Origin of the sequence: Paenibacillus sp. EKM206P (genome assembly GCF_011066155.1) — a bacterium.
Lineage (GTDB): Bacteria > Bacillota > Bacilli > Paenibacillales > Paenibacillaceae > Paenibacillus > Paenibacillus polymyxa_D.
Window position 1 is genome coordinate 1 of sequence record NZ_JAAMNQ010000008.1, and the last position, 115,343, is coordinate 115,343.

Annotated in this window: 101 protein-coding genes and 1 pseudogene (1 of these 102 running past the window's edge); 30 read left to right on the top strand and 72 right to left on the bottom strand. The window is 45.4% G+C overall.

The window, feature by feature from the left end; genetic code table 11:
* Nucleotides 1–144 precede the first annotated feature (144 nt).
* The 12 genes from G9G53_RS26735 to G9G53_RS16795 all read right to left on the bottom strand — a co-directional run bounded on the left by G9G53_RS26735 (nucleotide 145) and on the right by G9G53_RS16795 (nucleotide 12,485).
* Nucleotides 145–273 (bottom strand): hypothetical protein, encoded by a 129-nt coding sequence (locus G9G53_RS26735; RefSeq protein WP_274386409.1) that lies wholly within the window; start codon nucleotides 271–273, stop codon nucleotides 145–147.
* The gene (locus G9G53_RS16745) at nucleotides 273–1,883 is read right to left on the bottom strand and encodes an FAD-dependent oxidoreductase (RefSeq protein WP_165149160.1); all 1,611 of its coding nucleotides are present in this window, start codon (nucleotides 1,881–1,883) and stop codon (nucleotides 273–275) included. Before G9G53_RS16745 ends, G9G53_RS26735 begins: the two co-directional genes overlap by 1 nt.
* Nucleotides 1,884–1,908: 25 nt before the next feature.
* Nucleotides 1,909–2,844: an ROK family protein gene (locus G9G53_RS16750; RefSeq protein ID WP_165149162.1), complete on the bottom strand. Its 936-nt coding sequence runs from the start codon at nucleotides 2,842–2,844 to the stop codon at nucleotides 1,909–1,911.
* A 157-nt stretch (nucleotides 2,845–3,001) separates the two neighbouring features.
* Nucleotides 3,002–3,841, bottom strand: a complete 840-nt coding sequence (locus tag G9G53_RS16755; protein WP_165149164.1) for a MurR/RpiR family transcriptional regulator — start codon at nucleotides 3,839–3,841, stop codon at nucleotides 3,002–3,004.
* On the bottom strand, nucleotides 3,819–4,538 hold the full coding sequence (locus G9G53_RS16760; protein ID WP_029516815.1) for an N-acetylmannosamine-6-phosphate 2-epimerase: 720 nt from the start codon (nucleotides 4,536–4,538) through the stop codon (nucleotides 3,819–3,821). The genes G9G53_RS16755 and G9G53_RS16760 overlap by 23 nt, the downstream gene beginning before the upstream one ends.
* A gap of 5 nt (nucleotides 4,539–4,543) precedes the next feature.
* Nucleotides 4,544–6,085, bottom strand: coding sequence for a DUF4127 family protein (locus G9G53_RS16765; RefSeq protein ID WP_165149166.1), 1,542 nt, complete (start codon nucleotides 6,083–6,085; stop codon nucleotides 4,544–4,546).
* 97 nt (nucleotides 6,086–6,182) lie between these two features.
* On the bottom strand, nucleotides 6,183–8,009 hold the full coding sequence (locus G9G53_RS16770; RefSeq protein ID WP_165149168.1) for a protein O-GlcNAcase: 1,827 nt from the start codon (nucleotides 8,007–8,009) through the stop codon (nucleotides 6,183–6,185).
* Between the two features lie 49 nt (nucleotides 8,010–8,058).
* Complete coding sequence (locus G9G53_RS16775) at nucleotides 8,059–8,949, bottom strand: carbohydrate ABC transporter permease (protein ID WP_029516818.1); 891 nt, start codon at nucleotides 8,947–8,949, stop codon at nucleotides 8,059–8,061.
* On the bottom strand, nucleotides 8,949–9,830 hold the full coding sequence (locus tag G9G53_RS16780; RefSeq protein WP_029516819.1) for a carbohydrate ABC transporter permease: 882 nt from the start codon (nucleotides 9,828–9,830) through the stop codon (nucleotides 8,949–8,951). Before G9G53_RS16780 ends, G9G53_RS16775 begins: the two co-directional genes overlap by 1 nt.
* Before the next feature lie 61 nt (nucleotides 9,831–9,891).
* Nucleotides 9,892–11,166, bottom strand: a complete 1,275-nt coding sequence (locus G9G53_RS16785) for an ABC transporter substrate-binding protein (RefSeq protein ID WP_029516820.1) — start codon at nucleotides 11,164–11,166, stop codon at nucleotides 9,892–9,894.
* Nucleotides 11,167–11,350: 184 nt separating this feature from the next.
* Nucleotides 11,351–11,914, bottom strand: a complete 564-nt coding sequence (locus G9G53_RS16790; RefSeq protein ID WP_029516821.1) for a DUF420 domain-containing protein — start codon at nucleotides 11,912–11,914, stop codon at nucleotides 11,351–11,353.
* A gap of 295 nt (nucleotides 11,915–12,209) precedes the next feature.
* Nucleotides 12,210–12,485, bottom strand: coding sequence for a GNAT family N-acetyltransferase (locus G9G53_RS16795; RefSeq protein ID WP_029516822.1), 276 nt, complete (start codon nucleotides 12,483–12,485; stop codon nucleotides 12,210–12,212).
* Between the two features lie 312 nt (nucleotides 12,486–12,797).
* Between G9G53_RS16795 and G9G53_RS16800 the strand changes: the two genes are divergently transcribed.
* Nucleotides 12,798–13,763, top strand: a complete 966-nt coding sequence (locus G9G53_RS16800; RefSeq protein ID WP_029516823.1) for an ATP-dependent DNA ligase — start codon at nucleotides 12,798–12,800, stop codon at nucleotides 13,761–13,763.
* A 110-nt stretch (nucleotides 13,764–13,873) separates the two neighbouring features.
* On the top strand, nucleotides 13,874–14,416 hold the full coding sequence (locus tag G9G53_RS16805; protein ID WP_029516824.1) for a MarR family winged helix-turn-helix transcriptional regulator: 543 nt from the start codon (nucleotides 13,874–13,876) through the stop codon (nucleotides 14,414–14,416).
* Between the two features lie 284 nt (nucleotides 14,417–14,700).
* Here G9G53_RS16805 and G9G53_RS16815 read toward each other — a convergent pair whose 3' ends face one another.
* Nucleotides 14,701–15,636, bottom strand: coding sequence for a manganese-dependent inorganic pyrophosphatase (locus G9G53_RS16815; RefSeq protein WP_274386410.1), 936 nt, complete (start codon nucleotides 15,634–15,636; stop codon nucleotides 14,701–14,703).
* Nucleotides 15,637–15,998: 362 nt separating this feature from the next.
* On the opposite strand from G9G53_RS16815, the gene G9G53_RS16820 reads away from it, so the two are divergent.
* Complete coding sequence (locus G9G53_RS16820) at nucleotides 15,999–20,285, top strand: S8 family serine peptidase (RefSeq protein ID WP_165149170.1); 4,287 nt, start codon at nucleotides 15,999–16,001, stop codon at nucleotides 20,283–20,285.
* 83 nt (nucleotides 20,286–20,368) lie between these two features.
* On the opposite strand, the gene G9G53_RS16825 is transcribed toward G9G53_RS16820, so the two are convergent.
* Nucleotides 20,369–21,865: a sensor histidine kinase gene (locus G9G53_RS16825; RefSeq protein ID WP_029516828.1), complete on the bottom strand. Its 1,497-nt coding sequence runs from the start codon at nucleotides 21,863–21,865 to the stop codon at nucleotides 20,369–20,371.
* Entirely contained in the window at nucleotides 21,862–22,548 is a 687-nt protein-coding gene (locus tag G9G53_RS16830) for a response regulator transcription factor (protein WP_029516829.1), read from the bottom strand. The genes G9G53_RS16825 and G9G53_RS16830 overlap by 4 nt, the downstream gene beginning before the upstream one ends.
* Nucleotides 22,549–22,834: 286 nt before the next feature.
* On the opposite strand from G9G53_RS16830, the gene G9G53_RS16835 reads away from it, so the two are divergent.
* The 5 genes from G9G53_RS16835 to G9G53_RS16855 all read left to right on the top strand — a co-directional run bounded on the left by G9G53_RS16835 (nucleotide 22,835) and on the right by G9G53_RS16855 (nucleotide 28,556).
* On the top strand, nucleotides 22,835–25,174 hold the full coding sequence (locus G9G53_RS16835) for a glycosyltransferase family 39 protein (protein ID WP_165149172.1): 2,340 nt from the start codon (nucleotides 22,835–22,837) through the stop codon (nucleotides 25,172–25,174).
* Nucleotides 25,175–25,191: 17 nt separating this feature from the next.
* Nucleotides 25,192–26,283, top strand: coding sequence for a glycosyltransferase family 2 protein (locus G9G53_RS16840; protein WP_029516831.1), 1,092 nt, complete (start codon nucleotides 25,192–25,194; stop codon nucleotides 26,281–26,283).
* A 3-nt stretch (nucleotides 26,284–26,286) separates the two neighbouring features.
* Nucleotides 26,287–26,709, top strand: coding sequence for a GtrA family protein (locus tag G9G53_RS16845; protein ID WP_165149174.1), 423 nt, complete (start codon nucleotides 26,287–26,289; stop codon nucleotides 26,707–26,709).
* Entirely contained in the window at nucleotides 26,706–27,587 is an 882-nt protein-coding gene (gene galU / locus G9G53_RS16850) for a UTP--glucose-1-phosphate uridylyltransferase GalU (RefSeq protein ID WP_023986636.1), read from the top strand. The genes G9G53_RS16845 and galU overlap by 4 nt, the downstream gene beginning before the upstream one ends.
* Nucleotides 27,588–27,728: 141 nt before the next feature.
* Nucleotides 27,729–28,556: a class I SAM-dependent methyltransferase gene (locus tag G9G53_RS16855; RefSeq protein WP_165149386.1), complete on the top strand. Its 828-nt coding sequence runs from the start codon at nucleotides 27,729–27,731 to the stop codon at nucleotides 28,554–28,556.
* Between the two features lie 164 nt (nucleotides 28,557–28,720).
* On the opposite strand, the gene G9G53_RS16860 is transcribed toward G9G53_RS16855, so the two are convergent.
* The 11 genes from G9G53_RS16860 to G9G53_RS16910 all read right to left on the bottom strand — a co-directional run bounded on the left by G9G53_RS16860 (nucleotide 28,721) and on the right by G9G53_RS16910 (nucleotide 42,442).
* Nucleotides 28,721–29,470: a glycerophosphodiester phosphodiesterase gene (locus G9G53_RS16860; protein WP_165149176.1), complete on the bottom strand. Its 750-nt coding sequence runs from the start codon at nucleotides 29,468–29,470 to the stop codon at nucleotides 28,721–28,723.
* An 87-nt stretch (nucleotides 29,471–29,557) separates the two neighbouring features.
* Nucleotides 29,558–30,619 (bottom strand): hypothetical protein, encoded by a 1,062-nt coding sequence (locus tag G9G53_RS16865; protein WP_165149178.1) that lies wholly within the window; start codon nucleotides 30,617–30,619, stop codon nucleotides 29,558–29,560.
* Between the two features lie 24 nt (nucleotides 30,620–30,643).
* Nucleotides 30,644–32,539 (bottom strand): HSP90 family protein, encoded by a 1,896-nt coding sequence (locus G9G53_RS16870; RefSeq protein WP_165149180.1) that lies wholly within the window; start codon nucleotides 32,537–32,539, stop codon nucleotides 30,644–30,646.
* A 421-nt stretch (nucleotides 32,540–32,960) separates the two neighbouring features.
* On the bottom strand, nucleotides 32,961–34,475 hold the full coding sequence (gene arfA / locus G9G53_RS16875; protein WP_039274274.1) for an arabinosylfuranosidase ArfA: 1,515 nt from the start codon (nucleotides 34,473–34,475) through the stop codon (nucleotides 32,961–32,963).
* Nucleotides 34,476–34,783: 308 nt separating this feature from the next.
* The gene (locus tag G9G53_RS16880; RefSeq protein ID WP_165149182.1) at nucleotides 34,784–36,370 is read right to left on the bottom strand and encodes a S8 family serine peptidase; all 1,587 of its coding nucleotides are present in this window, start codon (nucleotides 36,368–36,370) and stop codon (nucleotides 34,784–34,786) included.
* A gap of 148 nt (nucleotides 36,371–36,518) precedes the next feature.
* Entirely contained in the window at nucleotides 36,519–37,301 is a 783-nt protein-coding gene (locus G9G53_RS16885; protein WP_165149184.1) for a muscle M-line assembly protein unc-89 Uncoordinated protein 89, read from the bottom strand.
* A 156-nt stretch (nucleotides 37,302–37,457) separates the two neighbouring features.
* Entirely contained in the window at nucleotides 37,458–37,733 is a 276-nt protein-coding gene (locus G9G53_RS16890) for a peptide maturation system acyl carrier-related protein (RefSeq protein ID WP_165149186.1), read from the bottom strand.
* A 13-nt stretch (nucleotides 37,734–37,746) separates the two neighbouring features.
* The gene (locus G9G53_RS16895) at nucleotides 37,747–38,871 is read right to left on the bottom strand and encodes a TIGR04066 family peptide maturation system protein (protein WP_165149188.1); all 1,125 of its coding nucleotides are present in this window, start codon (nucleotides 38,869–38,871) and stop codon (nucleotides 37,747–37,749) included.
* A gap of 11 nt (nucleotides 38,872–38,882) precedes the next feature.
* Entirely contained in the window at nucleotides 38,883–40,337 is a 1,455-nt protein-coding gene (gene ccpM / locus G9G53_RS16900; RefSeq protein WP_238437948.1) for a Cys-rich peptide radical SAM maturase CcpM, read from the bottom strand.
* Between the two features lie 71 nt (nucleotides 40,338–40,408).
* Nucleotides 40,409–40,594, bottom strand: coding sequence for a CLI_3235 family bacteriocin precursor (locus G9G53_RS16905; RefSeq protein ID WP_165149190.1), 186 nt, complete (start codon nucleotides 40,592–40,594; stop codon nucleotides 40,409–40,411).
* 105 nt (nucleotides 40,595–40,699) lie between these two features.
* Nucleotides 40,700–42,442, bottom strand: coding sequence for an ABC transporter ATP-binding protein (locus G9G53_RS16910; protein WP_165149192.1), 1,743 nt, complete (start codon nucleotides 42,440–42,442; stop codon nucleotides 40,700–40,702).
* A gap of 217 nt (nucleotides 42,443–42,659) precedes the next feature.
* On the opposite strand from G9G53_RS16910, the gene G9G53_RS16915 reads away from it, so the two are divergent.
* Complete coding sequence (locus tag G9G53_RS16915; RefSeq protein WP_165149194.1) at nucleotides 42,660–43,247, top strand: RNA polymerase sigma factor; 588 nt, start codon at nucleotides 42,660–42,662, stop codon at nucleotides 43,245–43,247.
* Between the two features lie 156 nt (nucleotides 43,248–43,403).
* Here the strand turns inward: G9G53_RS16915 and G9G53_RS16920 are convergent, their stop codons facing one another.
* From G9G53_RS16920 to G9G53_RS16955, 8 genes are all read right to left on the bottom strand, one after another.
* Nucleotides 43,404–45,251, bottom strand: coding sequence for an ABC transporter ATP-binding protein (locus G9G53_RS16920; protein ID WP_238437949.1), 1,848 nt, complete (start codon nucleotides 45,249–45,251; stop codon nucleotides 43,404–43,406).
* A gap of 58 nt (nucleotides 45,252–45,309) precedes the next feature.
* Nucleotides 45,310–46,461: a hypothetical protein gene (locus tag G9G53_RS16925; RefSeq protein WP_165149196.1), complete on the bottom strand. Its 1,152-nt coding sequence runs from the start codon at nucleotides 46,459–46,461 to the stop codon at nucleotides 45,310–45,312.
* Complete coding sequence (locus tag G9G53_RS16930) at nucleotides 46,458–47,147, bottom strand: hypothetical protein (protein WP_029516841.1); 690 nt, start codon at nucleotides 47,145–47,147, stop codon at nucleotides 46,458–46,460. The genes G9G53_RS16925 and G9G53_RS16930 overlap by 4 nt, the downstream gene beginning before the upstream one ends.
* Before the next feature lie 4 nt (nucleotides 47,148–47,151).
* On the bottom strand, nucleotides 47,152–48,030 hold the full coding sequence (locus G9G53_RS16935; RefSeq protein ID WP_165149198.1) for an ABC transporter ATP-binding protein: 879 nt from the start codon (nucleotides 48,028–48,030) through the stop codon (nucleotides 47,152–47,154).
* The gene (gene papB / locus G9G53_RS16940) at nucleotides 48,020–49,441 is read right to left on the bottom strand and encodes a PapB family radical SAM/SPASM ranthipeptide maturase (protein WP_165149200.1); all 1,422 of its coding nucleotides are present in this window, start codon (nucleotides 49,439–49,441) and stop codon (nucleotides 48,020–48,022) included. The genes G9G53_RS16935 and papB overlap by 11 nt, the downstream gene beginning before the upstream one ends.
* 624 nt (nucleotides 49,442–50,065) lie before the next feature.
* Entirely contained in the window at nucleotides 50,066–50,926 is an 861-nt protein-coding gene (locus G9G53_RS16945; RefSeq protein ID WP_370682672.1) for a carbohydrate ABC transporter permease, read from the bottom strand.
* A gap of 12 nt (nucleotides 50,927–50,938) precedes the next feature.
* Nucleotides 50,939–51,823 carry a carbohydrate ABC transporter permease gene (locus G9G53_RS16950; RefSeq protein WP_013308374.1) on the bottom strand — a complete coding sequence of 295 codons (885 nt, stop codon included), beginning with the start codon at nucleotides 51,821–51,823 and terminating at the stop codon, nucleotides 50,939–50,941.
* Nucleotides 51,824–51,859: 36 nt separating this feature from the next.
* On the bottom strand, nucleotides 51,860–53,113 hold the full coding sequence (locus tag G9G53_RS16955; RefSeq protein ID WP_029516846.1) for a sugar ABC transporter substrate-binding protein: 1,254 nt from the start codon (nucleotides 53,111–53,113) through the stop codon (nucleotides 51,860–51,862).
* A 601-nt stretch (nucleotides 53,114–53,714) separates the two neighbouring features.
* On the opposite strand from G9G53_RS16955, the gene G9G53_RS16960 reads away from it, so the two are divergent.
* The 3 genes from G9G53_RS16960 to G9G53_RS16970 all read left to right on the top strand — a co-directional run bounded on the left by G9G53_RS16960 (nucleotide 53,715) and on the right by G9G53_RS16970 (nucleotide 60,510).
* On the top strand, nucleotides 53,715–55,877 hold the full coding sequence (locus G9G53_RS16960; protein ID WP_185156369.1) for a glycoside hydrolase family 3 N-terminal domain-containing protein: 2,163 nt from the start codon (nucleotides 53,715–53,717) through the stop codon (nucleotides 55,875–55,877).
* A gap of 25 nt (nucleotides 55,878–55,902) precedes the next feature.
* On the top strand, nucleotides 55,903–59,343 hold the full coding sequence (locus G9G53_RS16965; RefSeq protein WP_165149204.1) for a GH36-type glycosyl hydrolase domain-containing protein: 3,441 nt from the start codon (nucleotides 55,903–55,905) through the stop codon (nucleotides 59,341–59,343).
* Nucleotides 59,344–59,505: 162 nt separating this feature from the next.
* Nucleotides 59,506–60,510 (top strand): LacI family DNA-binding transcriptional regulator, encoded by a 1,005-nt coding sequence (locus G9G53_RS16970; protein WP_165149206.1) that lies wholly within the window; start codon nucleotides 59,506–59,508, stop codon nucleotides 60,508–60,510.
* 93 nt (nucleotides 60,511–60,603) lie between these two features.
* Here G9G53_RS16970 and G9G53_RS16975 read toward each other — a convergent pair whose 3' ends face one another.
* From G9G53_RS16975 to G9G53_RS17000, 6 genes are all read right to left on the bottom strand, one after another.
* The gene (locus G9G53_RS16975) at nucleotides 60,604–61,281 is read right to left on the bottom strand and encodes a hypothetical protein (RefSeq protein WP_165149208.1); all 678 of its coding nucleotides are present in this window, start codon (nucleotides 61,279–61,281) and stop codon (nucleotides 60,604–60,606) included.
* A 93-nt stretch (nucleotides 61,282–61,374) separates the two neighbouring features.
* Nucleotides 61,375–62,595, bottom strand: a complete 1,221-nt coding sequence (locus G9G53_RS16980) for a stalk domain-containing protein (RefSeq protein WP_165149210.1) — start codon at nucleotides 62,593–62,595, stop codon at nucleotides 61,375–61,377.
* A 332-nt stretch (nucleotides 62,596–62,927) separates the two neighbouring features.
* Nucleotides 62,928–63,413, bottom strand: a complete 486-nt coding sequence (locus tag G9G53_RS16985; protein WP_165149212.1) for a CcdC protein domain-containing protein — start codon at nucleotides 63,411–63,413, stop codon at nucleotides 62,928–62,930.
* 40 nt (nucleotides 63,414–63,453) lie between these two features.
* The gene (locus G9G53_RS16990; protein WP_029516853.1) at nucleotides 63,454–64,221 is read right to left on the bottom strand and encodes an ABC-2 transporter permease; all 768 of its coding nucleotides are present in this window, start codon (nucleotides 64,219–64,221) and stop codon (nucleotides 63,454–63,456) included.
* Entirely contained in the window at nucleotides 64,218–64,931 is a 714-nt protein-coding gene (locus G9G53_RS16995; RefSeq protein ID WP_069010117.1) for an ABC transporter ATP-binding protein, read from the bottom strand. Before G9G53_RS16995 ends, G9G53_RS16990 begins: the two co-directional genes overlap by 4 nt.
* Nucleotides 64,928–65,341 carry a GntR family transcriptional regulator gene (locus G9G53_RS17000; RefSeq protein ID WP_029516855.1) on the bottom strand — a complete coding sequence of 138 codons (414 nt, stop codon included), beginning with the start codon at nucleotides 65,339–65,341 and terminating at the stop codon, nucleotides 64,928–64,930. The genes G9G53_RS16995 and G9G53_RS17000 overlap by 4 nt, the downstream gene beginning before the upstream one ends.
* A gap of 217 nt (nucleotides 65,342–65,558) precedes the next feature.
* On the opposite strand from G9G53_RS17000, the gene G9G53_RS17005 reads away from it, so the two are divergent.
* Entirely contained in the window at nucleotides 65,559–66,128 is a 570-nt protein-coding gene (locus G9G53_RS17005; protein WP_165149214.1) for a hypothetical protein, read from the top strand.
* 205 nt (nucleotides 66,129–66,333) lie between these two features.
* Entirely contained in the window at nucleotides 66,334–66,879 is a 546-nt protein-coding gene (locus G9G53_RS17010) for a GNAT family N-acetyltransferase (protein ID WP_165149216.1), read from the top strand.
* A gap of 50 nt (nucleotides 66,880–66,929) precedes the next feature.
* Here G9G53_RS17010 and G9G53_RS17015 read toward each other — a convergent pair whose 3' ends face one another.
* Entirely contained in the window at nucleotides 66,930–67,262 is a 333-nt protein-coding gene (locus G9G53_RS17015; RefSeq protein WP_029516858.1) for a hypothetical protein, read from the bottom strand.
* 187 nt (nucleotides 67,263–67,449) lie between these two features.
* On the opposite strand from G9G53_RS17015, the gene G9G53_RS17020 reads away from it, so the two are divergent.
* Complete coding sequence (locus tag G9G53_RS17020; RefSeq protein ID WP_165149218.1) at nucleotides 67,450–68,271, top strand: alpha/beta fold hydrolase; 822 nt, start codon at nucleotides 67,450–67,452, stop codon at nucleotides 68,269–68,271.
* Between the two features lie 105 nt (nucleotides 68,272–68,376).
* Here the strand turns inward: G9G53_RS17020 and G9G53_RS17025 are convergent, their stop codons facing one another.
* From G9G53_RS17025 to G9G53_RS17035, 3 genes are all read right to left on the bottom strand, one after another.
* Nucleotides 68,377–68,592: a cold-shock protein gene (locus G9G53_RS17025; RefSeq protein WP_013308357.1), complete on the bottom strand. Its 216-nt coding sequence runs from the start codon at nucleotides 68,590–68,592 to the stop codon at nucleotides 68,377–68,379.
* A gap of 131 nt (nucleotides 68,593–68,723) precedes the next feature.
* Nucleotides 68,724–68,924: a cold-shock protein gene (locus tag G9G53_RS17030; protein ID WP_007428290.1), complete on the bottom strand. Its 201-nt coding sequence runs from the start codon at nucleotides 68,922–68,924 to the stop codon at nucleotides 68,724–68,726.
* A 386-nt stretch (nucleotides 68,925–69,310) separates the two neighbouring features.
* On the bottom strand, nucleotides 69,311–71,746 hold the full coding sequence (locus tag G9G53_RS17035) for a LamG-like jellyroll fold domain-containing protein (RefSeq protein WP_165149220.1): 2,436 nt from the start codon (nucleotides 71,744–71,746) through the stop codon (nucleotides 69,311–69,313).
* Nucleotides 71,747–72,176: 430 nt separating this feature from the next.
* On the opposite strand from G9G53_RS17035, the gene G9G53_RS17040 reads away from it, so the two are divergent.
* Both G9G53_RS17040 and G9G53_RS17045 read left to right on the top strand, forming a co-directional pair.
* A complete protein-coding gene (locus G9G53_RS17040; RefSeq protein WP_029516861.1) occupies nucleotides 72,177–72,521 on the top strand; it encodes a DUF805 domain-containing protein in 345 nt (114 codons plus the stop codon).
* Nucleotides 72,522–72,838: 317 nt separating this feature from the next.
* A complete protein-coding gene (locus tag G9G53_RS17045; protein ID WP_029516862.1) occupies nucleotides 72,839–73,237 on the top strand; it encodes a hypothetical protein in 399 nt (132 codons plus the stop codon).
* A 128-nt stretch (nucleotides 73,238–73,365) separates the two neighbouring features.
* Here the strand turns inward: G9G53_RS17045 and pyk are convergent, their stop codons facing one another.
* A complete protein-coding gene (pyk, locus tag G9G53_RS17050) occupies nucleotides 73,366–74,781 on the bottom strand; it encodes a pyruvate kinase (RefSeq protein WP_029516863.1) in 1,416 nt (471 codons plus the stop codon).
* A 179-nt stretch (nucleotides 74,782–74,960) separates the two neighbouring features.
* Here pyk and G9G53_RS17055 point away from each other — a divergent pair, with 179 nt between their 5' ends.
* Nucleotides 74,961–75,749, top strand: a complete 789-nt coding sequence (locus tag G9G53_RS17055; protein ID WP_029516864.1) for a helix-turn-helix domain-containing protein — start codon at nucleotides 74,961–74,963, stop codon at nucleotides 75,747–75,749.
* Nucleotides 75,750–76,100: 351 nt separating this feature from the next.
* Here the strand turns inward: G9G53_RS17055 and G9G53_RS17060 are convergent, their stop codons facing one another.
* The 9 genes and pseudogenes from G9G53_RS17060 to G9G53_RS17100 all read right to left on the bottom strand — a co-directional run bounded on the left by G9G53_RS17060 (nucleotide 76,101) and on the right by G9G53_RS17100 (nucleotide 84,621).
* Nucleotides 76,101–77,048 carry an NAD(P)-dependent oxidoreductase gene (locus tag G9G53_RS17060; protein ID WP_165149222.1) on the bottom strand — a complete coding sequence of 316 codons (948 nt, stop codon included), beginning with the start codon at nucleotides 77,046–77,048 and terminating at the stop codon, nucleotides 76,101–76,103.
* Between the two features lie 101 nt (nucleotides 77,049–77,149).
* Nucleotides 77,150–77,416, bottom strand: a pseudogene (locus G9G53_RS17065) (transposase); the annotation flags it as partial.
* Nucleotides 77,417–77,461: 45 nt separating this feature from the next.
* Complete coding sequence (locus tag G9G53_RS17070) at nucleotides 77,462–77,692, bottom strand: transposase (protein ID WP_029516867.1); 231 nt, start codon at nucleotides 77,690–77,692, stop codon at nucleotides 77,462–77,464.
* Nucleotides 77,689–78,024 (bottom strand): hypothetical protein, encoded by a 336-nt coding sequence (locus G9G53_RS17075; protein ID WP_165149226.1) that lies wholly within the window; start codon nucleotides 78,022–78,024, stop codon nucleotides 77,689–77,691. Before G9G53_RS17075 ends, G9G53_RS17070 begins: the two co-directional genes overlap by 4 nt.
* 192 nt (nucleotides 78,025–78,216) lie before the next feature.
* Entirely contained in the window at nucleotides 78,217–79,635 is a 1,419-nt protein-coding gene (locus G9G53_RS17080; RefSeq protein WP_029516869.1) for a sucrose-specific PTS transporter subunit IIBC, read from the bottom strand.
* A 67-nt stretch (nucleotides 79,636–79,702) separates the two neighbouring features.
* Nucleotides 79,703–81,178: a glycoside hydrolase family 32 protein gene (locus tag G9G53_RS17085; RefSeq protein WP_165149228.1), complete on the bottom strand. Its 1,476-nt coding sequence runs from the start codon at nucleotides 81,176–81,178 to the stop codon at nucleotides 79,703–79,705.
* Between the two features lie 181 nt (nucleotides 81,179–81,359).
* Nucleotides 81,360–82,382: a LacI family DNA-binding transcriptional regulator gene (locus G9G53_RS17090; protein ID WP_165149230.1), complete on the bottom strand. Its 1,023-nt coding sequence runs from the start codon at nucleotides 82,380–82,382 to the stop codon at nucleotides 81,360–81,362.
* Nucleotides 82,383–82,550: 168 nt separating this feature from the next.
* Entirely contained in the window at nucleotides 82,551–83,393 is an 843-nt protein-coding gene (locus tag G9G53_RS17095; RefSeq protein ID WP_039274230.1) for an aldo/keto reductase, read from the bottom strand.
* A 31-nt stretch (nucleotides 83,394–83,424) separates the two neighbouring features.
* Nucleotides 83,425–84,621, bottom strand: a complete 1,197-nt coding sequence (locus tag G9G53_RS17100) for an MFS transporter (protein ID WP_165149232.1) — start codon at nucleotides 84,619–84,621, stop codon at nucleotides 83,425–83,427.
* 189 nt (nucleotides 84,622–84,810) lie between these two features.
* Here G9G53_RS17100 and G9G53_RS17105 point away from each other — a divergent pair, with 189 nt between their 5' ends.
* On the top strand, nucleotides 84,811–85,176 hold the full coding sequence (locus tag G9G53_RS17105; RefSeq protein ID WP_013368959.1) for a winged helix-turn-helix transcriptional regulator: 366 nt from the start codon (nucleotides 84,811–84,813) through the stop codon (nucleotides 85,174–85,176).
* Between the two features lie 78 nt (nucleotides 85,177–85,254).
* On the opposite strand, the gene adhP is transcribed toward G9G53_RS17105, so the two are convergent.
* Complete coding sequence (adhP, locus tag G9G53_RS17110; protein ID WP_165149234.1) at nucleotides 85,255–86,271, bottom strand: alcohol dehydrogenase AdhP; 1,017 nt, start codon at nucleotides 86,269–86,271, stop codon at nucleotides 85,255–85,257.
* Nucleotides 86,272–86,488: 217 nt separating this feature from the next.
* On the opposite strand from adhP, the gene G9G53_RS17115 reads away from it, so the two are divergent.
* Nucleotides 86,489–87,325 (top strand): carbonic anhydrase, encoded by an 837-nt coding sequence (locus tag G9G53_RS17115; protein ID WP_165149236.1) that lies wholly within the window; start codon nucleotides 86,489–86,491, stop codon nucleotides 87,323–87,325.
* Between the two features lie 111 nt (nucleotides 87,326–87,436).
* Here the strand turns inward: G9G53_RS17115 and G9G53_RS17120 are convergent, their stop codons facing one another.
* Nucleotides 87,437–88,723, bottom strand: coding sequence for a Gfo/Idh/MocA family protein (locus G9G53_RS17120; RefSeq protein ID WP_165149238.1), 1,287 nt, complete (start codon nucleotides 88,721–88,723; stop codon nucleotides 87,437–87,439).
* Nucleotides 88,724–88,861: 138 nt separating this feature from the next.
* On the opposite strand from G9G53_RS17120, the gene G9G53_RS17125 reads away from it, so the two are divergent.
* From G9G53_RS17125 to G9G53_RS17140, 4 genes are all read left to right on the top strand, one after another.
* Nucleotides 88,862–89,698, top strand: a complete 837-nt coding sequence (locus G9G53_RS17125) for a helix-turn-helix transcriptional regulator (protein ID WP_165149240.1) — start codon at nucleotides 88,862–88,864, stop codon at nucleotides 89,696–89,698.
* A 491-nt stretch (nucleotides 89,699–90,189) separates the two neighbouring features.
* Nucleotides 90,190–90,885: a response regulator transcription factor gene (locus G9G53_RS17130; protein WP_029516878.1), complete on the top strand. Its 696-nt coding sequence runs from the start codon at nucleotides 90,190–90,192 to the stop codon at nucleotides 90,883–90,885.
* A 1-nt stretch (nucleotide 90,886) separates the two neighbouring features.
* A complete protein-coding gene (locus G9G53_RS17135) occupies nucleotides 90,887–91,942 on the top strand; it encodes a HAMP domain-containing sensor histidine kinase (protein ID WP_029516879.1) in 1,056 nt (351 codons plus the stop codon).
* Between the two features lie 221 nt (nucleotides 91,943–92,163).
* Nucleotides 92,164–93,324 carry an alpha/beta hydrolase family protein gene (locus tag G9G53_RS17140; RefSeq protein ID WP_165149242.1) on the top strand — a complete coding sequence of 387 codons (1,161 nt, stop codon included), beginning with the start codon at nucleotides 92,164–92,166 and terminating at the stop codon, nucleotides 93,322–93,324.
* A 282-nt stretch (nucleotides 93,325–93,606) separates the two neighbouring features.
* Here G9G53_RS17140 and G9G53_RS17145 read toward each other — a convergent pair whose 3' ends face one another.
* The 4 genes from G9G53_RS17145 to G9G53_RS17160 form a co-directional block, all read right to left on the bottom strand.
* Nucleotides 93,607–93,756 carry a hypothetical protein gene (locus G9G53_RS17145; RefSeq protein WP_165149244.1) on the bottom strand — a complete coding sequence of 50 codons (150 nt, stop codon included), beginning with the start codon at nucleotides 93,754–93,756 and terminating at the stop codon, nucleotides 93,607–93,609.
* A gap of 38 nt (nucleotides 93,757–93,794) precedes the next feature.
* Nucleotides 93,795–95,093 (bottom strand): ABC transporter substrate-binding protein, encoded by a 1,299-nt coding sequence (locus G9G53_RS17150; protein WP_165149246.1) that lies wholly within the window; start codon nucleotides 95,091–95,093, stop codon nucleotides 93,795–93,797.
* Between the two features lie 249 nt (nucleotides 95,094–95,342).
* Nucleotides 95,343–95,900: a GNAT family N-acetyltransferase gene (locus tag G9G53_RS17155; protein ID WP_165149257.1), complete on the bottom strand. Its 558-nt coding sequence runs from the start codon at nucleotides 95,898–95,900 to the stop codon at nucleotides 95,343–95,345.
* A 115-nt stretch (nucleotides 95,901–96,015) separates the two neighbouring features.
* Nucleotides 96,016–97,059, bottom strand: coding sequence for an iron ABC transporter permease (locus G9G53_RS17160; RefSeq protein ID WP_165149259.1), 1,044 nt, complete (start codon nucleotides 97,057–97,059; stop codon nucleotides 96,016–96,018).
* Between the two features lie 118 nt (nucleotides 97,060–97,177).
* Here G9G53_RS17160 and G9G53_RS17165 point away from each other — a divergent pair, with 118 nt between their 5' ends.
* Entirely contained in the window at nucleotides 97,178–98,053 is an 876-nt protein-coding gene (locus tag G9G53_RS17165; protein ID WP_238437951.1) for a hypothetical protein, read from the top strand.
* Nucleotides 98,046–98,660 (top strand): hypothetical protein, encoded by a 615-nt coding sequence (locus G9G53_RS17170; RefSeq protein WP_165149263.1) that lies wholly within the window; start codon nucleotides 98,046–98,048, stop codon nucleotides 98,658–98,660. The genes G9G53_RS17165 and G9G53_RS17170 overlap by 8 nt, the downstream gene beginning before the upstream one ends.
* Before the next feature lie 69 nt (nucleotides 98,661–98,729).
* Here the strand turns inward: G9G53_RS17170 and G9G53_RS17175 are convergent, their stop codons facing one another.
* The 9 genes from G9G53_RS17175 to G9G53_RS17215 all read right to left on the bottom strand — a co-directional run bounded on the left by G9G53_RS17175 (nucleotide 98,730) and on the right by G9G53_RS17215 (nucleotide 108,471).
* Nucleotides 98,730–99,185, bottom strand: a complete 456-nt coding sequence (locus G9G53_RS17175; RefSeq protein ID WP_165149265.1) for a hypothetical protein — start codon at nucleotides 99,183–99,185, stop codon at nucleotides 98,730–98,732.
* Between the two features lie 49 nt (nucleotides 99,186–99,234).
* Nucleotides 99,235–100,203 (bottom strand): ABC transporter ATP-binding protein, encoded by a 969-nt coding sequence (locus tag G9G53_RS17180; RefSeq protein WP_165149267.1) that lies wholly within the window; start codon nucleotides 100,201–100,203, stop codon nucleotides 99,235–99,237.
* The gene (locus G9G53_RS17185) at nucleotides 100,190–101,227 is read right to left on the bottom strand and encodes an ABC transporter ATP-binding protein (protein WP_165149269.1); all 1,038 of its coding nucleotides are present in this window, start codon (nucleotides 101,225–101,227) and stop codon (nucleotides 100,190–100,192) included. The genes G9G53_RS17180 and G9G53_RS17185 overlap by 14 nt, the downstream gene beginning before the upstream one ends.
* A gap of 75 nt (nucleotides 101,228–101,302) precedes the next feature.
* Nucleotides 101,303–102,148: an ABC transporter permease gene (locus G9G53_RS17190; protein ID WP_165149271.1), complete on the bottom strand. Its 846-nt coding sequence runs from the start codon at nucleotides 102,146–102,148 to the stop codon at nucleotides 101,303–101,305.
* 4 nt (nucleotides 102,149–102,152) lie between these two features.
* A complete protein-coding gene (locus tag G9G53_RS17195) occupies nucleotides 102,153–103,103 on the bottom strand; it encodes an ABC transporter permease (protein WP_165149273.1) in 951 nt (316 codons plus the stop codon).
* Between the two features lie 73 nt (nucleotides 103,104–103,176).
* Complete coding sequence (locus tag G9G53_RS17200) at nucleotides 103,177–104,796, bottom strand: ABC transporter substrate-binding protein (RefSeq protein WP_165149275.1); 1,620 nt, start codon at nucleotides 104,794–104,796, stop codon at nucleotides 103,177–103,179.
* A 157-nt stretch (nucleotides 104,797–104,953) separates the two neighbouring features.
* Entirely contained in the window at nucleotides 104,954–105,316 is a 363-nt protein-coding gene (locus G9G53_RS17205) for a DUF1304 domain-containing protein (RefSeq protein WP_029516891.1), read from the bottom strand.
* Nucleotides 105,317–105,447: 131 nt separating this feature from the next.
* Nucleotides 105,448–106,959: a methyl-accepting chemotaxis protein gene (locus G9G53_RS26740; RefSeq protein ID WP_165149280.1), complete on the bottom strand. Its 1,512-nt coding sequence runs from the start codon at nucleotides 106,957–106,959 to the stop codon at nucleotides 105,448–105,450.
* 258 nt (nucleotides 106,960–107,217) lie between these two features.
* A complete protein-coding gene (locus G9G53_RS17215; RefSeq protein WP_069010145.1) occupies nucleotides 107,218–108,471 on the bottom strand; it encodes a cation:dicarboxylate symporter family transporter in 1,254 nt (417 codons plus the stop codon).
* A 212-nt stretch (nucleotides 108,472–108,683) separates the two neighbouring features.
* Here G9G53_RS17215 and G9G53_RS17220 point away from each other — a divergent pair, with 212 nt between their 5' ends.
* Both G9G53_RS17220 and G9G53_RS17225 read left to right on the top strand, forming a co-directional pair.
* Nucleotides 108,684–109,988 carry a sensor histidine kinase gene (locus G9G53_RS17220; RefSeq protein WP_029516894.1) on the top strand — a complete coding sequence of 435 codons (1,305 nt, stop codon included), beginning with the start codon at nucleotides 108,684–108,686 and terminating at the stop codon, nucleotides 109,986–109,988.
* 5 nt (nucleotides 109,989–109,993) lie between these two features.
* Nucleotides 109,994–110,923: a response regulator gene (locus tag G9G53_RS17225; protein ID WP_013308322.1), complete on the top strand. Its 930-nt coding sequence runs from the start codon at nucleotides 109,994–109,996 to the stop codon at nucleotides 110,921–110,923.
* Between the two features lie 81 nt (nucleotides 110,924–111,004).
* Here the strand turns inward: G9G53_RS17225 and G9G53_RS17230 are convergent, their stop codons facing one another.
* Both G9G53_RS17230 and G9G53_RS17235 read right to left on the bottom strand, forming a co-directional pair.
* A complete protein-coding gene (locus G9G53_RS17230; RefSeq protein WP_049816963.1) occupies nucleotides 111,005–111,508 on the bottom strand; it encodes a MarR family transcriptional regulator in 504 nt (167 codons plus the stop codon).
* Between the two features lie 103 nt (nucleotides 111,509–111,611).
* Nucleotides 111,612–113,111 (bottom strand): monooxygenase, encoded by a 1,500-nt coding sequence (locus G9G53_RS17235; protein ID WP_165149282.1) that lies wholly within the window; start codon nucleotides 113,109–113,111, stop codon nucleotides 111,612–111,614.
* Nucleotides 113,112–113,418: 307 nt separating this feature from the next.
* On the opposite strand from G9G53_RS17235, the gene G9G53_RS17240 reads away from it, so the two are divergent.
* Entirely contained in the window at nucleotides 113,419–113,916 is a 498-nt protein-coding gene (locus tag G9G53_RS17240; RefSeq protein WP_165149284.1) for a DinB family protein, read from the top strand.
* Between the two features lie 205 nt (nucleotides 113,917–114,121).
* A complete protein-coding gene (locus G9G53_RS17245) occupies nucleotides 114,122–115,321 on the top strand; it encodes an MFS transporter (RefSeq protein WP_165149286.1) in 1,200 nt (399 codons plus the stop codon).
* A gap of 20 nt (nucleotides 115,322–115,341) precedes the next feature.
* On the opposite strand, the gene G9G53_RS17250 is transcribed toward G9G53_RS17245, so the two are convergent.
* Nucleotides 115,342–115,343, bottom strand: partial view of an endonuclease/exonuclease/phosphatase family protein gene (locus tag G9G53_RS17250; protein ID WP_165149288.1) — a 2-nt sliver only. It continues 820 nt past the right edge of the window; a 2-nt sliver of its 822-nt coding sequence is all that appears in the window; the start codon falls outside the window, past its right edge; its stop codon straddles the right edge of the window (only 2 of its three bases are visible, at nucleotides 115,342–115,343).

Consider the following 115,343-nt stretch of genomic DNA (forward strand, 5'->3'; position numbering starts at 1 on the left):
AAGATCAAACATTTCTCTTTCGCTGCGTTTTTCAGCAGCTATAAGATCATATCATGTTCGTTTCAAAAATGCAAGGGCTATTTTTTCTTTTTTTTAAAAATCATTTCACCCAAGCTTTTCGCTTTTGAAACTGCTGTTTTGTTGTCAGCTCAAATAATATATCATAAACCCCAGCAACTTAGCAAGCACTTTTTTTTGTTTTTTTATTTTAGAATAAATCCACTCATCTTTCAGCTCATTTAAAATCAGTCGAGGGGCTAGTTGCCCCTTCATTAGCTGATGACTTCCTCTGGCTCAAATACCTCTGCAGGCCAGTGCAGTTCCACACCTTGGCGAAGAAGAACATTTTGAAAACATCCAAGATGCTCTGCTGATCGGCTCACTTCAATGGGATATACTTCGTTGGAGACACAGTAAGCCGCTAGACTTCCTGATGATTCTCCTATATTCCATTCTGTAGGATGCAATCGATAGCAGCCATTGGCTATTTGGGTCATCCCTATATTTTTGCAGGCAGGAAGTAAATTGCGCACCCTCACCGGAATAAGTGAGCCCAATGGAATTTCATAAGGATAGTTAGGGATGTAGAATGTTCGCTGAGATACCGTAGTTGGATGAAGATCCAAATGATAGCTACCTACACCTACACTATCTATATATCGCTTGGGTCCCTCTTCTCCCCGAAGCTCACGACTTACATCAAACTCAGATATCATATACTTGGCCTGAATTCGGCGTGACTCGCGAATATAAGCCGTTTTAGCCAGACCGTCAGATGTGCCGAGAACATCACCCCGTAGTCGAATTCCCGGATAGCCGAACCCTCCATCTAACCGGGGCGCTTCGGTTTGAAGCCAATATATTAATGAACGAGTCAACTCACGCGCTCCTTCTCGATGTTTTGCCTGCTCCTGAGCAGTGACACCGATCAATGGCCCAAGGTAATAATCATTTTGCGCCCAGTTTAAAAGAGTTACCTCACCATCATTTAGCGGTTTGCTCCATATCGAGGGATCTACAATACGACGATAATCCCATAAGGATACAATGCCCTGATCGTTAGGAAACAATGTGAACTGTTTTAGTTTACTGGTATCATCCGCGTCAGTAGCAAACCAGCTCAAAATCGGAAAACGGGAAAAGGAAGGAATATAATTTCTCCAGAAATCATATTGTTGCGGCCGCTCTATAATGAAGCTTTCCTGGGGAATATAGTCTACGGCAGCCACATGTGTGATAGATTGCATATCAAAAGGGTTAGCACACTCCAGTGCATGAGGCTCACCCGTAGCAGCCCGCGACTCCGCTCCACTCGTATGCTCCACTCCTGCCATTGGAAGGAGATCACCACACTCTGTCGCATCCAGATAAAACGCTCCGTGCAGCACTCTAAATCCACACTTATAATCAGAGCTATTCGAGGTACGGACAGTTACAGAAGTAATACAGTCCCCATCCGTCTGAACGGCAATAGGCACGGTGTGATAGTATACATGAACGCGCCCCGTATTCAAATAGGGAGCGAGCATATCTTCAAGCACCCGCAGAGCTACCCGTGGTTCATGGGCCAGACGGCTTACCCAACCGTTCCCAGGGTTGAGAATGGGATTATTTCGAGCTTCTTCGGTTAACGGATAGTTCTGACGGTAATAGTCACGTACACGATTACGGAACTCACGGTATGTTGCTGTGCAACCAAATTGTTCGATCCATCGATGCTCATCTGGGGGAACCGCCTGTGAAGTTAACTGCCCCCCTAACCAGTCCGTCTCCTCTGTCACGATGACTCTCATGCCAGCCTTCGCCGCCGCGAGAGCTGCCGATGTCCCCCCCAGGCCTCCGCCAATCACAACAATGTCGGTATCAAGCCGTTTTTGCGTCATGGTTCGTTCCCCTTTCATTCTTGTACTAGGACTCGGTCATTTCGAAGGCAAGCCGTGCAGCACCGATAATTCCAGCGCGATTGCCCAACAATGCCCGACTTACTTCCGTTTGAACTCTAAATTGGTGCAGATGCTTTTCCAGCATGGGCCACCAGACCTCTCCCGTGTCCGATACTCCTCCGCCTACAATGATCCTCTCAGGATCAAGAGTCACTGAGATGTTAGCTAGAAGTACAGCTAAATCTGCGGTGTAATCATCCAGCACCTGAATTGCCTCCTGGTTACCGTGAACGGCCTCTTTCACAATCTCGTTTCCCGAGCGGTACAATTTACCGACGTGTTCCCTACCTCGACGTAAGAGGGCGCTCCCCGATACATATTGCTCGGCGCACCCTTTTCTTCCGCAATTACAGGGGTGTCCTCCGGGGAATAGAATACTGTGCCCCCAATCACCGCCGCTCCAATGAGCCCCTCTGCACAAGAGGCCATTTTCCATATATGCACCTCCGACACCTGTTCCCAACGTGAGCATCACCAAGCGTCGCTTGCCCTTCCCCGCTCCCTGCCACGCTTCTCCAAGTAAAGCGGCGTTCGCATCATTATCAGCAACCGCTCGTAAAGCCAGTTTTTCCCTAGCCCATGTTACTAAGGATGTACCTTGCCAGCCAGGTAGGTTATCTGTGGCATACACAACTTCGCCGCTCTCCACATTTACTCTGCCAGCAGTAGCAATGCCAAGAGCGCCTACATCTATATGGGCACCGAGGCTGGTATCTCCAAAAGAACGCAACAGTCCGAGCACAGATTCTGACACCTGCGACAATATCCATTCACGTCCCCGGGAAGCGTCCGTATCCAGCCGGATTTCATCAAGCACCGATCCGTCCCGTGCCACTATGGCGGCCTTCACCGATGTGCCCCCAATGTCGATTCCAATGACTCTGTTCACAGCAGCTGCCACCACACCAACCTCCTTGTTACCCTACATAAAAGCTTACTAGCTCTTTGTACAAACCTTCTATTAATAGCAATACATGAAATAGCCATTCATAAGCACCACAAACACAAGTCATTGAACCTGTCGAAACGCACAGTTTTCAATTCACAACTGAAAAATCTCAATAGCTTCGTTCAATAACGGCCCTCGCTGTTTTTTCCTTCATCTGTTTGGTGTGACTCGTGTGCTTGCGAGCAAGCCCTTCGCAGATGAGGTCAATCACGAATAGTTGTGAGATTTTAGCACCGATTGAACCACCTTCTATCGGCGCTTCTTTGCCCGCTGTTAGCAACACGATATCTGCAATCGAGGTAATGGGTGATTTCGCATAATTTGTAATTGCGATAACAGTTGCACCGTTTTGCTTGGCTTTATACAGCATATCGTTCGTATCCAGCGTACTTCCTGATACACTAATGCCGATAGCCACATCACCCGGGTTCATGGACACCGCCATCATCGACTGAATATGTCCGTCTGCCACAGCCTCGGCGCGACGCCCGATGCGTAAGAAACGGTTTTTAGCATCCTGCGCGGAAATCCCCGAAGCACCTACGCCGAAAAATTGAACATGGCCCGCTTGATCGAGACACGCAATCGCACGACCAAGCTCTGAATGGTCCAGCAGCCCCATACTGGAGTGCAAAATATCGAGCATGTTGTGATACACCGTACGCGTAATATCTTGTTCGTCATCTGGGTCGATGTTCTCCTCGCCCATATCAGTTTTACGATAAGTCTGGTTTTGCGCTAGGGACAGTCGGAAATCCTGATAACCTTTGAAACCAATCTTCCGACAAAAGCGCATGACGGTCGTTTCGCCTGTACCTGCAAAATCCGCCAGCTCCGTCACAGAGAAATATATGATGTCTGCGGGATGCTCCAGTACGCACAAGGCAACTTTCTGCTCCGATTTCGTTAATGAAGGATAATACGTTTTAATTCGGTCGTTCATCTCCATAGATGCATTTCACTGCCTTCCTTGCGGCATCGGCAAACCGCTGCGTAATCAATTGGGGTCTGGTAATCGCCGAGCCTACAACCACTGCATGTGCTCCCATTCGGAATGCTTCCTCAACCTGCGCTGGATCATAGATTTTGCCCTCTGCAATTAAAGGAACGGGAACCAGTTCCGACGCTCTCCGAACCAGCTCCAGATCAGGACCCTCAATCTGAGCAGAGTACGGCGTATACCCGGATAACGTGGTGGATACGCAGTCTGCGCCAAGGGAGGCCGCATGAAGTGCCTCCTCCAGTGTCGATATATCTGCCATGGAAGTGACTCCCTGCTCATGGGCATAATCTATGAGCCTCTTCAGCTTGCATCCCGCTGGGCGCGGTCGTAATGTGGCATCCAGCGCAATGATATCCGCGCCTGCCTCCACCAGTTCCTCCATTTCACGAAGGGTAGGTGTAATGTAAATATCAGAATCATCATAATCCCGCTTAACCAAGCCAATCACTGGTAGAGAAATTGCCTGTTTAATCGCACGTACATCCGATGCGCCATTGGCGCGTATCGCCACAGCTCCACCCTGCTGTGCGGCAAGCGCCATTTTGACCATAGAATCTGCTCCATGTAACGGTTCGCCTGGTAGCGCCTGACAGGACACGATCAGTCCGTGCTGAACTTTGGATAATACACCTTCCATTCCCATAGGAATCACCCTCTCTTCTCAGCATGATGCCGTACGGTTAATGCGACTTCAAAGGTGCGGTTCCACGGCATGTAGCAATCTATAATTTCCACGCGGCCTTCCGGCCCGTTCACATATTCATTGAGCGCCTGCTCCAGCCGTCCGCGAATAACCGCAGCTACCGAGCCTCTCGGTCCATCGAGCATAAACTTGGTAAAACCCATCTGCTCCACAATTCCGTTATTCATAGCCGTACGTACCACAGCGCAATAACAGGCATCCTCGGCGTAGCGCAGCGACAGAAAATCCAAATGTTCCTCCGTAGAGCCATAGTGGGTATACAGCATGGACTGGGCAATGACGGTGCCCAGCGTGTTAGAACTGGTATTCCAGCCTGCATAACCCGCCAGCTTAAAAAGCAGTCCTTTTTGCTTCAATAGTCTAAGTAGCTTGAGATCTGCGCCGTTGGCGTAGCCCACATCAGCAACTGCAACATTTTGACCTGCATATTGCAGCATATAAGAACCGTACTCAACCAGCTCTACTACATTCCGATGCACATCATATCCGGTCATTGCACGCTGCTGGGATGAAGCCTCTGCCATCGTGTCACCAGGTGTGTTAGCCAACAAAATCAAATCAGCCTCCGTTGCTGAGGAAGCGATCAGCCCACCTGCCGCCATAATCTGATATTTTAAGGTTTCGTAAAAATAGCGATCTTCAAAAAGCGGTACTACGAATGCCCCCTGCAAAGCAGACAATCGGGGATACACCAGTGGGACTACATTATTCATCTTGTTAACCCAACGAGCCAGCAACGTACAACCCACTTCATCTGCCCCCGGGTACATGTATACATTCAAATCCAGCCCAAGCTCAGAAATACGACTTCTTAGCCGCTGCTGATCCTTGGCGGTATAGCCGTAGGGAGCCGAATCATCCTGTGGGATGATCATAAAATCAATGATACCTTCTGCTACGAGATCCAGCGCAACTTCATTGGCCTCCAAATTCACATGGCGACGCCCTAGGTAATCATCCAATATTTCCATTGGCAGACGCTCGTTGATATCAGCTAATTCGAGTAACTCTTCTGCGGTAGCAATCCCCAGCTCCTGACGATGCTCAATGAAGCCCTTTCTGAATATCTCACGACCCCAATCGGCATAGTAATCCGGTTCTTCATCAGCCAAAGAATATTGCGGACAGCGCATAATCAGTTGAAATGCATACAGGGTCAGTTGCGGATATAGCTGTTTTAGCCTGCGAAGCCGATTCACTCTATCTTTGACCTGCTCGCTCGACATACTGTGTAGTCGAGAAGGTACGATTCCTCCGTACAGCAACGTATCCATCGCAACAATGGCTCCATCAGCCGCCGCTGCGCGTTCTTCGAGCCATGCCCATAGTCTGGTCGTATCGCCAGGGGTTTTCTTTTGTCCCATCCATTCTAATGGGGGCCGCTCCATCTCAAAGTCTGTGCCCTGTGCCAGTAAATAAGGAAATTGATAATTACAGGGCCGCTCATCCAGCGGTATAAAAAGTAATCGGGTTTTGGGCTTCACCATACGTTCCACCTCTCCTGAAAATTACCGTTATCCTAACGGCAAATGATTATTTTCAGGGCAGCTATGCTGCCTTGGTTGCTTAATCCAGCGCAAATACTCACAAAATCAGCCGATATTTTCCTTGTTCGTCCTGATCGACATAACCCCACTGCGCAGCAGCACGGATCGCCGGATTGCTACCCAGCCGAGCCTCCGCTTCTAAGCAAGCAGTGATACCGCTTCGCAGTTCTCCTACGATTTCGTCTGTCAGAGGTGACGGCTCTTGCTCGTCAACAGCTTCCCTCGGCGTGCCGCTCTCCCCCGACTGTGCATCGTCCTGTCGCTCGCTGCTGAGTGCAGCTTGACGCAGCACCTGCCACAGGCTCGCATCCAGCTCGGCGCGTTCCAGCCACGGTGCGGCCTGGGACACGAATCCTGCTGCTGGATCACCGGCAGGCACGCTCCGTAGGACGCTCACGGCCTGAAGCAGCCGCTCAAAGTACATATCCAGCGCAGGGATATCGCGCATTTGCAAAGCAAGGTCCACGTCCTCATACGCGTTGCCGCCTAGTCGGCTGTTCCTGTTTTGACGACAAAAAAACATCAATTCATCCGCACGCTCTCCCACTAACTCCTGCGCAGCCCATTCCCAAGATCGCTCAGGCATATACCGTTCACTGTTCCACATATAGTGGGACATCGTAATGAGCGTCACTTTGGAGCATTCCCACTGATTCATCGGGTTGGCCACCATACCGGTATGTCCACAGTCTGGTAGCCCGGAATATCGTCCGCGCAGCGGATCAAGGAATAACCGATCATGGTCACAATCATTCACCGGGATGTTATCCCACAGCCACAGCTCATGCCCGAAGAATACATGATTATCAGCGGCGTGCTCGCGACTAATCTGTGGAGCAAAAACAAAGTACCCGGTCCAGAACACCTTAATCTCCGGATGCAGCCGCTCACGGAAATCCTTTTTGTATTCGGTATCCCAATATGACCAATATTCCGAAGGACAGACCGTCAGCGTAAATTCAGGCAGTCGTTCAGCTAGCCATGCATGCACCTTGTTCGTCAAAAAGACATGAGCGTGACCCGAGCGGCCCAGCAAATGTCGATTTCCCCCTTTGAGTACGTAGTCAATGTCATCCATTAACACAGAAAAATGACGTACGCCAATCGCAATCACGGCCGCCAGCTTTTCAGTCAATTTAAGGAAGTCTTCATCATTGCCAAAGCTCAGGTCGTTCCCTGGGCTGATACAATAATGGAAATCAACCTCATGCCGTTCGCAGGCTTCCTTTAATTCGCAAATCTGGGCAAACGTATCCTCAGGGTACGGCTCTCTCCATAGCTCACGATGATATGGATCATCCTTGGGGGCATACATGAATGTGTTCATCCGATGCGTAGCCATAAACCGAACGGCATCCAGCCGATCCGCGAAACTCCACGGTTTCCCGTAAAAGCCCTCAATAATTCCTCTGACCGGGAAGGAAGGCTCATCCCGAATAGAAATCACCGGCAAAGTACATCGCTCCTGTTCCACTTGAAGCAGGAGATGCAGGGCATCCATGCCGTATTTGAGCCCTCTTTTATTGGAAGCATGGACTTCAATTCGCCCGTCCTTCTGAATGTCCAACCGATATCCGTCTGCAGCAAGCGTTCCGTCATATTCGAGCACCAACTGTACGCTTCCCCGTGTTTCAGTCGGTACACCCGGTCCTGGAGGTACAATAAGCTTGATCGGTCCCTCAGGGTCCAGCACACCTTCATACTCCTGATTCATTGCAAAGCGAGAGGACAGTTCACAGATCAGTCGCGGTTCGGAGATAACCAGCCTTTCCCCGCTGTCATACACATCACGAAAATAATATTGAATCTCCTGCGGTGCTAGCCCTACACTCGAATAAGGCCCCGTTCCTTCGGACAGTTCCATCGCAATCGTCTCCTTCCATTCACAGGCTCTTCGTAGCCGTGACTACTGGCTATCCTTTTACCGCTCCCGCCAAACCTTCCATATAGTAGCGCTGTGTAAACAGGAACAATATAATGATCGGCAGTACCGAAATCATTGTGCCGGCAGCAATCCAGCCGAAGTTATAGGCAAATTGACCGTTGAGATACGTGAGCGCAGCTGCTAGCGGATATAGCTCCGTATCGTTCAAAATAACGATAGGCCACAGAAAGCTGTTCCAGAACGACATCGCCTCCAACAGAGAAATTACAGCAAGCGCTGGCTTGACCAGCGGAAGCACCAGCTGCCACCAAATTCGAAACTCCGAAGCGCCGTCCATTTTACCGGAATCACGTACATCGGTGGGAATATGAATAAACGTCTGTCGCATCAGAAAAATGTTGAACACGGAGACTGCCCCAGGCAACACTACACCCAAATATGTATTGCCCAGATGAAGCCCTTGAATGGTCAGATAATGCACAATAAATGCGGTGTAGGAAGGAATAATCATCGTGGCAATCAGCAGCGTAAACACCAGATTTTTACCCTTAAAACGAAACACAGCCAAGGGATATCCTGTCAGACTGGCGAGTACCACATTGAGCACAACGCCCAACACCGTAATGATGACCGTATTCAGCATATATTTCGGGAAATTCATGAACTGCCACACCTGAACATAGTTGTCGAAATTAATAAAGGTCGGAAAAATAGCGGGCGGCGTTGAAAAAATGTTACGGCCTGGCATGAGGGATACGCTGAGCAGCCAGAGGAACGGTCCCATTAAAAAGAGGGCGAGTAGCACTAGAAGCATGTAGATGACCGTCATTCTCAGCATTCGGGCGAGACTGCGCATGCTGCGGCTACTTTCCTTTTTAGGAAGAGATGAGCATAGCAATTTGTCATCCTTTAGATTCATCAATAGGGATTGACACCACCTTTCCTATTGAATCGGAATACGATAATACTAAGTACGGCAATCATTGCACCGACAATTAAGCCAAGCGCCGAAGCATACCCAAAATTAAACTGCTCCATCCCCTTTTGAAAAATATACAAGCTCGATGTCAACGTGGCCGTTCCCGGTCCACCCTTGGTTAGTACATATACTTCATCAAATACGCGGATAGCTGACATGAGTGATATAAGGGTACAGAACAGAACGTAAGGTCTTAGCAGTGGAAGAGTAATATGAACAATCAGACGCCATCGGCTTGCACCGTCGACTCTAGCGGCTTCGTACAGATCTTGAGGAATGTTTTGTAATCCAGCCAGATAGAGCATCATATAATACCCGAGTCCCTTCCACATTGTGATGAACATCAGTACATACAAGGCCAAGTTGCTGTCCGATAACCAGTGTATGTCTTTGCTAATCAGGCCGATCTGTATGAGCAAGTAGTTCACTACGCTGTTATTGCCCAACAGCCAGCTCCAAATTAAGGCTACAGCTACCATTGAAGTCACAACAGGGATGTAGTAGGTCGTGCGGAATATTTTGATTCCCGGAATACGGCTGTTCACAAGCACGGCCATCAGGATGGAGAAAATCTGGAGAAAGGGGACAATGAGCACGTACAACAATGAGTTCCAAATCGAAATAAGAAAGTTACGGTCCTTAAACGCCGCTTCAAAATTATTCAAACCGACAAAATGGGTATCTGATATGACAGAGTAGTCTGTCAATGCCAGCGGAATGCTGTAAATAATAGGCCAAAATACAAAGACGGCAAGCAATAACAGTCCCGGCGTCATAAAAGCCCAGGCCGTAAAAGACTCCGACCTCAACCATTTGATCATGCTGCATCACCACCTGATTTCGATAAATGAACAGGGGAGTATTCACTCCCCCCTGTCAAACCTATTGCTTTAAAATATCGTTTACTTCCTGCTCCAGAGCAGTTAGCGTCTCCTTCGTATCTCTTCCGTTCAATAAAATATTTTGCAAGGCTCGCGCGATGGCACTATTCACATCTTTGGCATTGGGCACACCAACCATATAATCTGTCGCCTTATCCAAACTTTGCGCGGATACTACCTTGGCTTGTGCTTCTAATGATTTGTCAGACTGAGTAAAATATGGATCCTTAATGGAGTCTTTCGTGGAAGGTAGTGTATTCGCCGCTTTAGAAAAAGCAGTTTGACTCTCTGCGTTTGTCAAGAAAACAGCAAATTTCACTGCTTCGTCCACATGTACAGACTTAGCAGGTACGACCAAGTCCATAGAGTTGGAGAGCCGCACATCGGCTTTGCCAGTTGGGACAGGGACAGCAATTGTGTTCTTATAAACGTCTGGCGCTGCCGTTTTGATAAAATTGATGAACGTGGGGCCTGCCAGCTCGAAAGCAACCTGCTCGCCGGCATAATATTTCACTTGTTGTGAGAAGTCAGCGTCTTCCTTGAGTACAACGCCATCTTCCATCTGTTTTTTTAGATTATCAATCATGGTGACTGCTTCTGGTGTATTGAACGCCGCCGCTGTCTTTTCTTTATTTAGGATAGGAATGCCGTCCACAGCGAAAAGCTTGGATACAAGCTGCTGAGCATAGCCTGCCTTGCCAATTTTTCTATTGATCTGACGGCCCCATTCAGACAATTCCTCCCGGGTTTTGGGCGGATGAGCAGGGTCCAATCCGGCGGCTTTGACCAGCTTTGTATTCATGTAAAGTACTTCTGTACCGGTATACCAGGGCAGCGCATAAGCTTTACCGTTAATGACTGTGGAATTATAAATACCCTCGAAATAAGCAGCCTTTTCCTCGGGCGACAAATGCTCATTCATATCAACAACCGCACCCTTGGAGCCCATTTGGCTAGCAAATTCTGTATTGAGATTAACTACATCCGGACTGCTGTTGCTAGCGATACTTGTCAACAGCTTGTTGGTTACTGCGTCATAAGGGTAATCCTTCCAGTCAATTTTGACATTGGGGTTCTTCTGCTCATAATCGGCAATCACCCGATTGAAATACGGGGTAAATGTAGGTTGTAGTGCAATGGTCCAAAATTGCAGTGTTACTTTCCCTCCGTCAACCTTTTCCGACTTTGATCCTCCACCACCGCAGCTGCTCAGCAGTACAACCAGCGCCAGCATAGATACAAGCAACCGTAACCTGCCTTTCGCTTTCTTTGTCACATGGTGACCCCCTTGTTCTTAGTTGATTAAGGCAAATTATAGCAGAAATACCGTTATAGAAGGAACGTTTTTTTAATAAAATAAATTTAGAAGGAATAATTTTTCTTTTATTGGATACAAAAAAGACGCCTCTTCAGCAGAGACGCCATTTCCCTAAATCAACCCATCAAAGGGTTCACATCTATTAATAGTATGGGGCCATGAAAACGTACACCAGTACCCCGGTCAAGCTCACATATAGCCAAATTGGCATCGTCCAGCGCGCAATCTTACGATGTTTTGCTACCTGCATCGTCCATCCCCATACAACCGTGAACAGTGCCAGCGGTACAATAATTGCAGCCAGTATGCTATGCGAAATCAACAATGTAAAGTAAATCGGACGAAGGATACCCACACCGCCATATTTTGCAGTTTCCGGCGAAATGTAGTGAAAGGTCAGGTAGGAAAATAAAAATAAAACGGTACTGGCAAAGGCCAGCAGAATAAAGGTTTTATGCACCTTGATGTTCTTCTTGAAAATAGCAACCAATGCAGCCACCAGGAAAATAAACGTGAAGCTGTTAAAAATCGCATTCAACCTTGGGAAAATAGTGAGATCAAAACTGACACTCCCCTGGTATCCGATCGGCGAAAAGAATAGCAGCAAAATAATCACGTTGGCTATAATGGAAACGGTGATAATCAAGGTTGTAAAATTACGATTGCTCGTTGGAACGTACTGCTTGTCCTCACTCGCTTTATTCATCATGAGCGTCTCCTTCGTTTAAATTCAGGTTTTCATTATTTTTGCGGTCATAACCATAATATATTATATAGAACTCATAGTTAGCCTGTGAAGTGACAACAGTATGAACAATTTCACAGCCATCCGGCAAGAAATGTGCTTCAACATTTGAGGATAGCCCTTTGTTTCCCTATATCAACGGTAGAATGCATTCTTTTTAAAAGCTTTATGCACACAAAAAAAACACCGGAAGAGTCTGATTACCCGCTCCGGTGTTGTGTCGGTTATGCAGTTAAGCAGCCTTGATAATCCATATTCATTGCTGCCACACGTCACTGTATTCTTTATGGCGCTTGAACAGAGCAAGTGCGTACGAGCAAGCAGGGATAACCTTTTTATGCTGATTTCTTGCCATCTCAACCACTCTGTCGATGAGCTCCTTGCCAATTTTTTGACCCCGTAACTGCTCGGATACAAATGTATGGTCAATGACCAATGAGTGGTCATCTACGGATTTATAACCTACTTCTGCAACTACCTGTCCATCATCCACCATGACTACTGCATGGTCCTCCTCGCGAATTTGTCTCATGAGACCAATCCCCTTTCTGACTGAAGAAAATCCCGTAAAACTCATGCTAACGAATTAATGCAATCACTTCATGCCGACGCTAGATATTCTTATCATTCCCCTATTTAGGGATCAGAGAAACATCACATACGAGGATTTTGCAAAAATCCCATAAGCGACTTCCAATGAACAAGATATAGATCGAAATGGTTAGTTCGTCTATATCTTGCACTTCGGAGCGACTGGAATCAAATTTTGCAAAATCCTGATACATAAAATAAGATCTATCGTCGACACTATATTTATTCATATAAAGGCAAGGGAGGTGCTGCGTTGCGTACAGAAATAAAACCCGTCATCCCGTTTGAACCGGAACTGAGCGAAAAAGTACCTGTAGATGCAACAGGCCTTTGGCGTTACGAAATAAAATGGGACGGTACGAGAATTTTGACGTATCACAACCAGGGCAGCACACGCCTGTTCAACCGCAAACAGCACGAACGAACGCTTTTATACCCGGAGCTTGCTCTCTTCCCCTCCTACTGCAAGGCTGATTCGGTCATATTGGACGGGGAAATGATCGCACTCGGTGCCGACGGTAAACCATCGTTCCATGAAATTATGCGACGGGATCTGATTCGTCGGACGGATCGAATTCAGTCAGCCTATGAAGCTGTGCCTGCTACTTACATGTTGTTTGATATTATTTATCTGAACGGGGAGTGGGTTCATCTTAAACCGTTACAGGAAAGGCTTGAACTGCTGCATCAGATCATCATACCGAATGAACGGATTCAACTGGCTCCCGCTCATCCTGATGGACAAGCTCTATTTCAGGTTATGTGCAGCCAAGGTATGGAAGGTATTGTGTGTAAAAAGCTGGATAGTCCGTACACATTGGGCGGAAAGGACGGACGATGGCTCAAGGTCAAAAATTATGGCGATATCATTGCCGTTATCGGTGGCTATACCCTGAACGGAGGCATTATCAACGCTGTGTTGCTGGGCCAATATGATAAACAAGGAATGCTGCGCTATATCGGGCATGTGGGTACGGGCAAGCTGACTCGGGAAGATTGGCGTCAGCTTACCGAGCGCCTGCTACCACATACCATATCGGAACGACCCTTTAGCAATAAACCGGATCGGCATCAAGATGCGTTTTGGGTGCAACCCATGTATACCGCCAAGGTTCAATATAGTGAGTGGCGGTGGCAAGAAGGACGTACCCTGCGTCAGCCCTCCATACAAGCCTTTGTGAATCAGGACCTCGATCAGTGTATCGGCCCCTGGATGTGACGTTTTACAGATATATTTTCAAAAAATGCGGAACAAAGTTTGTATAAATCATTGCAACCAGTGGTTAATTAAATTACAGTTAACTAATTAACTACATCGAGGTGGATCGCATGTTCTTTTTTTTGGACTCCGAAATTCGTCAACTGGCCTATAATCTCTTTCCAGGTGGCAATAAACCAATTGGTGTTTTGGTAGATTTATTTTCCATAACTTATGAAATACGTAAAAACATGGAGAAGCGTTCACGTGAATTTGGTCTCTCCTACGGGCAATATATCGCGCTTTGTGTACTTTCAGCACAAAGAGATGAAATGTCTTCTCCTTCTGCTTTGGCTGAAAAGATGGGTGTAAGCCGGGCAGCAATCAGTTCCATGGTTATTTCTCTCGAACAAGAGGGATTCATTAATAAATATGACGATCCCAATGACAAGCGGGGAGTGTTCGTGTCCCTGAACGATAAAGGAAAAAGTAAAATTCAACAGATGGATCCCTTTTTCGTAGGGCTGGCTTCACGTCTGATGTCAGACTTTAGTGAGTCGGAAATCTGTCAGTTCCAAACCTATTTGTCACGCGTACGTTCTGCGTTTGAAGATGTCAAAGGTTCGCGTCTAACCGACTCCAGAGAGAAGAGAGAAAAATGGTGCGAAGACTGAGGCAAAAACTGTTCGTCAAACTTGCCCGCATATCTGCTGGCAGAATGGGTGCTGCGTCCGATTTCAAACCTTCGTATTCTCCCAAAGTACATCGGAAAGAAAGGATCATCCACTCCCTGTATTCTTCATTTTTCATGGTAGCGGTTTCATGATGGGCAGCGCTGAAGTTGAAATTGGCATTTGAGTTCCGCATCGGAACGTCTGGCAGAACTGAAGAAATAAAAATAAGCCTCCTGCTGCCACTGCCATTATGCAGTCGGGTTCAGGAGGCTTATTATTTATCATTACAAACTGTTAAAAGCGTCAGTCAATACAGGTACAATTTGCGATTTGCGCGATACGACGCCTTTCAGAACAGCCTTATTGTCGTCCAACTGAACATTATAGGCTTTTTCAACTGCCTGGGCTTGGCTTCCCAGCGCAATACCAATGGAATCACTGTTCACAATGTCTGTTACGACGAACAAGAACAGATCAAGATTTTTAGCTTCAATGGTTTGGGCCAATGCAGCTTCCAGATCAGCTTGACGGGACAACACATCGTTTACGTCTACTGCGTTCACTTGAGCAATTTCCACTTTGCGACCATTCATCTGAAATTCTTTGGCATCCAGACTTACTAACTGTTCAATGGTATGACCACTCAAGTCAGCTCCCGCTTTAAGCAAGTCAAATCCGTAACGATCTGCATCCACACCAGCAATTTCAGCCAGTTCACGAGCAGCAGCTACGTCTTGATCCGTGCAGGTTGGGGATTTAAACAACAGAGAATCGGAAATAATCGCGGACAACATTAGACCTGCGATATCTTTCGGAATTGCTACACCATTTTCCTTGTAGAGCTTGTTCAAAATGGTGGCTGTGCAACCCACTGGCTCAGCGCGGAAGTATAACGGCTGGCTTGTTTCAAAGTTAGCGATCCGGTGATGGTCGATGACTTCAGTTACACGTACCTTGTCAATATCAGCGGCGCTTTGCTGGCGTTCATTATGATCGACCAGAATGACGTTGTCCGTTTCAGCAGCAACCTGCTCAACCAGACGTGGCGCGCTCACTTTGAAATAATCCAGTGCATACTGCGTTTCCCCGTTCACCTCGCCCAGACGAACCGGCTCTACGTCCGCGCCCAGTTTGGTTTTTAAGTCTGCATAAGCAATAGCTGAGCAAATGGTATCCGTATCCGGATTTTTATGCCCGAAAATCAATGTTTTTGCCAACATAATCGACTCCTTTGCCTTAGGCATTTTACATGATTGTGAAACCTCAACAATTCCAATGCAGATTATATCATTAAATCTCGCATTCTCCCATTCCTCTTCGATTGTTTACAAAAATAATCTAGTAAATTCATAACATTTCCATGGAATCTACATGTAATGTTAACCTTATTTTTTCTAAAAATATAAAAAACATATAGTAATATATCCCACCAATATGGTAAGATATGCCTCAAAACTGGCAAGTTAGTCACCAGTGGTCAATTCTATTATTTTAGATATTAAGGGAGGCGTGAGAATAACGGCAGTGGCTTCAAATCCTAGTATGTAGAGATATCATATTTTGATTGAAAAGAGGGAAATCTTTGAAAAAGCCGATCATTTTGCAAAAAATACCTGTCGTATCACTCGCTCTTGCCTTGACGGTAAGCTTGTCTCTGCCGTCTGTCAGTTCTGCTGCTAGCGCAGATCTGCAAATCAACTCATTTCTGGAAGCTCAGCAAGCATTGACTATTGAGGCGGCTCCGGCCTTCATTTCGCCAGAGCTCAGCACAGATTCTTCCCGTCAGGTCAGAGTCATCGTACAGCTTGATGGTGAGCCCTTAGCCGTGGACAAATATGCAGCACGTTCAGGCGTCCAAGCTTTTACAGCTCAATCTGAGCAAAAAGCGGAATCCGCGATTGCCACTGAGCAAACTACGTTCGTAGACCAAGCCGCTGAGCATGGTATTTCTCTTCAGGTGAATTACCAGTACAACACGGTGCTTAACGGCTTGGAGGTCACACTGCCAGCCAATAAGATTCCAGAACTGGCTAAACTGCCAGGCGTAAAATCCATTCATGAAAACAAAACGTATTATTCCATCCCCGTACAGGACCCGCCAACACTTACAGCCAGTGAAGCCACTTATGATAACGCACCGCTGGACCAGATTGGTGTTCCTGAAGCCTGGGCCAAAGGATTGAATGGCGCGGGAATCAAGGTCGGGGTTATTGATACCGGTATCGATTATGAGCATCCGGACTTGAAAGAAGCCTACAAAGGCGGATATGACTCTTTTGAACAGGACAACGACCCTTACGAGGAACCGTTCCTCGAAAAGGAGAATGATCCATTCGGCACAGGTTTTAGCGGAACGACACATGGTACTCACGTCTCTGGCACAATTGCTGGTAAAGCCGCCAATAAATCCTCGGATATTGTGCAAAAGGGTATTGCCTATAAATCGGACTTATACGTGTATAAAGTGCTTGGACGCAATACCAAGACGGGTCGCTCCTCCGGTTCCTCCGCACAGGTCATTGATGGTATTGAACGTGCTGTCAAAGATGGTATGAACGTCATTAACCTGTCGCTGGGCTCGGATTCCGAAAAGGACCCGAACTCCCCGGATTCCATTGCTATTAATAATGCTGTACTTTCCGGCGTAGTCGCGGTCATAGCGAATGGTAATGCGGCCCAACAAGGACCCTACTTTTATTCCATGGGTTCTCCCGCAACATCCCAGCTGGCGATTTCCGTCGGTGCAGCCACTTCCCCGAGCCATAGCTATTCAAATAAAGCATCCGTCAATCTTGTAACCTATGGTAATGATGAAAAGCCTTTAACAGTTACATCAGATACCTATTACAATTTTAATATGATGGCTTGGCAAACTTTTCATGAGGATTTTTCTTCTATTATGGGGACAGAACCATTGGAATTGGTTTATGCCAATTTGGGATATCCAGATGATTTCACTTCTAAAGATGTAAAAGATAAGGTTGTGATCGTATCGCGTGGCGTCTTGGGCTTCGTAGACAAGATCGCAAACGCACAACAAAATGGTGCAAAGGCTATTATTATTTTTAATGGTCAAGCGAAATCTGGCGACAGCACACGAGCCAATCTGAGTGAAGCTATCCCTGGTTACGATGGTTACATTAATTCGAATCAAGGAGACAATGTAGATTATATCCCTACCTTTGACATGACAGGAAAAGAAGGTAGAGCACTGGCAAGACAAATCATTGAAAGCCAAAACCACAAACAAAAATTCTTTATTGCTTTTGGAGAAGAGTATCATCGTACTGACAATCCTGGTAATACCATGGCCGGATTTAGCTCCCGCGGACCCAATGGCGATGAACTGCTGAGCATCAAGCCAGACGTGAGCGCACCAGGGGTTAGCATCATGTCAACCTACCCTGCCTTCGCCAAGTTCTATCCGGATGCATCCTATGAGCAAGCTTACAAACGCAGCAACGGAACGAGTATGGCATCTCCGCATGTGGCTGGACTTGCCGTGTTGCTGAAGCAGCAACATCCGAACTGGACACCGTTTGATATCCGCGCTGCTCTGGCAAACACTTCGGTTACACTCTTTGATGAGGATAAAATCCAATATGATGTGTATTCCCAAGGTGCAGGCCTTGTAAACATCGCTAATGCGATTCAAACGCCAGCCCTGCTGGAAACCGTCGAAAAGATTACGATTCTCGACAAAAACTTTAATCGGCAGGAGGTTGTGAATTACAATCCTTCCGCCAGCTTCGGGGTGTTACGACCTGGTAGTGATGCGAAGCAGATTCAGCTTCAACTCAAAAACTTGTCGGCTAACACTGTGCAATATGAAGCCAGCACCGTGTTACATGATAATGTAACCTCTGATCCAACTAAGCCGATTGCTACACCTGACGTGAGCAACATTGCCGTTCAGTTGCAAGGTGTTGGCGCGAATGGAGCAATTTCGGCAGAACCGGGTAAATCGCAACCGTTCTTCCTGTCTGTGCAACCAAATTCGGGTGCAGCCACAGGTGTATATGAAGGGGAAGTTATTCTGAAAAGCGCCGGACTGCCAACACTACATTTGCCGTTCGTCGTTCATGTGGGCAAAGAAAATCCAACGACAGGCTTTGGCTTGCAGGACCTGAGTGTTACCAACCCGATTATTTACCCAAGTCGGACAGGTGCTCAGCGCTCAACAGATTTGGCTTTCCGCCTGACCACAGATAAAACCAACCAGATCGCGCTTTATGTATACGGCGTAGATGATAAATTGATCGGTCTGATTGATGGAATAACGACTTCCAAAGAACAAGGAGCTAACGCTCGCCTCAAACAAGGCGTATATTCCTTTAAGGGTATTGACGGAAGTTACGTGGAATTAGATGACAATGGCAAGCCTGTGCTGGATGCTAATGGTCAACCCGTTATTCAACACTTGAAAGATGGCGTGTACAAGCTGGAAGTCAGTTCTCCTGAACTGAATGAAAAGGGCGAAGTTGAACGCAATACCGATGGCCCTAAACTGTTCACCGCCACTAAAGCTATTCGTGTGGATAATAGCGCCGCATCCAGCGGTAGTGGTGGAGGCGGAGGTGGTGGAGGTGGCGGCAGAAGCAATACTACACCTTCTGCTGCAACGAACACATCCACCCCTGTTCCTACATCTGCTCCTTCACTTCAAAGCGTAGTGAAGCAAGGACAGGCTGTTAAAACTGTCACTACAGCCGTTGCATTGAACAATAATGTACAGTCGCTGACAGTAACCGATGCAGATTTGCAGGCTGCCGTGACAGCAGCAGGTTCCAGCCCGACAGCTATTGTACTGTCGGCTACTAGCCAAGCAGGCCAAACGACGAAAGCATCGCTCACTTCCACACAACTGGTAACGCTGGGCAAGGCTGCAGCAGGAAGCAGCTTGATTGTAAGCAATACAGGCTCCTCTCTGGCTTTGCCAGTATCCGCTCTGAAAAATGTTCCTGCTGGTGCAGGCATTGAAGTGATCATCAGCAGCCAGGCAGAGGCGAGCGGTACATTTACAGGCAAGTTGAAAGGCTCCAATGTGATCGGCACCCCGGTAGGATTTGAAGCTAACATTGTCACTGGTGGCAAGAGTCAATCGCTCAAAGTTGCTCCAGGACAGTTTTTTAGCAGATCCTTTACCGTACCTGGTCAAATTGATTCTAATACAGCCGGTGTACTCTATACGGCAAACGGAAATGTTTATCCCGTTCCATCCGTCTTCACCAAGCAGGCTGATGGATCTACCGTCGTCAAGGTAAGCCGTCCGGGCTTCTCGACGTATGCAGCGGCGACACGTCCCGTTAGCTTTGAAGATATCTCATCGTCGTATGCCCAATCCGAAATTCAATCGCTGGCAAACAAGTTGCTGATTAACGGCACGACCGACACGACTTTCTCACCGAAGAAAAACGTGACACGTGCAGAATTTGCAGCCCTGGTAACCCGAGCACTCGGCCTGACACCAGGTACTGCTGGACCATTCAGTGATATCCCGGCAGGTAGCTGGTACTCCGGCGATGTGGCAGCCGCTTATGAAGCTGGATTGATTACGGGCCGCAGCAGCGACAAGTTCGATCCGAATGCTAATATCAGTCGTCAAGAAATTGCTGTCGTGCTGGGTAAAGCTGTAGATCTGCTTCAAATCAAAGCAGCAGCCGATGGTCCTGCACGCACACCGTACCATGATGCTTCATCCTTTGCAGGCTACGCCAAGGACAGTATTGAAAAAGTAAGTGCAGCAGGCATCATCAACGGGGAAGCGATTAAAGGCTCCTCCTACTTCCAGCCGAATGCACCTACAACCCGTGAGGCATCTGCCAAGGTGCTGCATGTGCTCTTACAAAAAGCTTCGCTGATTAACTAACAATTAAAAAGCCCCCCGAGCCGTGTTATAACCAAAGCTGCGGTTCGGGAGGCTATTTTTATGTTACGCCATAATCTGCAATACTATACTGTTCCCACTAAAGGTAGCGTTACTTTGAATACACTTCCCGTTCCCGGGATACTTTCGGCCGTAATGCTCCCGCCGTGTGCTTCCACGATAGACTGTGTAATGGCCAGACCAAGACCTGCCCCGCCTGAGCTACGTGTACGCGATTCATCTCCACGATAAAAACGCTCAAATATCCGCTCCAGCTGTTCTTTACTCATGCCTGGCCCGTTATCACGAATTTGGATATCCACCAACTTCTTACCTGCAGACAGGTTTACCTGGATTACACCTCTTTCCATATCGGTATGCTGAACCGCATTGTGAAACAGGTTGAGCACGACCTGCTTGATTTTATCCCCTTCTGCCAATACCCGTATACCTGCCGTCATATCAAAAACCACCTTACGTGTACCTGCTAGCATAAGAAGCTGCGGTTTCATTTCCAGCAGCAACGCATCTAGGGGTATGTCTTCCAGCTTTAACTCCGGTGTTCGATCCAGCTTAGCCAACAATAGCAAGTCAGAGACAAGCTTATTCATCCGCTTGGATTCACCATACATACTTTCTAATGCTGATTGGAGCTGCTTCGGATTGGATGCAGCCCCACGAAGCAACACTTCCAAGAAGCCGTGAATAGACGTGAGCGGGGTGCGCAGTTCATGGGAGGCGTCCGCAATAAATCGTCTCATCTGCATCTGCAATTCCCGTTCGGCTGCAAAAGAATGCTCCAGCCGTTCCAGCATTCCGTTAAATGAAACCGCCAAACGATCCACCTCATACTGCCCCTGCTCTGCATCAAAGCGCTCGGCCAGATTGCCGGCATCAATACGTTTGACTGCCTCAACCATCCTGGAAAGGGGTACCAACGTGCGGCGCAGCACCGGAAGCATAAGCGCCAACCCAATCGCAAGTGCAATCAGAGACAATAAAATAAAGGTGCGGAGCTGGTTAATCAACTGCTCTTGCATAGAAGTCGTGGATACGCCCATTTGAAGTAAACCGGAAGAACGGTCAGGTGGACCAAGCGGACGGAATACAACCAGTTGCTCTTTCCCCTGGGCATCCGTGATTAATTGATAGCCGTGACGCATGCGCTTACTCTGCTGCATTGCTTGATACTGCTGAGTGGTGAGACGCGGCGGTTTAAGTCCATTTTCATTGGACAAGCTCTGGAAGGTGCCGTCTATACCTATAGAAGCAAGCGACATATCCGGCCAAAACAGAAACGGTCCCGGTCGATTACTCCTTCGATTGGACTCATCTTGAGGAACGGTTACCCCAGCCCCGCTCTTTTCCTGCGAATCCTTAATCAATAAATCGGCAGGAATTGAATTCAGCTGTGTATTCATGGCTTCTGCCCGACTGCGATACAGAAAATCTTTCATCAGAAAATATTGTAGAAAACCAATCAATACAAGCAACAAAGCCAAAATGAGTAACGTTCTGGCCAAAAGCTGGGATCGGAGAGAACGGAGTGCATATTTTCTCCGACTTTTCCCGCCCGCCTTCATAGCAGATCCACCCGGTATCCCACACCGCGCAGCGTACGAATGACCCGGTGCTCCTTGTCTTTGAGTTTTTCACGCAAGGAGCGAATGTACACCTCAACAATATTATCCTCGCCTCCAAAATCGTACCCCCATACCCGGTCCAGAATACGACTTTTACTTAACACAATCCCGTGATTCAACACCAAAAACTTCAATAGTTCATATTCGGTAGGCGACAGTTCCAGCACCTGACTCTGATAACGGATTTCCTTCCGTCGATCATCCACTTGAAAGGGGCCGTGAACCACTTCTCCCAGCAGATCGGGGAACTGATTGCGCAAGCGCGCTTCAATGCGAGCCAGCAGCTCATTAAAACTGAAGGGTTTTACAACATAATCATCCGCGCCGAGTTTTAATCCCTTTACCCGATCGTCGACATCATCCTTGGCAGTCAGCATAATGACCGCGATGTTATCCTCCGTCTCCTTGAGACTTTGGCACACCTCAAAACCGTTCATTTCCGGCATCATCACATCCAGCACCGCTACATGCGGGCGAAACTCTTTTGCCAAATCGAGCGCTTGACTCCCGTTCTCGGCGGTTCTGACTTCATATCCTTCATTAATCAGTCCAAGCTCTAAAAATTGCAAAATATGAGGCTCATCATCTGCCAGCATAATTTTAACTCCGTGTATTGGATTCATTATTCATCTTCCCTTTCATGTTGCTGCATTTTTCTCATATAAAAGTCGATTCATTTTCACCTGTATCTAATATACCTGAATCCTGTCGCAAAAAAAGCACCCCTGCTCAGCTTTCAGCTAACGTTCAGGGAGCGCTCAGAACCAATTAAGGTAGGTCTGGCATGATAATAGCAAGCCGGTAGTTCACCGGGCCAAGATCGGAAGCGACTGGTCATTCCGCAGTCCTGAAGATAGCGGCTAGAACAACGGAATAAATACAAAGAATTTTACAGGGAGTGGAATGAACATGATTAAGAAATGGTTTAAGACCAGGGCGGACATCCCCCTGATCATCATTATGCTGATATCCGCATTTTTGAACGGATACAACATCTGGCAAGACAAATATGTAAACACCTACTACACGACGGCCGTAGCAAGCATGCTACAAAGCTTTCACAACTTCTTTTTCGCCTCACTTGATTCTGCCGGATCGGTAACGGTAGACAAACCCCCTGTGGTGTTCTGGATTCAGACACTGAGCGCCTATATATTCGGGCTTCACGGATGGAGCGTTATCTTGCCACAGGCGCTGGCTCAAGTCGGATCGGTCTTGCTCGTTTACTTGCTCGTCAAACCGAGCTTCGGTACGATGGCCGCACGTTTGGCCGCCTTCGCCATGGCAACGACACCGATAGCCGTAGCGGTTAGCCGTACGAATAACATCGACGCTATGTTGGTTTTCACACTGTTGCTCGCAACATGGCTATTGTTCAGAGGCCTTAGAAATAGCAAAACCGGGCTGATCCTTGCTGCTTTCGCAGTCGTAGGCATCGCCTTTAACGAAAAAATGTTACAAGCCTATATGATCGTTCCCGCACTGGGTCTGTTCTATCTGCTGGCTTCCAAGTTTAACTGGAAGCGAAAAGCAGCAACACTGGTAGGATCAGCAGTTGTCCTCCTGATCGTATCACTCTCTTGGGCAGTCGTAGTGGACTCTACTCCGGCAGATGAACGCCCTTATATGGGGAGTAGCGGTACGAACTCTGTGCTGAATTTGGCCTTTGGTTATAACGGCCTGTCCCGTCTGACAGGAGATCAGGGTACAGGTGGCAATCGTGGCGGAGAACGTACGGATCGGAACAATAACGCTGCAACGAATAGCAGCAACACAAACACGGATCAGGCTCAGACGACCACATCATTGGACAGCACTACTTCTACGGATGACTCAGGTGCCAACAACATGGGTGCAGGTGGTCAAATGCCACCGGGTGGATTTGGCGGCAACGGACAAGGTGGTCCTAGAGACGGGCAAGGTGGTCAGGGCGGTCCAGGCGGTGGACCGGGAGGGAATTCTGGTGGCGGCATGTTCGGTACTGGCGAAAAAGGACCTTTACGGTTGTTCCAATCCTCCCTGTCAGGTCAAGCCAGCTGGCTGCTTCCATTTGCATTAATTGCTTCCATCGGCCTGCTTGCAAGCATTCGACGTCGTAATATCACACAAAAACACAAAGAGGTCATCTTCTGGCTGACCTGGTTGATTCCCGTAGCTGCATTTTTCAGCGTAGCAGGATTCTTTCATCATTATTACCTGATTATGCTCGCGCCACCAATTGCAGCGCTCTTTGGAGCAGGATTCGTAGAATTGTGGAAGCAGTATCGTGAGCGTTCCAACTGGCTCTCCTGGCTGTTACCCGCAGCAGTATTGGCAACCTCGGTATTTAGCTGGTTTGTTTTGCAAAATTACAACGATACCATTGGCAGCGGCTGGTCCATCACGGTATTGATCTTAGGGATCATCGGCACGGTGCTGCAGGTAGTGGCACGAATGAAATCTGAGAAGTTCACAAGGTTCGCCATCATTGCAAGTGTACTCGCTATGTTTATCGGTCCTGCATATTGGGCATTGACACCGATCATCTACGGAGGGAACAGCATGATTCCACAAGCCGGACCCACTCAATTTGGCGGCGGTGGCGGTGGCGGAATGCCGGGCGGCAATGATCGCAATAGAGGTCAGAGCGCCAATGGACAACAAGCCGAAGGAACTCAAACGAATAACCAGACCAATAATGCAGAGAATTCCAGTCCTGATGGAAATACTTCAAGCACACAAACAAGTACAGACACGGAGCAAAAATCTTCTACCCGTTCCAGAGGAATGGGAGGACCCAACGGTAGCCAAAGTTTAGATCAAAAAACGTTGAGCTATTTGCAAAAAAATAACACAGGTGAAACCTACCTTTTCGCAGCAAGTAATTATTCAACGGCTGCTCCTTACCTGGTCGAGGCCGGACAAAAAGTAATTATTATGAACGGTTTTGTATCCTCCGATCCAGTCTATACCGTCGATAAAATCAAGGCGCTGGTCGAAAGCGGACAAGTGAAGTACTTCATGATTTCTGGTGGAGGCGGCGGACCGGACGGCGGTAACTCTGAAGTCACTGCATGGATCAAAGAACACGGCAAGTTGATCCCTACAGATGAATGGAAAACAACAGCAGACGAAACAAGTACAGACGTTAAAGCCACCGAGAGCGGAAGCGACACGACGAACAGCAATGCGAACGCCCAGGATGGTCAAGGTGGCCCTGGCGGAGACGATCGTGGCGGAAGCGGTACTTTATACGAAATCACATTATAAATGAGGAGGAACTACGAATGAGTGAACCCATCCGTTATTCCATAGTTATTCCGATGTACAACGAGGAAGCTGTTATTACGGAAACCTACCGGAGGCTGAAACAAGTCATGGGCTCAATGGGTGAGCCCTACGAGCTGATCTTCGTAAATGATGGAAGTTCGGACCGCAGCGTCCAATTGATCAAGGAATTCAGTCTCAGAGATGACACCATTGTATTGATTGATTTCTCTCGCAATTTTGGTCATCAGCTAGCGATTACCGCCGGGATGGATTATGCGGTGGGGGAGGCGGTCGTCGTCATTGACGCCGACCTCCAAGACCCGCCGGAACTGATTGTTGAGATGGCTAACAAGTGGAAGGAAGGCTATGAAGTGGTCTACGCCAAACGGCTCAAACGCAATGGCGAAACTCGCTTCAAGAAATGGTCTGCCAGCCTCTTCTACCGTGTACTTAAAGCATCAACGGACATTAATATCCCGGTCGACACCGGGGACTTCCGCCTAATGGATCGTAAGGTCATAGAAGAATTGAAACGGCTGCCGGAAAATAACCGATTCGTTCGTGGACTGGTCAGCTGGATCGGATTCAAACAAACTGCTGTAGAATATGAGCGCGACGAGCGGCTCGCGGGCGAGACCAAGTATCCGTTGAAACGAATGATCAAGCTCAGTCTGGACGGGATCACATCCTTTTCGATTAAGCCGCTCAAGCTGGCAGGGTATATCGGTGCACTTCTCTCCATGTCCGGCTTCCTGTATCTGATGTACGTACTGTTTCTCAACTTTTTCACCGACTCCTACGTGATGAAGGGCTGGTCGTCTATGATTAGCATCAGCCTGATTTTCGACGGGGTGATCCTCATCATTCTCGGTATTATGGGTGAATATGTTGGACGGATTTATGACGAAACCAAAGCACGTCCGCTATACATTGTCCGTGAGCATCTGGGTGGACAATACGAAAACGGTCCGACACATGCTATGAAGGCCCCTGAACCACGCGAGTCCCTGTACATGCAAGGAGCCCGTGAAAGCCTGATTTCGGCAGGACGCACAGTGCGCGGCAACAGTGCGGTATATACCGGACCCAAATCCGGTCATGGAGCCTAAACTATGAAAAGTCGCATGGCCCAGCTGCTTCCTATGATTCGATTTGGCATTGTAGGTCTGGTGAATACAGGCGTAGATTATATTATTTTTATGCTGCTAGCTTGGGGCGGAGTGCCGGTCATTGTAGCGCAGATCATTTCGTACAGCTGCGGCACAGCCAACAGTTATATTTTGAACAGCAAATGGACATTCAACAAACAACTATCAAACGACACAAACAAGCGTCAATTACCCAAATTTATCGTCATCAACCTGGTCGTATTAGGGATAACCTCCCTATTACTGCAAGTGCTCCACACGGGAACCGAGTTGCCACTTGCTTTAGACAAGCTGATCGCCACCGCAGCCGGAATGATCATCAATTATATCGGGAGCCGATACTGGGTATTTGGTTCCCCATCCCGAAAGGAACGTGAGTTTCTATGAGAAAAATTACAAAAGCTGTTATTCCAGCCGCCGGATTAGGAACCCGTTTTCTACCAGCTACGAAAGCTTTACCGAAAGAGATGCTTCCCATCGTAGACAAGCCGGCTATTCAATATATCGTAGAAGAAGCTATCAAGTCCGGAATTGAGAGCATCATTATCGTAACGGGGCGTAATAAAAAAGCCATCGAGGATCATTTTGACAAGTCTGTGGAGTTGGAGCAGGTACTGGAGAGCAAAGGTAAATACGATCTTCTGCGTGAAGTTCAAAGCATCGGGGGTAAAGCAGTCATTCACTATATCCGTCAAAAAGAACCTCTCGGCTTGGGACACGCGGTAAGCTGCGCTCGTCAGTTCATCGGCGATGAACCATTTGCCGTGTTGCTGGGCGATGATATTATGAATTCCTCCACCCCGGCGATCCGTCAAATGATGGATGTCTACGAGGCGACTGGCAAGCAAGTGGTCGGCGTGCGCACGGTGGAAGAACAAGATGTGAGTAAATACGGCATTATTGACTCTACTCACCAGAACGGTCTCATCCACGAAGTCGGCGGGCTTGTTGAAAAACCTTCTCCGGCAGATGCCCCTTCGCGGCAGGCAGTCATTGGTCGGTATGTATTGGAGCCTTCCATTTTCTCTATATTGGAAAACCTGTCCACTGGGGCAGGCGGTGAATATCAATTGACAGACGCACTCCATCAGGTAGCATTGCAGAACCAACTGCTCGCATTGGAACTGGAAGGCACACGTTATGATATTGGAGATAAAGCTGGATATCTGGAAGCCGTGCTCCACATGGGTATGCAACGCGAAGATTTGCGTCCAATGCTTGACTCCATGATGCGCGAGTGGGCGCTTGCTTCAATGATAAAATAGGGAATTTCCCCTCCGAAATCCGACGGGTGCTGTGAAATCACGAGAGTAGATGGATGAACATGTAAACCTGTACAATGTAGGAGTACAGCAGCATTTGAATCTGCTCGGCCGCCCGGTCGAAACTAAGGAGGAAGAGGACCTATAATACCTGAGGGAAATCTGCAAAGCAACGTAGATCGTTTTAGCGGTTTTGCCGACAACTACGATCAGCACCGCCCGGAAGCACCGTCACTCGTCGTGGAAATCGTCAGCCGCTATCTGGAGCGAAACGTAGAGCTCGTTGCCGATATTGGCTGCGGTACAGGACTTTCAACTTTCATATGGGAAAACGCCGCTCGGCAAGTCGTCGGTATCGAGCCTAACTCGGACATGAGAGGAAAAGCGCAGCACAAGCTGGAGACAGCAGGAACGGCAAAGGCAGGAACCATTTCCTTCAAAAGCGGGTTCTCCAACAACCTGCCCTTTGAGGACGGAACTGTAGACGTCATCACCTGCTCTCAATCCTTTCACTGGATGGACCCCGAGAGCACGCTTCAGGAAGCGGGCAGGGTCTTGGCTCAGGGCGGCGTGTTCGCAGCCTTTGACTGTGACTGGCCTCCGGTGCTGCAATGGCAGATAGAGCAAGCTTATACAGAGCTTATCACCAAAGCGGATACCCTTTTGGAACAGGAAGCCCCAGTAGAGCAGCAAGCTCATAAATGGAGCAAGGATCAGCATTTAGCTAATCTGCACCGCAGCGGGCAATTCCGATATACCCGGGAGATTGTTTTCCACAACCGTGAGCAGTGTGACGCAGCTCGTTATACAGGGCTCGCTCTCAGCCAAGGGGGTATTCAAAGTCTCTTAAAACTTGGCAATAGAACGCTTGACGGCGATGTAGCCCGCTTCGTGAACCTGGTAGAGAATCATTTTCAGGGCAGAACACTAGACATTCTGTTCAGCTATCGTATGCGGCTCGGCATCAAGTAGAAAGGAATCAAGGCCATCGTGGACGATACGCTCTTCGGCTTAGGGCAAAAAAGACTCTCCCTCGCCTCGTAAAAACGAGTGCGTACAGGAGAGTCTTTTTCTTCAATAAATAGCCACGCTCATATCCCTGCAAACCTTAGTTGCAGTTCTACTGTGTCTTCAACCTAGGAAGAGCGGACAGCCAATAAGTGCGCCAACCGATCAGGATAGTCCGTGATGATGCCGTTCACCCCGGCCTTCAGCAGTCGCTTCATTTCTTCTGGCTCATTCACCGTCCATGGGTGGTAGACGACGCCTAATGCCAAAGCCTCTGATACAGCTTCTGGTGTAACCACTTGTTTGTAGGCATGAAGTGCGGTAACCCCGAATTGGGTGGCATACTCGGATGGGCGGACCATAATTTCGATATACAGCGCCCCCGTCTTGATTTCAGGAGCAAGCTGCGCACAGAGCGCCAGCGATTCGTGATTAAAGCTGGATATGATTACCTGCTGTTCTAATCCAAAACGCTTCACGGCAGCAATGACCTCTTCCTCCATACCCGGATAGAGATAAATGCTATTTTTCAACTCTAAATTAATAATTGTATTCGAGGAGGACTGGGCTAGTTCCAGTAGCTCATCCAGCATTGGGACCCGCTCACCTCGGAATTTCTCATCAAACCAGACGCCCGCATCCAATTTATTTAATTCTTCCAGCGTAATATCCCTTACATCCAGTGAGCAACCTGTCGTACGCTTCAGCGACTCATCGTGAATCAGCACCAGATGCCCATCTTGGGTACGCTGCACATCCGTTTCTATACCTGTTGCTCCCAGTTCCAAGGCGTGGCGGAATGCCGCCATCGTATTCTCAGGACATACACCTGAAGCTCCGCGGTGTGCGAAATTAATCACCTTTCCGGTTACAGTCACCACATAACCCCTCCTGTCATTTCACAGGAACATTATACCTGCTCATTGTTTGGGCAGTATAAAATATTCGTCACAGCTACACTTCTTCTATGCCGTTCGAACAATTTTCCCGATCCACTCGGAATAAAACGTATTTCCGTTCCGTCGATCAAAATCAGCCGCCGCTGACTCTGCCAGTGGCCTAAAATACGCAATGATTTCCGTCAATGTGCGCTCCTCTTTCCCCCATTCCAAGGAAGCCGGCAACCGGATCAACCGTTTTTCTCCCGAAGTATCCAACTTTTGCAGCAGACTCACCATCGTCGCGTAAAAATACATCTGCTCCAGCCCGCTCTCATAGTCTAGCGCCATATGTAGATGACGCTCTACCACTTCGATCCCTTGAACCGGATCAGCAATCGTCAAATATTCGATATGCTCTGCTATCGTTTTCAGAAAGTCACGGTCATCCCGGACTAGGCGATAGCCTTTACGATGCTGCTCCTTTGCCTGATCAACCTCGCCTTGACGATAAAGCGGCAATAGCACCTGCGAGAGCGTCACATGCGGCACTTCTGCACATCTCATACGACCCGACAAAATCGGTTTTGCCACGGCAAGCGCCTGCTCATCCTCTCCGGCCAAGTAGTAGAACCGCACCATCTGGCTCTGCTCGCAGGCTTCACAATCACTCATACTGTCCCGTTCGATCAAGCGGAAGGTATCCAGATATCGCCGTGCTTCTTCCAGATTTCCCATGTCCATCGCGATGCGGAACTTATAATAGTAATATGGACGCTCATTATACCCGTATTCGGCATAACGTCTGCGCATATCCTCCGCCAGATCTTCTATTTGAGTCTTCGATATATTGGAAAAGCTGCACACCTTCCCAAGTATCCATTTGTAATTCCACAACAGCTCATCTGCGTCGTATTCCTCTGGATTTTGATCAAATTGGCCCAACTGCCACGAAAAAGCAATCAGCGACTTCAATGGGTATCCGTTAAAAATAGCGCAGTCTACAATCTCTCCCCGAATTTCATAAGCGAGTTCCTTCAATCCGGAAGTGTCTGCCAAGCGAACAGCCTCTTCCAGAATCGCCAGCTTTGCCGCCCCTCCGGGCATATCCTGCGCCTGCTCCATCAATTCATATATTGTCTCTTCCATTTGAATCCTCCCTTAATTACGCAATTACGTATTCTGTCCGTTCCCTAATCCCCAATTGATAAAATGCAGTACACTCCGGTTCATCAGCCCTAGCTCACTGCGGTTCATCGGATAGTGACCCATCATAAGCGCATTCACATACATCATTTCTGTAGCAGCCGTAACCATCTGCGTATCGGTAGCTTCAAGAATTCGGGCCACCACCGGGTTGTTCAGATTAAAGTATAAAGTGGAGTAGCCCGAATTTTGCTGGACTCCTGCTTTCAGACTATCAAGCACATTGGAAAAAAGTGAGGTTGTCTCCTCAACCGTGTTTTCCATGGAGCGCAAGGTCAGTGCATCCTGAGAAATGGTATACAATACTGGCAAACTCGCAGGCTCAAAACGCTTCAACTCAGCGCGACAACGCATTGGCTGCAAAGCAGCATCCATGACACGTAGTACACCGTAATAATTCTCGCGCTCTTCCTGTGTTAGCCCGGTAAATGATAGAGATACTTCCTCAGGGCTAAGACGCTCTGTTTGCAGGTTAGGGTCAATCCAATGCAGCTTTTCCAAAATGTCTGAATCATAAATATAGCCGCCATTGATCACCAACATGGATTGCGCCGCCGCCACATGCGTAATCTGACGATACTCATCTACTGTCGATGTGTAATGCAACGGACGTCCGCCCGCCTCTCGGATCAGTTCACTCAGTTCACGCCGCCCAAATGTACTTTCGAAGGAAAACCAGCGATGCATAATCCGCAGAAATTCATCATCCTCGACCGCGAGCGCCTTCATGGACAGCTCGTGCAAACGAATCCAGTGTTGCAAACGGTCTGGTTCATATTCCGCCATGCGTAGCAGTTCTTCCCGAATACAGGTCCCCAATTCAGAACGAACCGCATCAAGCTGCTCATTTTCATAAAAATATTCACGTGATGCCGTTGGTTGCAATTCATCTGTCCAAATCAGGCTTTTAATGAAGAATGCCCATTCTGGCAATACATTTTCCGCCTTATCGGACACCAACATATGCTTCAAGTACACCCGGTGCAGCCGCTTGCTGTTCAGATTAACACTACGAGGCAAAATGAATGCAATCCCGCCTGTTCTGCCCGATGCCGTCCGCAACGGTATAAAATCACTGAAGCGCTCGCCCATCAGGCGATAGCCTAAATCTAGCACCTCACTACGGCGGCTCCGTAATTGTTCTGGGTCCTGCATCCAGCTCGTCGATGGAAGATTGACGCGCTTGGTCTCCCCGTCTACAGACAGTATGACCGGATACGGCAGCAACGCACCATAATAGAATAAAGACTCCTCTACATGCGCCGGCTCATAATAAAACTCACTTCCCGGCTTGCAGCGCAAATAAATTTGCGTTCCTACAGGCAGTTCGGTCTCCAATCGACGAATCGTATACGTCCCATCCGGCTTCCCTCTCCATTCCATGGAGACGCCTTCCTTCACCGAGCGGGTCAGCACCACAATTTCATCGCTCACCATAAAGCAGGATAGCAACCCAATCCCAAATCGTCCGATAAACGAAGTCTCAGAAGCCAGCAAATCGGCTCCCTTCTTGGAAGACTGACCGATAATCGATAAAAAACGGTGAATGTCTTCTTCTGACAACCCAATGCCGTTATCCTGAATCATCAATACCTGTTGCTCCCCGGCACCAGATAACTCTACGATGACTTTGCCTTCATAGTTGTTACTCTCAGAAGCTGTAGCTTCAAGGGTCTTGTCTTCTTTTAATACATTACTTTCAGTAGCAACCTTCCGCAGCTCCTTGCGAGCCGTGATCGCATCTGTTGCATTTTGCAGAACCTCACGTATAAACACTCGTGGACTGCTATATAAATGATTGGCCAAAATATCAATCATACCGCCCAAGTTCACTTGAAAACGATATTCGTCTGTTTGACTCATAGAGATCATTCCTTTCTCGAAATACTACAACCACCATTTGGATTTAAATAGACTGTCTTTTAAAGTATAACGTGGATTTAAGTCGGATTGCACACCCTGCATTTCAGATATCAGTACGTTGACAACGACATAATAGGGTCTTTTTTCACCTGGGAAGTCTGGCACTGGGTCTAATTAACTTCATAAAAATGTACGGAGTACGAGCACTTAGTGAATAAAGGTCATCTTTGTCTAGTTAAATTTAGTAATAAACATAATATTTATTTAAAATCCACCCTTCTCTCAGAACCCTATATCTATGGAGGGACAAATGGCTCATTTTACGCAAAAAGCTCGCATTGCCGCTCTTGTAATACTCTTACAAGAGAGAATGCGAGCTTATTTAGGTACAGTCGAAGCTGTACCCTTTTACAGAAGAGAATTAATGAGACTTAGCGAGACGGATAACGTTCCACGATGCTTTGCCCAAATGAGCTTTTACAATTCCGTCATCAAGCTTGGCGTTACCGCCGTTGTGAGGCGTAACTTTTTCACCGGCTGGACTGTTGGTCGCTTTAAGATCATCATGCTCCAATACAGTATGCTCGACAATGCGGTAGCCTTCAAAACTGCGTACATCTACTGTCAGCTCCAGCGATTCAGACAAATGACGGTTCACTGCAAAGACAGTCAGCGCGTCTCCCTCTTCATCATAAACTACAGCGCTGTCCAGATAAGGGATGTCTGTGAAGTCCTTGGAGTCGTATTTTTCCGAATCCACGACAGGCATCAGCGATATCCCACGACCATAACGGGAGGCATGCAGATACGGATAGAAGATCGTTTGTTTCCACGCCTTTCCGTTATTCTCGGTCATGATTGGCGCAATAACGTTGACCAGTTGGGCGAGACAAGCCATTTTCACACGATCCGCGTGGCGCAGGAACGTAATCAACATGCTGCCTACCAACAATGCATCCTCAAAGTTATAGATATCCTCAAGCTGCGGTGGTGCCACAGACCACGGATCAATTTTTTTGTCCGCATCATTGGAGTGGTACCATACGTTCCATTCGTCAAAGCTGAGCATCATTTTTTTCTTGCTGCGTTTCTTTGCTTTGATATAGTCACAAGTCGAAATGACCGTATGGATAAAATGATCCATATCCATAGAGCGTGCCAGATAATTAGCCGTATCATTGTCATGATTGCCGTAGTATTGGTGCAAGGAAATATAGTCGGCTACCTCATAGGTATGATCCAGTGTGGTTGCTTCCCATTCCGGGAACGTTGGCATCGTGGAACTGGAGCTTCCACAGGATACAAGCTCAATGTCAGGATCAATCAGCTTCATAGCTTTTGCAGATTCAACAGCCAGACGGCCATATTCTTCTGCTGTCTTGTGACCAATCTGCCATGGGCCATCCATCTCGTTACCAAGACACCAAGTTTTAATCTTATGTGGTTGCTCAACCCCGTGACTACGACGTAGATCACTCCAATAGGAGCCGCCTGTGTGGTTGCAATATTCCACCAGATTACGCGCAGCATCAATTCCGCGTGTACCCAGATTAACCGCCATCATGACTTCGGAACCTACATCCTTGGCCCATTTGAAAAATTCATTCGTGCCTACTTCATTTGGCTCGACCGTTCTCCACGCCAGCTCCAACTGTCTAGGTCTGGACGCGACAGGGCCGACACCGTCTTCCCAATTGTAACCGGATACAAAATTACCGCCCGGATAGCGTATAATAGGAACATCAAGCTGTTTTACCAACTCTTTAACATCATTACGGAAACCGCTTTCATCACTAGTTGAATGAGTAGGCTCGTAAATACCGCCATATACGGCACGCCCGAGATGCTCTACAAAAGAGCCATAAATGCGTTTATCGACTTCAGCAATACGAAAAGATTTGTCTACAATCATCTTTGCTTTTACAGCTGCTGCCACCTAAACCATCCTCTCTGAATGCGAAAATAAAATCCGTTCTACCACCAAGATTAAGAAGCCGTTTTATTTACGGTTTTAATATAACACACCCTATTTATCATAGTCAATATTATCATTAAATACTTAATATATTTATTAATATTTGTAATAAACGATAAGCAATTGGTTACGTATTTCTAAATATTTTGTTTTATAAACAAACTTATTGAGTGAATAACCACTTTACCAAATAATAATAATAACGGATTATAGGTGCGTTCAAAATAGTGCTACTGCCGTATCTTGCAGTCTGTTTTAAATAGTGAATATCAGTCTACCAACAGTTGTTCTAAATATGTATAAATACCACCTATATCGCCCGCGTTTAAGTTTGAGAGGACCCATTCTTTCAAATATCCCTGCTCTGTCCGTATAGATATGTAAATACCTTCAGTTTCCACTTTCACCAGCAAAGAAAGCTCAATATCTACGCCTAATAAAACTCGTTCTTTGGTGCAATCCTCAGTATTCGCAGCCTTTACACACAAAATAGCAATATCCGTATAAGCGTTATATGCCATTTTACCCGCATTATATAACAGTTCCTGTAATCCATTGCTTGCATCCAAAGGGAGCGTATACTCCATATCATGCAACACTGCCGCGGACTGGTCCACCGCGATCCAGCTTTGGTATTCATCCCGGGCAAAGGCCCCTCTCAACTCATGCAAAAAATAAATAATGTCAATGCCCTTGTCATAATAAATACAAATATGCGGAATGCGTGAATCCTCTATTGAGCTAGTCTCCTCCTGCGCCATAAAGAGCCCCTCCTCTTGCTGCCACCAGCGCAAATAGCAAGACGAAAAATTCAGTGATGGGGTGTGTCGTTGATTTTTAGAGATATAGACGACATGTTTTCCATACCGTGAAGCCAATTGTTCCACTTCCTGCAAGCTCACTGGCTCCATTTCCCCTAGCAAGACAATCGTATCTGTCAGGTCGCATACCCGTTGTCCACCTTCGAGCGCTGTATCCTGTTGTTCTCGCTCCCGCAGGATGGCTTGTTCGATGATCGCGGCAACTTTGTCGCCAGAGGGTTGAGCTTCACATTGGGTCTGAAAATAATAGGGTGCTTTCGAACTAATTGCACACTCCTCTATAAACACATAGGCGCGCCGTATCCAATCCGGATGTCCGTAACGCATTACGGGTAATTTAGTATCCTGTATCGGAAGATAGCTATACTTATGTAACATATGTTTTAGCTGTTCTATGGAAGGAACAGCTTTGGACTGCTGCAAAACTTTACATATGTGTGCTGTAATCAATGGAGTGGCATAGCTATTGCTGTTGGGACATTGTACAGCCTCTCCAGCTGCACCTACTAGTTCATGCTTGGCAAAAGCGATAAAATCGATACCGCTTGAGAATGCTAACTCAGCATCATATGTATATTGTCCTGCTGTGAGTATACCGCTATGATCGCAGCGCACACCAATCACATTGGCAAAGGAGGCCGGATAAGTAAGAAGTCCTCCGTTTTGTGCAGCACATACTATAATTAATCCCGCCATAGCTGCATCATTTACAGCCTCCCGTAGCATGCTTCGATCTCGATAATTTATACTCCCCAGGCTGATATTTGCTACCTGTACACCATGTTTTACACACCAATCCAGCGCAGCACAAAGCTGAGTTGCATTTCCTTTTCTATGGTTCATTATTTTTACACTGCTAATGATCGCATCTGGAAAATACGTTTGTACAATAGCTGCACATAGCGTACCGTGATTTAAGGTACGTCCATCTTCTACGTCTCCATGAGCTATTTCGACGTTATATAATAATTGGGTGTTTAAAAAGCCAGCATTAACCCCGTCGTCAATAATGGCTACATGAATCTTGCCATTCATGTTTTCTCCCCCTGTCTCTTCGGATTGTGGAATGAATCTCACGGCTCTGTTCCGTTCCATTAGAGTAAGCGGAGGGTGCCTCTGCGAACGATAGCGTTCGTCTGAAAGCACCCTCCTCATTTAGCTGACCATGTACATGATAGCCGGATCAGACTGCAATATTTACCATCGTGCCTGCAGTCTTCGCCCCGTCTTTAGCCGAGTCCAGATAGGCATTGAGCTCTTGTTCAGTCCACACCCTGTCAGCCTCCGTACTTGCTTCCTTCTCATCCTTTGGTTCATCTCGATCTGTAATCGCCGGTTCGTTATTCACTGCTTCACTGATACGCTCATTAATATTCGCTGCGATGTCCATGATCTTTCCATTAAGTCCTTCTGCCTTCTGACGCAAAGCCGCTGATCTTGCAGGGTTAGTGTTTTCCCACCCCTTAGCTTCGCTTTCCAATGTAATTTGTGCCATTTTGGTTATTTTGGCATTCTTCAACTCATTGTTTGCAGATACAACACCATGCATTGTATAGGTGATCAGTCTTTGCTGCTGCTCCTCAGCAGTCTTGGGCGTATATTGTTCCTGTTTGCCTTTCTCAGCTTCTTTTTTACTTTCCTCATCCATGCCCAAAGCTTTTTTTTGTTCTTCCAGTGACTGCTTTTGAATGTTCTCGTCAATTTGCTGAATTTGCTTATCTATCTCTTCCATTTCAGCTTTTACAGCTTCCGGACCGAGACCACGCTTAAGAGCATTACTTAAATAGTCCGAACGCCTCTCCATCAAATTTTGCTTTTGCTCTGTCAATTGTTGTATAACCTTGTTTTGTGGCTTGCCTATACTCTTCCTTTCAGCCTGAGCGGATGTGGGATGCCGTAGTTCAAGTCGGTTGTTATCTGCGGTGCGGAACGGCGATTGGTGAGATGATGTAAATGATACATTCATCCTAAAACCTCCAATTCTCTTCTAAATGAGGATTTTGCAAAAATCCAATAAGCGACTGAAATCGAATTTTGCAAAATCCTGAAATAAGTGATTCTAGAAGTATATCGGATTTTTTTGTATGTTTTTGTATGTTTTATTATCATTTTCACAAATCCTTCAATCCTTTTCCACAGTTAAGCAGTCCTTTATCGTCTCATACAAGCTGTTATATGTAAGCAACCCCCCTCCCACTATACGCTCTTCCGGAATTAGGATAGCAAAGCTTTTTTCCACTTCAAATAATAGATATACCAGATCTCTGGGGAACAGCCCCATATCAGGACCCAGTAATGTAGCCTCTTTATTTATCTCATCCGCTTTTATTTTAAAAAGCTTCCAAAATATATTTTCCAGTTTCATTCCTGTTCCCGTTACATCCTGAGTAAAGTTCATGTTCTTCCCTCCATTACAACTGAGCTACATGATGATCAACCGAAAAATAATGTAAAATATCCTTCATCAGCCTATTTATATCTTCATCGTTGGACAGATGGAGTACAGGCACGGAATAATTGGAAAACTCCTGTTTTTTCTCCTCCACGAAACGATGATCAACAGATGCGTATTGCATATTGACCGTGGAAGAAGAATAACTGTCGAATACATTGTTACATATGGCGTATCCCAATAATGAAGAGGAAAAACGGTTTTCCATGTACTGTTTCACATGCTCCAAATATTTTATATTGTATTCATCATAGTGTAGACAACAGATCAGGCCATCCGGTCTGACGGCACGAGATACCAAAAATGAGGTTACTCCAAAATAATTCGTGAATGTATTGTTAAAGGGAACAATCCCACCCGGAATGCCCACGAGTATTAGATCAGGCTTTTCGCTCTGCTCTATTTTTTTCAAATATCGATTAAACATGATAATCTTCTGGGTTTCCGTCATACCGCTCTCAAACATAAACTGTGGAAAAGAATGTGCACCAATCAGCTCCCCGCATCCATTAGATGTGATTTGCGACACCCGATATCCTTGTGCTTCAAGCTTCTGCCGAAGGTTAAACTGTAAATTAAGCTTATGCGTTCGCTCGTTCAACCCTAATACAAACAGAACCGGTGTAAAAAAATCATGAATAACAGAGCCCGGGTCAGGCGGTAAAATATCCTTCGTGCGTACATCAAATGTATTTTTTAAAATCAGCTTGTCATCTTGCTCCTCACAGAGTTCGATGAATTCCATACATGGGTCTGGCAAAGTGAAATTACACATGACTTTTTTGCCAAGTTGTCCAGCCTTCTGGATCACGGGAAGATACACCTCAGCTACATCCAGCTTGAAATTGGATTTCACCAGTAATATAGCATCACAACGCTCTATTTCTTGCTCCAAACAAGACTCTGGCTTCACTATGAAGCCTGTCACTTCCCCCTTGTCCGTTACACAGGCATCTTTCCCGATCATACCCGACCCTTGAAAAGAAATAAGTACAACTTCCTCATAACTTCCTAATAGATTCAAGTTCCTAACCAGGGCTATCGTTTCATAATCAAACGGGAAAATGATTAATTTATTGGTCATGGAGACACCCCTCATGCTTTTTCAAAATCGAGAATCGTATCCTCGGAGAAATCATAGCCCAGCTCATTCATCATGCAATAATCAAGTAAGGTGTGCCTAATATCATTTTTGACTACCGAACAGTGACTCAGCTTCTTTGCTTTGGACAAGGTATGCAAATCATCTGCTACAGCAACACACAGCGTACAAAAACGGAAATTCCAACAGTTTTTACATGCATCCTCCGTGATGGTCCCTACATTCAAAATCTGGCTGATTTTATCCACTTCAAAACCTGTGTCTACCTTTCCAATCTGCACCACCTCCGACTGTTCACTGACCCGTTCACATGGATACAGGTTTCCATGCACATCCGCAAACAATCGCTGTACACCAGGCACACAGGGTCCGCCATGATGCGCTTCGATCGGCATCCCTGCAGAAGGCTTTCTATAATGGAACATTCGGAAATACATCTGAATATAATAGTCCTTAATTAGCTTGGAGACATGGCTTTCATCTACTCTCCCAAATTTGGAAAGCATCATTTTAACTACCTCATAGCCTCTCTGCTCAATAAATTCATTTCTGTACAAAATTTCATCCTTCACATAAGCATCGTTAATGTAGGACGACTTTACACTGTACAGACTTTCGAAGGTTTCATAATTCGTATAAAAATCATTGACGCAACCAAAATCATTGCGGGTATCCAGCACCACATTAAAATTAATCCATTCAAAGAGGCCCGGGTAATTCCTCTTAATTTTGTCCACATTGGCAATGATCGTATCAAAGGAGCCTCGCCCGTTAACAGCAAACCGTCTGTTTCTGTCATGATTCTCCTGATCTCCGTCCAGACTGATGGTAAGCACAAAACGATGTTCATCGAGAAAGGCCAAAATATCGTCATTAAGCAGCGTACCATTGGTCGTCAAATGAAAGCCTACATCTCTATACGCTACCTGCTCCTTAATATATTCCACACATTTCTTGACCAACGGAAAATTAATGAGCGGCTCTCCCCCATAAAAACCAAAATCCAAACGGTCACTGTCTACTGACCTATCAATCACAAAATCGATACACTTGCGCGCTGTCTCAAAATCCATCATCAGATTCGTATGACCTCGATTGTCATATCCTCCTGAATAAACGCAGTAAGAGCATCTAAGATTGCAATTTTGAGTTACCTGTAAGGTGAGGGTCTTCAGCTGATGCTGAAGCATATGCTCCAGGTGCTTTGTCTTGGGATGATTCATAATCTGCGGACGCTGTGAAGATAAAAATCCGTTATCCAGCAAATCACGGATATACTGCTGCAATTCCGGTGTAGCCTCTATCTGATCCAGGTCGAAGCTGGAATGCGAATTCAGAAAATGATAAGCCTCCTCTTTAATCCGCAAAATCAAGTTGGTATTTACATCATATACATAATGGTGGAGTCTCGTCTGAAATGTGTATATAAAAGGTTGGCACATGTTCATGATTCACACCTACTCTGTTTTGATGTGGACAGAAGCCTGGAATGTCCAGGCTCCTCCATACAGATACAAGCTTAATAATTACCAATTCCAGTTCCATTATCTCTGCGATAAGAGCCGTCGCTTTCACGCTGAGTATTGGAGCTTCGAGTCCGACTGCCTGCGCAATAACAGGAGCAAGGACAATAACAGGAACAACCACAGCCAAATGCCTCAATCGTGTCGCCTACATTCGTGCTTCTTTTCACAAGCTTACGCATGTTAAACTACTCCTCCCATTCATAATATGATTTAAAAGGGTGTTCACCTATACTAATTCCGTACATGGTGTTAAATCACACGATGAAAGCGTTTGTTTTTTTTCATCATTTTATTGGGACCTCTTCTTTCTCTAATACCCATTCTCTGTATTCCGCATGACAGGTCATAAAATGGGAGTGTGATCCTATTTGGGCCGGTTCGCCGTTCTCCAACAAAATAACTCTATCGACATGCGCTAATATCTCGCTGCGATGCGTAACGATGATTACGGTCTTGTCACGCAGCCGGGTCTTCAACAATTGCTGGACATTTAGCCTGGCTGCTGCATCCAGATTGGAAGTCACCTCATCAAAAATAAACAATGGTGCTTCCCTGATCAATGCCCGGGCCATGGCGATTTTCTGTCTTTGCCCACCCGACAACCTGGAGCCATTCGAGCCTATGGGGAAGTCATCTGCCGAGCTCTGAACCAATTCTTCCAGACCAACCTCCGCGATCATTGCCTCTATTGCATCATTATTAACTTCTGTATCTAAGCGGATATTGCCAAAAATAGTAGTATCAAATAAATATACCTGCTGACTGACTAAAGCTATTTGACTTCGATACTCATCTATTTCATAGCTTTGGATATCAATGCCGTCATAGGTGATTATCCCCTGATCAGGCTGGCTGAATCTCATAATCAGATCCAGCAGCGTAGACTTCCCTGCCCCATTTGCCCCAATGATAGCTACCTTTTCCCCTCGGGCAATCCTAAAGCTCGCGTGGGGCAGTACGGGTTCATCCTTGGTATAGGAAAAAGAAACATGATGAAATGCAATGTGATCCTCAAATGGCGGCTCAGTGAGAACAGACACTGGAGGGACTGAATTAGCTGTCTCCTCCTCAGCCCAATCCAAAAACTGATAATATCGAATGGCGGAGGGAACGACTTCAGCCAGCATGTAGCCAATGTTTAAAATAGCGAAAACAGGAGTGGTAACATAAGCACTGTAAGAAACAAAGGCAAAAATACCCCCTACAGTGAGCTGTAAACGAAAGATAAGATTAGCACCCACAACGTACACAAGCATCATTAGAAGCTGAATTAAAATAGATTCCGAGGCGATATTCCAGGCGTCTAGAAGTGATAATTTCCGTTCTGAATCTACAATTCGACGCTGCTTGGTTGAGAACTGCTGATGCTTATGTGGAATAAGACCAAACATTCGCTGCTCCTTCATGCCCCCGACAGATTCCCCAAACCACTGGGCAAAATCACTACTGCCTTCAATTAAATCCCCTACCAGTTTTTTTCTACGCTTCACAAAATACTTCACCACAACATATTTGATGGGTAAAAAGAGCAGCACGATTACAGTCATTTTCCAGTTAATGAGCAGCAAACCACATAAACCACCAATCATGCTGAACGCCTGCATAATAACAAAAAATACTCCACTATCTGTGATCCTTGATACATTGCCTACATCCGTGCCAATTTGGTTCAGCAACTCCGCTTCATTAGTTCGGTTAAAATAGCTCATTCGTACTCTTGTCAGATGTAAATACGCTTTTTCAAATAAAGAAAAGGTAACCTGTGCGCTTAAACCTGCCCGAAAGGTTTCTTTACACACATTCAGCAGCTTGTCCAAGCAAACGATTAAAAACGCAGCAGAAGTGTACAGGATTACAGCCTGCATATTCCCTTTTAGAAGACCTTGATCCACAATAACCTTGCTTGTTAAAGGCAATAATATATTCAAGCCCGCTGATAGGATGAGACATATCAAAATGATAGTGACCGTCTTCAGATAAGGCCTAAATGTTGCCGCCAGACGTTTATATACTATGGATTCTTTCATCCTTTTCCCCCTTTCATCAGATGCACCTTCTCCCCCTATTAACTAATTCCGTATCAGAATCAAAATCACCTTAAAACATCTTTTAACTGTTCTAGTAATTCCATATTTACGAGATTAAATATGATTTATGTCATTCTTGAAAATTGGAATTAATGTATATGATTGGCACATACAAAAATCACTTATTTTTTTATCCGTCCAAAGGGGGCTTGAACAAATGCCGACCACGATGGTTATCGACTGTTGCAAAGAGGATCAGTGCAGAGGTAGTTCCAGATGCTTTTACAGAAAAATTTGTGAACTTTATCTGAGCGAGGTATACCGTTTCTGTATGCATTTAGTCAAGAATCAGTCTTGCTTTACATTTATGGCAGAAGAATGTACACAAGATACTTTTGTAGCGGCAAGACAGCAACTGGTCAAGCTCAAACAACACCCCAATGTAAAAGGTTGGCTGTACCTCACGGCTAAAAATCTTATATATAAATCATTTAGGTGCTACTATACACAAAAAAAGCATGAAACTACGCTTGAATGTGAGAAGATCTGTATTTATTCAAATTCGGTAGAGGAGGAGTGGGAAAATCGTAGATTGGGAGATGTGGATACGGTTATCGTTAATATACTAATGCAGCTTTCCAACAATGAATATACGCTCTATGAAGACTACTTTTGTCGACAACTGGCTGTGCCCTTCCTTGCTGTCAAATATAATATTTCGGTTACGGCTACAACGACTCGAATCTATAGACTGAAAAGAAAACTTCGTACATTGTCTCATCAATATTGTCTAACTCATATATAAATTATCCATGAAGGCAAAAAAGCGGAGCCCCTCTTCCTAAAAGACGCTCCGCTGTTCGTATGTGACTATGACTTGTATATACTACATAGTCTACTTCTCTAGGTAAAAAATAATACTGTTCCCAGCCCAAATATATGCCAGAATCCCTATACACAGTTAGCGTGTATCATTAGTAACTAACGCTTTCTGGAATGTATTAATTTCATCAAAAAATAAATCATAGTAAAGCCCTCGACTTTCAATTAGTTCTTGGTGAGTTCCTTCTTCTATAATCTGACCCTTATCCAAAACTAAAATTTTGCCTGCATATAGAACAGAGGTATAACGATGAGAAATGTAGAGGCAAAGCCTATCAATAACAAAATTTTGAAATTGGCGAAATACTTGTTTTTCTGACTCTGGATCAAGAAATGAACTAGGCTCATCTAATACGTAAACGTCAGCATCTTTGAAGAGCGCTCTGGATATAGCTATCTTTTGCCACTGCCCTCCTGAAAGCTGTATACCCCCTTCAAAGTTTCTTCCTAGCTGTTGTTCTAATTGATTAGGAAAATGTCGTATTACCTTATCTACTCCTGTATATTGTGCCGATTCCCATATCCTAGTATCAAATTCAAGATGTTCTATGCTGCCAAAACCTATATTTTCTCTTACTGAAAAGTCGAATTGAATAAAATCCTGAAATATAACGCCTACTTTCTTGTAAAGCATTTCTTTATTATAATTTCGAATCGAGATTGAATTGATTAAAATATCTCCTTTAAAGTCATCATATAATCCCGTTAAAAGTTTTATCACAGTTGTTTTCCCTGATCCATTCCTGCCCACTAGAGCAAGAGATTCACCACGCCTCATTTTAAAACTTATATCTTTGAGAGCCCATTCTTTTTGATCTGGGTAGGCAAATGAAACATTTTTAAATTCTATGCTTTCTATCGTTGAATCAGCTTGTATACCTGATTCTCTTAGCAACATACTAGAACTGTCTTGTTTATGTTTTATGTTAAAAAAAGCGAATAATTCATCTAAATACAGATTATGATCACATAATGAAATCAATCCTTGAGATACTGTGTTAATATTTTGATTAGCTAATAATACTGCTTGAACTAATGCATAAATACTGCCAACGAGAAATTCTTCTTTCCATGCCATTTGTATAATCATAATCAAAGCAATGGCTATAAATATTGTACTTATTACTTGAAAAGACAAATATAACGCAATACGTTTTTTGGCTAAATACTTATCCTCTTTGTAGAAAATATCAAAAATGCCCTTATATTTTGCTGTAAAGTAGTCACTAAGTTGATACAATACGATTTCTTTAAAAGACTTCTCATTAGTCAATAAGTAATTAATATACCTGGATTTACGTTGTAAAGGAGCCCGTTTTTTCTTGGCCACATATTGAATTTGTGTGAACCTTAATAAAGAATAAAAAGATGCTAGTGGGGAAACAACAAGAATGAGTAAGACCCACCATCTGAATGCTATTAAAATGGCGATACTAGAGCATAACGTAACCATGGAACTTAACAAATTAATGAGTTCTTTATAGATCTGAATAGGTCTATCTATTGAGTCGTTTTGTACTCTTTTGAGTTGATTATGTACTTGCGGACTTTCAAAATCCGCAAGATTAAATGTCGATGTTTGTGATACTATTAAGGTTTGTAATTTATTTATCAGTGAAATTTGGAACAATTTATCAGAGTATTCAATTAAACTTGAAATAAGCAAACTAGAAAACATCACGATAATTACAGGGAAAACTGCGCTTATTTGAAGCTTATGCCATACCGTGCTAGTCTCTAATTCAGAAACCAAATACTGTATGGAAAGAAGATTAGCAATCGGGAGTATTCCTTTTAGTAGATAGCCAAAAATAATGATAATAAAGTAGATAGGTTCTGTACTCCATAATAACTTAGTTAACTTCGGCCAATATTGGAATGAATGAAATATAGCTCTTATATTCACATGGTCTGCCTCACGTTCCATGCATTCCATCCCTTTCTTTTATATCTATTATTATCGGTTCTTCACGAAATCTCGCTATTTAGCTCTCACTCTCCTGAAGTGTATAGACATTTCCAGGATTTTTTTCTCTAACCTCCATAATAATGTCATTTTTTAGTCGTTTAAAAGCGTTAACTTGCTCATTGGACAAGTGGGGCGTTTGCGGCAAAATGTAATCAATCCACTTACTCGCCCAATCCATCCCACGATTGAATTCTAAGAGCTTATTTGAATAAATATTAATTTGAAGTTTATTATGATGGTGTACTATTATTTTCGGCTCGAACGATGACATGGAGTGCATTCTGGTGATTTGCAAGGTATAGCGAACCGGGTGTGTCTCTTTTTTCTTAGCCACTTGATACAGCGTTTCAAAAAGGGCGGCAAATTGCTTTGCTTGATACGAACTAATCCCCTTATACTCTACTTGTGTTTGTCCCACAGTTATTTTTTGAAATGACGATGTCTGTACATTCTCATTAAATAGCCTCTCATATCCCCACACGCCAATCAGTAGGCTACAGGCAAGCACAGTACTAATCCAAGGGATTATAGACTTTTTGCCACCTCCGCGCCGACTGGATAACAATGTGCCTAATCCGTAAAATAATAAACTACAGCCTAAGAGTCCAAAGAGATTTCGCCAGTTGATCAAATAGGGGTTGAATATATTTACTACAGGAGATATGTAACGAAATTTTTCATTAAAAGACCAGGAAACTAAACCTATGGGAAGGTAAAAAGCAATGAGAAAAGTGAAGGCCAACCCATGATACTTTACTACCTGCCCCAACAAGAGACCCAACATCGACGAAAAAAAACTAGTAAAAAACACAATGATAACCAAATTCCATAATGATACATCAGCGAATGATTTCCATAAAAGTCCTACCATCATGAGCAAGAGAGGAAACGAAAGAATTAAAGAAACATAAAGCTGGTAAGTGATTAGACGGTAATTAGGAAAGACAGAAATATAAATATACGGCTCTGTATGATTGCGATTATGTATACTCGCAATCTGTAAAGAAAAAAAAGCTACAAATAACAAGTTAACACTATAAGTTATTGCAATACCTTCATTCATTATTAAATTGAATAAAATAACCACACTAAAGGAAACGAGCAAGGTTACTGCTTGTTCTCTTCGGAGCAAAAGCTGCAGCCAGAAACGAACTATAATTCCATTCATTCTTGTACCCTCGCCATCCATAGATGATTACTGACTTTCATCAATACCCACATAAGCAAAAATAGGGATATTCGCCCGAAAGCAAACGACCGTGTAAAGAAGTTGGAGATAATCCAATCTGGATTAAACCAGATTGAAATGTAGGGCAAGTTGATAGTAATACTGGTTAAAAGGTAGACAAGCATTACAATGTTCACATACAGTTGTTTACGTAAGAGCAAGTTCAATATGACGGTAACTTGAACAGAATATCCCATAGTTGCTACACCCGCTACTGTTAGATGAAGCAGCGTCAAGAATGGAGCCTTACCATGAGTCGTCCATTGAACTACACAAATCATAGCTAAAGCGACAAACTGAAATAAGCAAACCACTCCCCATAATACACAACTCTTACAATAAAAATATTGGGCTCCTTTATGCAATTTAGGCATAATAACAGAAGAAATCATTTTTTGCTTCTCGCCATCATAAAGAACAGAATACATCAACGGCATTAGTAATATGGTAAAGAACATTTGTCCATGATGCAAAAATATCCATAACTCGTTATTCTTATTCCCTGCTCCTAGATATAAAAATAAAGGAATTAAAAAACAAGAAAACGTTAGTGCTATAAAAAACACTATACTTTTCTTCAAAAGTAAAATTTCAAATTGAACTAGGGCTCTGATTACTTGTCCCATTCTGCTAACTCTCCTCTGGATCGGAAATGTACAGATACGCATCCTCAAGATTAGCCGTTTCAGGTGTGACTTCCGTACAACAATCTGGAGGATGGTTACACAATAATCGAGCCTGAATTCTTCCTTCCTTCCGCACAATGGAGGTGATTCGAGCTTGTTGGCTTAATTGTTCTAATTGATGCTTACCAACATCAACCAACCATACTTTACCCTCGACAGTTCGAATCATATCGTCTATTGCCCCTTGATACAGACAACGGCCTTCTTTTAAAACGAGTAGTTTGTCACATGTGCTTGAAACGTCAGGAACAATATGAGTAGATAACAATATAATCCGACCTTCTCCATAATTCTGAAGCAAGTTTCGAAAAGCAATTCGTTCTTTGGGGTCCAGTCCAACCGTAGGCTCATCAACAATTAACAACTTAGGCTGTCCTAACATAGCTTGGGCAATTCCTAAGCGCTGCTTCATTCCCCCAGACAGCTGTTTTATTTTTTTATGAACTTGATCGATAAGCCCCACCTCAATTAATCGCTGTGATGTCTCCTCTTGAATATGACGCTTACCTTGAATACCTTTTAAAGCCGCAAAATAGTTCATAGATTCCAAAATCGTTACATTTGGAAAAAAATCAAAATGCTGCGGCAAGTAACCCAGTAAAGAACGAATAGCATCCGGTTCTTTTTTCAAAGAATATCCGAATATTTCAACTTCCCCTCGGTCGAATCTAAGTAAAGTGGCAAGAATTTTCATTAAAGTGGTCTTACCCGCCCCATTGTCTCCGAGTAGTCCGAATATACCATTATCAATGTGGAAATGAAGCTCGTTAAGTACTTGGTGAGAACCATATGACTTACTTAAAGCTTGAATATCAATTGTCAAATGAGACATCCTCCAATAATTGCTCTTGCTGCCGCTTAGCAGAGAACAGGTTTTTCTTGTCTTCTTTAGTTAATCGTAAATACAATTTCATACAATCCATTATTGCACTACGAGTAAAGTTACAGTATCTATCCACTGGCTCATTAATCGAACCACTAAGCACCATATTTTCTTGAGGACAACCTCCACCACATAGATTCTTAGCCCAACATTCTCCACATACAGTTCTCTTCTCTAAACGCATCTCACTAAGCAAGCCACTCTTCTTTCTTACATCCATCCCTTCCCTTACATTCCCTAAAGAATAATCCTTTTCATTAACAAATCGTTGACAAGGATAAAGATTACCATGCACATCAACGGCAAGCATATGCGAGACCGCCCCACAAAAATAATCTCGCTTAGAAGAAGAATGAATCATCTTCAAGTATTTTAGAATGTTCGATATTTGACGTGCTTCCCCATACTTTTTAGCCTGAAGCAAAGATTCAAAATGAACAACCAATTTGGTGAATTCCTGTGCATACTTCTCAAAGTCTTCCTCACTAAGCATCTCGACTGCAGGATACATCGCAACATGGCGGATACCAATCTCCATTAAATGTGTAAGTGTATGTGTTATATCCAATTGTACTGGTGAAATCGTAGCTCTTGCTGTTATGGCACCTTTTTTTCTTAAACTTTCTGTTCTATTTAAAATGATTTCATAGGTACCTTTTCTGTTCTGATAATATCGATTGAAATCGTGCGTCATTTGATCACCATCTAGACTTATCTGAATAGAAATATGATGATCTAATAAGAAGTTTTCAATTTCTTTGGAAATCAAGGTGCCGTTTGTTGTCATACTATATGTAACACGTTTATTTGATTTTTCTTGTTTTAGCTTAGTGTAGGCTACAACTTCTTTAATAACTTCAATGTTCAGAAGTGGCTCCCCTCCAAAAAAACAAATATTCAGTTCTTCTTCTTCGCCAGAATGATTAAACAGATAATCAACTGCTTTTAATGCGGTCTCTGTGTCCATCCGTCCTCGATCATTATATTCTCCGTCTCCTCCATAACAGTAAGAACATCTTAGATTACACTCTTGAACCAGCATAAGGATTATAGATGATAGACTTACTTGCTCATCATTGCAACTTTTACATTCCTTTTGAATAGACAAATCTTTGTTATATATAACCGATGCTTCCTTCAGACTAGCTAATAACCTATCTACCTCTTCTCTACTAGAACGATGCTTAAGTAATTCATATATTTCTTCAATTTCCTTACCTTCGCTATTACATATATCTACTACGACATCATCAATCTGAAAAAGCCCATTTGTTTCTATATTGTATAAGTATAACTTTTCATTTTGTTCTATGATTTTGACGGGATTTTTTTCAAATGGAGCACTAATCACTATTAATCATCCTCTCAAAGTTACAAAATAGGAGGAAGTCCAAGAAGATTAGTTCCCAGACCTCCTAATTGACTATCTGTGTTTGAAAGCCCTATCGTTGCAAGTTTTACTTTAATTAATCGCTATCATTATTAGTACACCAATGACCACTTTCTTTGCTACAAAACCAATCGGTAGCATCACAACCTACACAACGATCACGTGTATCACAAAAAACACACGTCATAGGAGAAACACTGCCTTCAGCTGCTTGGTTAACAGGATCGAACAATTTGATTCACCTCATTTTTTATATTTTTTTTATTTCTTTTCCAATATAATCATTTTTTTCGTTACAATCCATACTTTTTTTGAGGTAATTGTGTAAAATTTGTTAACCTACTATTTTGAAATATTTTCAATTAGATATAATAAAAGTATAGTTTTCTTTGCCGAAAAAAGCCGGTCGTTGTTAATGTAATGCATACCCTAATGATTCTGGAGGCCGCAACTTTTAAGAATGAATGTGAGCGGGCCGGAATTTCTAATTTTTCTATAAACAAAAACACAAAAAAACGGAGGGCTTCTTTGGATTAAACTTTGAAGTCCTCCGTTTTTTTGTTTATCAATTTACGTATTAAACTATTACTTAATCCCCGAAATCGTATAGTTCTCAATAATATACTTTTGGAAAACAATGAAGATAATCATGATCGGAACGACCATGAAGGTCGAGCCTGCCATTTGAAGGGCAAATTGGCTTTCGTTCTGTCCCTTGAGCAGTGACAGTCCGACGGACAAGGTGTACAGCTTCTCATCGTTCGCAATAATGAGTGGCCACAAGAAGCTGTTCCATCCGCCGATGAAGGTCAGGATGGCCTGTACTGCGATAATTGGCGTCGAAATGGGCAGCACAATTTGTAAAAAAGTGCGGAATTCCCCTGCTCCATCCAGACGTGTCGCCTCCAGCAGTTCTTCCGGGATATCGGACATGAACTGCCGGAACAGGAAGATCGCGAACGCGCCTACCAATCCAGGCAGGACAATCCCCAGCATGGAATTGGTCAATCCCATCTGGTTCAGAATCAAATAGACGGGAATCATCGTCACTTGACCTGGAATCATCATCGTTGCTAGTACCAGATAGAACAGAAACCCTTTGCCTTTAAATTGGAATTTGGCAAAGCCATAACCCGCCATGGCATTCAGGAATAATCCGAAGAAAGAAGCTAAAACAATGATCAGCGTATTCGTCAGATAGGTTCCAAAAGCCATGCTATCGAATAGTAATTTAAAATTATCCAGTGTAAAATGCTGCGGCCAGATGGTCGGGGGAATTTGGGTTACCTCGCCCTCAGTCTTAAAGGAGGATAAAATCATCCACGCAAAAGGCAGCACCATCAACAGACCTCCCACGGTCAGGAGAGTCGCCACGAACCATTGAAATGTTTTTTCACCACTGCGCGTATTGGCGCGGGCTTGCTGAACAGCTGTTTTCACGTTCATCACCTCTCTCTATCAGGACTCCGCTTTATTTTGCAAACGGAACTGAATCAGCGTCACCGCAATGATTGCGAAGAACAGAATGAACGATCCCGCCGCGGCATACCCGAATTTACTAAATTGGAAGCCGTTATTGTAAATGAACAGGGATGCCGTCAGTGTGCCATCGAGCGGTTTCCCTTTGGTCATGACAAACGGTTCCTCGAAAAATTGCAGCCAGCCGATCATCGTTGTGATGGACACGAAGAAAATAGCGTAACGAAGCTGCGGAAGCGTAATATAACGAATTTGCTGCCATGTATTGGCACCGTCAAGCTGAGCCGCTTCATAATAAGAACCCGGAATCCCTTTAATAGCCGCAATAAAGATAATCATGTTTAAGCCGATGCCCCGCCAAACTGCTAACACAATTAACGAAACTTTCGCAACTGTTGGATCGGTCAACCATGGGACGGGACCTAAATTCATCAAACCAAGTACATAGTTGAATAATCCAAGCGTCGGATTATACAAGTAGCTCCAAACGACCGCGACCGCAACTACATTCGTTACGGACGGTAGATAGAACACGACGCGGAATACTTTGAAAGCACGTGATTTACCCATGTTAATCAGAATCGCGATGCTAAGCGAAAATATCAGCACCAACGGAACACCTATGATGACGAAGAACAGGGTATTACCAAGGGACTTTATAAAGGAAGGGTCCAATAGTACGTTTGTATAATTTTCGAGACCTATAAAGCGAATACTATCATAATTAACGAGTCCGGACAGATCCATATCCGTGAAGCTGATCACGAGCGCCAGTAGTATCGGCAACAGCGAAAACAGCGTTAACAGGATGATGGAGGGACCGATAAACAAGTATGGCGCAAGCTTCTGCGAGCTTCCTTTCATGCCTTCACTCCCTTTGACAATGGCGGATATGGATCATTATTTTTTCATAATACTTGCAGCCTGCTGATTAAAGTCATCCATTTCCTTTTGTACATCGGCATGACCGCGGTAAATACGCTCGAAGCTCTTGATAAATTGTTGAGAAACCTCTTCCCATGCAGCCAGTTGCGGCAATGCTGCGGAATGATCTAGCTGTTTGCGAATCGTCCGAAGCATCGGATCACTCTTCAGTTTGGCATCTTCCCACGATTTAGTAGTCGCAGGCAAGTTACTGGACAGATCCATCCATTTCAGCTGCGTTTCTGGTTTGCTCATGTAAGCCAGGAATTTGGCTGACTCCTCTGGATGCTTGCTGAATTTCATAATTGAAAGGTTGGCACCACCCAAAACGGACAGGTTGTTTACTTTTCCAGGAAGCTCCGCTATATTCCACTTACCTTCCAGTTCTGGTGCCTTGCTCTTGATTTCTTTAATCATGAAAGGGCCGCTGATAAACATTGGAACGATCCCCTCGCCTTGCAAACCTTGAACGGAGTCAATTCCAATATCCACTGCGTTAGAGCCATTTTGGAAAAAGGTATTTACATACTTCACAGCATCTACAAACGGTGGTTGGTTGAACAGCGGATTGCCCTGCTCGTCAACCAGTTTGGAACCGTTCTGGAGAGCAAACATAAAGCCCATAGACTGCTCCTTTGCACTAAAGGAGATACCATATTTGCCTTTGCCCCGAGCCGCCAGCTTTTGGGCAGCATCGGAAAGCTCTTCCCACGTTTTAGGTGCTTCATTATATCCGACTTGTTTCAGCAGGTCAGAACGGTAGAACAAAACTCTCGTTTCAGTGTACCAAGGCACACCGACCGGTTTTCCTTCAAATTTTGTCGTACCTACAGCACCCTCGAAGAAATTCTTCGATTCCAGCTCAGGATACTTGCTGATATAAGGGGTAATATCCGTCAATGCACCCGCAGACGCAAGTTCTGGAACCCATGATGTACCTAACTGAACCACGTCCGGACCGGATTTTGAAGCAACTGCTGTCAGCAGCTTATCGTGAGCGTTATCCCAAGGCAACGCCTGTACCTCAACATGAATATCCGGATTTTCCTTTTCAAAACCTTTCACAATTTCAGGCAGCAGCTTTCCTTCCGCTCCCATACCCCATAAGGTGATGGTCGTCTTGCCACTCGCATCTTTGCCAGACGAATCATCCTTGGACGAGCAGCCCACCAGCGCGCCCCCCAGTAATAAGGTACTTGCCAAAATGATCCCTAACGTTCTTTTCATCATACGAATTCCTCCCGAGATGACCGGTTTACCGATCATGCAATATGATAACGGATTCAAATACGAGGACTTTGCAAAAATTCAATAAGCAACTTCCAATGAACATTATATAGAACGAAATGGTTTAATTCGTCCATATATTGCACTTTGAAACGACAAGAATCGAATTTTGTAAAATCCTGATGCATGTAAATACCTAGCGATTAAAGCATACCGCTATAACACTTATGTTCAAAGCACAAGGACCATACCCCTCAATAGAAACGTTTCGATAGTCATTATAGAACAAATTGAAACCGTATTCAATAGGAATATTATTTTTTATTTGCTCAGAATACCAACTTTTTTTCATATATATCATCTTTATTACGTTATTTAACCTATGAAAAGACCCTGAATTGGATTTGACTCTGTATTTGAAAGCGTATATAATCCAACTGAGTTCAATAATAGAAACGTTTCGATTAATAATACGACAGAACATTATGCTTCTATACTAGCTATTAGCCTTTTTAGCACTTTTTTGAATCATCTTTATCCAAAAAATCTCATGAATCTGAAAAAGAGAGCTGTCCACCAACAATACAGCTTATGGAGGATTATGATGGAACAACACCTGAATTCCTATTTAGAAAGCATGACGCTTGAAGAAAAAGTTGATCAACTGCTACAGCTTGTAGGTGCCTTCTTTGAAGAAGCGGGAACAGATAGTCAAATTACCGGCCCTATGGCTTCTCTTGGCATCACAGAGAAAAATGTCCATAACGTCGGTTCCGTGCTTGGCATCGCAGGGGCCAAGGAAGCAATTCGTGTTCAGCAGGCTCATTTGAGTAAAAACCGTCTGGGTATTCCGCTTTTAATTATGGCAGATATTGTACATGGCTTCAAAACGATTTTCCCTATACCGCTGGCTATTGGTTGCTCATGGGATATGCAGCTGGCAGAAGAGAGCGCTACCATTGCTGCCCGCGAGGCGGCTGTATCCGGTGTTCACGTCACATTCGCCCCTATGGTCGATCTGGTGCGTGACCCGCGCTGGGGCCGTGTGATGGAATCTACTGGGGAAGACCCTCATCTCAACAGTCAATTTGCCCGTGCGTTTGTGCGCGGATTTCAGGGTAAAGATCTGACGAACGATACCGACCGGGTGGCCGCATGCGTGAAGCATTTTGCCGCATATGGAGCTGGTGAAGGCGGACGGGATTACAACACTGTAGATGTATCCGCATGGCAGCTGCGAGAGTATTATCTCCCCTCCTACAAAGCTGCCTTAGATGAAGGCTGCGAAATGGTGATGACGTCCTTCAATACCGTAGAAGGCGTAGCCGCAACGGGCAATAAGCGCCTGATGCGTGATTTGCTTCGTGATGAATGGGGCTTTGATGGTGTACTCATCTCGGATTGGGCCGCCATCAAGGAGCTTATCCCTCACGGCATCGCCGAGGATGAGCGCGAGGCAGCGAAGAAAGCACTGCTGGCTGGCGTAGATATTGAAATGATGACCTCCTGCTATAACGGGCATCTGCCTGAACTGGTTCGCAGCGGACAGCTGGATGAAGCGCTCATTGATGAAGCAGTAATGCGTATATTGAAGCTCAAGCAAAAGCTGGGCTTGTTCGAAAATCCGCTACGCGGCGCAGACCCTGAGCGTGAACGTGAAGTTGTGTTCTGTGAAGCTCACCGTACGGTTGCCAAAGAATTAGCTATTAAATCTTGCGTGTTGTTCAAAAATGATTCCGTTCTTCCATTGAATCGCAATCAACATATTGCGTTGATCGGGCCTTTTGCAGAGAGTGGTGATATCTTGGGCTCTTGGTCGTGGAGCGGTTCGCAAGAGGAAGCTATTCGCGTTGTTGACGGGTTCCAATCGAAAATATCCTCCTCGCTGCTCACGGTTGCGACAGGTTGCTCTATCGACGATATAACTGAGGAGCAATATGCAGAAGCTCTGCAAGTTGCCAGCCAAGCAGAGGTTATCGTGTTGGCGCTTGGAGAGCGCTCGGATATGAGTGGTGAAGCAGGCAGCCGTTCCAATATTCGCCTGCCACAAGCCCAGTTGGAACTGGTGAAGCGCCTGAAGACGCTGAACAAGCCTATGGTAGCCGTATTATTTAATGGTCGTCCGTTGGATCTGCACGGTGTTATTGAAGAAGCAGACGCTGTACTGGAAGCCTGGTTCCCTGGTGGCGAAGGCGGCGTGGCGATTGCCGACTTGTTGTACGGTGATGCCGAACCTACGGGTCGCCTGACCATGTCATTCCCGCAATCGGTCGGACAGGTGCCCGTGTACTACAATCATTTTAATACAGGACGCCCGCAGTTAGATCCGAATACAAAAGAACGTTATGTGTCTCAATATCTAGACGTACCGAACGAACCTTTATTCCCGTTTGGCTATGGACTGAGTTATACCGATGTCGCTTATGATAGCGTACAGCTTTCCGGCGATACCCTTATACCTGGTCAGGAACTGACCGTGAAAGTGCAGGTAACGAACACAGGAACACGTCCAGTCGAAGAAACCGTCCAGTTCTATGTTCGTGATATCAGCGGTGATACGGTTCGCCCAATGAAAGAACTGAAAGATTTCTGCAAAGTCCTTCTTGCCCCAGGCGAAAGCCGGGAAGTGGAATTTGCATTGACCGAGCCTCAGCTGCGCTATCATCATGCAGATTTGAGCTTCAGCAGTGACAGCGGTGAATTTGCCGTCTTTACAGGACCTAACAGCCGAGATACCAGCGAAAGCCGTTTTCGGTTAGTGAAATAAACAAGAAAGTGAGGCGTTCCCTTTGATGAATACAAGTCTGGATCAAAATATTTTGCTGCGGGCCGGCGACCTGTCTTTTACCTTCTTGAGCAGCGGTGATGTGTATAAGATCGCCCATGGCTCAACGATGATCAACCAGCTGTTGACCAATTCAGTCGATGGTTCCCTGAACAATCTGTACTTGAGATTGTACCGTCCATCCGGTGTAAGTATCACTCCCCTGCTTGGAGTTCGCTCACCGGGAGTAATTCGACAAACAGATCAGCAGATTATTTGGGAAGGTTTCACCGCTGGTGTAGGCTATCAGGTGACCTTCACGCTAAGCCGCCTGGGAGTATGGTTCTGGGATGTAACCCTACAGGGCGATGACGTGGAAGCAGATGTCGTGTACGGTCAGGATATCGGCATTGCCGATACCGCTGCTGTACGCAGTAATGAAGCTTATTTGTCTCAATATATTGACCACACCGTCTACCATAATGAACAAAGAGGCTATACCGTTTGCTCACGTCAAAACCAGCCTCAAAGTCAGACATTCCCATACATTCAACAAGGCTCGTTAACCCGCACTGTTGGTTACTCGACTGACGGTTTTCAGTTCTTTGGACTATCGTACAAGGAAACGAATGAGCCGGAAGCACTCCGTCGCGACTCGCTCGCCAATGAAGTATACCAATACGAATTCGCCTATACCGCATTGCAGTCCGAGCGAGTGGAACTTGCCGGGGAAGCTCGCTTTACTTTTTACGGTCTTTTCCAGCCCAATCATCCAGCCGCAGTGACAAAGCTGGAGTATCAGGAACTGGTGACAAAGGCACGCGACGAAGTAACTGCCGTTCTAGCAGACGCCTCTGAGACCAGCATACCGACACACGCGGCAAGTGATCTTCAGGCAGGGCGTGTGGCTCCAGCTCAAACCATCGGTGAGCCGCTGCGTACGCTGGACTTCACCGATGCCGAAGTGAATCAACTTTTCCCCAAACGGCAGGAAGAAGAACGGGATGGCAATAAACTCCTTTCCTTTTTCACGGACAGCTATGAGCATGTTGTACTCAAATCCAAAGAGCTTCGTGTAGAGCGTCCCCACGGGCACATTTTAATGGGCGGGCATTACTCAGGAGGTAAGGAAGAAACCATTACAACCACCTCCTATATGTACGGAGTGTTCAATTCCCAGCTCGTAATCGGCAATACGAATTTCAACAAAATGATTACCAACGCGCGTAATGCGCTCAATATTCCCAAGACATCCGGTCAGCGCATTTATGTGGGAATCCAAGGGAAATACCGCCTGCTCACGATGCCTTCCCTGTTCGAGATTGGCTTTAATTATGTGCGCTGGTACTACAAAACGGCTGACGATACATTCATGATTACAAACTATACGAATGCCGATAGCCCAGAAGTACGGCTTCACATGCGTGCGGCAAGTGGCAAAACCTATCCGTTCCTCATCACTCAGCAAATGTCTATGCATGTGAACGAATATGAGCTTCCGTTTCATATGGAACGTGAAGGCGACGCCCTACTCTTCCGGGCAGACTCTGCTTCCCTGAGTGCCGAGGCCTATCCCGACCTGCTGTACCGAATGCACATAGAAGGCGCTCCATTACAGCATGTGAGCGACGCTCACGCACTGCTACAGGGTAATGCTTCCCCTGATGCATCTCTGGTTGTGCTAGAGCTGGGTGACAGCAGCGAATGGACCTGCACCGTGCAGGGTTGGCTGAATGGACTTTCAGCCGGGCAAGAATCAGCACACAAAGAGCGTCACGCTTCCTTTGAAGATGAGCGCGAGCACTATCGGGCATATTTTGCCGAGCTTATGAACGGTTTCCATCTATCGCTGGGTCAACATGAAACAAGCGAGCTGTTCCGTGTGAACGCAGTGGCTTGGTGGTACACCCATAATATGCTCGTTCACTATTCTGTACCTCACGGTCTGGAGCAATACGGCGGTGCAGCCTGGGGAACACGCGATGTGTGTCAGGGGCCTGTGGAATATTTCTCAGCTGTGCAAAAGTTCGATGAGGTTCGTTCCATTCTGCTGACTGTTTTCAGCCATCAGTACGAGGACAGCGGAAACTGGCCGCAATGGTTTATGTTTGACAACTATACTCACGTGCAGCAAGAAGAAAGCCATGGGGATATTATCGTCTGGCCGCTCAAGGTACTGGGCGATTATTTGACCGCTACCCGTGATTACAGTATTCTGGAAGAAAATGTACCTTACACCCATCGACATACTTTCGATTATACCAAGCAGACCGCGACTCTCATGGAACATGCCCTGAAGGAAATCGAATACATTCGGGATAATTTCCTGCATGATACGTATTTGTCGGCCTATGGCGACGGCGATTGGGACGATACCCTCCAGCCAGCCAATGCACAGCTGAAGCAATACATGGCGAGCAGCTGGACGGTTGCACTCACCTACCAAGTTATTAGTAACTTTGCTGCAGCTTTGGAGCAGGCCCCCGCGGGTGTAGTAAGCGAAGCCGACAAGATTGCACAAGATCTACATCAGATGGCCAATGGCATCCGTAAAGACTTTAACCGCTACATGCTGGAGAGCGGAATTATTCCGGGCTTCGTGTATATGGAAGAGCCCGGTCAACCTAAGCTGATGCTCCATCCATCTGACACTGAGACGGGAATCCATTACCGCTTGCTGCCGATGACGCGCAGCATGATCAGCCAGTTGCTCACGCCTGAGCAAGCATTGGCTCATGAGCAACTCATCCGTGAACAGTTCCTCTGCCCGGATGGTGTGCGTCTGATGAACCGTCCTGCACAGTATGATGGCGGTGTGAGCTCGCACTTCAAGCGCGCAGAGCAAGCGGCCAACTTTGGACGTGAGGTCGGACTGCAATATGTGCATGCCCATATCCGCTTTGCGGAAGCGATGGCCAAGTTGGGACGCAAGGATGACGCTTGGCATAGCTTGAAGCTCATCAATCCGGTCGGCATCCGTGCGTCCGTACCGAATGCCGAATGGCGCCAAAGCAACGCCTATTTCAGTAGCTCGGACGGTAAATTTAATACCCGCTATGAAGCACAGGAACGGTTTGGTGAACTGCGTGAAGGAGCCGTACCCGTCAAAGGCGGTTGGAGAATCTATTCCAGCGGTCCGGGAATCTATATGAATCAGCTGATATCGAATGTCCTTGGTGTTCGTCAGTCAGGCGAAGACCTGATCCTGGACCCTGTGCTGCCGGATCATCTCGACGGATTGGAATTTAAGTTTTCCTTTGCAGGGAAACCGATCACCTTCGTCTACCGTATGTTGCAAGAGCATACTGGCGGTGAGCAGGACCGTGTAGTATTGAATGGAACACCACTGGAAAGCGAGCCAGCCGGCGATAATCGCTACCGCTCCGGTGCCTTGCGCATCAAACGCGAGATTTTCGAGCAAGCCTTGGCAGAACATGACGGTGTACACCGTCTGGAGATTATTTTATAAAGCGTTTTTAATGCTAAATCTGGTATAGGCAACAAAGGGATGGCGATCTTGCGGGATCGCCCTTTGCTGCTTAGGTGTAGGACTACGACATTTGGAATAGATATGTGGTTAATAATGAATATACAATAGCAATTATAAGATGGACGACAAGGAGGTGACGATGTGGTCAGCATTAAAGATATCGCCAAACAGGCGGGCGTTTCCATATCTACCGTTTCATATGCCTTGAATGGTAGCGATAAGGTAACAGAAGAAACTTGCGCACGTATTTTAGCCATTGCCAAAGAGCTTAACTATGTGCCCAATGCCGCCGCACGTAATCTCAAGAAAAGGCAGACCAAAATTATTGGCGTTTTCCTAACTGATTTCCGTGGAGACGTTTATGGAGATTTACTGTATGGCATCAAGGAAATTTTGAACCGCAAGGGCTATGATCTCATCGTATGCAGCGGTAAGCAGTCTCACCGAATGCTGCCGGAACGCATGATCGACGGCGCCATTGTGCTGGATCAGACGTTTGATAGTCAGGAGCTACTGAACTACGCCGAGCGAGGACATAAAATTGTCGTGTTGGACCGTGAACTGAACCATCCTAACATTAACCAGGTGCTGCTGGATAACAAAGCGGGCGCCGCTCTCGCAATCGAACATTTATTGGAATTGGGACACCGTAAGCTATATGTGGTTACCGGACCAGAAGGTTCTTACGATTCATGGCAACGGATGCAGGCGGTCAAGCAGACCATTGAGCGTAGCGGCGTGGCTGAAATGATCGAAATTGACGGCGATTTTGAGAAATCGGGCGGTGAACAGGCGGCTGAGATCATTTTGCAGCAACAAGTTGGCCCGGGTTTGGAACCTGTAGCCGTATTTTGTCTCAATGATGAAATGGCAGTGGGCTTTTACAATCGAATGGCTCAGTCAGAGCTGACGATTGGCAAGGATATTCATATCGTCGGCTTTGATAATATCGAGCTGGCGCAATATATTCAGCCCCGTCTGACAACGATTGACTACTCCAAACGTAAATGGGGCGCTGTAGCTGCCGAACAAGTTCTCAAAATCATTGCCGGGGAAGACGTGGAGCATGAACGTTTATACGTTACGCTTGTCCAAAGAGAATCAGCAGGCGTAGCATTCATCACCCAAGATCAACAGAATTTGTGATGAGCAACGCAGAAGTAACCTGCTCGCCGACCTCCAAAAAAAGAACTTCCACAGTCCCAGTACACGGGTTGGAAGTTCTTTTGGTTATACTTTTTAACCTAACAAGTCCTCAATTGAATTCGACAACGACCGTAAGGGATTACCAATCGTTTGCCCCGTCTCCAGCTCCACTTGTAACGCAGCATCAACCATAGACAACTGTGCTACAGCCAGCCCTCTGCTTGGATCAGCCTCCCTTAGCTCATACAGCGAACGAACCAGCAGTTCCTTATACTCGTCTTCACGTCCCTGCATAATCAATTCAAAAGCGTCCTCCACCACCTTGACCTCTATCAAAGGAGAGATATCCGGTTTGCCTAACAGAGCAGCCGTATGATAAAGACGCTTCATCGTTCCCTCTACAGTAGCCGGATTCGTGAATACCAAGGTTCGTGGCCGCAAATCATCGCATATCTCATGAAAAAAGGGCTCATCCAGCGCAATTACTGGTGTAGACAGGGTCAATTGAGCCTTTTCTGCCAAAACAATATAATTCGTGCACGTTATCAAAATAACGTCTATATCGCTTTGGGCAATCCATCTCAGTTGCTCTTCTACCTTGCGACTGGCATCGTCCGCAGAAAAATGCGGGTCTGACGAGATCCGGCGCATAAGCCCAGGGTCCACAAAATGTATCAGCTCCACCTCATAAGAAGCCAAAGCTCGTTCCACATAGGCTATGTTCGAGTGATGTGCATGCAGGCAGCCCACACGTTGCTTCAAGCCTTCCATCGTCCAACCTCCTGTTATAAGTTTGCATCATTTTAACAGGAAGAGGACGATTAGGAAAGCATGCCAATCACGCCATACCACAAATGCACTTTCTTAAAACTTGCCGTTTGTATTTTTCCACTCTGTTTTAGCTGGAACCTCCTGAACTACGTCCCAATGTTCCGCTACCTTGCCGTTCTCTACCCGGAACAGATCATAGACAGCGGCTGAAGTTCCCTTAGACGATGTCAATTCACTCACAACCAGCACAAAGTTGCCTTCTCCAATGACCATGTGAACCTGATCATATCCAAAGGGAGAACCCTGGCTTCCCGCTGCGGAAAATGCTTGTTTCAAATTGGATACACCGTCACCAAAAAGAGGATTATGCTGAATGTAATGGTCACCGTTATAGTAGCTTTCCAATGCAGCACGATTTTTGCCAACCAGGACATCATCCACAAACTTGCGGATCAGTGTTTTGTTCGTCTCAGTTTGGTTGAGATCCGTGATCTGTGTTGTTCCGTCAATCATGGTATGTCCGCTTGGATTGGCTGGAGCCGAGTCCTGTATGTTGTCCCAATGCTCGACAATTTTACCGTTGCTATCGAAGCGGAAAATATCAAACACAATGCTCGTTTTCCCTGCAATGGACTTTTTATAATGAACCGCTACATAATTGCCATCCTGAATAACACGTTGGATTTCAACCTGTACATTGGCTCCCTTCAATTGGCTAATCCCTTGCAGCAAGGCATCTCTCCCGCTAGCAAAGCTCGGATTGTGCTGAATGTACTGATCCTTGCTGATCCAAGTCTCGACCGCTTTCGTATTTCCGGTTTCAAAGCTTTTCAGAATCTCTATAACCTTATCCTTATTACTCACCCCGATTTGCACCGTTTTGCTGGTCGGGTCCCAAATCACTTGCTTGCCCCATGCTTCTTTGATGACATCGACCGGTACATAGGTTACCCCTTGTTTAGTCAAGATGGGTGAGGTGGACAGCGGTACCTTAATCCCGTTGATTTGCGCTTCCGGGCTGCCCGACACCAGTACAACCGTCGCCTGATCATAACGAATGGTTGTGCTTTGACGCGCCGTATTGAACGTAATATGCTTGGAATCCAGTGGAATCCCCAAACTGGAAGCCAATTGTCTCAAAGGAATCAAAACCTGCTGATTTTCCACGATAGGAGCAATCTTGTAAGCCTCTTTCTTGCCATCTACCCAAACCTGGATACCTGTAGCGGGTTTTGCTTCGGCCGCCAAGGCCGGTACAGCAGAAGATAGCACGAGCAAACCAGCGAGTGCGGCAGTAACCGTATGTTTTTTCATGAATGTGAACCCCTCTCAACATGTAAAATAAAATGTGGAAAACATTTTCCTTTTATGTAACTAATATAGTTACACCTAATCGCAAGAAGCAACTTTTCCCCGCATACCTAACTTTAAACCCCATTTAAATCTTTTGAAACCTCAATACCCCCCCTTTCAAAATTTATATTTGTACTGCTACAATGCAAGCCACAAGCCTTAGAATAAAGGATATGGGGAGCAATAACAATGTGTGATAACTTGCTAATGCCGAAACTCAAAAAAGCGGCTCCTATCGGCAAGCGAATGAACGCTTTTTGAATAGTAAGCCGCTGTTAACCCCATTGCTATTGTTATACGGATAACGTTCTCCGAAACTTGATAAAGCTCCCGATTCGCCAGATCGAGATATACACCAACGCCATCGTAATTGCCAGCATGCTAATTTCGGACGTACCCAAACTACTAAGGTACTGGGTCAAAACAACGCGAATCAGGATAATAGCGATAATAATATATTTAAAATATGGGTTCGGCTTGGGATAAATAAGACCGTCAGACCGTCTTTCATACGCTGTATGCAGCAAAATAACATAGCCAAACAGAGCCCCTAATAGCCCGGCAGCCAGCAGTTCCCAAAAGGCGGGGGGCGCGTACGTTTGACCGGGAATATGCATTAATTGGTACACAGACATCATCATAAGCGGGAATACGATAAACAAGGGGAGGAGAATCCGTGTTCCGTTTCCCTTTATCGGCCCCCTTCGTCTCTTGGTTCTTAACCAGATCATCAGGCCCACCAGAACAGCTACCAATGCATATATGAATATCGTCGTCATGGTGTAACTCCTTCCTCATAGATCCTATAGATACGCTAGTCTAAATCGACAGCTTTTTGTCCAACAAATAAGCGTTCAAGCGGATTAATATATACGCAGCAATCCAACTGATCAACACCGCAACCGGGAAATGCCAGGTAAAAGAAAACCACTGTCCTGTCTGAGCATGATCAAACTGCTCATAAAGCCCATGATCGCCCGACCAATAAAAGACACTCCCGCCACCCATCAAAAGAATCCACAGTATCGGGCTAAGCGGCCGCAAGGTACTGTATTTGGTACTGGCAGTCAGAAGGCCCAGCGCAATAACAAAAGGTGTGAAAGCGATAATCATCACAAACCAGTTCAATCCAGCTACAATAAAGCACGCTGCATCCGCGAGCGTATAAGGCTGTATCGTTGATGAGATGAACAATGCGTACAGAGAACCCACCACAAATAGGAACAATATCACGACAATGGTTTGTAGAATTGCCGCAATCCATTTGGCGCTAATCAGCCACATGCGCGGATAGGGAAGGGTCAGCCACCATCCGTAGGTGTCATTTTCCCATTCTCGTCTCAAACTTCCCACACCCATGAAAATGATCATGTACGGCAAGCCCAGGGTCACATACCACAGCCTTGTCAATTCCAGTTGGTTGTGAAGCGCGAAGTACAAGGAAATAGCGAACGCCGCAATGAGAAATAGTGAGAAATACACAAGTCTCCACGATCTCGGTAGTCGATTGCGGCTCTGTTTTCTCCAGCTTCCTTTATTTCGAAATTCATGGCGTATTAAATCTTTGAACAGCCCTGATGAATTCACGCCTTCCACTCCTTTTTGTACAAATTGCGGAACACCTGATTCAGCGAGCCATGCTCTGCACGCAGATCATCCGAATCACCAGACCATAGGATCCGTCCGCGGCCCATCATGACCGTGTAGTCAAACAAGCCTTCCACTTCCTGAATATCATGCGTGCTAATGAGTATAGATTGCTGCCGACCCTCCAAATAATCAATAATCCCGGCCACAATCGCCTCTCTGGAGAGGACATCAATACCTGCGAACGGTTCATCCAGAATCATGAGTGGAACCTCACGTGCCAGACATAAAATCAGTAGCACACGCGCCTCCTGCCCGCGACTCAACCCGGCCATTTTCAACTCCAACTCCACGTCCATATGATCAGCAAGTTTATAGGCATCTTTTATATTGAAGCCAGGCAAAAAGGACTTCCCCCATTCCAGCGTCTGCTGAACTGTATGATTGGGGTACCAGCGTGCCCGGTCAGGAAGATAGGATATATCCCGGTTGGTTTCCCAACCAGGCTGTCGGCCCAACACCTGAAGCTCGCCCCCATCTGGCTGAATCAATCCAGTGATCGCTCGAAAGAAGCTGGACTTCCCACAGCCATTGGGTCCAAGCACGCCTACTATGCGTCCTGCCGGAATGACAACATCCAATTGATCCAACGCTTTTTTACTGCCATATTGCTTCACCAGATGATTCGCAACCACAACAGACTCCGTCATGCTTTATCGCCTCCTTCCTTCTCATTTCCGTCCTGTTTGCTTCGTATATACTGCTGAACATCTCCCCAGGATAGTCCCAGGCTGCTCATCTGTCCGAGAAACTGATCTATATACGTCATAGCCAGTTGTTCCCGAAAGCTGGCAATCCGCTCACTGGATGACGTAACATAAGTGCCTAGACCACGCCGTTTCTCAGTCAATCCGTCCCGCTCCAGCTCCTGATACGCTCGCATCACGGTATTCGGATTCATGCGTAATTCCTGCGCCAGATCACGAACAGACGGCATTTTGCTTCCCATTTCGATCTCCCCTTTAGCAATGGAGCTTCGTACTTGATTTAATATTTGTTCATATAATGGCTGGCTAAAATCAATTAAAAATCGGAACGAGCCAACCCGTTGCTCTTCCATGGGTGTTTCCCCCTAATCGGCTGCATCTATCGTGCCTGTAGTGTATTATATCACTTAATACACATAATACAAGTACTCTATTAGCCAAAATGTCAGTTAGTCACGCTCTCCAAATTCATTCAGTAAATGCTCAGCTTACACTCAGATAGCATTCAAGTTGATCCCTTATGATGTACCACGTACCAAACACCCCATTACTGAAAGGTGGAAAATGAAGATGATGAGCACCAAAAAAGCAATTTTAGCTGGAACGATGGCGTTAGCATTTTTAGGAGGCGGAGCACTGTACTCCACAAGCGCAGCTCATGCTGCTTCCACTACACCTGAGAAGGCTCCCCTTGCAGACAAAGCACAGGCACCTAAGGGTAACCCAGGCGATGCTAACGGCCCTAAAATCGCAGGAGGAAACTATGCTGAGAACAAAGCTCTCCTGAAATTATTAAAATTATCCTCCAGTCAATTGGATACACAGCTGAAAGCAGGTAAATCCCTTGCTACAATCGCCAAAGCACAAGGCGTAAGTGTAAATTCTGTTATTGATGTGATGGTTTCGGATATGAAAGCGAAACTGGCTACGGAAAAACAAAACGGTAAAATTACAGCAACCGAATATAACCAACGCGTTTCTAATCTAAAACAAATGATGACAGACATGGCGAATGGCGTGAAACCATCCAAGCCACCAGTAGATGGCGGTAAAGCGGATGCAGGTAAAACTCCTGCTCAAGGAGATGCCAAGGCTCCTGCTAAAACCAATACAGCTAAAGCCTCTACTAAGCAGAAATAGCTACAGCTCCCGTTTGGGCACATCCACTCATGTATAATAAATCTCCGTCCGGCTTCCCTGTACGGATAGAGACGACAATAAGCCTGTCCCCTGCTGCGATACAACAGAAGGAGACAGGCTTATTTATCATGTAAATAAGATAATATGGTAGACTAACATGATCCAGAATTCATTTTTCACTCTAATCCATAAAAAGGAGAACCTAATGAAAATAAATCAACAGGAATTTGATGTGCAAGGAATGCGCTATACGATCAGATCAGCCATGATTCAAGATGCGAAGAATTTGTCTGAAATCCGTTTGCTGATTGATGGAGAGACTGAAAATTTAGACAGAGAGAAGGGAGAAGCATTTATAAGTACATCCGGTTTTGAACAGCTCATCGAAACGGATACAGAGAATAACAGAAACCTATTTTTAGTTGCAGTAGTTCATGATAAAATCGTCGGATTTTCAAGATGTGAGGGCCATGTTCTGAGCAGATTCTCTCATAAAGTTGAATTCGGCGTATGTGTACTAAAGGATTTTTGGAGTTACGGGATCGGGACGAATCTTTTAAAAAAATCTATTTCCTGGGCTGAATCCAATGGCATCAAGAAAATGACTCTACAAGTTTTGGAAACGAATGATAAAGCCATTGAGCTTTATAAAAAACATGGTTTTGAAATCGAAGGGTTATTAAAAAACGATAAGGTTCTTTCAGATGGCAAATACTACAACACCATTATCATGGGGAGATTTCATAAATAAAAAAAGACCCTGTTCAACAGGATCTTTCATCTTCGTATCAATCACTTACCCTAGTAGCGATAATCATCATAAGGATTGCGATTACGATACTGATCACGCGGCTGCTGAGCTGCGGTAATCATCAAAAATATGCCTGAGAGCAAATGCATCAACCAGCCCACAATCGGAATCCATCCAATAACCGAGGTCACGATCCCTAAAATAGATCCATAATAAGACTCTCTATTCGTCACCGATAGTACCAACGTAACAATGTGGAAAATCAGCATAAAGAACAATATAGTATACGCGGAATTTACGACGAGCAGCCCGCCCAAAACGGGAATAGCTAAAAATAGCTCCAATCCGCCTGTAATCCATTTTAATGTTTTTGATGGTGTCATTGTTCCACTCTCCCGATGCTGTTTCATTCCATAATTATATCCTATCCCTATACAGGATGACATACATTTTTTAACATACTATATGCTTATATCGTGACAGTCCCATTCCTTTCTCGAATGAGCTAAGCCCTGGCTACATATATGTGAGAGAGAACGAAATTCCGTGATTTCTAAAGGGGTGAACACGATGGGATATTATATTGAGGTGGGACGCGGCGTGAAGCTGTATGTCGAGGATATTGGAGAAGGCATCCCTGTTCTGATGGTGCACGGCTGGCCGCTGGATCACCGAATGTACGAATACCAGGCCGCCTTGCTGCCTGCTTACGGGTATCGCTGTATTCAGATCGACCTTAGGGGGTTCGGCAAGTCTGATCGACCATGGCATGGATACAATTATGATCGATTGGCAGACGATCTGCTGGCTGTGATGCAGGCACTTCAGTTAAATCAGGTACGGCTGATCGGGTTTTCCATGGGAGGAGCTGTGGTTACACGCTACATGAGCAGACACCGGGGATTTGGTGTCAATCAGTTGATCCTGATCGGAGCAGCTACGCCTCGATTCACCCCAACCAGCGACTTTCCTTATGGTACTCCTGTCACAGAGGTAGATAAACTCATCAAACAAGCCTATACAGATCGTCCACAACTGGTAACTTCTTTTGGCGAAATGTTGTTTGCTAATCCCGTCAGCCAGAGCTTACGCGACTGGTTACGTGACCAGGGCTTTGCGGCAACAGTTCATAGCATGGCTTGTACTTTGTACTCACTACGTGACTCTGATTTGCGCCCTGATTTGCCATGTATACACGTGCCCACCTGGATTCTACACGGCAAGCTGGATCGGGTCTGTCCTTTCCCCCTGGCTGTCCAAACTCAAAAAGGAATTGCCGGATCAAGACTTATTCCTTTCGAACGAAGCGGCCACGGTGTGTTTTACGAAGCGCTACCCGAATTTAACTCTATCTTACTGAGCATACTAGCCCCATCCTCCGCACATAATTGAAAACCTGTTCATCCTTATGTATAATTTATATTTATAAAAAACAAAAAAGACGCCTCAGCGCCGTTAATGGCTATGGGGCATCTTTCACTACAAACATTTATCCGCTTAGGATTGTTTGGTATGGTTGAAGCTCGTATTATTTAAAACAGCCAGCTTTTTCTCGCCCTTCACCATGGCAGAACCGCAAATGGGGCATGTCGGCTCGACAGAAAAAGCGAAGTTATCTCGCATCCAGCCGTTACATGTATCGCTGGCGCAATTCCAGACAGTTGTAATTTCCTCAGGAATCTCATCCATTGGCTTTTTCCGTGAATTGTACATAAACATCCCTCTTTCTTCATGATTTATAAAGCGATAAGATGTAATCAGTTCAAAAACGGTCTTATGAACAGATAAAAACAAATGCCCCAAACGCTATGTTCGGGGCATCTGAAGTAGGCTGTAATTTAAAATTACAGTTTTACAACGTTCTCAGCTTGTGGTCCACGGTTTCCTTCAACTACGTTGAATTCTACGCGTTGGCCTTCGTCCAAAGATTTGAAACCTTCGCCTTGGATTGCGGAGAAATGTACGAATACGTCGCTTCCACCTTCAACCTCGATGAAACCGAAACCTTTTTCTGCGTTAAACCATTTAACTGTACCTGTTTGCATGGAATTACCTCCAAAATGTATTTATATGACCTTTATTTTTTACAAATAAAAATTCACATATTGCACAAGGTTATTTCAACCTAAAACAATAGCCCTCTACAATATGCGAATCTCAGGTCACAATCTCAATATACTCATATTACCATAAGTGTATTGAAAACGCAAGCACTGGTGAATTTAATTTATGCAGAGTGCTTATGTTCTCTATTGCTGCTTCAAAGCTGTGTTCATTCGGCGGGAGCGAGTCATTAACGCCTACTTAAAACATTATATCCGCAGTTGCTACCTATTATACCAGCAATCAAGAAATAAATATACAAAACATTGCGCAGGAGACGAACTTCTTAATAAAAGCCCATCTCCTGCGTTTATTTGCTTATTTTGAACTACAATTCTGCCAGTGCTTTAATTTCCTCTGCTGTCAGCGCTTTGTTATACAATTGAACTTCATCCAGGCTGCCATTGAAGTAAGCATCGGCGGCAAAGCGGCTTTTGCCGAGATAAGCCTCGCTCGTCAGCAACTCATTGGGATTAAAGGTAATACCGTCATTAACAGCTACTTCCTCACCATTTACATACAATTTCCCTGTATTCCCTTCCAGTGTAACCGCTACATGTGTCCACTGGTTTAGCGGTAATGATGATTTGGAAAGCAAGCTTTGATCCGTACCTTCATGGATTGTAAACTGGAGTACACCGCTACCTTGGGAAGGGGTAAGAAACATATGCCGGGCTTGGCCGTTGCCGAAGTCAAAAATCCGTTGCCAAGCTGCACCGCCCTTCCAGTTCACCCAAGCGGAAAAGGTAAAATCCTTCGCATCTGTTACTGTATTTGGTAGTTGCACGTAACCATCCTTACCGTTTAGGACAAGCGCACCGCCAAGCTTCCCGTCTTTATCCCATGCAGCACCACCATAGGTCTTACCATCAAATTGATTGTATGTGCTGTCGACAACCGTAGTTCCTTGATCTTCATTCCACGAATAGCGTGCGAGCTGAGGACCTTGGGCCTGCCCGGGAACAATGGCTGTAAAGCTTTTCTTAGCGGTGGCTTTGTCCTTTTTAATGGTCGCCGTCAATGTAACTTTTACAGGCTGAGAACCGGCTTCTGGACGGTATACATCACCTGTCACAGAAATATTCTCCGGGTGGGTGGACTCCCATGAAATAGTGGTATCTTGTGCTGCTTGAGTAGGTAGCGTCAGATTATAAAGAACATTGCTCGTATCGCCCAGACTAAGGTCCTTCTGCACAGCAGTTACAATCTTGCTGGCCTTCAGGTCAGGCTTTAGCGAACCCCATACCGCAACACCCTTGGAGGACAACGCGGTAAAAGCAAGCGTCTTGGCACCTGTGTCTGGATCACGGTGCCGCAGGAATACACCTTTGTACTTCGTGCCCTCTGCTGTAATTTCCAACTGATTGTCTGTCCCCAACTTCCATGTACCGTTCACTCCACCAGACAGTTTGCCACCGCGATCCAGATTGACGATAACAGCTTGCTTAATATTTGCCGAAATTTCCTTTCCATGATTTACATACGAGTATTGACCGAGGACATCCTTTTCTGACAGCCTTTTCAGTGAATCCTCATCTCCCGAATAACGATAAGGAGCAACCACAGGCCAACCGTCAGCGTTCATGAACATTTCATGTACCCGCACTTCAAACTGTTCGCCTCTCCCCGGGAAACGTGAATGAAAAATGACAAAATGCTTTTTCGTCTTGGGATCATAATAAGCCGAGTTGTGTCCGGGCGACACATAGCCTGCACCCAGTCCAGTACCCGGATCACCAATTTCTCTTGGAATCAGGTAATTACCTATCAGTTTGACACCGTATGGTTCAATGGAAGCGTCATCAAAAAGTGGTTTGTCCGGATTCGCCTTGACCTTGATCATATCGTTGCCTTCAGCATCGTAGAAAGGACCATCCGGTGTTTTGGACCGAGCCACCCGCAGGTTGTATCCGCCATCCGCTGACAATCCACCATACGACAGGAACAAGTAATAGTAGTCCGTTTGCGGACTGTATTGTATGTACGGCCCTTCCATACGAGCATGGTTGCCGCCTGTCAGCCTTTTCCCGTAGCCTTGACCTGGGAGCGGCTTCCCTGTCTTTTCATTCATCTGCATAATGAAGATGCCTCCTGAGTAGGAGCCATATACCATCCACAGCTTGCCGTTCTTATCGTAAAAGGTGTCCGGGTCCACGGCGTTCGGATGCTTGGTTGCGTCATAGATCGTCCCATCCTCACTCGGTTGGTCCCACATACCGGATTTTAGAAAAATCCCTTTATTCTTATACGGCCCTTCAATTTTATCAGCAACTGCTAGGCCCATTGCTGAACGCGGGGAGTCACCTTTACAAGCGTTATAATACATATAGAACTTGCCATCTGCCAGTTGAATGACATCAGCTGCCCACAGCGTGTCTGTCTGCGCCCAATCCAGTGCTTCCTTTAATTCTTCTTTAACGTTGGGAATTAATGCATTACCATTCGCCACTCCTGTAGCAATCGTATCCCAATTCATGAGGTCTTTGGACTTGGCAGCCGCCAGATGGGAGCCAAAAATGTAAAATGTGTCTTTCACTTTCAGGATGGATGGATCATGTACGGAAGTTTCCTTGAAAGAGACAGCCTTTTTACTTTGAATTGAAAGGTTCCCCATATCTTGAGCTTGAAGGGAAGTTTGACCCACACTTTGAGCCTCAACTGTATCTAAATTGAGTGTTTGCTCGGCGCCTACCAAAGAAACAGGCAACAACAGCGCACCTGCGAGTGAAGCTGCCGTTACTTTACGAACAAATAAATGCTTCATAAATTAATCTCCTCTCGTTTTGAACATCCCTGATAACATAAAACAATTTTGGGAAAGCGGTCAGGATTATGTTTGTATTAACTTCTTCGCCCTCGAATTTAAAGTTACTTATCCCTCCTGTCCAATTTAAAGCGCTTTCAATAGATTTGAAAAATAAAAGCACCTTCTGTTAAGAAGGCCTATTCAAACCTGACGGTTAACCGTACCTCTATATTATTCAATGGATATGGAAAATTCAATACGTAATTTTATGTTTTTATAAATTATTTATTTAATTATTAATCATAATAAATGTATTGCTTTAATTCCTAGTTTAAAGTTATAATTTGACAAGTAAAATTCTATATGTTACCTGCCGATATATTTAAAAACAACTGTTTTATGATGATTATAATACAAATATTTACATTTTATGAGGAGGTGAAAATATATGCAATGGTATTTAAATGGATTAAAAAACTATGTAGGATTCCAAGGTAGAGCAAGACGTACCGAATATTGGATGTTTGTACTATTTAGTGCAATCGCTAGCTTTGTAGTCAGCCTGATCGATAGTCTTGTAGGCTTATCTCCGGTATTGACTTTGATTTATTCTCTTGCTGTCCTGTTGCCATCCTTGGCCGTTATGGCCCGTAGACTGCATGACACAGGTAGAAGCGGATGGTGGATTCTAATCAGTCTGATCCCTCTCGTAGGGTCAATTATTTTGATTGTATTCTTCTGCCAAGACAGTCAGCCTAGCGACAATAAGTATGGAAAAAACCCTAAATTGTAATGGTTGTAGATGTCTAAAACCTCTTTCACTTTTGTGAAGGAGGTTTTTTTCATATCCGGCAGAATCCAAAGGGTAAATTACTTCCATTATTCACATCCGTGAATTTTTTTAGCTTTACCTGTTTACATTCCCCTCTTTTAGTTTATTTTAAACGAGTATTAAGCTGGCGCTAAGATTGGGTGTGTATGATGTATATTAGAATCTGGTAACTACATAAGCCGGATCGGCTAAAGGCATAAACATTACTCCCGTTGGATATCCATATAAGGCTCCACTCTGTCAGAAATTGAATGAAACACAAAGGAGATTTTACACTTATGAATCGAAAACGAATGTTGGTCATCTGTACACTGTTGCTGGCGTTGTCTATTGGGCAATCTTCTACTTGGGGAAGTCGGGCTAATGCTGCTACACTGGCTCCAGAGAGAGCCCCTCAGGTACAGGATAATGAAGCTTCCAAGGATGATGAACTGTTGAAAACATTGGGCGCATCCTCGGATGAGCAATTATATGAAGCGTTGTATAACGGTCAAACCTTGGCAGATATTGCACACACCAATAATCAGGATGCACAGGCTGTCGTTGATTTACAAGTAGCTCAGTTAACGGAGCAGTTGGATCAACGACTGGCTAATAAGAGCATTACGCCTGAGCAATATCAAGCCCATAAAGCAGAATTGACACAAGTCGTTGCTAAAAGTGTGTTCGGGCTGTAAGTCAGTGACGTACGTGGCCAGCTATACGCCGTAGTTCATGACACCCTCAGAGGTGCTTCTTAATTCATGTCAAAAAGGCGCTCCCCCGACGGGATGGCGCCTTTTTGCTGTCTATATTTTGTTGTAAATTACACTTGGTATACTCGGATCAAGTTAGTGGTGCCCGCCTCAGCGACTGGAACACCCGCCGACAGGACTACAGTGTCACCTTTATGGATATATCCTGCATTCAGAGCGTTACGGATGGAGGATTCGAACATTTCATCCGTTGTAGCTACTTTATCCCCTTTGATCGGGAACACACCGGATAACAGGCAAATTTTAGCGAATACCGTATTATTCGGAGTAACCGCAATAATAGGCGCCTTCGGACGATATTTGGATACCATACGTGCCGTGAATCCACTGGCAGTCGAGGTAATAATCGCTTTGGCATCCAGCTCCAGAGACGAACTTACCGCACCCTGACTAATCACTTCGGTAATGTTGGTGCTCTGACGTGCTCTGCGCTTATCGAACTGCTCCTGATAATCCAATTGTGATTCTGCACTGGCAGCTACCGCAGCCATGGTCCGTACAGACTCGACAGGATATTTACCTGCAGCAGATTCACCTGACAGCATAACAACATCGGCTCCTTGCATAACGGCATTAAACACGTCACTAACTTCAGCTCTCGTCGGACGCGGGTTCACCTGCATGGATTCCAGCATGTGGGTAGCTACGATAACGGGCTTGCCGACCAGATTACACTTGTCGATCATTTCTTTTTGCATCACAGGCACATCTTGAATCGGCACCTCGACGCCCAGATCGCCACGGGCTACCATAATGCCATCGGAAGCTTCGATAATATCATCCAGGTTTTCCATGCCTTCAGCATTTTCAATTTTGGAATAAATTTGGACATGCTCCGCATGATGGCCCTTCAAAATCTCACGGATTTCGCGGATATCGTCGCCTTTACGCACAAAAGAAGCCGCAATAAGCTCAACGCGCTGCTCCACCCCAAATTGGATGTGTCTCACATCTCGCTCCGTCACGCCTGGAAGGGTTGTATGAATCCCTGGCAGGTTTACACCTTTTCTCGGCTTCAAAATACCGCCGCTTACAATATTACAAATCATTTCCGTACCTTCGATGGAGGTTACAGTCAGATCAACCAAACCGTCGTCAATGAGAATGCGGTCGCCTGGTTTGATGTCCTTCGGCATATCCGGGTAATTCACTGAAATACGATGCTCGTCCCCTAGAATCTCTTCTGTGGTCAGAATGAGCTGGCTTCCTGGCTTCAGCAGACAAGATGCCTCTCTCAGCTTGCCAATCCGTATTTCCGGTCCTTTAATATCCATCATGACAGGGATAAAGGTATTCATTTCCTTCGCAGCCTGACGCACATTTTCGATACGTTTAACGTGATCTTCCAGCTCACCGTGAGCCATATTCAAGCGGGCTACAGTCATACCAGCCTGGATCATTTCTTTTAACAAATGAATGGAGTCACAGGCAGGTCCCATAGTACAAATAATTTTCGTTTTAAGCATAGTAATGTCATCCTCCTGAATGTCTTTACTGTATGGTTTTCTATTCCACTTTGCTTCTCTATCTACATTAAACTTATATGGCTCTATTCTACCTGTACCCGTGCACCAAGACTATGAACTATAGTATGATGAATGTACTACAGTATAATGAATGTTGAAGACATCGGGGAGTGAGTTTCGTGATTACATTGGTGGATATACGGCAGGACAACGGAGTGGACTGGTATGAAAAGGCTAGTGCAAATAGCGACAACGATGACTTACTGTTCATTTTGGTCACCTTTGGCAAATGTGTATATTGGGTGAACGATTGCAAATTCATTCTCGGTAAAGGTGAAACACTGCTTTTACCCAGTCATCTGGATTACTATGGCAAGAGCATTCCTACGCTTTTTCATACCAAGTATGTGATACATTGCCGCAAAACATGTACGAACAGCACACTTCCCATCCTGAATACTGACAAGCCGTTGTTGATCAAGCCCGGATGCTACGACATGCTGCATGAACGGATCAAATCGATGTACTATCAATGGACTGAACACCCAAGCTACTACACCATGATGGCTGACTGTCTGCTGACCGAGGCCATGATATATATGAATCAGGAATGGGACAAAGGCGCCATTTCTTGCGATCGAGAGCGACATGTGGAACATATGAAACAGTATATCCAGAACCATTACCGGGAAAAGGTAACCAAGGAGGAGCTTGGCGACGCCATCCGTAAAACCCCCAATTATGCCGCGACGCTGCTGCGTGAGGTAACACGCCAAACGATCAGTGAGCATGTACATACGCAACGTATTAAAACCGCCATCTATATGCTGACCGAGTCCCGGCTAACGATTCGTGAAATTTCGGAGTATGTGGGATATAGTGATGTGTCCTATTTCCATCGAATCTTCAAACGGTTAACAGGCTGCTCACCGTCCGAATTTCTGGATGAACGTTCCTCCATCGTTTAGAACTACAGAAATAGGATTATGGGAAGATGATACGAAGCAATTTTGAATTTGAAGCTAGGGTGTGTACGCAAACTGTGAAGCCGTCCTCTGGGTTGCCCGTACCGGTGCTTCATGGCATTATTTACCCGATTATAATGGCCCTTGGTCTTCAGCCTACAGCTTTTTCTGGCGTTCGTGGTTGATGCACTGGCGAATCTGCTCCGCTTTGAGTTGACACCGGGACAGGCAGATGATTCGGTAATGGATTCCGAGCAAGGAGACCGGAGGAGGAAGCGGGCGTATGACCAGGACACGTATAAAGAGCGGCCAATTGATGAACTGCTTTTTTAATAAAATGAAAAATTATCAGAACTATAACACCTGATTAAGCTTGCTTTCGGGTTCTTCACCGTTTTTTATATGCTTTATATTATTCACAAAGAAATCATATCTTTTTTTATGCAACTTGACGCCATCTGGCATGCCAGCAGTATGGGGAGTAAGTATGACATTACTCAGATCCCTTAGTTCACTGTCAATTGAAAGCGGTTCAGATTCAAACACATCCAAGCATGCTCCTGAAATTTCTTTATCTTTTAAAGCAGCTATTAAGTCATTTTCATTGACAATCCCACCGCGAGCCGTATTGATAAAAAGTGCGGTATTCTTCATCTTTTTGAATACTCCTTTATCAATCAGTTGTTTGGTTTGCGGATTCAGTGACGTATGTACAGTGACTATATCTGATACGCTTACAAGATTATCGAAATCCGTCATTTTTACAAAGCTGTCAGGTTGTACAACGGCATGTCTAGCATTAACCAGCACATCCATATCAAAAACCCTGCAAAACTCAGCTACTTTTTTACCGACAGCACCAAAGCCGATAATTCCTATCGTTTTACCTTTTAATTCACTTCCTGTATAATCCAACTGTTTTTCATCTGTTCTGGTTTTCATGAATCTATCAAGGTAGGGTATGTTTTTATAATAAGACAACATCAGCGCCATTACATGCTCGGCCACTGCCTGCGCATTCACTCCTGCAGCATTAGCTACCCAAATACCTAGTTGCGTGCAGGCATCAATATCTACATTATCATACCCTGCACCCGTCTGTACCAGCTTCAATTTTTTTGCCATGGAAAGTAAGTCGCGATCCACTTTGATATGTTCAGGTATGATTACCTGACTGTCTCCAATATGATGCAGCATTTCTTTTCCCGGCGGCACAATTACAATGTCCCAGTCATTAGGAAAATATTTTTTAATATTTGATTTTGAAATTTGTGTAAAATAGCCTACTATAAGAATTTTCATTGTCAAGCCACCTCCAATTTCTTTATTTTTACAATAATATGTTTATTGATATTTGTAAAATTGATCGTTTATATAAATTCTACATAGACTGAATTTTTGAATTACATTCGTATTCCCAAGCGATCAATGACCTCCAACGATTTGTCATTGACGCGTTTCATGAAGGCTGCGACATTGATTCGAATATGATAAAACTTCTTGTAAAATACGTTGTGAACGACATCGCTCTTTAGCCACTTCCATAAACCTTCAATCAGGTCAAGGTCAGGCGAGTACTTCGGCAGAAAAACAAATTGTAATCGGTGATGCTGCTTCAAGAAATCTTGCACTTGGGCTGCATGATGAATGCGGCCGTTATCCAGGATCATCCACAATATCGACCTAATTAGATTGATTAGAGCCTATACGCAAACCTATTTGAGCCACATCCTTATCGAAATCAACGCCAAAAAAGCCTTGAACATGCTCGCTGTCTTGTCATAGCGAGTTGCCCAGCGCCGATACTGTTTCACTCGATTAAAAAAGATTTCGATTAAATGCCGTTCTTTATACGTATCCTTGTCGTATTGAATGACGGTTATAACCCCTCCGATAAGAACAGTTAGACCTAAGACAACAACACTTGTTCTTAATCGCTTGTTCACACGCACACACCTCCCTTCTCAAAAGATGTATTACGTATTTTAGAAAATATTAGTATTATAACGAGTTCATAAAAAACATAATAATCGTGGTTAAGTACCATTACCTGATATTCTCCAAAACCTGAAGCTTTAATTTGAAAATTCCTATTTTCATCTGTATATCTTCCATAAACGGCAAAAACCTCTTTTTCAACAGCAATTGATTCTATGGGTTTCGCATTTTTGATAACTACGTTATATTCTTCAGGCGTCAAACCGCTCAATAATGAATTCGAATTAGCAATTGAAGAATATGGTGGGAAGTCCATTTCATTGAGATGCTCTGAAACCATTGCGTTATGAGCCGATTGTTGGCCAAAGCCAAATTACGTATCCGGATACGTAATGATAAAGTCTATAAAAAACGGTCTCCCCACCTGGAAGCTTCTCTAGCATCCCTTTTCAACAAGGGCCTAGAGCGCTCCAAAGTAGGGCGACCGTTATAGTTCATTTATATGCGAATCTGTGCTTATTCCGAAATCATATTAAGTTGAAGAACCCGCTGTTTTGACCTCTTCCAGCATTTTATCGTTATAGCCAAACATCCAGGTCAGGACAAAGGCTACAACCATAGCAGCCAAGTTCGCCAAAATGTAAAGCGGAAGCTGATGGTTCATGTAGAGCAACGTGCCTGGAATGACTGTAACTGCCATACCTGTAGCCGCCAAATGGAAGAGTGAAGCGATAAAACCGCCAACCGCACCACCGATAAGCCCCATGACAAAAGGCTTCATGTATCTCAGGTTGACCCCGAAAATAGCCGGTTCCGTAATCCCCAGAAAAGCAGACAACGAGGAAGGAAGTGCTAACGCTTTTAGCTTGCTATTCTTCGTTTTCAGTCCAACCGCCAGACAGGCAGCACCTTGAGCAGCCATAGCGCAGGTAATGATGGCGTTAAAGGCGTTCGCGCCGTTCTTTTCAAGCAGTTGAATCTCCAAGAAATTAAAGATATGATGCACACCTGTAACAACGATAATCTGATGCAAGAAACCGATGACAATCCCTGCAATACCGAAAGGCAAATCCAGCACAAACGTTGTTCCGTGCAGCACCCATTCTTCGAGTGAATGGAAAATCGGACCGATGGCAAACAATCCCAAAGTGATCATGATCAACAGTGTTAAAAACGGTGTGAGAATCAAATCTAGCGCTTCAGGCACCCGTTTGCGCAGCGCCCGCTCCAGCTTGGCTCCGATCAAGCCCACGAAGAAAGCTGGCAATACCGAGCCTTGATAGCCCACCACAGGAATGAATCCGAACATCGTCAACGGGTGGGCTGAACCGTCCGCAACACTATAAGCGTTGGGCAAGGCTGGATTTACCAGCATCAGACCGAGAACGATACCCAGCACTGGACTACCACCGAATACTCTAAAGGCTGACCATGCGACTAACGCTGGCAGAAAAGCAAAGGCCGTATCTGTTAATACTTGTGTGTACAATAGAAAATTGGGTGAAATGTCCTGTGGCGTCATGCCAAGTAGAGCGAGAATTTGCGGCTGAGTGAGCAAGCCACGTAGCCCCATGAACAGCCCTGTAGCGACCAGCACAGGAATAATCGGTACAAACACATCACCAAAGGTACGGATGGAGCGCTGGAAGACGTTCCCTTCCTTTTTCGCCTGACTCTTCACCTCTTCTTTAGATGAACCAGTCACGCCAAGCTTTTCGACCTCTTCGAAAATTCGATTTACCGTACCTGTACCAAAAATAATCTGATATTGCCCGGAATTGAAGAAAGCACCCTTGACCTTGTCGATCTCCTCAACTTTTTTCTGATCAATTTTCTCCTTGTCATGCACCATAATCCGCAAGCGCGTCGCGCAATGAGCAAAAGATGCAATATTTTCTTGCCCACCGATTGCCTGGATCACTTCTTTAGCTATTTCTCTGTTCTCCGCCATGATGTTCATCCTCTCGTTGATTCCGTTATGTTTGATGATTAACGATCCACTTGATGTTTTAGCCTACTCATGTAAAATCCCATTTCACCGCCTGGAAGAGAGCCTCTCCCTTGTCGGCAAAAAAGCGTATTTCGTCACTCTCTGGATGCGGAAAAATACGACTGGTGAACACCTCTTCCCCATCATTGACGAAAATCTCAACCGAAGACGTATCTACAAACAAATGAAGTTTGATATGATCTTTATCCCATGAACACTGCCGTATCTCACCATACGAAGTGGCTACAGGCTCACCTGATTGCGAACGATCCAATACAAGTTTGCGACTGATGGCATCATATTTAATTACCGTTTTCTCAGTCTCACTCGCACGGAATTCAATACCAAACATCTTAGCGCTTAAAAGATCTACCTCACAGATCAGCTCATAGGCCGTACCTGTAAATCCTTCATAGGTTTTGCTCTCTGAGAATAACGTGTCAGCTACCCGATCCTCACGATTTCTGCGTAGCGTAGTCAGCTCAGGAATTGGCCGCTGCAAGAGTTTGCCCTCATGAAGCGTAAGCTCCCTTGGTAATGTCAGACAATGAGCCCATCCGTTCGGATCTGTGGGATAGTCGATATCCGGCAGACCCATCCATGCCACCATAATACGCCGCCCCTGCGGGTCAATCATCGTCTGTGGCGCATAGAAGTCAAAGCCTCTGTCGAGCTCGTGGAATGCGCCGTGCTCCAGTATTTTTGTACCGGTATCTAACGGCTTGCCGATTACGTAGCCCGATTGATAAATATTGTGATTTTCATCCCCGGAAGGCTCCAAGCCCTGAGGAGAAAAGATCAAGACACCTGCTTCGTTCAGTTCAAAATAATCCGGACATTCCCACATGTAGCCAAACGACTCCAGCCCTGTGCACAATTCTCCCTCAAACTCCCATGAATGAAGGTCGGTTGATCGGTAGAGGACGGCGCAGCCTGTTAAATTCGTTCTTTGGGCACCAATCACACAGTAAAAGCTATCGCCGTCTTTCCATAGCTTGGGATCACGAAAATGGTCTGTATACCCTTCTGGCACATTGGAAATAACGGGGTGCTCCCATTTAGTAATGCGACCGTTCTCGTCCATAACAGCCATGCATTGATAAGGATGTCTGATCCAATCTTCATCTCGTGCATTTCCCGTATACAGCATATATAATTTGCCCTCATGCTCCAGTGCGCTGCCTGAGTAAGCCCCATGTGAATCAAAATAATCCCCAGGTGCAATGCCAATACCCGCACTATTCCATGTGGCCAAATCTCTGGATTTCAAATGATACCAGTATTTCATCCCATGATCCGTTCCGAGTGGAAACCACTGATAAAATAAGTGGTATTCACCTTGGTAATACGAAAAGCCATTAGGGTCATTGAGCAAACCTGTCGGTGGCTGGATATGAAACCCCTGCCGCCAGTGACATTGCTCCACTTTCTCCTCCAAGCTGGCTATTTCACCGGGCTCTGCCTGCTCGATCATTCGATACTTTTGTTCTCTTGTCATTTTCATAGTTGTACCTCATTTTTATTAAAACTTCGCCTCAGGAACCGGTTCCAAATTAGTGAAAAAAATATTCTTTCGGAACCGGTTCCCATACGATTAAAAAAATGCTCATCCATGGATTTGCAACCGATTCCATTTATGTCCGTATACTATGGAACCGGTTTCGAAGAAATTATAATCCACTTGTTCAGCGTTTGTCAACGCTTTCTCTTTCGATAAGGGAATAATTCATGACCGTCACTTTTTCTACCGATTTATGTTCTACCAGCCGCATAATATTTTGCGCTGCTACACGTCCAGCATCCATATACGGATATTGAACGGTTGTCAGCGCAGGGTGAATGACCTCCGTAATATCGTATCCCCCAAAGCCAGTTACCGACAAATCCGACGGAATGACAATCCCTCTGGAATAAGCCGCATTGATTACGCCCAGCGCAATATTATCCGTAGCACACACCATTAACGTTGGCTTGAAATTGTCCAAAATAGCGGATGCAGCAATTCGTGCATCGGACATTTTAAATCCGGTCTCATAGTATCTGATATCATACCCTGCTGCTTGCATCGCATCGTCCGTACGAGACTCAGTAGGCAATGCATCGCGTACAGCCTGCCTAAAGCCCTCCTTGCGCTGCACACCGACGGCAACATCCTTTTCAGTAACACCAACGTAGGCAATTTCGCGGTGTCCCTGAGACAAAACGTACGTGCCAATATCATATCCTGCACGATAGTCATCATGGATAAGGCTATGAAGCTGCTCGTGCTGCTGGCCCACCAGCAACACTGGAATACCGATGTCACGAATCGCGGTCAGATGGTCGTCTGTAATTTGAGCAGCCAGCAAAATGATACCCGAAATCTTTTGTCGGCCCAGCTCATAAATGGCTTCGATTTCACGCTGTACATCCTGGCTCGTATTGGAGATCAGCATCTGATAATGCTGAGAACGCAGTTCCTCATCAATCCCCATCAGCGTATGGGATGTCGCAAAAGAATCCAGACGCGGCACAACGGTGCCGATAATGTTGGTCCGCTTCGCCTTAAGACTCTGGGCAAAGGCATTGGGCACATAGCCCGTGGCTTTAACCACTTTTTCAATTTTTCGTTTCGTATCCACGCTGACAGACCCGCCGTTCAAAAAACGGGATACCGTGCTCTTGGATACACCAGCCATTTGGGCTATATCTGCAATTGTCTTATTCATGAAGTCCCCCGGAGATTTTTCGTATTCACAAGCTTCCAAAACGTCTCTTTTCACATAACCCTATAATACCATATGGCGGGATTGGATTGCTGTGGCTCCAGACCCATCATGCACAAAACGCCGTCCCTTCAGTGAAGAAGGAAACGGCGTCTCATGATGAACGTAATTTTAAAAATCAAAGTTATCCGGATCTGGACCTACCCGAAGATCGGCATTTAACGCCTGAATTCGATCCATATCCTCGCGCGTCAGTTCGAAGTCAAAAATATCGGCATTTTCGACGATCCGATGCGCCTTGGTAGACTTGGGAATGGTGACAACTCCCTGCTGCACATCCCAGCGTAAAATCACTTGCGCCACCGATTTACCATACTTGGTCGCTATGTCTTGCAGTACCGGATGATCCAGCAATTGGCCTTGCATTAACGGGGACCAGGCTTCCATTTGAATGTCGTTCTTTTGACAGAATTGCAACAGCTCGGTTTGGGTTAATTGTGGATGGAACTCCACCTGATTGATCATTGGCTTGATTTCAGCATCTTTCATGAGATCTTCCAAATGATGAATCTGGAAGTTGCTGACTCCAATTGCCTTAATCCGTCCTTCTTTATACAAGGATTCCAACGCTCTCCAAGCTTCTTTATACTTTCCCTGAACTGGCCAATGAATCAGATATAGATCCAGGTATTCCAGACCCAGCTTATCCAGACTGGCTTCATAAGCTGCTCGTGTCTCTTCATAGCCTAAATCTGCATTCCACACTTTGGACGTGACGAACAGTTCTTCTCTGGACAGATTATTTTCCTGAAGGGCTTCCTGAATAGCCTGCCCTACACTGCTTTCATTCGCATAGATTGCAGCTGTATCTATACTGCGGTAGCCATGCTTTACAGCAGCCTTTATAGCATCGACCAGCTCCGAACCTTCCTCCACTTTAAATACCCCGATGCCAAACCAAGGCATACGAACTCCGTTGTTTAACAATGTTGTGCTTTGTAAGTTTTGTGTCATTTTGTATCTTCCTCTCTATTTTTTAAAAGCTTTAACCTGCAATGGTGGTTGTATCCCTTTTTTCGAGCATACGACTCCAGCCTGTGAGCAGAACCGCAACGAAAACCATAATGCTCCCGATCCAGGCTGTATGAATGAGACCGAGTGAATCCGTTACAATCCCGCCTACATAAGCTCCGATGGCTATCCCTGCGTTGAAAGCAGCAATATTAACAGCAGAGGCAACATCGACAGCTTTGGGTGCAAACCGTTCGGCTAACATGACTACATATACCTGTAACCCGGGCACGTTCATAAACGCAAGCAATCCCATAAAGAAGATCGTAATCAGTCCTGCCGTTTTAAAAGGTGCCGTGAACAACAGGAGAAAAAGGATCACTGCTTGAATCAGAAACATGTAAAACAAAGCTGAAAGCGGCTTACGGTTTGCTGCTTTTCCGCCAATGACATTCCCGATGGCAATCGCAATTCCATACAGCAAAAGAATAAACGTTACCGTACTTTGCTGAAATCCGGTTATGTCGTGGAGTAATGGAGATAAATAAGTAAACACCACAAATGTGCCTCCATACCCCAAAGCTGTAATGATAAATGCAAGTAGCAAGCGACCATTGGTAACCAGTTTGACCTGCTCGCGGAAAGGAGTCTTGTTCCCTTTGCGCAGCGTAGATGGCAGCAGAATCAGATTGGCGATGAGTGCCACTACACCGACGACCACAATCGCCATAAATGCAGCCCGCCAACCCCATTGCTGCCCAATATAGGTACCCAAAGGTACACCTGTGACTGTGGCTACGGTCAACCCGGAGAACATAATGGAGATCGCACTCGCTCGACGATCATCCGGCACAAGATCGGCCGCGATGGTGGAACCGATGGACATGAACACCCCATGGGCGAACGCCGAGATCACACGTGCAATCAGCAGCAAGGCAATTCCACTAGAGACCGCAGCAAGGCTGTTACCTGCAATAAATATAATCATGATCCACAGCAGCAACGTTTTACGGGGAACACTTGATGTTAATGAGGTCAAGACAGGTGCCCCGATGGTAACCCCTAATGCATACAGCGTTACAGTTAGTGCGGACATCGTTACAGATATGTGCAAGTCTTCAGCAATGAGGGGAAGCAGTCCCACGCTGATGAACTCAGTTGTCCCAATCGCAAAGGCGCTTACGGCTAGAGCCAGTAATGGCCATATACTTCCTTTTGATTCTGGCGACATGTTTTTCCCTCCTATCTATAGAAATCTTCAACCAACAGATGTTATTATGAGTTATTCAAGCAATTATGAACAGTACGTACTTTTTAGTGATATAGGTACCAAAAAGTACCCTAAATAAAGTCCTTTTTGATTAAAACAGGATGTTAAGGTATGTATAACAGAAAAGCGATACACATGGAGGGATCGGCATTGGGGAAGAAAAAATACAATATCTCTGTTGAGGCGACGTTAGAGGTGATCGGGGGGAAGTGGAAATGCGTGATTTTGTGTCATTTGACACATGGAAAGATGCGGACAAGCGAATTAAAACGGATGATGCCTTCCATAACACAAAAAATGCTGACTCAGCAGCTTCGTGAATTAGAGGAAGACGGCATTGTCAATCGGATTAGCTATAATCAGGTTCCACCCAAAGTGGAGTACGAGCTTAGTGAATATGGATGTAGTCTGAAAAGCATTTTAGATTCTCTTTGTGCCTGGGGAGAAAGACATATCATCAAAGAATATGGGGATAAATCTGCGGTTTTGGAAGATAACATTCTGAATAAGCTGTAAAGCCAAAAAGAGCGCCTGCAATACATCAGCAGGCGCTTCCTCTCTCTGAATTCCAAGGGTTACCAATTCGATTTCATTTTATTTTGTGAAATCAATGACCATGCGCCCTTGGATTTTGCCATGCTCCATCTCCTCGAAGATCTCATTAATGTCTTCGAGCGGACGTTTTTGTACAAGAGGGACGACTTTACCTTCTGCAGCGAACTGGAACGCTTCTTTAAGGTCTTCACGAGTGCCGACCAAGGAGCCAATAACTTGAATGCCGTCCAGAACCAGACGAGGAATGTCCAGATCCATCTTATCGGTTGGAAGACCTACAGCTACAACACGCGCGCCAGCTTTTACAACGTCGATGGCCTGGTTGAAAGGTGTTTTGGCAACAGCAGTAACTACGGTTGCATCCAGACCAGCACCGTTTGTTAACTCCTTGGCTCGGGCGACCGGATCTTCTTTCATACTGTTAACGGTATAGTCAGCACCAATTTGTTTGGCCAGTTCTAGTTTTTCATCACTGATATCAAAGGCTACAACTTTAGCATTGAATACATTTTTGGCATATTGCACCGCCAGGTTACCCAAGCCGCCAATGCCGAAGATACCGATCCATTGGCCTGGTTTGATTTCACTTACTTTAACTGCTTTATATGTTGTAACCCCTGCACAAGTTACACTACTTGCAGCGGCAGGATCAAGACTATCTGGTACCTTGACCGCGTAGTCAGCTGTGACAATACATTGCTCTGCCATTGCACCGTCTACCGTATATCCGGCATTTTTAACTTCACGACACAGCGTTTCCCGCCCAGTTAGGCAATATTCACAATGACCGCAGCTTTCGAACATCCAGGCAATACTTACGCGATCACCAATTTTAAGACTGGTTACTCCTTCACCTAATTCAATGACTTTTCCAATACCTTCATGCCCTAGAACTCTGCCTGTGACATCACCGAAATCTGCATTTTTCACATGTAAATCTGTGTGGCAAACTCCGCAGTATTCAACTTGGACTAACGCTTCTCCATGCTTCAAGGAACGCAAAGGTCTCTCTTCTATACTGACTTTCTTGTCTTTTGTAACAATTGCTGCTTTCATGTAGATCTCTCCTTTAAATAGATATGGAATTATTTTGTAATGCACACTCATTATTATAGTAATTTTTGCCCAAAAAGGACAAATATAAATCTAACTTAAAACTATTTAATCCAAAAACGCTTCTTTCTAAGTCCTTGGACCCTTGTAGGAACTTTGTACAATAATTTACAATGTAAAAAGTTTCACATATTCTATTTTGGAAGAAGGATAAAGAAACATGAAAAAAAACTGGAAAGGTTGCCTGTTCAGCATATTTGCCATTATCTTGGCTGTATCGGTAACAGGATGCAATTCACAGCCCGCCATTTCTAGTACCACTAGCACTTCATCCTCATCAGCTAACAACGCCCATGCAGTTGTTCAGAAAGGCCCACACTGGTCCTATGAAGGAGATCAAGGACCGGAACATTGGGGAGAGCTGGAAAAAGATTTCGTTGCTTGTGGTAACGGCCACGAACAATCTCCTGTCAATATAGAGCATACCCATCTGGAAGCATCGCAAACACAGCAACCGCTGCAAGTTCATTACACTAATACAAAAGCATCCATTTTGAATAATGGACACACTGTGCAAATCAATGTTGCCGATGCCAGCAATAACATCATGCTGGACGGTACTAAATTCACTTTAAAGCAGTTTCATTTTCACCACCCGAGCGAACATCAAATCGATGGTAAAAATGCTGAAATGGAGCTTCATTTTGTCCATCAAAGCGACAACGGAAGCACAGCTGTCTTAGGGGTCCTTATCCAAAGTGGCAAAGAAAACAAGGCTTTCAACCGCATTTGGTCCAAACTGCCGAAGGATATTTCCCAAGAAGCGGCTCTGGATGAAGAAATAAATCTCGCTGCGCTGCTGCCAAAAGACCTGCACTCCGTTCGCTACAACGGATCGCTGACTACCCCGCCATGCACAGAGCATGTAAATTGGACAGTGCTGGAGCAGCCTATTGAATTGTCCGCAGACCAAATCAACCAGTTTGCTTCCATTTTCCCCGATAACCATCGTCCTGTACAACAACTGGGAACCCGGGAACTGACTGCTGATAAATAATAAAATAAAGTGCCGTAAGATGTAAGGTGCATTCTATATTTGAATACCAAAATAAGACCCCTCTGTTCAATCTAGTTAGAGGGGTCTTTTCGGTATTAAATTTACTACTCATTACAAGCGCACCAGTTCCTCCACCTTCACTGGCTGACCTGTACGCATAGAGCGGTTGGCGGCGATGCCTGTTAAAATGGACCATGCACCATCGATATGTGAGGCCGCACGATGAAACCGATCCTCTGCCGGCTTATCAAAAATATCCCGCAGCATAACTGGATCTCCTCCGCCATGACCACCTACGCCTTCTTCTACCTCGACCTCATAAGGTGCTGCAAAGTGGGGATAGATGGTGATGGTCTTCTCTTTTAGCGCACCCTCATCTGCCTTGCTGCCACCGGAATTAACATAGGATTGCTCGGATACCCGAACCTCCATCCGTCCCTTCGTGCCATTAAATACGATGATAAAGCCCTCCCAAGGCATATAAGCATTCAGTGAATAGTTCATCACCGCCTTGTTCTGATACTTCACCATGACACTCAGCGTATCTTCAATGCTGATATTGTCGCCAAATACACTTTGATCCCGCACATAGCCGTCCTCATGCTCAGCATCCAGATACATGCTTTTTAGATGCTCGTTACGGTCCAGATGTAGCGCAAAGGGGTCATTTTCCGCTGCCTTGCTGCCGTAAGCCCGTTGATAAAACTCCGTCACACCACGCTGCTCCGCATTTTCCCGGCCGTAAAATTTCAGATCTCCCATCGCATACACCGTCTCCGGTTTCGAGCCAAGCCAGAAGTTCATCAGATCAAAATGATGCGTCGATTTATGCACTAGCAGACCACCGCTATTGCGCTTGTCACGGTGCCACCGACGGAAATAATCTGCGCCATGCTGTGTATTCAGCAACCACTCGAAATTGACTGACAGCACCTCTCCGAGCGTTCCGTCCATAATAATCTCGCGGATTTTCGTATTATGCGGCGCATAGCGGTAGTTAAAGGTGACGCGCAGCTTCCGTCCCGTGCGGTCTATGGCATCCAGAATGTCTTGGCATTTGTCCTCATCCACCGTCATCGGCTTCTCAGAAATGACATCACAGCCCAGCTCCATCGCCCGGATAATATACCGGTGATGCACCCGGTCAATGGTCGTGACAATGACGATATCCGGCTTCGTCTCCGCGATCATCCGATCAAACTCGTGTGCTTTATAGGTCGCAATCGGCTCATGCTCGTATTTCTCCTGCAACAGCTGATTGGCATAATCCATTCTCGTCTGATTGACGTCACAGAACGCGATCAGCTCCGAGGTATCTTTGAAAACGGTAACAACTTCACCGTAAAAAAATTCGGCTCTTCCTCCGGTACCCACAAGCGCATATTTGATTTTAGCCAATTGGCTCACACCCTTTACATGAATTGCTTTTATTTTATAGTATAAGAAAGAGCGAAATCTTCGCTTTTATTATGATTTTTCCCAAAAAATATACATATATTATCCTTATGTATTCTTTCATTAAAGGAGACTATCGATATGATCGCTACACCCCGCTTTGCCATTGAGCAAGCGCTACGGACGGTGCCATTCAGCATGTCCGCCGACCATGTCCACCAAGCGCACGAAATCTATTATTTGCTGGCAGGAGAGCGCTACTACTACATTAATCAGCGGGTATACGCGCTCCAGAAGGGCGATCTGATTTGGATTAGCAAACATGATTTTCACCGTACAAGTAACAAGGGTAGCGGTAGCCATGAACGGATTTTGATTAACTTTGATGAAGAATTTGCAGCCTCGCCAATGACTGTCTCTCCCTCCAGCGATCAGAACCAGCCTCTTCTGCCAGAAAAAAGCTTTCTGCTTCGCCCCTCCGCGGAAGAACAATGCGAGCTGGAGCATCTATTCCAGCAAATGCTGGATGAATACTACCAAGAACATGCCTACCGCCAACTATATCTCCAAAGCTTGCTACTCCAGCTCCTTATCCGCATCCGGCGCATACAATCGACCACTGCCGATACCATTGCACCGGAACGTAGCGAAAAGCAGCAACGCGTGTACTCAGTCATCGCATACCTGCATGCTCATTATGCCGAGAGCCTGTCACTAGATCAGCTGGCTGAGCATTTTTATATTAGCAGCACGTATTTGTGCCGTATTTTCAAGCAGACAACAGGTTTTACCTTAGTAGAATATCTTCAAGATGTGCGGGTCCAGCAGGCTCGTGCGTATTTGAGAGAAACAAACTGGAAAGTGACTTCCATTGCTGAAAAAACGGGTTTTGACAGCATCGCTCACTTTGGTCGTGTATTCAAGCATCTTACCGGGCACACCCCGCTACAGTACCGAAAAAAATACAAAAAGGAGTAGCCATACGAAAAATCGGCATCTCCTGTTCCAAAGGTTCTCGGAGTTTTAAAACCCGAAGGGTTGGTGTAATCCAAAATGTGCGTTACATCTCCCTTTACATTACGATAATAGCTGTTACTATAGAGCCATGATCCCTTACTGATTTCAATCAGTAAGGGATTTGGAGCGGAATACCCATTTGAGGTATACCATGTTTCATGATCTTCCCATTTGAGTCCTATCAAAGTCACGTGGAGTGCGTAGCTCGGATGGACTTTATCGGAAAAGGCTGAAAACCAAAACTTGTGATGGTTTTCAGCCTTTTCACACCGTCTTTTGATTAGACACACTCCCGGACATTACGTCAAAAGCTATATGCAGGTCTTCAAGCTGGAATATGTGCATAGCTCGACCGCAGAGACGCTTTGAACGCTACTTTTTTCAATGCGAGAGGATCATGCGGCTCTTGTTTTATAAATTCAGTCCACTTAAAGCGGCTGGGAGGTATAAATATGCTAAAAACGATATTAGTTGTAGACGACGATGAAGAAATCGTAAAACTCATCACAAAGAGTTTAAGATACGAGCAATTTGCAATAATTTCGGCATATTCTGGGGAAGAAGCCTTATCTGCATTGGAAGAAAATAACATCGATTTCATCATTCTTGATATAGTAATGCCTGATATGGATGGACTTGATGTCTGCAGAAGTATCCGAAATTCTTATAATGTTCCAATTTTGTTTTTAAGTGCGCGTGATAAGGACATTGATAAAATCGTCGGGCTCGAAATAGGAGCAGACGATTACATGACCAAACCTTTCAGTATTCAGGAGCTTGTCTCCAGGATAAAGGCTCACTTCAGAAAAGTGGACAGGCTTTTTAAAGAGTGGGATGAACTTAGTCCCAGTAACGAAAAGGCGGATTCTCCGCTCATTTTGAACGATAAGACGTTTGAAGCATTCCTGAATAGCAGGAAGCTCGACTTATCAACGAAGGAATTTCAGATTCTGTCTATCCTCATGCGCCACCCCAATAATGTATTGACTCGTGAACAGATATATGAAAACGTCTGGGGAGACGAATACGGAGAAATAAATACCGTAACGGTTCATATAAAAAATATCCGTAAGAAACTTGGTCCTGAATATGACTTTATTAAAACAATATGGGGCATAGGATATAAATACACGGAAAGAGAGCAATAGTATGAAACTGAAAATAAAGCTTCCTCTTTTGTTCCTGCTAATGTTTATAATATTCATGTTTTCGATTGGAATGTACCTGAAGCTTGTCTTTGCAGTATATTCCCCTATACGCAGTTCATTGCTGGACTCGCGATATATAGCATTGCTCCTGCCCATATTTGCAATTGCCTGTTTCATATTTATTATTCTGATTATCTATATTCATTTTTGCATAGAGAAACCCATTCAGCTTCTGAATACCAGGCTTGAAGAAGTAAATATTGTACATCCACTGCCTCCGCTAGCTCTGAGAAGTAATGACGAGATCGGAGAACTTTATAAACACTTCAATAAGATGGAGCACCGGCTTCAACTCGCCCACAAAGAGCAGATCGAGATGATCGCGGCAATTGCCCACGACTTGAAAACACCCTTGACATCTATTAATGGTTTTACTGAACTGCTGGCTACGCACAAGGATTTACCAGAAACTGAAAAGCAGGAATATTATGATTTGATTCAAAAGAAGTCAGGATATATGGTTGAACTCATCAATGATTTTTCCAGCTTCACCAAAGAAAAACTGGAGTTGGAATCTATGGTAGCTACACCTGTAAAAGCATCAAAATTATTTGAAAACATTGCCCTTGAATATGAGTATGAGTTGGCAGGACTTGACAACGAGCTTACTTGCCGCCATTCATTTACGGAAAATATATTGCTGATGGTCAATGAACCGATGATACGTCGGGTTTTCGGCAACCTCTTTAGCAATGCTGTAAGATATGGAGGGAAAAATAAGCTGAAAGTGTATATGACCGGATACCCGCTAGGACAGTATGCCTTTTTTCAAATCGAGGATAATGGAATTGGAGTGCCGGAAAAGGATATATCTTCTCTGTTCCTCAAATTTTTCACTGTGGATAAATCGCGGCAAATCCAAAAGGGCGGACTGGGGCTGGGGCTTGCAAGCTGTAAATCCATTATTGAACATCATAGGGGCGAAATTTGCGCCTACCCTTCCGAATATGGCGGTTTGGGGATAAGATTCAGCCTTCCCTTGGCTGCACAACACTGATTTTATTTGTGCACATTTTCTTTTACTACAGGAGTTAAAGGCTACTGCCAGCTGTGAACACCCAGGCAGCAGCCTTTTTTGTTTTTTCAGCGGTTTATAGTTTTTTATATTCTCTTTACAAACATTTATTTTTCTTTTAACGAAGCTTTATCTTTGTGTTGTAAAAATTACTTGTAGTAAAAAAACTACAATCACTAGAACTGGAAAAGGAGGATGTTACAATGTCAATTGAGTTCAGCCGTTGGCCCAATCACTACATGATGTCATACCAAGTCACCAAAGCTTTAGGTATGGCAAGCCTCGGTGCGACGGACGTCACCGAGATCTACGAGGCCTGCAAAAAAATCGACCCCGATGACAAGGACACGTGGCACAGGGAATGGCTCATAACGGCTCAAGCATTGGAAAGACACGGCAAGGAGGCCGAAACGGCTGGAAACTGGTATACAGCACGAAACTGCTACATTCGTGCCTGCAATTACTACAGAATTGCGGAATATGCGGTGATGGATGATGACACCGAGAAAATCCGTGTATTTAAGAAAGTAAATGAACTCTTCGAAGCTGCCGGAAAGTACTTCGATGTCCAACCGGAGAAGATCCAAGTCGATTACGAAGATGTCAAGCTGGATGGTTACTTCTTCTCCCCTTCCTGGATAAAAGGTCCGAAGCCGACCCTTTTTGCTCTCAACGGTGGCGACGAGTGGTCCATTGAAAACTATTTCTGGCTAGGTCCCGCTTTTATTTCGTGTGGATATAACTTTCTGGTCTATGACCAGCCTGGCACCGGCCTCTCGCTGTACGAAAAGGGAAAAGGAAGACGAGCGGACAGTGAGGCTTTCCATTCCCGAGCAATCGACTTTCTTCTAACGCGGCCGGAAGTCGATCCCGATAAGATTATCGTGCACGGTGAGAGTTTTGCGGCTTACGACTCTTTGCGATTCGCTTCGTTCGATCACAGGATTGCTGCCGTCATCTCCGACGGTGGTACGCACGCCTTTGATTGGGATGCAATGCTTAAATGGATGCCACCGAGTCTGGCCGCACATGGCATGAGAATTCTGGGGGCAAAAAGCTTGGAGGACTTTGCGGGTAATCCGCGTTTTGCCTATGATCTTGAGGGCGTGCTCCACCAGATAGAATGTCCGCTTCTTGTAATGCACGGAGCGGAAGAGATATTGGTTCAGCCAAATCCGCTGACACAAGCCTTGAAAAATTATGAGCAAGCGGGTTCGAAAAACAAGACGTTCTTCCCGATAGAGGATAGACGACTTGGCGGATTAGAACACTGTCAGGTAGACAACATCAACGTGCTGCATGAGGTAGCGCTGAATTGGCTCTGCTCAATTGGGCTTGGGCCAGCCGCACCTCGCCCTGAGTGATTGCCAAGACGTCATAACGTAAAAGTCTATTTCACTCGCATTCTCCTTTCGTAGTTTTGAATATGAGTCAATCGTTTCTTTTGTTGTGTCTAGATTATCAAATAGTACAGAAGAAATTTCAATGGACTGGCGTAGATAGTATGTTGATGACGTAAACAGCATGAAATACGAGTATATTTCCGTCCGGACAACTAAAAGAGGGTGTCGCAAATCAGCTGTAAATTAGCTGTTTCGCGGCACCCTCCATTCATTTGGGCATGCCTCTCTGATGATTCATAATATTCACGGCAATACATCATCTGAGTATACCTCAAGCAGGTTATTAATATAATTTCTGCTCACGGGAAGATTGGTAATCTCATGACCATTAAAAATATCGACGTTCCTTGCTTGTTTATAAGGCCCCCACAGCGCTTGATGCTTTTTCGGCATCTAGTCACCTTCCTCCCCGGTCACGGGTCATCCCGTGCCTACTTGACCGCATTGGATATGATCTGATTCAACTTTTCAATGGTTGCCGCAGCATCCTGCTTGCCCAAGAACATCAGGTCGATGGTCTCCGTGATATCCGAGTTCAACCCCGGCACCTGAGCATCAAAGGCCAATGCAGATCCATGAGCATGCCCTATGTTACGTCCCTCGGTCAAATAGCTTGAATGCTCAATGGTCGCCTTTTTCATAATGCTCTCATCTGCGGCAGCAAGCGTACCCATGGCATTCCCACCTTCAACCAGCCGCGTCTCCTGTCCCTTCACAGAGACGTAGAATGCTGCCAGCTTCATGGCCTCTTGCACATGCGGACTATTTTTATTTACAGCTACATAGGCAACCGGAATGGCAACGGGCTCATTCTTTCCGGTATTGGATGGCCAGTAGATATAATCAAAGTCGAGGCTTTTATTTGGACTAAACAAGGGCTCCAGCCATCTTCCCGCCGCCAGCATACCGACTTGATTGGACATGAACATCGCGTCAGCCCCTTGCCCTTTAGGAAGTGATCCGAGATATACCGCATTTCCCTTTTTCACCATATCGTACATAAAACTAAAGGCTTCCTTGCCCTTTTCATTGTGGTCCAGCACATATTTGCCTTGTTCATCAAAAATCTGACCGCCATTCGACCACACCCATGAATACCAGTGAGCCCACCAGTTTTCCGCAATATAACCCTGTTTTCCGGCTGCCTTCAGCTTGGAAGTAGCCTCCTCAAAGGCATCCCAGTTCCACTTGCCTTCGTCATAGTATTCTTGCGGCGTCTTCACGCCTGCTTCCTTGAATACCTTTTTGTTGTAATACATGACCATCGGGTTTGAGTCGGGAGTGACCCCATAGATTTCCCCATCACGCTTTGCCGGTCCCCACAATCCTTCTGGAAAATCCTCAGCCTTCACATCACTTGCATCACTTTTTAAAAACTCACCCAAAGGCTGTACCTGCTTCGCCCCGATCAAACGCGCAATCGTCGGTTCATACGAATAAAACACATCCGGTCCGCGACTTCCCTGAAGCTGTGTCAACAGCTTTTGCTCATATTGGTCTCCCGGTACAGGCACCAGCTTAACCTCGATATTCGGGTTTTCCTTTTCAAATGCATCGAGTGCCCGCTGATACACCTTTACCTCCGCAGGATTACCCCAAACCTGCATCGTAAGCCGCACTTTCTGCCCGTCTGTGTTCTCTATTTTGGGAGAGGTACTGCATGCCGCTGCAAGTAAAAACAGAACGATGAGGAAAAATCCAATCTTTATCCAGCTCATGTAATCGTCCACTTTAACCGCCTCCTGTAGCTTCACTTGGTTGTATGCCTTCCTATTTTAAAACGCTTACAAAACTTCCCTATCATCATATGTAGAAGGGTGAGACACGATATCCCCATTTTCATTTTCATATAAATTTTCTCTTTTGGAGGACTCTGATATGACAGCGATCAAGGGAAAGTAAAGGTTGCACAACAAAAAAAGAAGAATGCAGATCACCTGCTTCCTTCTTTCGTATTCCTTGAGCTATAATTCAGTTTTCTAAATCTTTATTAGCATCTTTTCAAAAGTATTATAGCCGTTCGTTTCGCCTATATACGTATAACCGCATTGTCTGTAAAACTCGCTAAGCTTGTCATTGCCCGCAATACAGTCTAAACGGATTCGGTCCTTGCCTGTGAAGTGGATACCTTGTTCAATCCATTGCATCAGCTCACGGCCTAGACCCTTCCCGGTGCTATCGCGATCCACAACCAAACGATGCAGATATACTGAGGTTCCTCCCTCAGAATCCGTTTCGTCTAATCCCCACAACTTACGGTCCCATGCACTGGGCTGCTGCTGCAAGATCACTGCGCCTGCCAAGCCTTGATCCTCTGATGCTCGGAAAATAATCACTTCTCCACGTGCAATAGCGCCGCCTAGGTTGTGATCATCTTTTCCTTTTAGTAAGCGTCCCCATTGCGTAGAGCCTTTGCTGTGCAGCCACCTGGCCGTCTTTAAAATTAACTCCTGAACCTGCTCCTGATCTTCAGTGCTTGCCTGAAAAGCCATTAATCCTGGTTTGACGGATGATTCGACAATATTCATTGATGTCATGCTGCACCTCAACTCTCAAATTTTCCTTATGTATAAAATATAGCATAAAAAATGAGCGTCTGATGATCTGGCGGAGCACCTATGATAACAGTGCCAGTGGTCTGGCAAATGTCGTTCAGAATCTACTGCTTTCAAGCAGAGAGCTTCTTTTCCATTCTCTCCACACCATAAAGATCAAAAAGGGTATGCCGATACAGGCCAGTACTGGGGTTACGGGAAACCCAACCGGCTCGTTGATTCTAGCGGAAATGACTTTGGCCAGCATTAACAGACCGCCCCCCCAAAAGACGGAGCCCAAAATGAGAAGCCGTGGACGGTTTCCGATCATACAACGCATGAAATAAGGCACAATAAGTCCTATATATCCGATGGTACCACATGCCCACACAGTAACGGCGGTCAACACAATCGCAAATGGAAGGTATAACGGACTTAGCTGCTTGGGGAATGCAAACACAGATCCCGCAACGAGAATTGTAAGCAATGCAAGCCAAAACGTGAATGATCCTTCTCTTATTCCCCAACCTCCCTGAGAGATTGCCCACTCTTGCTGATATCCTCCATATTCTCCAAGTAACATAATAAATCCCGACGCTGAACGAAGGACAACATCAATAATGAAACCAATTATGAATAAATGAACTCCCGCAGACCGTCCTCGAATGAAACGGATTTTATTCAATGTAAATACAATGAATCCCCCAAATACTGCTCCTGCAATACAAAGAGCCATACTACCAAAGGAATCTATGTCCATCCCAAGTAAAAGGACAACACATAGCCCTACCATTGCCCCAGGCATAAGTCCGGTTAAGGTTGGTGATGCAAAGCGATTAGCTGTTCGTAATTGTAAAAGAGTGCCTGAAACAGCCAGACATCCACCAAGCAACAACATATCCAATGCAAATGGCATACGAATTTGATATACAACTTCCTTTAATGTGGGATCGGGATTTGAAGAAAAAAGCACTTCCAATACCTCTGTATAGCTGATAGGAAATATACCCGTGATTAGCGTTAGAAACAAACCAAGGATCAATAAAGCAAATCCTGTAAACAACGTCAAAACAATTCTTCGTGGGCGTAGTGGAGCTGCGTTCGGCTCAGCGGTGATCGTCCCACCTCCACATTCACCCACATGTATTTCTTGTTCACTCATCAGATTTAAAAGATCCCCTTTCCTCATTTACCATAAAATATGAATACTACTATACTCTTATCGGTCATTTATGGTGAAAAATGTAACCTTTCTAATCATTTCAACCGATGATATCCGTATGAGAACAGTTGGAAAGGTTGTGAATGAGGTGCCAAGCCGTAACCCATATCTCCTCAAAAAGATATTTGGCATTAACAAAGAACGTATACTCATTTTCGCGCTGCTGCTGATCCCGGCTATCGCCGCCTTTATTGGAACACGGCCTATGCCTGCACAGTATATTTTGCAAGGAGAAATGCATCCGGTCAAAGATCTTGGCGTTCAGGGAAGCGTGTTTTTTGCGTCTGTTCAAACGGGTATTGCTAACAATCTCCTGGAGCGTTGGAATGTATATTCCAGTGAAAATGTATCCGGGGGTGCGATTAAGTTTGAACCCCTTGCCCCTGATGAAGTGGACTCGTATTTGAAGGACCTCACAGAGACGGACACGCTAAAATATTCTGCCATGCAAGCCGTACATGCAGCGACGGAATTAAGCGTAGACAGCGAAACAGCTGGGGCTACGGCAAATTTCTCGAATCTTAGCCAATTGGAGGATGCTCGCTATGCGGAGCTATTGACTCACTTGCAGGATCTTTCAGGGAATTCCTTGGGCTTGATGACAGGTATCGGACTGTATGAGGAAGCCAATAACATCGACTTTTCAGATGGCGGACGTCACAAAATCGCAGGCTCTGGCACGATGGAAGAATACGGAGATGTCGGAACGGTCGGTGGGCTGGAGCAAAAGCTGCTGGGAGCCGAGGCCGCAAAGGTTGATCTATTCTTCGTACCGGCAGATTATGAATGGTACGGTGAGGAAGGCAACGAAGCAGAGGCTGCCCGAGTCCAAAAGGAGCATGGACTCAAGCTGCGCATTATCCCCGTAGAAACACTGGAGGATGCTATCGTGTATTTGAAGCAACTAGACTGGGAGGAAGTACATCTTGAATGAATCAGATTCCAAAGCATTTCCATCCAAGACAGCTGGCAGCGTACACCAAGCCTTGCTAGCGGTGGGCACTATAGGTGAATTTATTATCCTTATTTTTACGTTAGTGTATATTTACGCAAATGATTTTTATTATGATCATTTATACGAGTTGGAGCAAAAATTTACAGTCTTTAGCTTTGTTCTGTACTACATGTGTTTTGTAACCTATCTGATCTGGCTAGTTCAAGTACATAAAGCCATCCGGCAAAAACATTCCGATTATCCGATTCGTACCGTGGGAGCCATTGCTCGCATGATTCCTTTTATTAACTTGTGGGGATTCTCCAATACATTCACCCATATTTATAGGTACTTTGCGCTCCACCCCGAATTGGAGCGTAAAGCTCGTTATATTCAAAAGATGATTGTTCCGCTATATTTTGTCTGGTTTGGTGAAGGAATTATTAACCGGATTCTTATCTTACATTTTTCCCAAATGGAATCGATGTCCATGTTGTTGGGAGCTATTATGCAAACCACCAGAATGGCCTTCTTTTACTGCATGACACGAATCATTCACAATAGTCTGGTTATGCTGAATAAAAAAGATGAAGAAGGATTGCATTAAAAAATGAGCTGGCCTCCACGGTCAGCTCGTTTCAATTTCTGGTAAAGTATATTACTTCATCCCCAGGATTTAATGCGTCTGTGAAGCAGGTACAATTCGGTATAATCCTGAAGTCTCGCCAGCCGCGGGACGTACTTCCTGGATGACCCAGCCTAATGAAAGTACCCGTTCTAGCCGATCATACTCAGCCTTCGTCAGTTCGGATGTAACGGCTTCGCTTCCTTCCTCCAGTGACAGCTCAGGCTCCCGCCCGAACGCAACGGCAATCCACGAACGAATGCCCCGGATCGTATTGTACTTGATCTGATATCCGTCCGCTACCGCGCTGACAAACACCTCCGGCTCTTGGGACGCCAGCCCAGTGACAAGCTCTGTGTAATCAAAATCGAGTGGTCCATCTGTTGGTAGCTCATTTTGCTGCACCCGACGGATTAATTCCTCTTGGGACCAGCCTAAAGAGCGTAATGATTCCAACAAGAGCGCGTCCCATTGGGAAATACGTACTCTTTTCGTCGATTCAGTCATCGTTTTTTACCTCCTTTGGGTCATGCACATCGTACAACCGATCTTAACCCTAACGGTTAACCGGGTATGCTACATAATGGCCGGGACTGATTTCTCTCAGCTCGGTTGCACTGTTGTTATTCTTGTCCCATACTAATGAACCGTCTGGTTGGGCCAAGCTTCCCCCCAGTCCCTCCCGCTCTCCGACTGCTCTCGGATCAGGCACAGGGATGGAGGACAGCAGCGCCTGCGTATAAGGGTGAGCGGGCTGCTCATACAATTCATCTGCATCGGCTACTTCTACCAGTCGGCCATGGTACATCACACCGATTCGGTCTGAAATATGCCGCACCATCGACAAGTCATGGGCGATGAACAGGTACGTCAGCCCGAACTCCTGCTGGAGATCCTCCAGCGTGTTAATGACCTGCGCCTGGATGGACACATCGAGTGCCGAAATCGGCTCGTCACAGACGATGAACTCGGGGTTCACGGACAGGGCACGAGCGATGGAAATCCGCTGGCGTTGTCCGCCGCTAAATTCATGCGAATAGCGGTACAGATGCTCCCGCTTCAGCCCTACCTTCTCCAGTAAAGCCACTACGGCATCCTTACGCTCACTCCCCTGATGCAATCTGTGAATATCCATCGGCTCACCGATCAGGTCAAGCACGTTCATACCCGGATTAAGAGAGGAATATGGGTCCTGAAAAATGCTCTGAATGCGCCGACGCAGCGGCTTGAGCTGTTTATCGTTCAGCTTGGAAATATCCTGGCCGTCAAAGCGTACCGTACCTTCTGTATAATCGTATAACCGCGTCAGACAGCGTCCAACCGTCGATTTCCCACTCCCTGACTCACCGACCAGTCCGAACGTCTCGCCACGCTTGATTTGAAAGCTCACGCCATCCACCGCCTTGAGTATCTCAGAGCTACGCCCTAACAAATCCTTTGCGGTCACAAAATGCTTCTTAAGCTGGTGTACCTCTACCAAGGGCTGATGCTCGCCCAATACATTATGTGCTTCACTCACCGTCATTCCCCTCCTCTGCATGGCCCGCTTCGGGCGTCTCGTAGACTCCAGCAGGCACGGCGTCTGGCTCGTTCAACCAGCAGGCTGCTCGCTGATCCGGTCGCAGCTCTACCATCGGCGGCCGCTCCACACAGCGGGCAAACGCGTGCGGGCACCGTTCCATGAACGGACAGCCCGATGGCGGGTTCAGCAGGTCCGGCGGCGTGCCCTCAATCGGCACCAGCCGCTCTCGGAAGCCGTTCGTACGCTGGGGCACAGAGCGCAGCAGGCCCTGCGTATACGGGTGGCCCGGACGATAAAAGATATCGTCCACGCGTCCCTCCTCCATCACCATGCCGCCGTACATGACGATGACACGGCTGCACACCTGGGCGACGACGCCCAGATCATGGGTGATTAGAGCAATCGACATGTCGGATTGCTGCTTCAGCGTCTTGAGCAGTTCCAAGATTTGCGCCTGAATCGTTACGTCCAGCGCTGTAGTCGGCTCATCTGCAATCAGCAGCTCCGGGCTGCACGAGAGCGCCATAGCAATCATCACCCGCTGGCGCATCCCGCCGCTGAATTGATGCGGGTATTGGTTCATTCGGCGCTCCGGCTCGGTAATGCCTACTTGTCGCAGCAGTTCTACAGCTGCTTGCGTAGCCGCTTCCTTGCTCAGTCCTCGATGTCTGCGAATTACCTCGACCAGGTGATAGCCAACCTTTTTGACCGGATTCAGTGAGGTCATTGGGTCCTGAAAGACCATCGCAATCTGGTTTCCACGTATTTTGCGCCATTGCTTTTCCGTCAGAGCGGTCAGACTTTGTCCCCGGTAACGGATATCGCCATTCAGCCGCTTACCGGGTGGTGCAATCATCGACATGATCGCTTTCGCTGTCACACTTTTGCCGCTCCCGGATTCTCCTACGATTCCTACCGTTTCTCCAGCATCAATATGAAAACTAACCCCTCGAACTGCCTGATTTTCCCCTTCACGAGTGAAAAAGGAGACCTCCAGCTGTTCGACGGACAGTAGATGTTCTGTCATTGTGATTTCGCTCCTTCCTGTCGCTCCTGGAGCCATTTGTAATGGGCCTGTACTATGAATCTATGAAACTATGAATCATCGTTTTACTAATTTGGGTTCAAAGCCTACACGCAGCACATCACCCAAAACATTAAAGCTTAACACGGTCAGTAAAATAAGCAGACCCGGGAATAATGCCATATATGGGGCCTGTGCAATATATCCTTGGGCATTATTCAGCATACTCCCCCACGTAGCGTTCGGCAGCTGAACACCAAAGCCGAGAAAGCTCAGTGACGATTCCATCATAATCGCTGAAGCGATATTGTTCGTCGCCCCTACGATAATTACTGGAATTAGATTCGGTACAATATGCTTCACAATAATACCAAACGTACTTTGTCCCGAAGCTTTGGCGTATAGTACATACTCCCGTTCGCGCAACGTCATCGTTTCTGCACGGACCACCCGGGCAATGTTCATCCACATGAGCAGGGCGATAATGACAATGATATTGCCGACGCCCGGCTTCAAAAATACACTCAGTAGCAAAATAACCAAGAAAGACGGAATCGACATGATCAGCTCCAAAACCCGCATAAGCAGATTATCGATCCAGCCTCCAAAATATCCACTCACAATCCCTACCACTGCACCAATACTGGTCGCAATAATCATGGACGCGAAGCCTACCAGCAATGATACACGTCCGCCGTACAGTGCTCTTGTAAAATAGTCCCGCCCATAATCATCCGTCCCAAACCAGTGTGCCGCTCCCGGTGGCTGGAGACGCTCCAGCACGTTCAGCTTATTCGGGTCCTGTGGCGATAAAAATGCGAAAATCGCCCCCAGCGAGAATACGATCAATAGTATGAGTGCGACGGCGCCCATTTTGCTCGTCATCAGCTCGATCCCGATGTTGCGCCATTTGCTCCGATTCATGAATTCACCTCGTTGATTTAATTCTCGGGTCCGCAATGCTGTACAAGATATCCGCAAGCAGATTACCCAGGATCAGCAGCAGAGCAGAAAATAAAGTAATCCCCATGATGACGGGATAATCCATCCCTTTCACCGCCGTCATGCCCAGCGAGCCAATGCCCGGCCAGGAAAATACCGTCTCCGTCACAATGGCTCCAGCCACTAGGTCCGCAACCGACATTCCGAGTAGCGTAATGATGGGCAGCAGCACATGCTTGAGCACATGTCGAAACAAAACCAGTCCTCTTCCAGACCCGAACGCGTATTGAATCTGCACGTACTCTTCCTTGAGCTGCGTAATTGTGCTGGAACGAATGTACCTCACATACACAGACAGAAAACCGAAGGCCAGTACAAAACATGGTAAGATTCCATGCTTGATCACATCCAGCACCGAGTCCGTACCGATGGTACGCATCCCTGTACTCGGAAGCCAATGCAGATAAATCGCAAACAAATAAATAAGTAAAATACCGAGCCAAAACAGCGGAACCGAAATGCCGATGTACGACATCAGATTAATCAGCTTGTCGATCCAGCGATTCCGATTAGCCGCAGCCGTCAAACCGAGTGGAATGGCAATCAGCACAGCCAGTATGATGGATGCGCCCATTAACCCGGCTGTTGCCGGGAGACGATCGAGAATCTGATCCAGCACGGGCTGGTGATTAATTAGCGAGTAGCCGAGATCACCCGTTAGGCTCTTTTTAAGCCATAATATGTACTGCACATAAGCGGGCTGGTCCAGCCCCAAGCTATGCCTCATGCGTTCAATGTCTTCCAGATGCATATTCGGTGTAACAAAAGAGAGAACCGGATCACCTGGAGCCAGCTTGATCAAGCCGAAGCAGACGATGGACACAAAAAATAGCATCGGTATAACTTGCAGCAACCTTCTGGCGATGAGTTGTCTCATACGTTTCCCTTCCCCTTGCTGTTTTCGAAAAAAATAAGCTGGTTAGCCCAGCTTATTTTTTGAAAACCCTGTCTTATTTGTGATAAATTTTGGACAAATCCTCGAAAATCACAACCGGCTTTAACACAGCCTGATCAATACCGCCATACTGCTTGTCGAAGGCTACAATAGTCTTGGTGTAAGCAATCGGGTAGATGACTGCATCATTAGCCAGCAGCTCTTGTACCTTTTTATAAATTTCGCCACGTTTAGTCGTATCCGACTCACCCGCGCCCTCTTCCAGCAGCTTATCCACTTCTTTATTTGAATAATGCGAATAGTTGGAGGATGATCCGGTGCTATACAAAATACGATACGCGTCCGGGTCATAACCCATGATATAGCCGCTGATCGCCAAGTCGAAGTCCTTGGCATTGGTGTCCACAAATTTTTGCGACCAAGCTGAGGAATCCATGCTGTTCACGTCCAGCTGAACGCCTATGTCCTTGAACTTCTGCTGGATATAGAGCGCTTGTGCTTCCTGTACCTTGTTGCCGCCCGGAATGATAATGCGCAGCTTCAGTCCTTCAGCGCCAACCGATTTCAGCAACTCTTTTGCCTTGTTCACATCATTATTAAAAAATGCAACGTCGTTCGTGTGATACAGTACGTCCTGTGTCAGAGCAGATTTCGCAGTGTCTGCGTAATCCTTGGAGCCATAGGAAACTTGAATCAACTCATCCTGATTCAGCGCGTAAGAGAGCGCCTGACGCACTTCTTTTTTGTTCAACTGCTTCGTATCACTGTTTTCATTAAACATCAGATAAGCCAAGCGACCTTCGCTGTAAGGGAAAATGTCAAACTTATCTGTTGCTTTAATGGTCTCCACATTTTGCGGATCTAGATAGTTTACATTGATCTCACCATTTTGAAGAGCCAAATTCGCAGCATTCGAATCTTTAACAATCCGATATGTTACTGAATCCAAATGCGGCTTGCCACCAACATAGTTATCGAACCGTTCAAGTGTAACGTACTCACCGGTTTTGTACTCTTTAAATTTGAAAGGACCTGATCCAATCGGTGAGTTGTTTTTCGTGCTTTTCTCAATATCCGCTTCATTCTCGAAAATGTGCTTCGGAATCGGGGATACCTGTACCAATGCTGCCTCAAAAGCAGGAGCTGGCTGAGGAAGCTTGAAATCCACCGTTGTATCATCAACCTTGCTCGCCTGAACCGGTTTGCCATTAACCATAAAATTACTTCTCAAAAAGCTGTGCTGCTTCTCATCCAAAATTTTGTTAATGGTGAAAACAACATCGTCAGCTGTCAGCTTCTCGCCATCATGCCAAGTCAGATCTTTTTTCAGTTTTAGTGTATAAGTCAGCTTGTCTGCTGAAGGAGTCAGACTGTCTGCTAAATAAAATGTCTTTTTGCCATTGTTCACCTGAAACAATGGTGCGAATATCGCCTGGTCTATCGTCAGACTTACCCGATCACCCGCATAGTTCGGATTCAGCACCACCGGATCAGCTTGTACGCCAATGATCAGGCTGCCGCCGTCTTTTGGCTGTCCGTTATCAGCTGTTGTGGTAGCTGTACCGGGTGTATTCCCATTCGTCTCAGACGTAGATCCAGAATTCCCGCCGGAGCATGCACTTACAACCAACATCAATACAATGAATACCAATACACCAGTCAAATTACGACGCATCGCTCTAGCCCCCGTGTCCTCTTAGTATGTAATAAATTTATTATAAATCGGAATAGTCGGATTTACAATCGGTCAAAAACTGTTTATTCCCCTTGTCATTAGCATTCCAGACATTATGTGATCGAATCTAGAAAAAAGACACCCGTTAAGAGTGTCTTCAGAATATCCACAAACTGATTAGTGCCAGGATGGCAGGCAGACCTTGCTTTAATAAAATAGACTTGTTGGCAGTTAATGCACCATATACCGCAGCCACTACCACACAAATGACAAAGAATAATTGGATTTGCCGCCCGATTACAGGTTCCGGATAGAACAAGCCCCACACCAATCCGGCTGCCAGAAATCCGTTATACAGCCCCTGATTTGCTGCCAGGGATTTGCTTGCTTCCGCCAGCTCCTTCGAGGTCCCGAACGTACGCATCGCCCGCGGAGTCGTCCACAGAAACATTTCCAATATTAGAATGTACACATGTTCCAGAGCTACAATTCCGACCAATATTGAACTAAGTAAGCTCAAGGTATGTTCCTCTTTTCCACATAAAGTTACTATGAGGTGATTTTTAGATCGATCCTCAAAAAGTATAGTTCATCTTCCAAAAACAGTAAAGAGACCGAACCTTAGGCCCGGCCTCATTTCTACATGAAGCCTTACATCGTTCTCGCGAAATCCAACAAAGCTTTGGACATGCTGTTGATCTCGTCCGTAGATGCATTCACTTGCTGAGTTAGGGCGGCTTGTGTCTGTGTCAGCGTAGACATGTTCCCGATATTGTGCAAAATCCGCTCGATGAGTGTCTTCATTTCGTCCAGACTGGTCTCGATATTTCCGGTCGCATCAGCACTGTGAATAGCGAGTTTTCTCACTTCATCTGCGACTACCGCAAAACCCCGCCCCTGCTCGCCCGCACGCGATGCCTCAATGGCAGCATTCAGACCCAGCAGATTCGTTTGATTTGCAATCTCTTTAATGAAGTTGGAAATGTTTTGTGTCTCTTCTGCACTGACTTTGGCTTGATTCGCTGCCTCTGTCGATTGCTCCTGAGCCGTAGCCAGCTCCTGCGCTTGGTTACTAACCGAATTAACACCATTCACCATTTCCGTAATGGAATCGGAGAGATGCTGGATCTTGAGCGTGAGTTCATCCGCAATAGCCTGCTTTTCCTTTTCTATTGTAATGTCACGAATGGTACCCGCAATCCGAATAGGCACTCCCTTGCTATCGCGCAATGTTTTTCCACTGCAATAATACCAGCGATGCTCACCATTCTTACGCACCAAACGACATTCCATTTCATAAGGTGTGCGCCCTGTATAATCATTTAAATGATCATTCAAAACTTTAATCGCCATTTCGGCGTCCTCAGGATACAGAATTGAAGCCCAACTGCTAAGCTTGCTTGGGAAATCTTGCTCATCCTTAAAGCCCAGCGTAGCCCGGAATTGCGGTGACCACCAAAATATACTATCCGGATTCTCAATGTCTCCTCCAATAATGTTTACATCGTAAGGAGCCTCCACCAAAACACGATTAATGAGATCGTATCTTGTAACCAATGCCTGAAGCTCCTCAGACTTAATCTTCTGATCGTGCACATCCAACAGAGCGCCTGCAATCCGAAGCGGCTCTCCCTGCTGGTCACGGATCGTCGTTCCGGTAGCCCGGAACCAACGATATTCTCCATGCTTCAGCCTCAAGCGATACTGTACGTCATAAGGGGTCTTTCCCGTAAAGTCCAGTAAATGATCAGACAATTCTGCCAAAGACCTGTCATAATCTTCGGGATGCAGCCGAGATGACCAGCTATCTAATACATTAGGGAAGTCCTTTTCGCTCTGATACCCCAGCATAGAACGGAATTCTTCTGACCATGTGAACGTATTACTTGGATTGACAGGATCACCCGCAATGACCTCCATGTCCCATAAGCCAATCTCTATAGCCTTGGTAACAAGCTTCAAACGGATATCAACATGTTGAGCATCATTTTTCATGGACTCTATCGCTTGGTTAACATTGTTTGCGATTTCTTGAACCTCAGGAGAAGCTGAGGAAACCTGTATTGCAGCAGAGTAATCTTTTTGCTGTATTCTTTGTGAAAGTTTGCGGCTTTCTTCTACTAAAGGAGCAAGTGATTGAGACTCATTTTTCTTGAGAAACATATATGATCTTCCCTTCTAAGCCAATATATAAAACGGTATAATTTAATATCGGAATTTTATTAAGAATCATTATAATTAAATCTTTAATTACATAGGCATTAAGACTTATTTTTCATGTCCATATACCTATAATTCCATACAGGAAACATCGAAAAATGTCGAAAAAGGAAGAATTCTAACAAGTCTGGAAACAGAAAGGGCACCTTTGCATTACTGCGCAAAAGTGCTCTTTCTGTCAACTATTCAGTTCGTTATATCTTATTTAATTGAAGCAACGTATTCCTCGCCCTTTTCTTTATCATATTGGCCTTCCCATTTGGACATGACCACAGCGGCAAGCGAGTTACCTAATACATTAACTACCGTACGCGCCATATCCAGAATGCGATCAATACCAGCGATAAAAGCCAAACCCTCCAGCGGGAGGTTCACTGCTCCAAGCGTAGCGAGCAAAACGACAAAGGAAGCACCCGGCACACCTGCAATACCTTTGGAAGAAATAATTAATACTAGTACCAGCGTGATCTGTGTCGTGATTGGCAGATCAATACCATACATTTGGGCAATGAAAATCGCAGCCAGTGCCTGATACAGGGTGGAACCGTCCAGATTAAAAGAATACCCAATCGGAATGACAAAGGACGTAATTCCTTTAGGACATCCGAACTTCTCCATCTTCTCCATGATCTTAGGCAAAACACTTTCCGAACTGGCCGTCGAATATGCAAGCAACAGCTCACTTTTCAAAATTTTAATCATGGTCCAGAGACGGGTACCGCACAGCTTGGCGATAATTCCGAAAACAATCACAATGAACAGCGCCATGGAGCCGTACACCGACAAAACAAGCTTCAATAACGGCCATAATGAAGCCAACCCAAACTTGGCCACTGTCGTTCCAATCAGTGCAAATACTCCGAACGGAGCCAGGCGCATGACCTGATTGGTTACCCAGAACATGGCGTCGGCTACGCCTTCAAAGAAATTCAGCACAGGCTTGCCCTTGTCACCAATCGCCGCTACCCCTAGTCCAAACAGTACGGAGAAGAATATAATAGCGAGCATATCTCCCTCGCCCAGAGCTTGAATAACATTGGTAGGAACAATATGCACAATCGTATCTATAAAGCTATGGCCTGACTTCTCTGCAGTCTCCACATAGGAATGGATATCACTCTTCGCCAGGTGGGACATGTCCACGCCGTCACCAGGTCGAACCAGGTTGGCAACAAGCAGTCCGAACAGGATGGCGACTGTCGTTACAATCTCAAAGTACAGAATGGACTTTCCGCCAAGTTTACCTAGTTTTTTCATATCGCCCACGCCGGCAACGCCGATAATGAGCGTTGAGATCACAATAGGCACGACAATCATCTTGATCAAGCGGATGAAAATATCGCCGATTGGCTTTAAGTAGACTTCCACCCCTGAATTGCCGTAAAATAAGGCACCAATAATAATACCTAAAGCCAGACCGATAAAGATTTGCATCGTCAAATTAATCTTTTTCACTTCGTGTCCCCCCCTGGCTGATTTGTATATTTTTGCAGTATGCTGTTCTTAATATTCAAATGATGTTATTTATACTACAATCTGATCTATAAAAACCGACAATTATCTACAGCTGCATTTATTTTTTTCTATAAATTCACAAACTTTAACGACGAGCCTGTGAATTTAGCTCACATTGCCTTTCTGACTGAATACCCAGGAGGTGAATATGAATGAAGTTGAACACGCTCCTTTTCCTGCTCATGCTTGTATTTGTACCGCTCGCAGGTGAGCTGAATATTCACCCGTTCGCTAATACATTCCGTCTCAGCTTTGGTACGCCTGTATTTTTTTTCTTTCTGTTATCTATTCGTCATATTCCGCCTGCATTATCGGGAGTGCTTGCAGGGATAGCGGTAGTCGCCTTTCGCATCTTACTCAATCATTACACTCAGTCCAGTCTTCTCTTCGAAGAGTTGCTGATCTTGCATGGCCCTACCTTTTTTTATTACATGGTCTACGGTCTGCTCTTCCAGCTCCTTAACATTAATGCTGAGCCTTACCGCGCACTCCGTGTGGGTATCCTCTCTGTAGGGATTGAGGTTGCCGCAAGTGTGTCGGAACTTAGCGTTCGGTGGAGTATTGACGGCGATTTCTGGGACATCATTAAGATCAGTAAAGTAGCTTTTATGGCTATGATCCGCAGCTTCTTCGTGCTTGGGTTTTATAATATGATTCGGTTAAATCAATCGGTCCAGCATGAAGAGGCACAAAGACAGCAGACGGAGCGAATTTTACTTCTTGTATCAGACTTGTATGAGGAGTCGGTCCAGTTAGGCAAAACGCTGTCACATGCAGAACAAATCACTCGTGAAAGCTACGAGCTGTACCGTGAACTGCAACAGGATGAATCTCTAAAGGATAGAGAACATTACGCCAGACAGGCACTTCGTATTTCCGGACAGGTTCACGAGATTAAAAAAGACAGCCAGCGGATTTTTGCTGGTTTGTCCAAGCTGATTGATGCCGAAAGCGGAGTGCATTACATGGCTTCTCAAGAGCTTGGGGAGCTCATCATCCGAACGAACAGCAAGTACGCCCAATCACTGGACAAGTCTATTCGTTTTACCCTAGATGTCGATCCTTTGTTGCCCAAGCTACATGTTTATACCGTTCTGACACTTATTAATAACCTGACAGCCAATGCGGTTGAAGCCATGAGGGACGACGGAAGGATTGACGTTTCTATTCGCTGTCTTCCGGGAAAAGAGGATATAGCTTCATTTAGTGTTACCGACAACGGTCCGGGTATTCCTCAGCGGAAACGGGAAATGGTCTTCACACCAGGGTATACGACCAAGTATGATGAGGAAGGACAACCGTCGACCGGTATGGGATTGTTTTATGTACGTGAGGTCGCGGAGAGCCTTGAAGGAACGATTGAACTACAACAGATTGAGGAAGAGAATACAGATAGATTACAGACCACTTTTAGAATTACATTGCCTTTACGGAAACTGACGGAGAAAGGAAGATAGCCCGGATGCGTTTTTATATTGTGGATGACGATCAAGGGATTCGTTCTATGCTGGCAGACATTATTGAAGACGAAGGTCTAGGGGAAGTCATCGGGGAAGCGGAGGATGGTTCCTATGTGAATAGCGGCCTGCTGGAGCTGAACCGGATTGATGTATTGCTAATTGACTTGCTGATGCCGCTTCGTGACGGCATTCAGACCGTGCGTGCACTCGGCGATCAATTCAGCGGCAAAATCATTATGATTTCTCGCATCGAATCCAAAAACATGATCGGCGAGGCGTACTCGCTCGGTATTGAATATTATGTGGCCAAGCCTTTGAATCGACTGGAGATTATTGCAGTTATTCATAAGGTGGCTGAGCGTCTGCGCATGCAGCAGTCGATTACGGATATCCAGCGGACGCTTCAAGGGTTGTCGATGTTCACATCGAATAACCCAACGGCAACGATTGAACCGACCCGAAACATCGTAACTTCCGGGCAGTTTCTGCTCTCCGAGATGGGAATGATCGGCGAAGCTGGGAGTATGGATTTGTTGGACATGCTGGAATTTCTGGACCAGTATGAGGAGGAAACAGGCAATCTGTCTCCCTATCTGTTCCCGCCGTTGAAGGATATATTTGCTAATGTAGCATCCAAACGGTTAGGGGCTTCAGCCTCAGCAGTAGAGCTGAGTAAGGAAATTAAAGCATCGGAGCAGCGTGTCCGCCGCGCTATTTTCCAGACGCTAAGCCATATAGTATCGCTCGGGTTGACTGACTATACCCATCCTAAATTTGAAAATTATGCATCCAAATTTTTTGACTTTACAGAAATCCGCAAAAAAATGCTGGAGCTACAAAACAATGTGGAGCCTTCACTGTCCCAAGCCCGCATTAATACGAAAAAGTTCGTACAGGTGCTCTATATGGAAGCAAAACGACTATTGCATTAAGAGAAAACGCACCTGCATCTCCTCATGTATCTATTACTCGGAGATAAAACAGGTGCCCATCGTTGATGATTAGATATCTCTTTAATCCAGACTCTTTCCCTGCCACTCCATAGCTTCCAAGAGATCTACACCATCGGACAGCAGACGTTTCAAGACATTCAGTTCTTCTGAGCTGTAACGATTTAAAAATTGAAATAACTGTTGCTGTACCTCAGCATGCAGTCGCTCATGTACAAGAAAGAGTTTTTTTCCCAACGGGGTTAGCCGAAAATAAATTTCTTTTTTGTTGTCGTTCAGCTGGGTTCTGCGAATCCAGCCTTCCTTGAGCAGCTTGGTGCTGACTTTCGAAACGGTACCTTTGCTCAGCTCCATTCGTTGCGCTAAGGTTGTAACATTGATCGGCTCATGCTGCCCGATACAATCCATAACGTGTACATCCGTCATATTGAGCGAAGTCATTCCATCAAAGTGCTCGCGGATTTCTTCGAGAAAGGTCATGCTCTCTCTTTGCTGATGCTGCTCCCACTGATGATTCATCTTAATAAGCAAATCATAGACATGCTGAACCGATGTCGCCTTTTCCATACGAACAAGTAGTCACTCCTTTGGCATACTCCTCCTTTCATTATAGCCCACATTTGTTTCACAAGAAACAATATGGTCATGTTATGAACATACCCTTTCCCCTTTATACCAATGTGGCAATGCCTTCCTTAATCACACTCAATATATCCGTTTGTTTCATAGAAATGGCCCAAGCGATATACCCATCCGGACGGATGAGAACCGTATGCACATCTCTCCATCCCACGGGCACTTCCTCGGCTACGGCCTCCACATATGAAATATGTGAAAGTGAGCTATGGTGAAACTCATTCGATACCTCATTATCCTGTGCAAGATGGAGAAGTACAAAGCGGCCTTCATGAAGAAGATCGTAAGCATACGTTGTCATTCCGTCAGGCAAATGCAATTCAAAATCAGCAAACCGTTTCCCGTTCAGTGGATGCTGCGGTATATTGCTAGCCGCTGGATAGCATACATCCAGTGCACTAATCTGCTCTGCCATAGATTGATTAATTTCCGGATGGCGGAACCATTCCTCATGCAATTGGCGGTGTGCCAATACAGCAGGCGTAAAGTCCAATAAGCGGGTCTGAACCTCGGTATTCCGTAAGAACTGCGTATTAACCGGATAACGTTCGTCATGATAGCTACTCAGCAGCGTGTCTGGAGCCCAGCCACGAATCACTCCGGCCAGCTTCCATCCCAGATTTGCCGCCTCTTGCAAGCCAACATTCATTCCCTGTCCACCTGCCGGGAAGTGGATATGCGCAGCATCACCTGCTAGCAGGATTCTCCCTTTACGATAGGTCTGCGCCTGCCGCGTTGCATTCCCGAATCGAGATAACCAGCGAGGATTGGATACGCCAAGATCTGTACCGAGCAGATCATACAGTCCTGTCTGCACTTCTTCCAGCGTCACAGGTTCGTCCTTCGGAATCTCCATCATTCGCGGTGTAGTCAAAATAACCCGATAAATATCTGGATACACGGGGGCAATCATCACCCCACCTCGTTCACTATATTCGGAATGTACGCCACTTTCAGGCGGATTGGCTAACTCTACATCCGCCAATACAGCGGTCAGAGTCGTATCCGTGCCCGGAAAAGCAATCCCGGCTTGTTTACGCACGATACTCCCAGCCCCATCCGCTCCTACGACATAAGCAGCATTCATTACCGATACATTGGCTTGTGGTCCAGATGCGCATACACTCACCACCTCTACGCCCTGCTCGTGCTCTCGCACAGATACCACTTCCATGCCACGATGGACGACAACTCCCAGCTTGAGCGCATGCTCCTCGATCACTTGCTCTGTAATCACCTGTGGAATAAACAACGTATAATTAGAAGAACTATCAAGCACAGAAAAATCCAAGCGGGTATTCAGCATTGAAAAGTGACCCGTACGTATAGGTCTGCCGCACTTCATAAACCGCTCCTTCAATCCGCGCATATCAAACATCTCAAGCGTCCGTGGATGTAGCGTAAGCGCACGCGACTGACCACTAGGCTCCTCTAAACGTTCAATTACACATACGCTTACGCTTGCTAATGCCAACTCAGCAGCTAACCACATTCCAACAGGTCCGCCGCCTACTACAATCACTTCGTAATCCATGTTCACACCCCTATCTAAAATCTTTATTTCCACCACCTAATTGTTTCACACGAAACAATATATACATACAGAAAGCTCCCCTTAACATTTCCGCATGTACGAAACAACATATACATCCGTCGTTTATTGTTTCTATCGAAACAATATTATTGTAATTTAATCGAGAACAATTATCAACCACTTTATTAAAAACATTTCTACCCTTTACATTAAATCATGCATCCATTTACATTTTATAAAATATAATTGTATAATCGTTAAATGAGACTAAGCTAGAACAAACTCTCCATAGAAGGGATGATCATACATGTCGGATGCCAATCAATTATTCGGTCAAGCACTGGTTAAATCACTGGTCGGGGAACGTGGACATATTCGAGTAGCTCGGGCTTTACCAGACATTGACGTTGAGCTGGCAGGGAAGAAACATGCAGAAATGCCCTACAGCATTTATCAACTACTGAAGCATATGATTTACTGGCAGCAATTTATGCTGGAGCATTTGGAAGGACGGAAGCCCCAGCTTCCGGGCAATGTCATGGAAAGCTGGCCCGAAGAGACTGGACCGCAAAGCGAAGAGGCATGGCAGGCTGTCATTAACGAATTTTTACAGGGCGTAGATCAAGCTGTGCAGATTGCCGAAACCGCGCAACTGGATGATTCACTAGCTCATTTCCCAGGTGAAACGAAAGCAGGACTGCTGCGGAATATCGCTTCCCACAATTCATATCATTTGGGTGAAATCGTACTGCTACGCCGGATCTATGGAGCTTGGCCACCACCAGGAGGCGGCTTTCCAGCTTAAAGGCAACACCACCGCTCTAATCAAGATTCCTTCCATCCGCCGCTTCATACCTCCATCATTGCATTGGGATTTAGGCACCGCGAGGAACTCGCTCGCGTACCTTATATGGGAACCCGCTAACTCGACTTGAAGCCGTTCATCCGTAATCAAGTGCAATCCGAATAACGGTTCCCATGATGCAAGATCAAAGAGAGGTTTCGAGGTTATGGTGAGACACTTATACTTAAATCGTAATATCGCCTGTATGATCGTGATCAGCCTTATTGCTAACATGAGTGGAAGTATGATCCTTCCACTCTTTGCTATTTATGTAGAGCAATTCGGGATATCCGTACTCGGCATGAGCATTTTATTTTCTCTGTTTTATGTGGGGAGATTTCTTGGTGGAGGCTTGGCAGGACGAATTTATGAAAAGATTGGCGCAAAATGCTTGGGGTTGAGCTTGCTTATTGCTGAAATCGCTTGTATGCTCCTGTTTCCAATTGCAACAAGTTTCATCATTCTATCCATACTGAGACTCCTTCAGGGCTTGGTAGCTATAGGGCTAACCGTCTTTGTAAGAGTCACGATCAACCATATGAGCACCCTAGAGAATCGAGGTACGCTCAATGGATATATCAGCAGCAGTGAAGGCGCCGGTATGATTTTGGGGCCTCTTATGAGTGGAGCTATTGTTTCTTATTTTTCTTTATCCATTCCGTTTTATTTCGTTGCTATTTTCTCATGTATATCCTTCGTTGCCGTTTCAAGAATGACTTTCCTCCGTTCTCCCTTAAAGCCACAAGAACAGCATTCGCCCCATCTAGAACCCAAAGGAAAAACCATGTTAACGAAACAGTTACTTGTCTATTCTACCGTTCATTTTCTTGAAATGAGTGCATTCGCTATATTTTTAACGTACTTCTCCATATATGCAACCTACAAGCTCCATTGGAGCCCCGCAGAAATTAGCTTAGCTTTTACAATTATCGGCATATCGACCTTCATCTCAGCGCCCTTTATTGGCAAAATATCTGATCTACTTAAGGATCGCTTGATGCTTTGTATCCTCGGTCTATTGTTGATCATGGTGGAAATCATCTTATTTCTTCGGTTCACAGAACCGTGGATCGTATACTTAGGGATGTTCATCGGAGGTGTAGGAGGAGCCAGCTATCTGGATTCCTTTTACTCACAACTAGGGGACGTTATTCCTGAGGAGAATAGAAGCTCATTTATTGGCAATGTCGTATCTTTGTCCGAATTGGGGGCCATTGTGTCTCCGATCATCGCAGGGGCACTCATGGAACGATTTAGCATCAACACTCCCTTTTACTACAATTTGATTTTGGTGTTGATTGCTATGGTTATCCAATATGTTATTCGTTTCAATTCAAAATCTATAAGAAAAAGGCCAATTGCATAAGCAAATGGCCTCCTTTTTCATC

What these genes read in the sequence shown, in the direction of transcription:
- G9G53_RS16950 (WP_013308374.1), bottom strand. Translation starts at nt 51,823, where the DNA reads ATGAAAGGAAGCTCGCAGAAGCTTGCGCCATACTTGTTTATCGGTCCC.
- G9G53_RS16765 (WP_165149166.1), bottom strand. Translation starts at nt 6,085, where the DNA reads ATGGTGAAGCCCAAAACCCGATTACTTTTTATACCGCTGGATGAGCGG.
- G9G53_RS17045 (WP_029516862.1), top strand. Translation starts at nt 72,839, where the DNA reads ATGAATCGAAAACGAATGTTGGTCATCTGTACACTGTTGCTGGCGTTG.
- G9G53_RS16960 (WP_185156369.1), top strand. Translation starts at nt 53,715, where the DNA reads ATGGAACAACACCTGAATTCCTATTTAGAAAGCATGACGCTTGAAGAA.
- G9G53_RS16775 (WP_029516818.1), bottom strand. Translation starts at nt 8,949, where the DNA reads ATGAATCTAAAGGATGACAAATTGCTATGCTCATCTCTTCCTAAAAAG.
- G9G53_RS17155 (WP_165149257.1), bottom strand. Translation starts at nt 95,900, where the DNA reads ATGACATCAATGAATATTGTCGAATCATCCGTCAAACCAGGATTAATG.
- G9G53_RS16835 (WP_165149172.1), top strand. Translation starts at nt 22,835, where the DNA reads ATGATTAAGAAATGGTTTAAGACCAGGGCGGACATCCCCCTGATCATC.
- G9G53_RS17145 (WP_165149244.1), bottom strand. Translation starts at nt 93,756, where the DNA reads ATGCCGAAAAAGCATCAAGCGCTGTGGGGGCCTTATAAACAAGCAAGG.
- G9G53_RS16985 (WP_165149212.1), bottom strand. Translation starts at nt 63,413, where the DNA reads ATGACGACGATATTCATATATGCATTGGTAGCTGTTCTGGTGGGCCTG.
- G9G53_RS16920 (WP_238437949.1), bottom strand. Translation starts at nt 45,251, where the DNA reads ATGGAACGTGAGGCAGACCATGTGAATATAAGAGCTATATTTCATTCA.
- G9G53_RS16905 (WP_165149190.1), bottom strand. Translation starts at nt 40,594, where the DNA reads ATGCGTAAGCTTGTGAAAAGAAGCACGAATGTAGGCGACACGATTGAG.
- G9G53_RS17190 (WP_165149271.1), bottom strand. Translation starts at nt 102,148, where the DNA reads ATGAATCGGAGCAAATGGCGCAACATCGGGATCGAGCTGATGACGAGC.
- G9G53_RS17225 (WP_013308322.1), top strand. Translation starts at nt 109,994, where the DNA reads ATGCGTTTTTATATTGTGGATGACGATCAAGGGATTCGTTCTATGCTG.
- galU (WP_023986636.1), top strand. Translation starts at nt 26,706, where the DNA reads ATGAGAAAAATTACAAAAGCTGTTATTCCAGCCGCCGGATTAGGAACC.
- G9G53_RS16870 (WP_165149180.1), bottom strand. Translation starts at nt 32,539, where the DNA reads ATGAGTCAAACAGACGAATATCGTTTTCAAGTGAACTTGGGCGGTATG.
- G9G53_RS16965 (WP_165149204.1), top strand. Translation starts at nt 55,903, where the DNA reads ATGAATACAAGTCTGGATCAAAATATTTTGCTGCGGGCCGGCGACCTG.
- G9G53_RS16890 (WP_165149186.1), bottom strand. Translation starts at nt 37,733, where the DNA reads ATGAACTTTACTCAGGATGTAACGGGAACAGGAATGAAACTGGAAAAT.
- G9G53_RS17160 (WP_165149259.1), bottom strand. Translation starts at nt 97,059, where the DNA reads ATGAGTGAACAAGAAATACATGTGGGTGAATGTGGAGGTGGGACGATC.
- G9G53_RS17230 (WP_049816963.1), bottom strand. Translation starts at nt 111,508, where the DNA reads ATGGAAAAGGCGACATCGGTTCAGCATGTCTATGATTTGCTTATTAAG.
- pyk (WP_029516863.1), bottom strand. Translation starts at nt 74,781, where the DNA reads ATGCTTAAAACGAAAATTATTTGTACTATGGGACCTGCCTGTGACTCC.
- G9G53_RS17100 (WP_165149232.1), bottom strand. Translation starts at nt 84,621, where the DNA reads ATGTCGCCAGAATCAAAAGGAAGTATATGGCCATTACTGGCTCTAGCC.
- G9G53_RS16840 (WP_029516831.1), top strand. Translation starts at nt 25,192, where the DNA reads ATGAGTGAACCCATCCGTTATTCCATAGTTATTCCGATGTACAACGAG.
- G9G53_RS16815 (WP_274386410.1), bottom strand. Translation starts at nt 15,636, where the DNA reads ATGTTGGCAAAAACATTGATTTTCGGGCATAAAAATCCGGATACGGAT.
- G9G53_RS17195 (WP_165149273.1), bottom strand. Translation starts at nt 103,103, where the DNA reads ATGAGACAACTCATCGCCAGAAGGTTGCTGCAAGTTATACCGATGCTA.
- G9G53_RS17040 (WP_029516861.1), top strand. Translation starts at nt 72,177, where the DNA reads ATGCAATGGTATTTAAATGGATTAAAAAACTATGTAGGATTCCAAGGT.
- G9G53_RS17085 (WP_165149228.1), bottom strand. Translation starts at nt 81,178, where the DNA reads ATGAAAATGACAAGAGAACAAAAGTATCGAATGATCGAGCAGGCAGAG.
- G9G53_RS16975 (WP_165149208.1), bottom strand. Translation starts at nt 61,281, where the DNA reads ATGGAAGGCTTGAAGCAACGTGTGGGCTGCCTGCATGCACATCACTCG.
- G9G53_RS17015 (WP_029516858.1), bottom strand. Translation starts at nt 67,262, where the DNA reads ATGACACCATCAAAAACATTAAAATGGATTACAGGCGGATTGGAGCTA.
- G9G53_RS16830 (WP_029516829.1), bottom strand. Translation starts at nt 22,548, where the DNA reads ATGAATCCAATACACGGAGTTAAAATTATGCTGGCAGATGATGAGCCT.
- G9G53_RS17035 (WP_165149220.1), bottom strand. Translation starts at nt 71,746, where the DNA reads ATGAAGCATTTATTTGTTCGTAAAGTAACGGCAGCTTCACTCGCAGGT.
- G9G53_RS17185 (WP_165149269.1), bottom strand. Translation starts at nt 101,227, where the DNA reads ATGACAGAACATCTACTGTCCGTCGAACAGCTGGAGGTCTCCTTTTTC.
- G9G53_RS17130 (WP_029516878.1), top strand. Translation starts at nt 90,190, where the DNA reads ATGCTAAAAACGATATTAGTTGTAGACGACGATGAAGAAATCGTAAAA.
- G9G53_RS26740 (WP_165149280.1), bottom strand. Translation starts at nt 106,959, where the DNA reads ATGTTTCTCAAGAAAAATGAGTCTCAATCACTTGCTCCTTTAGTAGAA.
- G9G53_RS16915 (WP_165149194.1), top strand. Translation starts at nt 42,660, where the DNA reads ATGCCGACCACGATGGTTATCGACTGTTGCAAAGAGGATCAGTGCAGA.
- G9G53_RS16945 (WP_370682672.1), bottom strand. Translation starts at nt 50,926, where the DNA reads ATGAACGTGAAAACAGCTGTTCAGCAAGCCCGCGCCAATACGCGCAGT.
- G9G53_RS16845 (WP_165149174.1), top strand. Translation starts at nt 26,287, where the DNA reads ATGAAAAGTCGCATGGCCCAGCTGCTTCCTATGATTCGATTTGGCATT.
- G9G53_RS17080 (WP_029516869.1), bottom strand. Translation starts at nt 79,635, where the DNA reads ATGGCGGAGAACAGAGAAATAGCTAAAGAAGTGATCCAGGCAATCGGT.
- G9G53_RS16790 (WP_029516821.1), bottom strand. Translation starts at nt 11,914, where the DNA reads ATGAATAAAGCGAGTGAGGACAAGCAGTACGTTCCAACGAGCAATCGT.
- G9G53_RS17240 (WP_165149284.1), top strand. Translation starts at nt 113,419, where the DNA reads ATGTCGGATGCCAATCAATTATTCGGTCAAGCACTGGTTAAATCACTG.
- G9G53_RS26735 (WP_274386409.1), bottom strand. Translation starts at nt 273, where the DNA reads ATGAAGGGGCAACTAGCCCCTCGACTGATTTTAAATGAGCTGAAAGAT.
- G9G53_RS16880 (WP_165149182.1), bottom strand. Translation starts at nt 36,370, where the DNA reads ATGAATGGCAAGATTCATGTAGCCATTATTGACGACGGGGTTAATGCT.
- G9G53_RS16795 (WP_029516822.1), bottom strand. Translation starts at nt 12,485, where the DNA reads ATGAGACAAATTCGCGAGGAGGACCATGCAGTAGTCATGGTGGATGAT.
- G9G53_RS16885 (WP_165149184.1), bottom strand. Translation starts at nt 37,301, where the DNA reads ATGAATGTATCATTTACATCATCTCACCAATCGCCGTTCCGCACCGCA.
- adhP (WP_165149234.1), bottom strand. Translation starts at nt 86,271, where the DNA reads ATGAAAGCAGCAATTGTTACAAAAGACAAGAAAGTCAGTATAGAAGAG.
- G9G53_RS17030 (WP_007428290.1), bottom strand. Translation starts at nt 68,924, where the DNA reads ATGCAAACAGGTACAGTTAAATGGTTTAACGCAGAAAAAGGTTTCGGT.
- G9G53_RS16895 (WP_165149188.1), bottom strand. Translation starts at nt 38,871, where the DNA reads ATGACCAATAAATTAATCATTTTCCCGTTTGATTATGAAACGATAGCC.
- G9G53_RS16780 (WP_029516819.1), bottom strand. Translation starts at nt 9,830, where the DNA reads ATGATCAAATGGTTGAGGTCGGAGTCTTTTACGGCCTGGGCTTTTATG.
- G9G53_RS17200 (WP_165149275.1), bottom strand. Translation starts at nt 104,796, where the DNA reads ATGCGTCGTAATTTGACTGGTGTATTGGTATTCATTGTATTGATGTTG.
- G9G53_RS16760 (WP_029516815.1), bottom strand. Translation starts at nt 4,538, where the DNA reads ATGGGAATGGAAGGTGTATTATCCAAAGTTCAGCACGGACTGATCGTG.
- G9G53_RS17005 (WP_165149214.1), top strand. Translation starts at nt 65,559, where the DNA reads ATGATGAGCACCAAAAAAGCAATTTTAGCTGGAACGATGGCGTTAGCA.
- G9G53_RS17095 (WP_039274230.1), bottom strand. Translation starts at nt 83,393, where the DNA reads ATGACACAAAACTTACAAAGCACAACATTGTTAAACAACGGAGTTCGT.
- G9G53_RS17075 (WP_165149226.1), bottom strand. Translation starts at nt 78,024, where the DNA reads ATGGTTTCAGAGCATCTCAATGAAATGGACTTCCCACCATATTCTTCA.
- G9G53_RS17180 (WP_165149267.1), bottom strand. Translation starts at nt 100,203, where the DNA reads ATGACGGTGAGTGAAGCACATAATGTATTGGGCGAGCATCAGCCCTTG.
- G9G53_RS16805 (WP_029516824.1), top strand. Translation starts at nt 13,874, where the DNA reads ATGTTCTTTTTTTTGGACTCCGAAATTCGTCAACTGGCCTATAATCTC.
- G9G53_RS17025 (WP_013308357.1), bottom strand. Translation starts at nt 68,592, where the DNA reads ATGTACAATTCACGGAAAAAGCCAATGGATGAGATTCCTGAGGAAATT.
- G9G53_RS17245 (WP_165149286.1), top strand. Translation starts at nt 114,122, where the DNA reads ATGGTGAGACACTTATACTTAAATCGTAATATCGCCTGTATGATCGTG.
- G9G53_RS16770 (WP_165149168.1), bottom strand. Translation starts at nt 8,009, where the DNA reads ATGGAACTGTCCGAAGGAACGGGGCCTTATTCGAGTGTAGGGCTAGCA.
- G9G53_RS17060 (WP_165149222.1), bottom strand. Translation starts at nt 77,048, where the DNA reads ATGAAAATTCTTATAGTAGGCTATTTTACACAAATTTCAAAATCAAAT.
- G9G53_RS16865 (WP_165149178.1), bottom strand. Translation starts at nt 30,619, where the DNA reads ATGGAAGAGACAATATATGAATTGATGGAGCAGGCGCAGGATATGCCC.
- G9G53_RS16930 (WP_029516841.1), bottom strand. Translation starts at nt 47,147, where the DNA reads ATGGGACAAGTAATCAGAGCCCTAGTTCAATTTGAAATTTTACTTTTG.
- G9G53_RS17000 (WP_029516855.1), bottom strand. Translation starts at nt 65,341, where the DNA reads ATGGAAGAGCAACGGGTTGGCTCGTTCCGATTTTTAATTGATTTTAGC.
- G9G53_RS17140 (WP_165149242.1), top strand. Translation starts at nt 92,164, where the DNA reads ATGTCAATTGAGTTCAGCCGTTGGCCCAATCACTACATGATGTCATAC.
- G9G53_RS17175 (WP_165149265.1), bottom strand. Translation starts at nt 99,185, where the DNA reads ATGACTGAATCGACGAAAAGAGTACGTATTTCCCAATGGGACGCGCTC.
- G9G53_RS17220 (WP_029516894.1), top strand. Translation starts at nt 108,684, where the DNA reads ATGAAGTTGAACACGCTCCTTTTCCTGCTCATGCTTGTATTTGTACCG.
- G9G53_RS17020 (WP_165149218.1), top strand. Translation starts at nt 67,450, where the DNA reads ATGGGATATTATATTGAGGTGGGACGCGGCGTGAAGCTGTATGTCGAG.
- G9G53_RS16925 (WP_165149196.1), bottom strand. Translation starts at nt 46,461, where the DNA reads ATGAATGGAATTATAGTTCGTTTCTGGCTGCAGCTTTTGCTCCGAAGA.
- G9G53_RS16825 (WP_029516828.1), bottom strand. Translation starts at nt 21,865, where the DNA reads ATGAAGGCGGGCGGGAAAAGTCGGAGAAAATATGCACTCCGTTCTCTC.
- G9G53_RS17010 (WP_165149216.1), top strand. Translation starts at nt 66,334, where the DNA reads ATGAAAATAAATCAACAGGAATTTGATGTGCAAGGAATGCGCTATACG.
- G9G53_RS16745 (WP_165149160.1), bottom strand. Translation starts at nt 1,883, where the DNA reads ATGACGCAAAAACGGCTTGATACCGACATTGTTGTGATTGGCGGAGGC.
- G9G53_RS17115 (WP_165149236.1), top strand. Translation starts at nt 86,489, where the DNA reads ATGAAAAAAAACTGGAAAGGTTGCCTGTTCAGCATATTTGCCATTATC.
- G9G53_RS16955 (WP_029516846.1), bottom strand. Translation starts at nt 53,113, where the DNA reads ATGATGAAAAGAACGTTAGGGATCATTTTGGCAAGTACCTTATTACTG.
- G9G53_RS16910 (WP_165149192.1), bottom strand. Translation starts at nt 42,442, where the DNA reads ATGAAAGAATCCATAGTATATAAACGTCTGGCGGCAACATTTAGGCCT.
- G9G53_RS17090 (WP_165149230.1), bottom strand. Translation starts at nt 82,382, where the DNA reads ATGAATAAGACAATTGCAGATATAGCCCAAATGGCTGGTGTATCCAAG.
- G9G53_RS17125 (WP_165149240.1), top strand. Translation starts at nt 88,862, where the DNA reads ATGATCGCTACACCCCGCTTTGCCATTGAGCAAGCGCTACGGACGGTG.
- G9G53_RS17235 (WP_165149282.1), bottom strand. Translation starts at nt 113,111, where the DNA reads ATGGATTACGAAGTGATTGTAGTAGGCGGCGGACCTGTTGGAATGTGG.
- G9G53_RS17135 (WP_029516879.1), top strand. Translation starts at nt 90,887, where the DNA reads ATGAAACTGAAAATAAAGCTTCCTCTTTTGTTCCTGCTAATGTTTATA.
- G9G53_RS16755 (WP_165149164.1), bottom strand. Translation starts at nt 3,841, where the DNA reads ATGGAGATGAACGACCGAATTAAAACGTATTATCCTTCATTAACGAAA.
- G9G53_RS16980 (WP_165149210.1), bottom strand. Translation starts at nt 62,595, where the DNA reads ATGAAAAAACATACGGTTACTGCCGCACTCGCTGGTTTGCTCGTGCTA.
- ccpM (WP_238437948.1), bottom strand. Translation starts at nt 40,337, where the DNA reads ATGAACATGTGCCAACCTTTTATATACACATTTCAGACGAGACTCCAC.
- G9G53_RS16995 (WP_069010117.1), bottom strand. Translation starts at nt 64,931, where the DNA reads ATGACGGAGTCTGTTGTGGTTGCGAATCATCTGGTGAAGCAATATGGC.
- G9G53_RS17165 (WP_238437951.1), top strand. Translation starts at nt 97,178, where the DNA reads ATGAGAACAGTTGGAAAGGTTGTGAATGAGGTGCCAAGCCGTAACCCA.